117 protein-coding genes, 3 pseudogenes and 1 riboswitch (1 of these 121 running past the window's edge) are annotated in these 115,343 nt (G+C 38.7%); of the genes and pseudogenes, 29 read left to right on the top strand and 91 right to left on the bottom strand.

Annotation, left to right across the window (positions count from 1 at the left end; genetic code table 11):
• On the top strand, positions 1–268 hold the 3' portion of the coding sequence (locus tag ACERJO_RS00600; RefSeq protein WP_247105175.1) for a carboxymuconolactone decarboxylase family protein. The gene continues 179 nt to the left of window position 1, outside the view; only the last 268 of its 447 coding nucleotides appear in the window; its start codon lies beyond the left edge, outside the window; it ends in the stop codon at positions 266–268.
• Between the two features lie 107 nt (positions 269–375).
• Here ACERJO_RS00600 and cntE read toward each other — a convergent pair whose 3' ends face one another.
• The 17 genes from cntE to ACERJO_RS00515 all read right to left on the bottom strand — a co-directional run bounded on the left by cntE (position 376) and on the right by ACERJO_RS00515 (position 16,428).
• Positions 376–1,560 carry a staphylopine family metallophore export MFS transporter CntE gene (gene cntE, locus ACERJO_RS00595; RefSeq protein ID WP_373646256.1) on the bottom strand — a complete coding sequence of 395 codons (1,185 nt, stop codon included), beginning with the start codon at positions 1,558–1,560 and terminating at the stop codon, positions 376–378.
• Positions 1,561–1,578: 18 nt separating this feature from the next.
• The gene (locus tag ACERJO_RS00590; protein WP_373646255.1) at positions 1,579–2,325 is read right to left on the bottom strand and encodes an ABC transporter ATP-binding protein; all 747 of its coding nucleotides are present in this window, start codon (positions 2,323–2,325) and stop codon (positions 1,579–1,581) included.
• Entirely contained in the window at positions 2,312–3,139 is an 828-nt protein-coding gene (gene cntD / locus ACERJO_RS00585; RefSeq protein WP_373646254.1) for a staphylopine uptake ABC transporter ATP-binding protein CntD, read from the bottom strand. Before cntD ends, ACERJO_RS00590 begins: the two co-directional genes overlap by 14 nt.
• The gene (gene cntC / locus ACERJO_RS00580) at positions 3,140–4,036 is read right to left on the bottom strand and encodes a staphylopine uptake ABC transporter permease subunit CntC (RefSeq protein ID WP_247105171.1); all 897 of its coding nucleotides are present in this window, start codon (positions 4,034–4,036) and stop codon (positions 3,140–3,142) included.
• The gene (opp1B, locus tag ACERJO_RS00575) at positions 4,037–4,969 is read right to left on the bottom strand and encodes a nickel/cobalt ABC transporter permease (protein WP_247105170.1); all 933 of its coding nucleotides are present in this window, start codon (positions 4,967–4,969) and stop codon (positions 4,037–4,039) included.
• Between the two features lie 21 nt (positions 4,970–4,990).
• Positions 4,991–6,601, bottom strand: coding sequence for a staphylopine-dependent metal ABC transporter substrate-binding lipoprotein (gene cntA / locus ACERJO_RS00570; protein ID WP_483867197.1), 1,611 nt, complete (start codon positions 6,599–6,601; stop codon positions 4,991–4,993).
• Positions 6,602–6,658: 57 nt separating this feature from the next.
• Complete coding sequence (locus ACERJO_RS00565) at positions 6,659–7,954, bottom strand: opine metallophore biosynthesis dehydrogenase (RefSeq protein WP_373646253.1); 1,296 nt, start codon at positions 7,952–7,954, stop codon at positions 6,659–6,661.
• Between the two features lie 17 nt (positions 7,955–7,971).
• On the bottom strand, positions 7,972–8,787 hold the full coding sequence (locus ACERJO_RS00560; protein WP_373646252.1) for a nicotianamine synthase family protein: 816 nt from the start codon (positions 8,785–8,787) through the stop codon (positions 7,972–7,974).
• 27 nt (positions 8,788–8,814) lie between these two features.
• Positions 8,815–9,648 (bottom strand): histidine racemase CntK family protein, encoded by an 834-nt coding sequence (locus ACERJO_RS00555; protein WP_373646251.1) that lies wholly within the window; start codon positions 9,646–9,648, stop codon positions 8,815–8,817.
• Between the two features lie 159 nt (positions 9,649–9,807).
• Positions 9,808–10,137, bottom strand: coding sequence for a chaperone CsaA (csaA, locus tag ACERJO_RS00550; RefSeq protein WP_247105166.1), 330 nt, complete (start codon positions 10,135–10,137; stop codon positions 9,808–9,810).
• A gap of 64 nt (positions 10,138–10,201) precedes the next feature.
• On the bottom strand, positions 10,202–10,633 hold the full coding sequence (locus tag ACERJO_RS00545) for an ATP-binding cassette domain-containing protein (RefSeq protein ID WP_247105165.1): 432 nt from the start codon (positions 10,631–10,633) through the stop codon (positions 10,202–10,204).
• Positions 10,630–11,289 carry a TetR/AcrR family transcriptional regulator gene (locus ACERJO_RS00540; protein WP_247105164.1) on the bottom strand — a complete coding sequence of 220 codons (660 nt, stop codon included), beginning with the start codon at positions 11,287–11,289 and terminating at the stop codon, positions 10,630–10,632. The genes ACERJO_RS00545 and ACERJO_RS00540 overlap by 4 nt, the downstream gene beginning before the upstream one ends.
• Before the next feature lie 235 nt (positions 11,290–11,524).
• Complete coding sequence (locus ACERJO_RS00535; protein WP_247105163.1) at positions 11,525–12,349, bottom strand: ABC transporter permease; 825 nt, start codon at positions 12,347–12,349, stop codon at positions 11,525–11,527.
• Positions 12,349–13,329, bottom strand: coding sequence for an ATP-binding cassette domain-containing protein (locus tag ACERJO_RS00530; RefSeq protein ID WP_373646250.1), 981 nt, complete (start codon positions 13,327–13,329; stop codon positions 12,349–12,351). Before ACERJO_RS00530 ends, ACERJO_RS00535 begins: the two co-directional genes overlap by 1 nt.
• A gap of 29 nt (positions 13,330–13,358) precedes the next feature.
• The gene (locus ACERJO_RS00525; protein ID WP_247105161.1) at positions 13,359–13,979 is read right to left on the bottom strand and encodes an FMN-dependent NADH-azoreductase; all 621 of its coding nucleotides are present in this window, start codon (positions 13,977–13,979) and stop codon (positions 13,359–13,361) included.
• A gap of 147 nt (positions 13,980–14,126) precedes the next feature.
• Positions 14,127–14,759: a response regulator gene (locus ACERJO_RS00520; protein ID WP_247105160.1), complete on the bottom strand. Its 633-nt coding sequence runs from the start codon at positions 14,757–14,759 to the stop codon at positions 14,127–14,129.
• Positions 14,749–16,428, bottom strand: coding sequence for a sensor histidine kinase (locus ACERJO_RS00515; RefSeq protein ID WP_373646249.1), 1,680 nt, complete (start codon positions 16,426–16,428; stop codon positions 14,749–14,751). Before ACERJO_RS00515 ends, ACERJO_RS00520 begins: the two co-directional genes overlap by 11 nt.
• Before the next feature lie 252 nt (positions 16,429–16,680).
• On the opposite strand from ACERJO_RS00515, the gene ACERJO_RS00510 reads away from it, so the two are divergent.
• Entirely contained in the window at positions 16,681–17,451 is a 771-nt protein-coding gene (locus tag ACERJO_RS00510) for a VOC family protein (RefSeq protein ID WP_373646248.1), read from the top strand.
• 81 nt (positions 17,452–17,532) lie between these two features.
• Here the strand turns inward: ACERJO_RS00510 and ACERJO_RS00505 are convergent, their stop codons facing one another.
• Complete coding sequence (locus tag ACERJO_RS00505) at positions 17,533–18,243, bottom strand: DNA alkylation repair protein (RefSeq protein WP_373646247.1); 711 nt, start codon at positions 18,241–18,243, stop codon at positions 17,533–17,535.
• Positions 18,244–18,398: 155 nt separating this feature from the next.
• Between ACERJO_RS00505 and ACERJO_RS00500 the strand changes: the two genes are divergently transcribed.
• The 5 genes from ACERJO_RS00500 to ACERJO_RS00480 all read left to right on the top strand — a co-directional run bounded on the left by ACERJO_RS00500 (position 18,399) and on the right by ACERJO_RS00480 (position 25,382).
• Positions 18,399–19,160, top strand: coding sequence for a MerR family transcriptional regulator (locus tag ACERJO_RS00500; RefSeq protein ID WP_373646246.1), 762 nt, complete (start codon positions 18,399–18,401; stop codon positions 19,158–19,160).
• A 426-nt stretch (positions 19,161–19,586) separates the two neighbouring features.
• Positions 19,587–21,515: an endonuclease MutS2 gene (locus ACERJO_RS00495; protein WP_373646245.1), complete on the top strand. Its 1,929-nt coding sequence runs from the start codon at positions 19,587–19,589 to the stop codon at positions 21,513–21,515.
• A 384-nt stretch (positions 21,516–21,899) separates the two neighbouring features.
• On the top strand, positions 21,900–23,381 hold the full coding sequence (locus tag ACERJO_RS00490) for an OmpA family protein (RefSeq protein WP_373646244.1): 1,482 nt from the start codon (positions 21,900–21,902) through the stop codon (positions 23,379–23,381).
• An 18-nt stretch (positions 23,382–23,399) separates the two neighbouring features.
• The gene (locus ACERJO_RS00485; RefSeq protein ID WP_373646243.1) at positions 23,400–24,497 is read left to right on the top strand and encodes a hypothetical protein; all 1,098 of its coding nucleotides are present in this window, start codon (positions 23,400–23,402) and stop codon (positions 24,495–24,497) included.
• A gap of 9 nt (positions 24,498–24,506) precedes the next feature.
• Positions 24,507–25,382: a hypothetical protein gene (locus ACERJO_RS00480; protein ID WP_373646242.1), complete on the top strand. Its 876-nt coding sequence runs from the start codon at positions 24,507–24,509 to the stop codon at positions 25,380–25,382.
• A 332-nt stretch (positions 25,383–25,714) separates the two neighbouring features.
• Here the strand turns inward: ACERJO_RS00480 and ACERJO_RS00475 are convergent, their stop codons facing one another.
• The 11 genes from ACERJO_RS00475 to ACERJO_RS00425 all read right to left on the bottom strand — a co-directional run bounded on the left by ACERJO_RS00475 (position 25,715) and on the right by ACERJO_RS00425 (position 34,818).
• Entirely contained in the window at positions 25,715–26,125 is a 411-nt protein-coding gene (locus ACERJO_RS00475) for a DUF3021 domain-containing protein (RefSeq protein ID WP_247105151.1), read from the bottom strand.
• A complete protein-coding gene (locus ACERJO_RS00470; RefSeq protein ID WP_247105150.1) occupies positions 26,122–26,574 on the bottom strand; it encodes a LytTR family DNA-binding domain-containing protein in 453 nt (150 codons plus the stop codon). Before ACERJO_RS00470 ends, ACERJO_RS00475 begins: the two co-directional genes overlap by 4 nt.
• 19 nt (positions 26,575–26,593) lie before the next feature.
• Complete coding sequence (locus ACERJO_RS00465) at positions 26,594–27,340, bottom strand: ABC transporter permease (RefSeq protein ID WP_373646241.1); 747 nt, start codon at positions 27,338–27,340, stop codon at positions 26,594–26,596.
• Positions 27,341–27,366: 26 nt separating this feature from the next.
• Positions 27,367–28,248, bottom strand: a complete 882-nt coding sequence (locus tag ACERJO_RS00460; RefSeq protein ID WP_373646240.1) for an ABC transporter ATP-binding protein — start codon at positions 28,246–28,248, stop codon at positions 27,367–27,369.
• Positions 28,249–28,527: 279 nt separating this feature from the next.
• Complete coding sequence (locus ACERJO_RS00455) at positions 28,528–29,082, bottom strand: DUF1697 domain-containing protein (RefSeq protein WP_373646239.1); 555 nt, start codon at positions 29,080–29,082, stop codon at positions 28,528–28,530.
• Positions 29,083–29,288: 206 nt separating this feature from the next.
• Positions 29,289–30,386, bottom strand: a complete 1,098-nt coding sequence (locus tag ACERJO_RS00450) for an ABC transporter permease (protein ID WP_373646238.1) — start codon at positions 30,384–30,386, stop codon at positions 29,289–29,291.
• Entirely contained in the window at positions 30,383–31,648 is a 1,266-nt protein-coding gene (locus ACERJO_RS00445; RefSeq protein ID WP_373646237.1) for an ABC transporter permease, read from the bottom strand. Before ACERJO_RS00445 ends, ACERJO_RS00450 begins: the two co-directional genes overlap by 4 nt.
• 12 nt (positions 31,649–31,660) lie before the next feature.
• Entirely contained in the window at positions 31,661–32,593 is a 933-nt protein-coding gene (locus ACERJO_RS00440) for an ABC transporter ATP-binding protein (RefSeq protein WP_247105144.1), read from the bottom strand.
• Positions 32,594–32,718: 125 nt separating this feature from the next.
• Positions 32,719–33,351, bottom strand: coding sequence for a response regulator transcription factor (locus tag ACERJO_RS00435; RefSeq protein WP_247105143.1), 633 nt, complete (start codon positions 33,349–33,351; stop codon positions 32,719–32,721).
• Between the two features lies 1 nt (position 33,352).
• On the bottom strand, positions 33,353–34,483 hold the full coding sequence (locus tag ACERJO_RS00430; RefSeq protein ID WP_373646236.1) for a sensor histidine kinase: 1,131 nt from the start codon (positions 34,481–34,483) through the stop codon (positions 33,353–33,355).
• 197 nt (positions 34,484–34,680) lie between these two features.
• Positions 34,681–34,818: a hypothetical protein gene (locus ACERJO_RS00425; RefSeq protein WP_247105141.1), complete on the bottom strand. Its 138-nt coding sequence runs from the start codon at positions 34,816–34,818 to the stop codon at positions 34,681–34,683.
• A 432-nt stretch (positions 34,819–35,250) separates the two neighbouring features.
• On the opposite strand from ACERJO_RS00425, the gene ACERJO_RS00420 reads away from it, so the two are divergent.
• Entirely contained in the window at positions 35,251–35,763 is a 513-nt protein-coding gene (locus tag ACERJO_RS00420) for a type 1 glutamine amidotransferase domain-containing protein (RefSeq protein WP_373646235.1), read from the top strand.
• A gap of 381 nt (positions 35,764–36,144) precedes the next feature.
• Here ACERJO_RS00420 and ACERJO_RS00415 read toward each other — a convergent pair whose 3' ends face one another.
• From ACERJO_RS00415 to ACERJO_RS00405, 3 genes are all read right to left on the bottom strand, one after another.
• Positions 36,145–36,543: a RidA family protein gene (locus ACERJO_RS00415; RefSeq protein ID WP_247105139.1), complete on the bottom strand. Its 399-nt coding sequence runs from the start codon at positions 36,541–36,543 to the stop codon at positions 36,145–36,147.
• A gap of 231 nt (positions 36,544–36,774) precedes the next feature.
• On the bottom strand, positions 36,775–37,194 hold the full coding sequence (locus tag ACERJO_RS00410; protein ID WP_247105138.1) for a VOC family protein: 420 nt from the start codon (positions 37,192–37,194) through the stop codon (positions 36,775–36,777).
• A gap of 518 nt (positions 37,195–37,712) precedes the next feature.
• Positions 37,713–38,564 carry a LysR family transcriptional regulator gene (locus ACERJO_RS00405; RefSeq protein ID WP_373646234.1) on the bottom strand — a complete coding sequence of 284 codons (852 nt, stop codon included), beginning with the start codon at positions 38,562–38,564 and terminating at the stop codon, positions 37,713–37,715.
• A gap of 115 nt (positions 38,565–38,679) precedes the next feature.
• On the opposite strand from ACERJO_RS00405, the gene ACERJO_RS00400 reads away from it, so the two are divergent.
• Together ACERJO_RS00400 and ACERJO_RS00395 are read left to right on the top strand one after the other, a co-directional pair.
• Positions 38,680–39,009 (top strand): DMT family transporter, encoded by a 330-nt coding sequence (locus tag ACERJO_RS00400; protein WP_247105136.1) that lies wholly within the window; start codon positions 38,680–38,682, stop codon positions 39,007–39,009.
• Position 39,010: 1 nt separating this feature from the next.
• On the top strand, positions 39,011–39,364 hold the full coding sequence (locus ACERJO_RS00395) for a DMT family transporter (protein ID WP_247105135.1): 354 nt from the start codon (positions 39,011–39,013) through the stop codon (positions 39,362–39,364).
• Positions 39,365–39,450: 86 nt separating this feature from the next.
• On the opposite strand, the gene ACERJO_RS00390 is transcribed toward ACERJO_RS00395, so the two are convergent.
• The 7 genes from ACERJO_RS00390 to ACERJO_RS00360 all read right to left on the bottom strand — a co-directional run bounded on the left by ACERJO_RS00390 (position 39,451) and on the right by ACERJO_RS00360 (position 46,581).
• Positions 39,451–39,993: an NADPH-dependent FMN reductase gene (locus ACERJO_RS00390; protein WP_373646233.1), complete on the bottom strand. Its 543-nt coding sequence runs from the start codon at positions 39,991–39,993 to the stop codon at positions 39,451–39,453.
• Between the two features lie 125 nt (positions 39,994–40,118).
• The gene (locus ACERJO_RS00385; protein ID WP_373646232.1) at positions 40,119–41,153 is read right to left on the bottom strand and encodes an SDR family oxidoreductase; all 1,035 of its coding nucleotides are present in this window, start codon (positions 41,151–41,153) and stop codon (positions 40,119–40,121) included.
• Between the two features lie 377 nt (positions 41,154–41,530).
• Entirely contained in the window at positions 41,531–42,868 is a 1,338-nt protein-coding gene (locus tag ACERJO_RS00380) for a TrkH family potassium uptake protein (protein WP_373646231.1), read from the bottom strand.
• A 1-nt stretch (position 42,869) separates the two neighbouring features.
• Complete coding sequence (locus tag ACERJO_RS00375; RefSeq protein WP_373646230.1) at positions 42,870–43,535, bottom strand: potassium channel family protein; 666 nt, start codon at positions 43,533–43,535, stop codon at positions 42,870–42,872.
• A gap of 66 nt (positions 43,536–43,601) precedes the next feature.
• A riboswitch (cyclic di-AMP (ydaO/yuaA leader) is annotated at positions 43,602–43,748 on the bottom strand.
• A 334-nt stretch (positions 43,749–44,082) separates the two neighbouring features.
• Complete coding sequence (locus ACERJO_RS00370) at positions 44,083–44,874, bottom strand: ABC transporter permease (RefSeq protein ID WP_373646229.1); 792 nt, start codon at positions 44,872–44,874, stop codon at positions 44,083–44,085.
• A complete protein-coding gene (locus tag ACERJO_RS00365) occupies positions 44,849–45,829 on the bottom strand; it encodes an ATP-binding cassette domain-containing protein (protein WP_247105129.1) in 981 nt (326 codons plus the stop codon). The genes ACERJO_RS00370 and ACERJO_RS00365 overlap by 26 nt, the downstream gene beginning before the upstream one ends.
• A 26-nt stretch (positions 45,830–45,855) precedes the next feature.
• Positions 45,856–46,581 (bottom strand): MerR family transcriptional regulator, encoded by a 726-nt coding sequence (locus ACERJO_RS00360; protein WP_373646365.1) that lies wholly within the window; start codon positions 46,579–46,581, stop codon positions 45,856–45,858.
• A gap of 264 nt (positions 46,582–46,845) precedes the next feature.
• Between ACERJO_RS00360 and ACERJO_RS00355 the strand changes: the two genes are divergently transcribed.
• Positions 46,846–47,151, top strand: a complete 306-nt coding sequence (locus ACERJO_RS00355) for an ArsR/SmtB family transcription factor (RefSeq protein WP_373646228.1) — start codon at positions 46,846–46,848, stop codon at positions 47,149–47,151.
• 110 nt (positions 47,152–47,261) lie between these two features.
• The gene (locus tag ACERJO_RS00350) at positions 47,262–48,164 is read left to right on the top strand and encodes a cation diffusion facilitator family transporter (protein ID WP_373646227.1); all 903 of its coding nucleotides are present in this window, start codon (positions 47,262–47,264) and stop codon (positions 48,162–48,164) included.
• Between the two features lie 146 nt (positions 48,165–48,310).
• Here ACERJO_RS00350 and ACERJO_RS00345 read toward each other — a convergent pair whose 3' ends face one another.
• The 3 genes from ACERJO_RS00345 to ACERJO_RS00335 are packed head-to-tail and all read right to left on the bottom strand — an operon-like array spanning position 48,311 to position 50,736.
• Entirely contained in the window at positions 48,311–48,661 is a 351-nt protein-coding gene (locus ACERJO_RS00345) for a VOC family protein (RefSeq protein WP_247105126.1), read from the bottom strand.
• A 57-nt stretch (positions 48,662–48,718) separates the two neighbouring features.
• Complete coding sequence (locus tag ACERJO_RS00340; protein WP_247105125.1) at positions 48,719–50,086, bottom strand: MFS transporter; 1,368 nt, start codon at positions 50,084–50,086, stop codon at positions 48,719–48,721.
• 59 nt (positions 50,087–50,145) lie between these two features.
• Positions 50,146–50,736: a TetR/AcrR family transcriptional regulator gene (locus ACERJO_RS00335; protein ID WP_247105124.1), complete on the bottom strand. Its 591-nt coding sequence runs from the start codon at positions 50,734–50,736 to the stop codon at positions 50,146–50,148.
• Positions 50,737–51,006: 270 nt separating this feature from the next.
• Between ACERJO_RS00335 and ACERJO_RS00330 the strand changes: the two genes are divergently transcribed.
• Together ACERJO_RS00330 and ACERJO_RS00325 are read left to right on the top strand one after the other, a co-directional pair.
• The gene (locus ACERJO_RS00330; RefSeq protein WP_373646226.1) at positions 51,007–52,131 is read left to right on the top strand and encodes an NAD(P)/FAD-dependent oxidoreductase; all 1,125 of its coding nucleotides are present in this window, start codon (positions 51,007–51,009) and stop codon (positions 52,129–52,131) included.
• Between the two features lie 127 nt (positions 52,132–52,258).
• Positions 52,259–53,422, top strand: a complete 1,164-nt coding sequence (locus ACERJO_RS00325) for a nucleoside recognition domain-containing protein (RefSeq protein WP_247105122.1) — start codon at positions 52,259–52,261, stop codon at positions 53,420–53,422.
• 360 nt (positions 53,423–53,782) lie between these two features.
• Here the strand turns inward: ACERJO_RS00325 and ACERJO_RS00320 are convergent, their stop codons facing one another.
• The 6 genes and pseudogenes from ACERJO_RS00320 to ACERJO_RS00295 all read right to left on the bottom strand — a co-directional run bounded on the left by ACERJO_RS00320 (position 53,783) and on the right by ACERJO_RS00295 (position 60,290).
• Positions 53,783–54,175, bottom strand: a complete 393-nt coding sequence (locus ACERJO_RS00320) for a hypothetical protein (protein ID WP_373646225.1) — start codon at positions 54,173–54,175, stop codon at positions 53,783–53,785.
• Between the two features lie 93 nt (positions 54,176–54,268).
• Positions 54,269–54,973 (bottom strand): FAD-dependent oxidoreductase, encoded by a 705-nt coding sequence (locus ACERJO_RS00315; RefSeq protein ID WP_373646224.1) that lies wholly within the window; start codon positions 54,971–54,973, stop codon positions 54,269–54,271.
• A gap of 27 nt (positions 54,974–55,000) precedes the next feature.
• Positions 55,001–55,372 carry an iron chaperone gene (locus tag ACERJO_RS00310; protein WP_247105316.1) on the bottom strand — a complete coding sequence of 124 codons (372 nt, stop codon included), beginning with the start codon at positions 55,370–55,372 and terminating at the stop codon, positions 55,001–55,003.
• Positions 55,373–55,420: 48 nt separating this feature from the next.
• Positions 55,421–55,786: pseudogene (locus ACERJO_RS00305) on the bottom strand (SRPBCC family protein); the annotation flags it as partial.
• 3 nt (positions 55,787–55,789) lie between these two features.
• Complete coding sequence (locus tag ACERJO_RS00300; RefSeq protein WP_247105119.1) at positions 55,790–56,110, bottom strand: ArsR/SmtB family transcription factor; 321 nt, start codon at positions 56,108–56,110, stop codon at positions 55,790–55,792.
• 145 nt (positions 56,111–56,255) lie between these two features.
• Positions 56,256–60,290: an InlB B-repeat-containing protein gene (locus ACERJO_RS00295; RefSeq protein ID WP_373646223.1), complete on the bottom strand. Its 4,035-nt coding sequence runs from the start codon at positions 60,288–60,290 to the stop codon at positions 56,256–56,258.
• Between the two features lie 239 nt (positions 60,291–60,529).
• Between ACERJO_RS00295 and ACERJO_RS00290 the strand changes: the two genes are divergently transcribed.
• The gene (locus ACERJO_RS00290; protein WP_373646222.1) at positions 60,530–61,279 is read left to right on the top strand and encodes a DNA alkylation repair protein; all 750 of its coding nucleotides are present in this window, start codon (positions 60,530–60,532) and stop codon (positions 61,277–61,279) included.
• A gap of 105 nt (positions 61,280–61,384) precedes the next feature.
• On the opposite strand, the gene ACERJO_RS00285 is transcribed toward ACERJO_RS00290, so the two are convergent.
• From ACERJO_RS00285 to ACERJO_RS00215, 15 genes are all read right to left on the bottom strand, one after another.
• Positions 61,385–62,242, bottom strand: a complete 858-nt coding sequence (locus ACERJO_RS00285) for a hypothetical protein (protein ID WP_373646220.1) — start codon at positions 62,240–62,242, stop codon at positions 61,385–61,387.
• The gene (locus ACERJO_RS00280; RefSeq protein ID WP_373646219.1) at positions 62,242–64,674 is read right to left on the bottom strand and encodes a heavy metal translocating P-type ATPase; all 2,433 of its coding nucleotides are present in this window, start codon (positions 64,672–64,674) and stop codon (positions 62,242–62,244) included. The genes ACERJO_RS00285 and ACERJO_RS00280 overlap by 1 nt, the downstream gene beginning before the upstream one ends.
• Before the next feature lie 65 nt (positions 64,675–64,739).
• Entirely contained in the window at positions 64,740–64,967 is a 228-nt protein-coding gene (gene copZ, locus ACERJO_RS00275; RefSeq protein ID WP_373646218.1) for a copper chaperone CopZ, read from the bottom strand.
• 258 nt (positions 64,968–65,225) lie between these two features.
• On the bottom strand, positions 65,226–65,510 hold the full coding sequence (locus ACERJO_RS00270; protein ID WP_247107383.1) for a metal-sensitive transcriptional regulator: 285 nt from the start codon (positions 65,508–65,510) through the stop codon (positions 65,226–65,228).
• A gap of 184 nt (positions 65,511–65,694) precedes the next feature.
• Positions 65,695–65,874, bottom strand: a complete 180-nt coding sequence (locus ACERJO_RS00265) for a sensor histidine kinase (protein WP_373646364.1) — start codon at positions 65,872–65,874, stop codon at positions 65,695–65,697.
• A gap of 87 nt (positions 65,875–65,961) precedes the next feature.
• Positions 65,962–67,389, bottom strand: a complete 1,428-nt coding sequence (locus ACERJO_RS00260; RefSeq protein WP_373646217.1) for a serine hydrolase domain-containing protein — start codon at positions 67,387–67,389, stop codon at positions 65,962–65,964.
• A gap of 272 nt (positions 67,390–67,661) precedes the next feature.
• Positions 67,662–67,910: a transposase gene (locus ACERJO_RS00255; protein ID WP_247107381.1), complete on the bottom strand. Its 249-nt coding sequence runs from the start codon at positions 67,908–67,910 to the stop codon at positions 67,662–67,664.
• Between the two features lie 324 nt (positions 67,911–68,234).
• A complete protein-coding gene (locus ACERJO_RS00250; RefSeq protein ID WP_373646216.1) occupies positions 68,235–68,612 on the bottom strand; it encodes a VOC family protein in 378 nt (125 codons plus the stop codon).
• A gap of 95 nt (positions 68,613–68,707) precedes the next feature.
• Entirely contained in the window at positions 68,708–69,223 is a 516-nt protein-coding gene (locus tag ACERJO_RS00245; protein WP_373646215.1) for an SRPBCC domain-containing protein, read from the bottom strand.
• A 126-nt stretch (positions 69,224–69,349) separates the two neighbouring features.
• Entirely contained in the window at positions 69,350–69,682 is a 333-nt protein-coding gene (locus tag ACERJO_RS00240) for an ArsR/SmtB family transcription factor (RefSeq protein WP_373646214.1), read from the bottom strand.
• A 452-nt stretch (positions 69,683–70,134) separates the two neighbouring features.
• On the bottom strand, positions 70,135–71,964 hold the full coding sequence (locus ACERJO_RS00235) for a CPBP family glutamic-type intramembrane protease (protein WP_373646213.1): 1,830 nt from the start codon (positions 71,962–71,964) through the stop codon (positions 70,135–70,137).
• 198 nt (positions 71,965–72,162) lie between these two features.
• Complete coding sequence (locus ACERJO_RS00230) at positions 72,163–73,797, bottom strand: RICIN domain-containing protein (protein ID WP_373646212.1); 1,635 nt, start codon at positions 73,795–73,797, stop codon at positions 72,163–72,165.
• Between the two features lie 279 nt (positions 73,798–74,076).
• A complete protein-coding gene (locus ACERJO_RS00225) occupies positions 74,077–74,487 on the bottom strand; it encodes a VOC family protein (RefSeq protein WP_247107375.1) in 411 nt (136 codons plus the stop codon).
• Positions 74,488–74,710: 223 nt separating this feature from the next.
• A complete protein-coding gene (locus tag ACERJO_RS00220) occupies positions 74,711–75,046 on the bottom strand; it encodes a winged helix-turn-helix transcriptional regulator (RefSeq protein ID WP_308446106.1) in 336 nt (111 codons plus the stop codon).
• Between the two features lie 29 nt (positions 75,047–75,075).
• Complete coding sequence (locus ACERJO_RS00215; RefSeq protein ID WP_247107373.1) at positions 75,076–75,615, bottom strand: NAD(P)H-dependent oxidoreductase; 540 nt, start codon at positions 75,613–75,615, stop codon at positions 75,076–75,078.
• A gap of 305 nt (positions 75,616–75,920) precedes the next feature.
• On the opposite strand from ACERJO_RS00215, the gene ACERJO_RS00210 reads away from it, so the two are divergent.
• Together ACERJO_RS00210 and ACERJO_RS00205 are read left to right on the top strand one after the other, a co-directional pair.
• Positions 75,921–76,742 carry a MerR family transcriptional regulator gene (locus ACERJO_RS00210; RefSeq protein ID WP_373646211.1) on the top strand — a complete coding sequence of 274 codons (822 nt, stop codon included), beginning with the start codon at positions 75,921–75,923 and terminating at the stop codon, positions 76,740–76,742.
• A 127-nt stretch (positions 76,743–76,869) separates the two neighbouring features.
• Positions 76,870–77,634, top strand: a complete 765-nt coding sequence (locus tag ACERJO_RS00205) for an SDR family oxidoreductase (RefSeq protein ID WP_373646210.1) — start codon at positions 76,870–76,872, stop codon at positions 77,632–77,634.
• Between the two features lie 352 nt (positions 77,635–77,986).
• Here the strand turns inward: ACERJO_RS00205 and ACERJO_RS00200 are convergent, their stop codons facing one another.
• Positions 77,987–78,766 (bottom strand): ArsR/SmtB family transcription factor, encoded by a 780-nt coding sequence (locus ACERJO_RS00200; RefSeq protein WP_247107370.1) that lies wholly within the window; start codon positions 78,764–78,766, stop codon positions 77,987–77,989.
• 520 nt (positions 78,767–79,286) lie between these two features.
• On the opposite strand from ACERJO_RS00200, the gene ACERJO_RS00195 reads away from it, so the two are divergent.
• Positions 79,287–79,877 carry an NAD(P)H-dependent oxidoreductase gene (locus ACERJO_RS00195; protein WP_247107368.1) on the top strand — a complete coding sequence of 197 codons (591 nt, stop codon included), beginning with the start codon at positions 79,287–79,289 and terminating at the stop codon, positions 79,875–79,877.
• A gap of 213 nt (positions 79,878–80,090) precedes the next feature.
• On the opposite strand, the gene ACERJO_RS00190 is transcribed toward ACERJO_RS00195, so the two are convergent.
• Both ACERJO_RS00190 and ACERJO_RS00185 read right to left on the bottom strand, forming a co-directional pair.
• Positions 80,091–80,945 (bottom strand): metallophosphoesterase, encoded by an 855-nt coding sequence (locus ACERJO_RS00190; RefSeq protein ID WP_373646209.1) that lies wholly within the window; start codon positions 80,943–80,945, stop codon positions 80,091–80,093.
• Between the two features lie 53 nt (positions 80,946–80,998).
• Positions 80,999–81,589: a CGNR zinc finger domain-containing protein gene (locus ACERJO_RS00185; RefSeq protein ID WP_247107366.1), complete on the bottom strand. Its 591-nt coding sequence runs from the start codon at positions 81,587–81,589 to the stop codon at positions 80,999–81,001.
• 182 nt (positions 81,590–81,771) lie between these two features.
• Here ACERJO_RS00185 and ACERJO_RS00180 point away from each other — a divergent pair, with 182 nt between their 5' ends.
• Positions 81,772–82,680 carry a pyridoxamine 5'-phosphate oxidase family protein gene (locus ACERJO_RS00180; RefSeq protein ID WP_373646208.1) on the top strand — a complete coding sequence of 303 codons (909 nt, stop codon included), beginning with the start codon at positions 81,772–81,774 and terminating at the stop codon, positions 82,678–82,680.
• Between the two features lie 14 nt (positions 82,681–82,694).
• Positions 82,695–83,000, top strand: coding sequence for an iron-sulfur cluster biosynthesis family protein (locus tag ACERJO_RS00175; protein WP_373646207.1), 306 nt, complete (start codon positions 82,695–82,697; stop codon positions 82,998–83,000).
• A 50-nt stretch (positions 83,001–83,050) separates the two neighbouring features.
• On the opposite strand, the pseudogene ACERJO_RS00170 reads toward ACERJO_RS00175, so the two are convergent.
• Positions 83,051–83,267: pseudogene (locus ACERJO_RS00170) on the bottom strand (hypothetical protein); the annotation flags it as partial.
• Positions 83,268–83,291: 24 nt separating this feature from the next.
• Positions 83,292–84,200 carry a helix-turn-helix transcriptional regulator gene (locus ACERJO_RS00165; RefSeq protein ID WP_373646206.1) on the bottom strand — a complete coding sequence of 303 codons (909 nt, stop codon included), beginning with the start codon at positions 84,198–84,200 and terminating at the stop codon, positions 83,292–83,294.
• A gap of 76 nt (positions 84,201–84,276) precedes the next feature.
• On the opposite strand from ACERJO_RS00165, the gene ACERJO_RS00160 reads away from it, so the two are divergent.
• On the top strand, positions 84,277–84,726 hold the full coding sequence (locus tag ACERJO_RS00160) for a VOC family protein (protein WP_373646205.1): 450 nt from the start codon (positions 84,277–84,279) through the stop codon (positions 84,724–84,726).
• A 348-nt stretch (positions 84,727–85,074) separates the two neighbouring features.
• On the opposite strand, the gene ACERJO_RS00155 is transcribed toward ACERJO_RS00160, so the two are convergent.
• On the bottom strand, positions 85,075–85,428 hold the full coding sequence (locus ACERJO_RS00155) for a DUF4260 domain-containing protein (RefSeq protein ID WP_373646204.1): 354 nt from the start codon (positions 85,426–85,428) through the stop codon (positions 85,075–85,077).
• 706 nt (positions 85,429–86,134) lie between these two features.
• Here ACERJO_RS00155 and ACERJO_RS00150 point away from each other — a divergent pair.
• Together ACERJO_RS00150 and ACERJO_RS00145 are read left to right on the top strand one after the other, a co-directional pair.
• Positions 86,135–86,881, top strand: coding sequence for a hypothetical protein (locus ACERJO_RS00150; protein WP_373646203.1), 747 nt, complete (start codon positions 86,135–86,137; stop codon positions 86,879–86,881).
• Entirely contained in the window at positions 86,878–87,594 is a 717-nt protein-coding gene (locus ACERJO_RS00145; RefSeq protein ID WP_247107359.1) for a hypothetical protein, read from the top strand. Before ACERJO_RS00150 ends, ACERJO_RS00145 begins: the two co-directional genes overlap by 4 nt.
• 151 nt (positions 87,595–87,745) lie before the next feature.
• Here ACERJO_RS00145 and ACERJO_RS00140 read toward each other — a convergent pair whose 3' ends face one another.
• The 12 genes from ACERJO_RS00140 to ACERJO_RS00085 form a co-directional block, all read right to left on the bottom strand.
• Complete coding sequence (locus ACERJO_RS00140) at positions 87,746–88,858, bottom strand: NADH:flavin oxidoreductase (RefSeq protein WP_373646202.1); 1,113 nt, start codon at positions 88,856–88,858, stop codon at positions 87,746–87,748.
• A 223-nt stretch (positions 88,859–89,081) separates the two neighbouring features.
• Entirely contained in the window at positions 89,082–89,894 is an 813-nt protein-coding gene (locus ACERJO_RS00135; protein WP_373646201.1) for a DUF899 domain-containing protein, read from the bottom strand.
• Positions 89,895–90,125: 231 nt separating this feature from the next.
• On the bottom strand, positions 90,126–91,226 hold the full coding sequence (locus tag ACERJO_RS00130) for a cysteine synthase family protein (protein WP_373646200.1): 1,101 nt from the start codon (positions 91,224–91,226) through the stop codon (positions 90,126–90,128).
• A 17-nt stretch (positions 91,227–91,243) separates the two neighbouring features.
• Positions 91,244–92,851 carry an ABC transporter ATP-binding protein gene (locus tag ACERJO_RS00125; RefSeq protein ID WP_373646199.1) on the bottom strand — a complete coding sequence of 536 codons (1,608 nt, stop codon included), beginning with the start codon at positions 92,849–92,851 and terminating at the stop codon, positions 91,244–91,246.
• Positions 92,852–92,862: 11 nt separating this feature from the next.
• Positions 92,863–93,690 (bottom strand): ABC transporter permease, encoded by an 828-nt coding sequence (locus ACERJO_RS00120; RefSeq protein WP_247107354.1) that lies wholly within the window; start codon positions 93,688–93,690, stop codon positions 92,863–92,865.
• Positions 93,683–94,654, bottom strand: a complete 972-nt coding sequence (locus ACERJO_RS00115) for an ABC transporter permease (RefSeq protein ID WP_373646198.1) — start codon at positions 94,652–94,654, stop codon at positions 93,683–93,685. Before ACERJO_RS00115 ends, ACERJO_RS00120 begins: the two co-directional genes overlap by 8 nt.
• Positions 94,655–94,668: 14 nt before the next feature.
• Positions 94,669–96,252 carry an ABC transporter substrate-binding protein gene (locus ACERJO_RS00110; protein ID WP_373646197.1) on the bottom strand — a complete coding sequence of 528 codons (1,584 nt, stop codon included), beginning with the start codon at positions 96,250–96,252 and terminating at the stop codon, positions 94,669–94,671.
• 97 nt (positions 96,253–96,349) lie between these two features.
• Positions 96,350–97,147, bottom strand: coding sequence for a class I SAM-dependent methyltransferase (locus ACERJO_RS00105; RefSeq protein WP_373646196.1), 798 nt, complete (start codon positions 97,145–97,147; stop codon positions 96,350–96,352).
• Entirely contained in the window at positions 97,125–97,988 is an 864-nt protein-coding gene (locus tag ACERJO_RS00100; protein WP_373646195.1) for a Rossmann-like domain-containing protein, read from the bottom strand. Before ACERJO_RS00100 ends, ACERJO_RS00105 begins: the two co-directional genes overlap by 23 nt.
• An 11-nt stretch (positions 97,989–97,999) precedes the next feature.
• Positions 98,000–99,244 (bottom strand): ATP-grasp domain-containing protein, encoded by a 1,245-nt coding sequence (locus ACERJO_RS00095; RefSeq protein ID WP_373646194.1) that lies wholly within the window; start codon positions 99,242–99,244, stop codon positions 98,000–98,002.
• A 102-nt stretch (positions 99,245–99,346) separates the two neighbouring features.
• Positions 99,347–99,862, bottom strand: coding sequence for a GNAT family N-acetyltransferase (locus tag ACERJO_RS00090; RefSeq protein ID WP_247107348.1), 516 nt, complete (start codon positions 99,860–99,862; stop codon positions 99,347–99,349).
• Positions 99,863–100,356: 494 nt separating this feature from the next.
• Positions 100,357–100,959, bottom strand: a complete 603-nt coding sequence (locus ACERJO_RS00085) for a TetR/AcrR family transcriptional regulator (RefSeq protein ID WP_373646193.1) — start codon at positions 100,957–100,959, stop codon at positions 100,357–100,359.
• Between the two features lie 244 nt (positions 100,960–101,203).
• On the opposite strand from ACERJO_RS00085, the gene ACERJO_RS00080 reads away from it, so the two are divergent.
• Positions 101,204–101,644, top strand: coding sequence for a small multi-drug export protein (locus ACERJO_RS00080; protein ID WP_373646192.1), 441 nt, complete (start codon positions 101,204–101,206; stop codon positions 101,642–101,644).
• Between the two features lie 704 nt (positions 101,645–102,348).
• The gene (locus tag ACERJO_RS00075; RefSeq protein WP_373646191.1) at positions 102,349–103,404 is read left to right on the top strand and encodes a flavin-containing monooxygenase; all 1,056 of its coding nucleotides are present in this window, start codon (positions 102,349–102,351) and stop codon (positions 103,402–103,404) included.
• A 101-nt stretch (positions 103,405–103,505) separates the two neighbouring features.
• On the opposite strand, the gene lpdA is transcribed toward ACERJO_RS00075, so the two are convergent.
• From lpdA to ACERJO_RS00050, 5 genes are all read right to left on the bottom strand, one after another.
• Positions 103,506–104,897 (bottom strand): dihydrolipoyl dehydrogenase, encoded by a 1,392-nt coding sequence (lpdA, locus tag ACERJO_RS00070; protein ID WP_247107344.1) that lies wholly within the window; start codon positions 104,895–104,897, stop codon positions 103,506–103,508.
• Positions 104,894–105,106: a hypothetical protein gene (locus tag ACERJO_RS00065; protein ID WP_373646190.1), complete on the bottom strand. Its 213-nt coding sequence runs from the start codon at positions 105,104–105,106 to the stop codon at positions 104,894–104,896. The genes lpdA and ACERJO_RS00065 overlap by 4 nt, the downstream gene beginning before the upstream one ends.
• 25 nt (positions 105,107–105,131) lie before the next feature.
• On the bottom strand, positions 105,132–105,758 hold the full coding sequence (locus ACERJO_RS00060; RefSeq protein ID WP_373646189.1) for an alpha/beta hydrolase: 627 nt from the start codon (positions 105,756–105,758) through the stop codon (positions 105,132–105,134).
• Between the two features lie 68 nt (positions 105,759–105,826).
• Positions 105,827–106,420 (bottom strand): TetR/AcrR family transcriptional regulator, encoded by a 594-nt coding sequence (locus ACERJO_RS00055; RefSeq protein ID WP_247107342.1) that lies wholly within the window; start codon positions 106,418–106,420, stop codon positions 105,827–105,829.
• A 141-nt stretch (positions 106,421–106,561) separates the two neighbouring features.
• Positions 106,562–107,779: an MFS transporter gene (locus ACERJO_RS00050; RefSeq protein WP_373646188.1), complete on the bottom strand. Its 1,218-nt coding sequence runs from the start codon at positions 107,777–107,779 to the stop codon at positions 106,562–106,564.
• 93 nt (positions 107,780–107,872) lie between these two features.
• Here ACERJO_RS00050 and ACERJO_RS00045 point away from each other — a divergent pair, with 93 nt between their 5' ends.
• Positions 107,873–108,766, top strand: coding sequence for a LysR family transcriptional regulator (locus ACERJO_RS00045; protein WP_247107340.1), 894 nt, complete (start codon positions 107,873–107,875; stop codon positions 108,764–108,766).
• 139 nt (positions 108,767–108,905) lie between these two features.
• Here ACERJO_RS00045 and ACERJO_RS00040 read toward each other — a convergent pair whose 3' ends face one another.
• Positions 108,906–109,388: a DinB family protein gene (locus ACERJO_RS00040; RefSeq protein WP_373646187.1), complete on the bottom strand. Its 483-nt coding sequence runs from the start codon at positions 109,386–109,388 to the stop codon at positions 108,906–108,908.
• A 143-nt stretch (positions 109,389–109,531) separates the two neighbouring features.
• On the opposite strand from ACERJO_RS00040, the gene ACERJO_RS00035 reads away from it, so the two are divergent.
• Positions 109,532–110,134, top strand: a complete 603-nt coding sequence (locus ACERJO_RS00035) for a CGNR zinc finger domain-containing protein (RefSeq protein ID WP_373646186.1) — start codon at positions 109,532–109,534, stop codon at positions 110,132–110,134.
• Here the strand turns inward: ACERJO_RS00035 and ACERJO_RS00030 are convergent.
• A pseudogene (locus tag ACERJO_RS00030) lies at positions 110,048–110,566 on the bottom strand (hypothetical protein); the annotation flags it as partial. The gene ACERJO_RS00035 and the pseudogene ACERJO_RS00030 sit on opposite strands and share 87 nt — an antisense overlap.
• 298 nt (positions 110,567–110,864) lie before the next feature.
• Positions 110,865–111,326, bottom strand: a complete 462-nt coding sequence (locus ACERJO_RS00025) for a MerR family transcriptional regulator (protein WP_247107534.1) — start codon at positions 111,324–111,326, stop codon at positions 110,865–110,867.
• Positions 111,327–111,492: 166 nt separating this feature from the next.
• Between ACERJO_RS00025 and ACERJO_RS00020 the strand changes: the two genes are divergently transcribed.
• Both ACERJO_RS00020 and ACERJO_RS00015 read left to right on the top strand, forming a co-directional pair.
• Complete coding sequence (locus ACERJO_RS00020; protein ID WP_373646185.1) at positions 111,493–112,344, top strand: aldo/keto reductase; 852 nt, start codon at positions 111,493–111,495, stop codon at positions 112,342–112,344.
• A 315-nt stretch (positions 112,345–112,659) separates the two neighbouring features.
• Positions 112,660–113,061, top strand: coding sequence for a hypothetical protein (locus tag ACERJO_RS00015; protein WP_373646184.1), 402 nt, complete (start codon positions 112,660–112,662; stop codon positions 113,059–113,061).
• 296 nt (positions 113,062–113,357) lie between these two features.
• On the opposite strand, the gene ACERJO_RS00010 is transcribed toward ACERJO_RS00015, so the two are convergent.
• Both ACERJO_RS00010 and ACERJO_RS00005 read right to left on the bottom strand, forming a co-directional pair.
• A complete protein-coding gene (locus ACERJO_RS00010; protein WP_373646183.1) occupies positions 113,358–114,365 on the bottom strand; it encodes a C45 family autoproteolytic acyltransferase/hydrolase in 1,008 nt (335 codons plus the stop codon).
• A gap of 105 nt (positions 114,366–114,470) precedes the next feature.
• Positions 114,471–115,310, bottom strand: coding sequence for a MerR family transcriptional regulator (locus ACERJO_RS00005; RefSeq protein WP_373646182.1), 840 nt, complete (start codon positions 115,308–115,310; stop codon positions 114,471–114,473).
• Positions 115,311–115,343 lie beyond the last annotated feature (33 nt).

Genomic DNA, 115,343 nt, shown 5'->3' with positions numbered 1-115,343 from the left:
AAAGAAGGGAGAAAGCCTCGACCGTATCTTATTACTGACCGTCTGGCGTGAAGTTTCTAACTATACGGATGAAGAGAAAGCTGTACTAGAATTAACGGAATGCGTGACAAGGGTAGCTGAAGAAGGAGTCCCAGACCATGTTTATAAGAACGTCCTTCAGTACTACTCCGAAAAGGAATTTCTCACAATCATCATGGCTATTAATACGATAAATAGCTGGAATCGCTTAGGTATCTCTACTGGAATGTTTCCTGGCTGTTTTTTATAGAAGAAAAACGCGATAGCGTCTATTTCTTCCTCGAATTTTATCGTTTCTTAATCTTTTAACAAAAGAAGACCTCCAATTACACGGAGGTCCACCCTTTACATATTTTTTCACTCAACAAATTCCTTCCTCCGCTCATAAGCGAACCCTACCATCAGTAAACCTAATACCGCACATATGATGTACATCAGCGGGTATGAGAATAGATCAGCTAGCGGACCCATAATCACTCCCCCTAACGACACACCTAAATCTGCCATCGCAATAAATAGTCCCAATAGCATATTCCGACTTGATCGGGGCAAAACAAATGATAAGTATGTTGTTAACGTAGGATATAATAAAGCCTGAGCAACTCCCATTAAGATAGCGCCAATATAGAAAACGATGGCCCCACCAATTGCTGATAATCCTACACATAAGGACGCTATTGTTAAAAGTAGCATCGTTCCCATCATAAAAGTAGAGTGCCACTTCCCGTCTGAAGGAATTTTGCTTTTTAATGTAAACCGCGCAGCCACTACTGTTGCCGCTTGAAGCATAAGGTAAATTCCCGCATTCCCACTCTCTAGTTGCATGGCATAAAGTGGAATGAAGGTCGTAATCGCTCCAAAAACAATAGATGCAACAAGCATAAGTACGCTGCATTTAAATAAAAAGGGATTCTTCACTAGCTGACTATATGAACGAAAGGTAACTGCCTTCCGTTCATTACTCTCATTCGTAACGCTTGCTTGCTCGCTTTTTTCTATTTTCGCACTATAGCCAACGAACCCTGTTATAACAGCAATCGCAACCATAATAACCGTAAAATAATTCATTCCCTCTTGCCAAATACCTATCGCCAACAAGGGTCCAATAATACCAGGAATATATGAAAATAGAGAGTACAATGAGATACCTTGCGAGCGTTCCTTATCTGGCAAGGCATCAATGATGCCTACTTGTAGCGCCATCGAAAAAAAAGCAGTAGACACCCCTTGTAGCATCCGTGCAATTAAATAACCGCCTAATCCAGTAATTGTATATAATAGCAAGGCAACCCCATTAATGATCAAAATAATCCTCAACACTTTTATTGGCCCATGCCGCTCAATCATTTGGCCTGCCCATGGACGAAAGAACATCGTTGTAAATAAATATGCCCCCATGACCACACCAATCGTCGTATTGCTAGCTCCTAAGCTTTCCCCTTGTAATGGAATAATGACATTCAGTATAGCGTTCGCACTGAAATAGAGGAGAACTAACACATACAAACGTAAAAAAGGCCAAGACATTGCTCCACTAAACATGACTTTCTCCTTCATTTATTAAAATGTAATAAGTGCCCTTAATAACCTTCGCGCATATTCGGATTGAACATTGCCCAATTCCTCGACCTTCACAACTTCTTCAACTTGACCATCTTTAAAAATCATCACCCGATCACATATGTAAGCAGCCGCTTGAAGATCATGCGTAATAAAAATGTAGCTCATATTGTAGACTTCCTTTAACTCCTTTAATAAGTCAAGCACTTGTGTTTGCACGGAAACATCCAACGAGCTAATCGCCTCATCTAATAAAAGACACTTAGGCTCAGTTGATACTGCTCTTGCAATACAAACTCTTTGCGCTTCACCCCCTGATAGCTCATGTGGGTATTTACTTTTATAGGATGGATCTAGTCCAACTTGAAATAATAGATGGTCAATCTTCAAGTCAAGGTCTCTTTTATTTTTAAAATGTGGGATAAGAGATTCCTTAATAGCATCATATACAGTAAAGAACGGGTTAATAGACGATTTATAGTCTTGAAATACAGCACTGATTGCCCCTCTTCTCACTTTTCTATCGCCTACATCCTTTCCATGAAATAAGACGGTTCCACGGTCAGGCTTTTCAATCCCAACTAATAAACGTCCTAATGTTGATTTACCACTACCACTTTCACCAATGATTCCTAAACACTCTCCATCCTTACATTCAAAGCTAATACCCCTCAATACATGTTGCTTTCCTTTTGAAAACAAGCCGCCATTTTTATAGGATTTTTCAACATGGTCAACTTTCAGCAACTTTAGCCTCTCCTCCCATAATTCGCTCAAAGTGTTGGCTCAACGCTAATCTAGTCCCTATTAAATGTTTCGTATAATCATGCTGCGCCTCAGAGAAGATCGCTTCTGTTTTCCCTTTCTCGATAACTCTGCCATCCTTCATAACGAGAACATCATCCGCTATTTTTCGTACAATGCCTAAATCATGCGAGACAAAAATCATAGACGTATGCATTCTCTTTCTTAATTGAATGAGTTGCTCGACCACTTCAAATTGTGAGATCGTATCTAATGCTGTCGTCGGTTCATCAGCAATAATGACGTCCGGTTCTAACACAATAGCAAGAGCAATCATGATTCGCTGTAGCATACCTCCTGATAATTGATGAGGATATTTATTCAAGACTTCGATCGGATGCTTCAACCTCACACTTTCCATTGCATTCTTCATTTTTTTTATCATTTGGTCACTAGGCATATCAAAGTGCTCAGTCAATGTTTCCTTTATATGAACACCGATCGTACACGTCGGGTCAAAGGCACTCATCCCATTTTGTAAAATCATGCAAATGCTTTTACCTCTTATTTTTCTCATTTCTCTTTCAGCAAGATCATTTAGCTGTCTTTCTTTATACTTGATTTGGCCTGACTGAAATAGCGAAGCTTTATTCAATTTCATAATTGCTCTACAAGTGACTGATTTTCCACTCCCACTTTCACCGACAATAGCTAGACATTGACCTTCCTTTAAACGAAAGGAACTATTATGCACAATGACCTTTCCCGTATGAGCATCCCATACCTTAAGGTTCGAAACATCTAATAGATTAGCCATTTAATTAGCCACCCCTTTCCCTTGAACATTTACTTCTGAGAGCACTTCCTTCTTGTGCGGATGATCGTTTGATTTCATCAACTTAGGATCTAAAGCTACTTGAAGGGCATCGGACAAGAAATTGAAAGCTGATACAACAAGCATGATCGCCAGCCCAGGCGCTATCATTAATTCTGGCCTTGTGAACATGACATCCCTAGCTTCATTTAACATCATGCCCCATTCAGCGTTCGGTGCTTGTATCCCTAACCCCAAAAAGGAAAAACCTGATATTTGTAAGATCATCGAGCCAATCGCACCACTAGAAATAACCGCAATGTCTGCAAAGCTAACTGGTAAAATGTGCTTATACATAATTCTAATAGGACTCATCCCGACTGCCTTCGAGTATTTTACATAGTCTAAATCAACGTATTGCATAACCGATGTACGAATAATGCGCGCAAACCAGGCCCACTTAATTAGAACAAAGGCAATTAAAATATTCTCTAGGCCAACTCCTAGAATTCCGATAATCGCCAAAGCCATCACATATCCAGGAAAAGAAAGCATCGTGTCACACATTCTCATAATGATTGCATCGACCTTACCTTTAAAATAGCCTGCTATAAAGCCTAATACCATGCCGACCAAGACAGAAATCACTAATGCAGCTAAGACCGCTAGCACACTCGGACGTATTGCATATATCAACCTTGATAATACGCACCTACCTAAATGATCATTTCCTAATAAGTACGTCCAAGACATTGGAGCGTATCGAAGGCTCATATCGACTTCATTTGGGTCATGTGGAGCAACAATCGGAGCCAATATCCCCGCAACCATCACACCTACAAGCAAAATTAGAGACATTGTGGCTATCTTATCTTTACTAATACTCTTCAAAACATTCATTTAAAGATCATTCCTTAGCTTCGGATTCATTGCGGCATTAATGATGTCAGACAACGTATTAAACAAAACAAAAGCGACAGCTAATATAAGGACGTATGCTTGAATAATAGGGAGATCTCTACTCAAAATGGAACGAACACTAAGACTTCCTAATCCAGGCCATGCAAAAACATTTTCAATGACGACCGTGCTTCCTAATATAATTGGTATCGCCATACAGAAGATGGAAACTGCAACTTGTAATGAATTTCGTACGATATGCTTAATGACCTTCCTCTCCGTCCATCCGCACGCTCTACCATATAACACGTAATCTTCATTTAAGTTAGCTAGCATCGAGCTTCGTACAACACGGAAGTAAATACCGGCATAGCTAATCACGATAATGATAACAGGTAAAATATAACTTTCGTATGAATCCATCCCATAAGTCGGCAATAAGTCTAGCTTTACAGAGAAATACCATATCATAAGCGAAGCCAACCAATAGGAAGGCATCGCCGTTAGAAGAAAGGAAAGCCCTCTTACTGATTTATCTATTGCTCTTCCTTCCTGTAAGGCGCATATAACACCCACTACAATCGAAATGAAGATAATCGCGATCGAGGAGACGAGGGTGAGCTTGAATGTATTCAGAAACGCCGGACCAATTAAAGACCAAACAGGCTGGCCCGTCACATAGGAGTGACCAAAATCTAGCTTTAAACAAGCGATGACCCATTCGATATAACGTATAAAAAATGGTTGATCCATCCCTAGTTCTTCCTTTGTCTGAGCAATTAACTCCTCGGTTATCTTCGGTACCCCTTGAGCCTGTAGCACCACTTCAGCAGGATCTAAAGGAGAGAGGTTAATTAAAATAAACGTTAAAAATGAAATAACGAGCAGTAACGGAATCGTCATCACGATTTTCTTAATGATGTAGCTCCCCATTTAAATTCTCCTTTTCATCAATCACTCAAACCTCATTTGCTCAAAAGGCAGCTCAAATTGTGTTTGTCTAAATGAAATATCTGTTAACTCACTCGGTGCAACGACTGTCATGCTTCCATTTGAAATCGGGATAAAGACGGCTTCTTCATGAACAATCGTCAAAATGTCCGCATATAAATCACTTCTCTCCTCCTCATCCATCGTGACCATTACTTCATCAATCTTCTCGTATAACTCATCCACTTGCTCAATCCCACTTGTCGTGTGCATATACGCTGTTTCCGATTTAAAAGCAGATATCGTACTTTGTGGATCATACGCTAATCCCCATGTTTGGTTGAATAATAAGTCATAATCACCTGTTGTTCGTCTGTTTGCAATAGACGTTGATTCTTCACCAAAGATGTCCAATTGAACGCCTACGTCCTTTAATGTACTCTGAATAAATTCAGCTTGTGTTTTTTGCGAAGGTGAATTGACATCGTAATACAGTAGCATCGCTAATTCCTGTCCATCCTTCGTTCTAACTTCAGCGTTACCTTCCAATAACCAACCTGCTTCCTCTAGAATTTCTTTTGCTCTTTCAACATCGTAGCCCCGCTCTTTCAACTCGACATCTGCGTAATGAATATTAGAGGAAAACAATGTATGAGCTACCGTTTCCGTATCGCTAAAAATATCCTTTGCAATGGTTTCTCGATCAATCGAATACCAAATCGCTTCACGAACAGCCGATTCATTAACAGGATTATCAACTCTACTACTATTAGCGACAATCATTTTCGTATTCATCGGTTTACTTCTAGTAATCTGATAATCACCTGATGCTACTAATTGCTCCATTGCTTCTACATCAATACTGTCTGCACCACGATCATCTGTAAAAACAAAATTAACCTCGCCTTTTTGTAACGCTAAAAAGGTTGTCTCACCTGCTGGTAGAACTTGTGAGGTAATCGTCTGAATATGAGGTGTAACTCCCCAATAATTCTCATTCGCCTCAAAAATGGCATACTCATCTGTTTTATACTCAGATAGCATATATGGTCCTGTCCCATTGTAGCCATCTACACCATCCTTCGTCCCACCACCAATAAAGTCATTAGGCGAAGTAAAGATATAAGGTCTTGTCATCGATAATTCTACAAGAGTCGGATAATAGGCTTCTGATAACGTTATTTCAATCGTATATTCGTCTAACACATCGCATTGTACGATCTTTGTCGATAATTGAATCCAAGCATGGGTCTCGGCATTTTCCTGGATCGCTTCAATGTTTTGTTTAACAGCCTCAGCATTAAATGGCTCCCCATCGTGGAACGTCACATCCTCTCTTAAATAGAACGTATACACGGTTCCATCATCAGAAATATCCCATGACTCAGCAAGCAATGGTTTAATCCCCTCTTCCGTATTTTCAACTAATGATTCAAAGATCTTTCCTTGCGCAGGCATCGAACCTGCATATAAATGTGGATTCAAGTCGTTAATATCATTAGCTGCTGCATAAACTAATTCCTGTTCTTGTTCCTTTTCCTCTCCACTCGTATTTTCTGATGTCTCAGAGCATGCAACGAACACCGAAACCATCATGACCATAAAAATAGTTACCTTTAATCTCTTTACTAACACGTACGATCTCCCCTTTTCATTTAAACTATCATTTTATTAAATCAAAATTATTACGATTTAATTCGCATACTGATCTATTTCTTCGCAAATCATTTGCACATCATCATGAAACCTTTGAACAACAAATGCATTCGACAACCGCTTCTGACTATGGGCCTTTGTCACTTCTTTTATCTTTATCTCATACGTTTCAACGAACTTATCAATGGTTGGACTACTTAACCCTAAATATTTCGCAATTCCTTGTATGATCTTAATTCGATAGTAATCCTCCTTTGGCATTCTTGGAATGTCTAGTTCCCCTTCTCGATTAACAAACATTTGGCGAATCGGAACAGCTGAAAAATCAAAATACTTTCCCTCTTTATTTGGTTTAGAAAACGGATCGATTAATAACGCGCTATACCGTATGTACAATAAATATTCCTGATGAATGACTTGGAATTGTGGGAAGCTCTCAATATCATGTCTTGATATACTTTCTGGCCTTACCGGGTAGTTGTCATCGATCATAAATTTAAGGAGGTTTATTTCTTCTATTCCAATTTTATTTAAGATATTCATAATTTCTTGCCAATGAGTGCGTAAATCGCGAATTAAATTTTGTGTGATCGGCCCTTCAGGAAACAGTTTATACACATATTTCATTACAACGCTTTCTTCAAAAATAGCCTTTAGCGAAAATGGGTTCATAAACAATGGCGGGTGCACATACAACGAAATATTTCGTGTTTCCGCCTCAATTGGTGACCTCATCTTCTCTAACGTAATCCCTAGCTGCTGACATAAGCGATCTAATCGATCAATCGTTTCCGACGAGTTAGACGTTGAACCGATAAAAACCTTCTTCTTTAACGCTGTTGTTAATACTTGATTAGATGGATTATTCGTCAACCAGCGGGTATCTCCAACATATGTAGAAAAACTAATTACCTCTACATTTAAATGCAAACGATGGAAAAAGCTCTTCACTAAAAAGTTCGACCCAAAGGTTGGAGAAATTAAAATGATGCATGTAACGTCCCTTATTATTCCAGTATCTATCTGCTGTAATACGTCCATATATGCATCTGTCGTGACAGAAAGAATAAGTGTATCCCATGTACCTTTAATCGTTTCATACCCACAAAATACTTGATCAATTGAACATTCACCTTGCATGCTCTCGTCTTTTTGATTTTGTATATGAGCCTGAAGACGATTTTCGTTTCTCTCAAGAGCTGAAAAAAAACCTTCAGAACGGACAGAAGTTCTCCCAACAATTCCAACTTCGTCGCAATGAGCATATTTTTTTAATATAACTGCTAGTTGAACCGAGGTAGGACCTGTTCCTAATAGTAAAACTCGCTTCATCATAATGGTCTCCTTCCTTACATATCAAATGATTGATTAACCCTTTGGTATAAGGCAATATCAAATACTTGCGTCGGTCGCAAAATTTGTTCAACCATTCTCCACTTGCTCGTGTTAACTTCTTGTAAAGGATAATTGAAAATCGACTTCAATTGATTACCAAACCTCATCGCAACAACGACATGTTCAGCCGTTAAATCATACAATTGCTCCAATATATCGTATTTGCTTGCCACAGTTGAGCTGAAGATGATATGAGTTAACTCTTTTGTACAATCAAGGTTTTCAACGAAGGTATTTTCTAAACGAATACATAAATCATGACCAAGCTTATCAATTACTCTTCTACCGAGATCAATGGCTTCCTCATCGATATCAATTCCAACAACCTCTGCCCCCGTCTTTTTTGCAATGAGAAGTGGAGTCATAGGAAACGCCCCTGACCCAACTAACAATACTTTTGAATCAGCTGTCACATGAAAATGACCAAATTCTTTTTCAATACACGATTCAATATTTTTAAAATAATCGGCTATATCAACCTCTCCACCATCTAATAGCCTTAATGCTCGGTATTTCTCTAGTACAGCCACACAACTAGCTGAGTTCTCTCTTAATTCAGCAACTAGGGGATCTAGCTCACTCCATTCCTGCTGTTCTAGCTGTTCCCATCTTTTCTTGTGGTCTTCATCGATGACAAACGAAGAATAAGCATCCATTAAAAGCTCTAATTCTGAACTATTAAGTAAAGTACGGTCATACAGACTTGCATATTCACCAAATTTCTCCCTGAATGGCTTCAAATCATCTTGAATTCGTCCAATGGCATTCATGATTCTCACCCCTAATAAATTATGATGTTACAAATCAATAAAGGCCTTACCTTCTGCTACTATTCCAACTGAACCTTCAATGCTAAGTCTCGTGATCTTCTCGTTATCAACCATTGCCAGCACTTTCATCGTTCCACCTGGCTGCTTAACCTGCACTTGAACTGCTCTCTTTGTTTTCCAAGCAAGGTAAGCACCTATTGAGGCTGTCCCTGATCCACACCCCCTTTCCCATATCATGCTGTCTATATGAGGCACATAAATCAGTGGACTCATTTCATTAGTTGTTGCTTGGTAGAGCAAAATGCCAATAACCTTTGCCCCTCCTGCTACCCCTAGCAACCTAGCTAATGATTCAGCCTTTTTTTTCATAGATTCATTACATTCATTTATTTCCATGACAATATGTATAAATTCGTCATATCTTACTATCACGATCTCTGTATGCTCTCCATCATATTCAATCGCTTTTTGTTCTATTATTTCAGGAGATGGCATTGTCACTTGGCAATCGTAATGGTCTGTAGTTTTTATTACGTTACATCTTATTAATTCTTTTGTACCAGACGCGTTTAAAACGATTTCTGTCAAATCTTGCTCATCTACTAGTTTCGTTGATGCAATCAACGAGGCCAATGCCATACATGCATTTCCACAAAATTCACCACCTGCCATATTCAAATGAGCAGCAGCTTCTTTAGTAGTTGCTTGTTCGATAAATCCTACTTGTTCAGCGTATACGCTATCATATGACATCAATTTAGTAGCAATACGAGGATGTAACTCTCTTGGATGATTCGTTTTTACTAGAATCGTCATATTTTGTGTTGGGTTTAATTTAATGAATTCAACTTCCTGTTTCATCACATCCCTCTTTTCACCAATTAAATAATAATGATTACGATTTTCATTAAATTATAGCATAAAATTTGGTAGTGTCAATATTTGGTTCTTGGTCTTTACAACAGAAAAAGTGCCTCAGACTTTCTCTTCTGAGACACCTTTTCTTGACCGATTATTCCTTTATGAAATGGGTGTACCGTTCTTAACAGCTTCATCTGGACGAAGAAGAACGACATCTCCATCCTCAGGCACACCTCCAACAACTAGCACCTCCGATTTATACCCAGCAATCCGCATAGGAGGAAAATTTACGACAGCGACGACTTGTCGCCCAACTAGCTGTTCTGGCTCGTACCTTCTCGTAATCTGAGCTGATGACTGTTTAATACCTCCCTCTCCAAAGTCAATTTCTAATTTGATTGCAGGCTTACGCGCCTCTGGAAAAGGCTCAGCTCTTACTACTGTTCCAATTCTCATATCAAGCTTGTTAAAATCATCAATTGTAATCATCTTCTCCCTCCAATTTCCTTTTTTAAACAGTATAACTGATTTAACGGTACAAAGGTACTTTTAACTAAACAGTGATTAATTGAAAAATACCACTAAGCAGTGCCAAGATCCCCAGTCCCAAACAAATTGACCCTACTATCATTATACGTTTGCTCTTATCATCCTCTTGAATACCCATATAGGAAAGATGAATGCGTAAATTTGATTCAGCTGATAAATGTTCATAAAATACAGGTGTTTCAATCATACTCCCTATGTTCCTTAATATGTCCTCTCTCTGTTTGCTACCTTCCATCCCGCAAACTTCAATCTTGCCCGTCGTAGGTGAAAGAAGCCCTGTTATTATTTTGAAAACAGTTGTTTTCCCTGCCCCATTTGCACCTAAGAAGCCATAAATAGACTTTTCTTTAACAAACATATTACAAGATTTGATGATTTCCTTACCATTAAACGCTTTAGTCAAGTTTTCGACTTTTATAGCCGCTTGGTGACTCAAGCTTCCCCACCACCTGAATACAAATTCTTCAGAAACTTCTCAGTGTCTTGGACCATTGAATCGCTCATAATATCTACTCCCATTCGTTTCATCATTAATTGCAAAAATGTCAATCGACGATGTAATTGCTCCTCATTGCACTCCATAATTTGAGGGTCACACCAAACATTTAATAATAAAAAGAATACTTCCGAACACTCATATGGGTAATCAGTTGTTATTGACCCATCTCGGTTTCCTTCCTCTATAATTTTTGCAAAAATAGGCGCACTTTTGTTCACAGAATCCTTCATCATGGAGACAATAAAATCACTACTTTTTATTTGTGTACTTAAAGCTTCATCAAGAGAGTGTGCTTCTTGGTCTTTTAAGTCCTTTTCTAAGAGGCCTGTTAATTTTTCTTTTGCTGATTGTGCATCGATTTCATTGATCCAATCATTTACTGTTTGTTCGACATTGCTATATTTATTTTCTTTAACGGCCTCAATGATTTCCGCCTTAGACTTAAAATGATGATAGATCGCCCCCTTAGACATTCCAATTGCTTCACATATATCTCTTATACTTGTTTTTTCAAAACCTCTTTCAATAAATAGCTTAGTTGAAATGGCAATAATCTTTCCCTTCGTTTCCTCGGATTTATATTTTCGAGTCATTTTACCCCTCCTACATACCGGTCGTCCGGTATGTATAATATTTCATATTCACCTATTTTTGTCAATATTTATTTATCACCTTAACCATTCGTATTGTAAAATTATAAACATGGACGAGTCGAACCAAAATATATATTCAGATTGTTCTATCCCGAAATGGTGGAAATTTAAAAAGGCCTCTTCCAAAAAGTCGAACTCGACTTATAAGAAAAAGACCTATTACAATTTATCTAAATTATTTTTTATTCCGATAAAAAAACATTGTCAGTGGGGCGAAGATGACTATGATGATTCCCGAGGCAATCAATGCCCAAATGATATCGTTCCATGTGGCGCTTCCTTCCATTAGAGCGCGGACAGCGGTCACGACAATCGAAACGGGATTCACCTCTACAATAATTTGCAGGAATGTGGGCATCGTCTCTGGATCAACAAAGACATTACTTATAAACGTTCCAGGGAACAAAATCATCACGCTGAAATTCATTAGTGCCTTCTCCGTTCTCATAACCAACCCGAGCGTCGTCCAAATCCAAGAAAGACTAAAGGCAAAGAAGAGCAGGACGAAGATGGCTAACACGACTCCTAATAAGCCCCCTTCTGGTCTAAAACCAAGTATGAAGCCGAGAGTCATGATGACAATCGAGGCGACACTATAACGAAGAATATCGATGACTAACGCTCCTGTTAGAACGGACGGATTCCAAATTGGCAATGAACGAAACCGGTCGAATATCCCTTTTGAGACATCTTTATTTAAATCTACTCCCGTATACATCGTAATCATAACAACTGTTAAAACAAGTATGCCAGGCAAAAGGAATTGTAAATATTGCTCAGTCGAACCGGAAATCGCTCCTCCAAACAAATACGTGAACATAAGCAAATAAATAATCGGAAAACCTGTAATATCAAAGAGCTGCTCAGGTACATACTTGATTTTAAGTAGTGCCCTCCAGGCAAATGTTACTGTTGCTGAAATAGCACTTGGGCGCTTTGGGCGCTGGCGTTTTGAGATAGCCGTTTGTAACTGTCGATCTTGTAAAGTGGATGTTTTCATTATGAAACCTCTTCTTTGCTCTTGTCATTCTGTTTTCCTGTAAGAGTCAAAAATACTTCATCAAGACTTGGTTGCCCGAATGAGAAATCAGCAAGCTCAATCCCTTCAGCTTCCAAAATCTCCAACACTTCTGAAGCTTCTCCACTGTTTAATAGGTGTATGGATAATTGCTTTGCATCAGTTGGTTGCTGGACTTTTGCATTTAATTTAGTCGCAAGCAAACGTTCAGCACGTGTTCGATCCTCTGAATGAACAAGCCTTATAGAGAACACTCCTGCTCCTACTGATGCTTTTAATTCACTGCTCGTTCCTTCTGCAATGACTTTACCATCCTCAATCACAGCAATCCGGTCTGCTAATTGATCCGCTTCCTCCAAGTATTGAGTTGTCAGCAACACAGTCGTCCCCGCATCTGCCAGCAATTTGACGACCTCCCACACTTGATTTCTACTTCGTGGATCAAGACCGGTTGTCGGTTCATCGAGGAATAAGACGTCTGGAGAAATGATCGTACTCGCTGCAATATCGATGCGACGACGCATTCCTCCTGAATATTTCCCGACTTGGCGTAGTGCCGCCTCCTCTAGGTTATACGCCTTAAGCAGCTCCTTCGCCCTTGCTTTTGCCTCCCTCCAACTATAACCAATTAACCGAGCAATCAGAATCAAGTTTTCTAATCCTGATAACTCCTCATCGACTGAGGCAAATTGGCCTGTCAAGCTCACCTTACTTCGTACGTCAACAGCCTCCTTGACTAGGTCAAGTCCCATCACTTCCGCCCGACCTCCGTCAGGCTTCAATAATGTTGCTAGCATACGAACTGTTGTTGTTTTCCCCGCGCCATTTGGACCAAGCACTCCATAAATGGTTCCTTTTTTCACTTGAAGATCCACACCATTTACGGCACGAGTTTGGCCAAATGTTTTAACGAGTCCTTGGGCGTTAATCGCCCATTCTTCCTGATGATCCATGCTTCTCATACGCTTTCCCCTCCACTCTATATTTAACGTTAAAATTGACCTGCTATTTCTTCCACTTGCTGAAGCCCTTCACGTATAATCCTCTCCCCATTGTGTGGAAACTCATGATGTCCCTCAATGACACATGTCGTAATATCTGTAATTCCAAAAAAGGATAAATGGTTTTTTACGAAGTTTACTGCCATTTCAAAACGATCATCCTCTGCATATATGCCCCCTCTTGCATTGAGTAAAGCTACTTTCTTATCTGTCAGTAATCCAGTAGCCCCTTCCTCTGAATAGGAAAATGTCTTTCCCGGATGATGCATATAGTCGAGATAAGAATGAAGGACAGCAGGAGCACTTAAGTTCCAAAGCGGAAAGGCAAACACAATCTTATCAGCCGAAATAAATTGTTCCAATTTACTTGAGACAAACCGATGTAACGTTCGTTCTTCTGTCGTCATAGTCAGCCCTTTCGCTGCTTTATTACCAGCATCAATAACCTTGTTCCCTAAATAAGGTAGGGGCACTTCATACAAGTCAATTTCAGTGATCGTATCATTGGGATGCGACTCTTTATAGCTCAGTAAAAATTGCTCATACATTTTCACGCTGACTGAGCTTTCCATCGGACGGTCATTCGCTTTTACAAATAAAACGGTATTCATTGTTCATTCCTCCTTATGTTTTAACTACATTCAGCTTACTCATTTTTGTCCTTGAAGACGCCCGTCATATGGTTGAAATCTCCATACAAAAAAAGCCTTACATCTTTGTAAGACCTTCCTATACGACCTTTGTCTGAGATCAATTATTTACTTGAACCAGCCATGTTTCAGCGCATACATTGCTGCCTGTGTCCGATCTTGAACCTCCATTTTCGCAAAAATATGTGTAATATGGGTTTTCACTGTCTTTTCTGTTATGTGTAGAACGGAAGCAATCTCTTTATTGCTACGTCCTAATGTAATTTGTTCAAGCACATCTTTTTCCCGTGTTGTTAACATCGAGACGTTTTTATTGTCATCTGCTGTCATTTGATTGATTAATTGGTTAGTCACTTGCGGATGAAGAGTCTTATTTCCCGCCATCGCAGCTGTAATCGTATCTATTAGCACACTCGGTTCAACATCTTTCAACTGATATCCAATCGCTCCCGCCTTTATAGCTGGTAGAACGGAGTCTTTATCTGAAAAGCTCGTTAACATGATCACCTTAATGTGCGGGTGGTTTGCCATAATTCGTTTTGTTGCTTCAATACCATCCATTTCTGGCATGATCAAATCCATTAAGACTACGTCTGGATTCAGCTCTTCTATCTTCTCAAGCGCTTCCTTGCCATTTTTCGCTTGACCGACAATATTCAATTCCGGCTGAGTCTGAAGGAAAAACGTTAATCCTTTGAGTACGACAAGGTGATCGTCAACTAGCAATACATTAATTTTCATATTCTCCTCTCCCCTTCTGAGATGAAATAGGGACAGAAACGATTATAATCGTCCCACTTCCTTCCTCACTACTTATCGTTAACAGCCCGTTAATCTCAGCAGCTCTTTCTCTCATACTCGAAATCCCGATTGACTGAGTACACTTCTCTAGCCGTTCTGGTACGAACCCACGACCTTGATCGGATATTTTCATTCGTATCTCATTGTAATCCTTTTCAATTCGAATCCAGGCGCGATTCGTCTCAGCATGCTTTTTCACATTATTTAAAGCCTCTTGACCAATTCGCCAAAATGCTTTTTCAATTTCTACTGGTAGCGGGACAGTTTTTTTCATATAAATGGTTAAATAAATACCTATTTGTTCAGCATAATCTTGCAGTGCTCCAAGGATCCCTTTCACTTCACCTTGAGAGCGCATTTGCAAAATGAGTGAGCGCATTTCATTCAATGATTCTTGTGCAAGTTGACCGATATCATGTGATACATCAGCTATTTCAGGACTACTTTCTTTCATCAATTCCTTCAATCCTCCTGCCATGAGAGAGAGCGAGAAAAGTTTTTGATTGACGGAATCATGTAAATCACGAGCAAGACGATTTCGTTCCTCTGCAATCAGCCATCCTTGCCACTCATTATAGAGGCGGATTTTCTCCATCGCTAATGAAATATGATCCGTCAGCACCTCCAGAATTTCCATTTCTAACCCTCTAAATGTTTCTGTTTCTCGTCCTAAATAAAGGGCACCAATCGGTTCAACATTCATGTGAATCTCATGAACCTTTAGGGGAATCGCCACGGTAAACTGATTTGAAGGTAATTGCGGTAAATGCTCATTCTGTTCATCACTTATGCAATAGGTGTGCTCAAAAAAGACACGATGTATCATATCGTGATGATGCGGTATCGGAATATGGCTCAACTCGCTTTTTCCATTAGAGTAAATCGATTTAACGAATTTTTGATCTCCCTCTTTTAACACAATGGCTACTGTCGGCCAATGAAAAGATTGAGCAACCTCTCTCACGACCGCCAAGAGCAATTTATTCATATCATTGATCTTCCATATATAACGAGTGACGTGATTGGCATTTGCATAATAATTAACGATGTACTGCGCAATTTTATCGACAGCTTGCTTCTCTTTTTGTTCGATTAATCTCGTTCGTTCAATAGCCGTCCCAATTTGATAAGCAACCGATTCCAAAAACGTTAATTCCTCCTCATTAAAGCTTTCCTTTCCCGGTGAGCCGACATTTAGAAGTCCAAGCCGCTCCCCACGAACGGTTAACGGAATCGTAGCATGGTGCGTCAAATTACCCGTATCTCCCCAAGAATATTTCTTCGCATTGTGTAGTCTTTCACATTCAATCATATTAACAGCTGAATTTAAACCTCCAGCCCAATATAGCCCTAAGCATAAACAAACACCACAACGCATAACCTCTTTATCTTCCTGCGCCAAGGCTTGCGGAAGGTTATGGTCTGCTATGTGCTCATAATCCGGTTCATCATCAATAAGAAAAATCCAGCCTGTTTTTAAGCTCGTCAAATCTAATAGCTTTTCAAGCGTCGTTTGTAGCATTTCCTTCATATTGGTATTTTGGTTTAATGTTTCGGCAATTGTTTTTAGAATCGTTAATTCTTTGTAATGCTTTTCCTTATCAAACATTTCATCACCTCACCCTAGTAGACTTTAAATCACTTATTTACCTGTTATCCTTGATTCATTTCTCCTCTTATCGTAATATATAAATAGTATAACTTAAATAAAAAATATAGCGCACATATAAGGCGCGCACTTTCCTTAGGGATAGTGTGCGCTTTTTTTCGTGTTAAGGGAGGGGTCCATACAAAAGCAGCCTTTGTAAGACAACAGTACGTAAAGTACAAAAAATTTGTATGAGGAGGCATCAATAATTATATGCAGAATATTAGAGAAGTAGGAGAACTCTGTTGGTTAGATCTCAAAACAGCAGATATGGCGTGCACGAAATCGTTCTACAATAAGCTATTCGGTTGGGGCTACCATGACGAAAAGTGGCCTCATAAAACATATCCCATCATTAAACAGCAACAATCTACACTTGGTGGCCTGACAAATATGAACGATACTCCTCTACCTGAAGGGACACCTTCACATCTTAGTGTCTACTTCGCTACTCATTCTATTGATAGCATTACAGCAAATTGTCGAAGGGGAGGGGGGCAGATTCTTGTCGAACCATTCTATTTAGAGGACCTTATGCATTTGTCAGTCATTCAAGACCCTGATGGAGCCATATTTTCCTTGTTGAAGACCGGTACCTTTCAAGCAATGAATGTTCTTAAACAAAATGAAGGAGTCCCTAGTTACATTGAGCTAACCACTCCTAACCTAAACAAATCCATGGTCTTCTATACGCAAATTTTCGGATGGACATTCAAACCGTTTGAATATGATTTCACACAGGCCGTTCATATTCAAATCGGTCATCGAATAATAGGAGTAATGACTTCCTCTAAGTCCGGATCTTCGGAATGGAACGTGTATTACACCGTGAACTCAATCGAAGATACAGCTCAACGCGCGCAAAATTTAGGAGCTCAATCTCACTCCAACCTTCGCGAGATTCCACACATTGGGAAGGTTTGTATCTTTAGCGACCCAGTCGGGATCACTTTTGGATTGATTGAATATAGCCGACTAAGTTGAAGCTCACAAACAACGACGCCCTCTTTAACTAATCACATGTACTAGAGGGCGTCATTATCTAGTTATTCATTTGGAATACGCTTACTTACTCTGAATAGATAAGTAGTATTGCTTCGTTTCGTTATTAAACTTCTCAACTGCCATACGCAAGGTCATTCTCGACATCTCCTGAGCATGCTGATCAAGAAAGGCTTTTAGCTTCGCATCATTTCTCTTTCCAGCTTCACGGATCCAACTTCCAACAGCCTTTTGAATAAGCTCTTCTTCATCAGCAATTAATAGTTCCGCAATTCGAAACGTGTCATCTAACTCATCTTGTTTAATAAAGGCATACGTACTAACAATCGCCGTTCTCCGCTCCCACTTATTAGTAGAACGCGCTAGACTATAGAGAATATCTCTTGGGCGATCTAATAAGTACTTTCCAATCACTGAAGGTGCACAACGATCAACAAAATCCCAGTTGTTAATGCGATCATGCCTGTGAATATACAGGTCAAATAATGCTTTTCTCGTGTCCTGCGAGAGCTTTCTCTGCTTCGCTTGGAAATCCATAATGCTAACAGCACCCATTCTCACTTCATAATAAGGACTCTCAAGAAGCTTTTCAATTTCTGACAACGGCATCTTAATAAAACGTTTAGCCGTTTGAAACACGGTTTTCATGTGTAATCCCAAGCATAATGTATGAGGATCAGAGTCTTTGAAAAATCGCTTCATTCTTTCCACATCATTTTCATTTTGGTGCTGCTCTAACTCATTAATAAAAACATCAGCTTTATAATCTTCCATTCTTGTCCCCACCTCTCTTTCTTTCTATCATATATCGATAAAACCGAAAATACATCATACCCTTTACATGATGTCATATTTTTTTGAAAATCATCAAATTCCATTGACCTTTACGTTACGTAAAGGTGTATGATCAACTTCAAGGAGGGTTCACGATGGAATACACCGTTCAAAAACTAGCGCAAATGTCTGGTATTAGCGGACGTACACTTCGCTATTACGATCAAATTGGGCTATTAAAGCCTGCGAGAGTCAATTCATCTGGCTATCGAATATATGGTAGAAAAGAGGTTGATTTGCTTCAGCAAATTTTATTTTATCGCGAGTTAGATCTTCATTTAGATGTGATTAAGAGGCTGATTCATCAGCCTGATGTTGATCAAACAGAAGCGTTGAAGCATCATTACAAGCATTTAATGAGAAAACGTGACCGCCTTGAAAAAATTCTCAAAACGATGAGAAAAACCATTAACAGCTATGAAGGAGGTTTTAACATGACAGACAAAGAGAAATTTGAAGGCTTAAAAGATCAATTAATCGCCGAAAATGAAGCAAAATACGGCAACGAAATTCGTAACAAGTATGGTCATGAAACAGTTGAAGCAAGCAATACCAAATTAAAAGGTATGTCCGAAAAGGATTACAATGCGATGCAAGCATTAGAACTTGAGTTGGTTTCTTTATTAAAAGAGGCCATTTCAATAGGTGATCCTGCTTCAGATGTCGCACAACAGCTTGCTCGAAAACATAAAGAATGGCTCATGTATTCATGGCCAAGCTACTCGCATGAAGCCCATGCTGGACTTGTTGAGATGTATGTGCAGGATGAACGGTTTAGGGATTATTATGATCGGAGGGTGAAAGGTGGGGCTGCCTTTTTGCGTGAAGCGGTGTTGACCTATATTAGTAAAATATGATCGTAATTGCCCGTTAAGAGCGCTTCCTCATGCTGGCTTATGCAATACCTCATATCGTATTTGAACCCTACATGGACCACCTTCCCGACAAGCTCATTGACAAAAGTAAGATACATGTATACACTTTGAGTAATTACACAACCTTTACGTTGATTGCTCCATTAGAACGGGGCATAAAGGAGTTTGTTTTATGAGTGTGAGTGTTCTTAACTAATCCGTAATTGGATACGTACGAATCGGTCAAAAAAATCGACAGCTCGTCGGTTTATTTGTGCTACCTTTTCGTACTAGTTAAGAACCGAGCAATTTTAGACACCTGTCTGACACTTTTGGGGTCTATTCAACGTAAAGGGCGAACGAACGCCTCAAGCGATTGCTTGAGGCGTTTTTTGTGTACATTTTTATACAGAAAGGATAATTCTTATTATGAACAATAGATCCCTTCAACAACTCGACTACCAGCACATTTTAAAAACCGTGGCTTCATTTGCCTACACAGAACGGGCAAAGGAAACGATTAAGAAGAGTAAACCAGAGCTTGTCAAAAAGCGTATTGAACACATGCTAAATGAGGTACACGAAGCCTCCAAAATTCTCGAAATCAACTCGAGTGTCCCGATTCATTCGCTTGACGATATGACCTCCTACCTAGAGCAAGCGAAAAAGGGGTTATTTTTACAACCAAGTCAGCTCCAGCGTGTCCTTTCCTTTCTCGAGCATTGCCGCAAGCTTAAAATGTTTATGCGCGATAAAGAGACAGTAGCTCCGAACGTCGCGACGTATGTACAATCAATCGAAAACATGGCTACTATCGAAAGTGAAATCGCACGCAACCTTCGTAACGGCCAAATTGATGACCATGCCACACCAGAACTGGCAACCATCCGACGACACCTTCGGATAAAACGAGCAGAGGTAAGGGAAAAGGCAGAAACTATGTGTCGCTCAAAAAAGCTTGCTCCGTATCTTCAAGAGAGCATCATCGTAGAAAAGAATGGACGTTTCACCATCCCAATCAAAAAGCAATTTCGTTCTAAAGTCTCCGGCGTTATCATTGACACGTCCTCTTCAGGAGCGACCGTGTTTATGGAGCCGAAAGAAGTGACAGCACTATACGATGAATTGAATGACCTGCTTGCTGCTGAGAACTACGAAGTAGAAACAATCCTTTATACATTAACCGCAAGTATTCTAGATATTGAAAAAGAGTTGAACATAGCAATAGACATTATGCATTTCTATGATGTCCTATTTGCTAAAGCGAAATACGGTCAAACCATCGACGGCTCCATCCCCGCTTTAAATGAAGAATACTTGATCCACCTCGATGAAGCGCGCCATCCTCTATTAGGTGAGCAAGCGGTGCCTCTCTCCTTAACGTTAGGGGTTCACGAGCGAGCACTTATCATCATGGGTCCAAATACAGGTGGAAAAACGGTGACATTAAAAACGGTTGGGCTTCTTACCTTAATGGCTCAGACAGGTTTGATGATCCCTGCTGGATCTAAGACATCGCTTCACGTGTTTCAGAAGCTATTTGTTGACATCGGTGATGGTCAAAGCATCGAACAAAATTTAAGCACATTCAGTTCAAGATTAACTAACATTATTCACATTCTTGAAAACGCCGATGATCAAACATTAGTGCTCGTGGATGAGCTCGGATCGGGAACTGATCCAAACGAAGGAATGGCTCTTGCACAAGTTCTTTTGGAACAACTTTTTGCGAAAGGCGCAACGATTTTAGCGACAACCCATTACCGAGAGTTAAAGACCCTTTCTAAGACGCACGATGGCTTTTTGAATGGATCGATGGAATTTGATGTAAAGACACTTCAGCCAACCTATCGCCTCTTATTGGGGGAAATGGGCAATAGTCAAGCTTTCGATATTGCCTTCAAGCTTGGTCTCCATCCAACGCTCATTCATAAGGCTCGACAGCTAACAGGTAATCCATTTAATGAAACCCGATATTCCATAACAGATATCGATCAAAAGCAAAAGCACCGTTACGAAAATCAATTACGTACAACCAACTATATGCGCACAGAACGAAAAGCAAAAAAATCACCAATCCCCTTATTCGACCAAGGAGACAATGTGACCGTTTCTCCATATGGTGCCGTTGGTATCGTCTATAAAGGACCTGACGAGACAGGAAACTACGTTGTGCAAATCAAAGGGGAAAAGCAGCGCATTAACCATAAACGTTTAACTCTTCATATCCGTGCGAGCGAGCTCTACCCACCAAACTATGATTTCGATATTATCTTCAAATCGGTAGACTACCGTAAAACGAAGCACCAACTCGAACGAAAACACATCGAAGGACGGATTCTTAGAGAAGAAGAGTAACTAAGAAAAACCGTGCCGCGGTCTTTTCTTAATTGCGTTGCGCTGTGCTGTTACAAAGGTTTGAGTGTTTCGAAAGTGGAACGATTCAATCTACGCACTCATTTAGTATCAATCGTATTCGCTACATCTTTTAAAAATCTTGTGGGGAGGGTTTTCTCCCCACAAGACACGTAGCGAACGGCGCCATTCCCTTGCTTCTTGAGGTGCTTTTTGAACAAGCTCTCTAAAGGGAGATTCTGATTTTTTAAAAAACTATGAAAAAAAGAGCATGAAATTGTACTCATGCCTAAAATTATACAATTTGCTATGATTTAAAATGGTCATATTGTGTCATTTTTTGTAAAATTAATCATTCAAGTCATTTTCAAATGAGGAGGTTACGATATGGATAGGGTGACTCTTACTGTTTGTTTACTTTTTATTGTTTTCTTCACAGTAGGTTGTGGGTCTGAACAAGAGACGAGTCTTGATGAGGATCATCAAGTCATTGATGAAACACCTGAGGAACCTGATGTAGAAGTAGATGAAGAAACGAAAGAAGATCAAACAACCGATTCGATTGAAGAAGAGGAGTCGTTAATGGAAGAATCAGAATCAGTGGGCGAGACTGAGCCTGTTGAAGATGAGGAGAAGCGCGATGATATAGGTGATTATAGCGTCTATATGGGAGGTGAAATGCTCGAAACCGAGGATCAAATCATTATTTACGGGGAAAGTAATTTGCTTCCAGGTGCTCGTATTTTCGGAGAAATTCTCGTTGGCGATGAAGACGACTTAGTCTTTTTTAATGATACATCAGAGATTGTTCAAGAAAACGGAGAATTTTATATAGAGCTGGACAATCACAATTTAGGCGAGGAAACAATTGTACGAGTGAGATTTCACTTTGATGGTCAGCAGGATCAAGCAATCATTCGCCATTATGGCGATCGTGGTCAGAACTTAGAAGGTCCATATATATATAGGCACCAAGGTCAAGTAGGGGGCGGAAACCCACAAAATATTTTCAATCAAGCGATGGTGGTGGCTTCATTTGAGCCGAGTGAGGAAAAAGCCATTCGTCACTTTAGAGAAGCAAATTGGCACCCTATTCCTGAAGATATGGGTGACGTCCGTGTTTGGATTGAAGTTGATGAAATCAATAATGACGGTGAATTTTATTATTTACAAGGACGAAGTAATCTAAGTGAAGGTGCAACAATTTTTGTTTCTTTTGGTAATAGAGGTCGTCAAGATGAAACACGCATTTTGCCTGATGGCTCATTTTATTTAAAAGTTCCTTATGAATATAAGGAGGATTCCAGCTTTACCATTCGTTTTGATCCAAGTCACTTTACCCAGTGGAATGAAACACAAGAACGTTATGGTTCAAGAGGACAGAAGCTAGTTGGTAATTTAGTCGTTCCTGATAAATATAGTGATAAACAATTTATCGAAACATATATCGAACAGGAATCAACGACAATTGATGTACCTGATAACGTTGAATTGACGATTGATGGATCAGAAGTCACTATGCTAGTTCCAGATAATGTTCTATTTGATTTTGATGAATATGAATTAAAGAGTTCATCAAAAGAAACGCTCGAAGAAATTGGCGAGACTTTAAAAAATTCCTTTAATAAAAAGGATTTTGATATTGTTATTTACGGACATACCGATAATATTGGAAATGATCAATATAATCTAGACTTATCGAAAAAGAGAGCAGATGAAGTTCGAGACTATTTAGAGGACCAACTCGATTCAAGCGAAGTAACCTTCACAACGGAAGGGTTGGGTGCAGACAGACCCATTGCTTCAAATGATACAGAAGAAGGGCAAGCGAAAAATCGCAGAGTTGAAATTGTCATCAATTTAAAATAATTCAGGGGGCCATATCTTATGCTAAAAAACTATAAATGGTTAGGAAGTTTGCTAGTTGCCTTTCTTTTAGTTCTAGTTACGGCATGCGGTACAGATACAAGTGAAACTGAAGGTGACGCCGGAAAAGGCGAAGAGGATGTAGCAACAAATGAAGAAGATGATGCAGTAGAAAACGAAGATTCTGAGTCAGAGAGTCCGGAACAAACTACATTAGGTGATTATGTCATTGATTTTAGTGGCCGTGTCATTGAGGAAGGCCAAACGTTTATTATCGAAGGACAAAGTAATTTAATTCCTGGTTCACGCCTTATCGGAGAAGTACTTGTAGATGAAGGTGAGACTATCTACTCAGACAGTACCGAGCTTGTCCAAGAGGATGGTAGTTTTTATATTGAGTTAGATCATCATCAATATGGTGAAGCAGAAATTATCGTTCGCATGGACTTTGATAGTGTTCAAGAAGATCATGTAATTAGACATTATGGCGATAGAGGCCAAAATTTAGACGGACCCTTTATTTACAGACATAGTGTATCACGTACTATTTATCAAAAAGCTGAAGCAAAAGTGGCCTATGATCCACAAGGTAATAATGATTTAGTCATCAAAGCGCCAGAGTGGTATGACACTCCAGAAGATTACGGTGATCCTCGTGTTTGGATTGAGGTTGACGACATTACAGAAGATGGCGAATACTTTTACGTCCATGGACGCAGTAACTTATTAGAAGGTAGTGAAATAAAAGTTGAATACCGCAACAACCGCGACACTACCCAAGTTCTACCAGATGGATCATTTAATTTTAAATTTGATTATGAATATTTAGAGGATCACGATATCGTTATTACGTTTGAACCTTACAGTCATCCCCAATGGAACGAAATAGAAGAAGCATATGGTGCGAACGGCCAAAGACTAGTTGGTAACCTTGTACAAACTAATAAATATAACACTGATAGACAATATGTAGAAAAAAGAATTCCATGGGATGAGAAACGTTCTGAAAGCAGTAGCAGTAACGAACCAAACACACTGGAAGATAGTGACGAAGACTTAGATAATATAGAGGATTTAGATTTTGATGAAGATGTAGATTCGGAAGAAGACGAGGAATAGGTGACACAAATGCCAAATACGTATCAAAGTCGAATCATGTTCTTAATGATTCTAGGCTCATTTTTATTGTTAGCAGGCTGCGGGAACTCATTAGGTGACACGAATGTCTATCTAGGCGGTAATGTGATTGAAAAGGACGATCGCATATTAATTGATGGTCGCACTAATTTGATTGAAGGCTCAAGAGTGACAGGAACGTTATTTGTTAACGAAAACGAAATATTTTCTGACACTACTGAACTTGTAGATAATAAAGGGCATTTTAATATGGAGCTAGAACATCACCAGTATGGAGATGCTGAGGTTGTGATTACATTTGACTTTTATCATAGTATGCAAGAGGAACAAATACTTGAGCACTATGGTGAAACTGGTGAATTAATGGAAGGTCCATATGTGTATCTAGCACAGCATTGGGACCTTGAACGTGTTTATCAAAAAGCCGAAATTCGTTTACCACTGCTCGCACTAGACGAAGAGAATGAGCATGAATTTAGTGAACCTGAATGGGGAGAACCTCCTGAGGATGCAGGTGACCCTCGAGTTTGGATAGAAGTGGATGAAGTAACAGAAGATGGCGATTTTTTCTACGTAGAAGGAAGAACGAATTTATTGGAAGGTAGTGCGATAACAGGCTTTTATTCAGACCGATGGGGTCGTGAAGACGAAACAAGGGTAAACCCTGACGGAACTTTTGAATTAAAAATTGAATACACGTACTCAGAAGAGCCGTATTTCACCTTGCGTTTCAGTCCTTATCACAATCAATGGGAAACCATTCGTGAAGCCTATGGACGTGACGGAGAAAAGCTTGTTGGAAACCTTGTGGAAAGATCAAATTCACACCAATCTATTGAAGCCATTATTGAATATGAGCAAGATTAATGTTAATCGTCCTTTTAGTGATTCACTTGTACTTCTTTTATTAAAAACACCTTTGAGAACATTTGAACCGTCCCTTTAAAACGGGACAAGAAAAAATACTTACGCTGCCATAGCCCTGAATTCAACAGGCTGTGGCAGTTTAGTTTTACAAATAGTCGTATATAGTTATAGATATTATATGTGAGATTTCCAATTGGTTGAGATAACCAATGCTCTACATCATTCCTAAATAACGAAAAGTGCACGAAACAATTAAACGATTCGTACACTCTCTTTCAACATTGCTTCCTACTTTCTTAAGAACTAGCCTCCTTAAAAACAAAGCCTCTCCCCTAATCTTTTTTCGAAAGACTGTCATTCATCGATTTCTCAATCCTTTTGTAGTACAAATAATAGCCAGTCCACATGAGTGCATAAAAGAGGATAAAAATAAGGCTAGTCAACAGAATAGCAAGAACCGTTAGGGGCACCCAACCAACAATCAAAGCAATAATGAAGTAAAAACTAATCGACATCATAAAATGGATGACTGTCTGTTTTAATAAACTCCAATCATTCGCTTCAAAAATAAAGGAAGACAAACCAAAATAAATACCGATAATAAAAGAGCAAAGCATTGAAGCCCACACGTAGAAAATAGTGGTTTCTATATCATTAAAGTGTATGATCGTTAGTACGATGAATGTGATCAACCCACCAAAAGCAATTCCTGTCATCATTCGTTTTACCGCTTCTACTATCATAGTTTCCCTCCTATCGTTAATCTCTTTTTGATAGGATTCACAAAATTCCTAGAAATATATTCCTTGTTCCCGGAGTAAAAATAAACACAAAGGTTCCCGTTGAATGATAATTCAAAACGGTCAATATGATTGAGATTACCGATAACAGACTTAGAAAAGCGCATATAATGAAAGGGGGCTAAAATTTCTTCAATTTCATAGAGCTTCATTCTTAACTCGACACGACGACTCTCCATACACGCAAAAACTTTTCTATTTTCTGCGTAGATAAAATCAATATCATTAGGGTCAAGCAGTACGGTCTGATCGGACTCAAACCCAAACAGTCGTCTCCGATTTTTCCCTTTAATAATATTTACGATTTCCTCTAGCTCCTCCGTCCACTCATTCGTCTTAATTGTTATAGATGGTTCAGAGTGTTTATCATCAATATCGATGTTTACCTTCACCATTAAGCCCCCTTTGCAACTATCCCTTTGCTCGCTTTAAGAAGTGCGGATAACAGACTAACGCTATTACAAAAGCTACGATACCAAAACTAAACAGAATAACGATTGTCCGAAAGAATTCTCCTATCTGAAGTGTGCCTGCCATGGCTTCCTGAACAGCTTGATGTCCCCAATATTGCGGCAAAAACAAGCTTATTGTCTGAATCACATTAGGCATCATATCGATTGGCATCCATAGCCCTCCAAGCACTGCACCTCCCAAAGCGATAACCTGTGTCAAAGCAACTCCCATGTTATTTGTTTTAACCATCATCGCAAGTGCCAGTCCAAGTCCTGTCACTGTAAATGTCAAGGTTATGAAAATAACAAGTAAAAAGATAGGTTGTTCTAATGGTACATCATATACAAGCTTTCCAAACATCAACAATACTAACACTTGTAACATAACGATGTACATATAAGAGACCCATTTTCCTAATAAATAGCTGTACGATGACAATGGGGTACTAGCCATTCTAGCAACCATACCAATATTGCGATCCTTAATAAAAGATTCAGTCATTGATATCATAATAAAGAAAATAAACATAATTGTATACCCTGGTACGATTGATAATATCACTTGTTCGCTCTCTGCTTCACTAGTACCAGACGTGAATACAGATATGAATAATACGGTAAAAGCAATAGGTAAAATAATCGTCCAAAATAAAAGGCCTCTATCTTGAAGGTTTTTCTTCAACTCTAATTTCATAATCGCATTCATTTGTTATCACCTTCCTCCTATTTTCACTAATCTCTTAGTTTACTTCCGGTTAATGAAAAGAAAATGTCCTCTAACCTTGGCTGAACAAGTTCTAAACGTTCAATCCGTCCATCTTCCTTCTTACAGAAGTTGATCACTTCCTCCATCGTACTAAGTGGATCTTTAGTCGTTATCACACATCCGCCATCCTTGTCTTTTACTATATTAGTCTGATTTAATTGACTAGGGATACAGTTTTCTCCTTTTACATAAATAGATGGAGTTGCGTGTTCAGAAAGCAATTGGTTAATTCCCCCACATTCAATAATCTGACCGTTGTCAATAAATGCTGCCTCATCACATATTTGCTCAATTTCTTCCATATAATGACTTGCATATATAATCGTGCTTCCTTGCTTCTTTAATTGATCCACCATCTCAAAAATGTATCGGCGCGACTGAGGATCAACACCGACAGTCGGCTCATCCATAATAATAAGATCTGGTTTGTGCAAAAGCGCACATCCAATATTTAAGCGTCGCTTCATCCCACCAGAAAAGGTGATCACCTTTTCCTTCGCTCGCTCTTTCAGCCCAATCTCCAATAAGACTTCATCCACACGTTTTAATAACTCTTTTCCTCTCAACCCATAAATATTTCCGAAAAATCGTAAATTATCATAAGCCGTCACCGTTTCCTCTAATGCAATATCCTGCGGGACATAACCGATCTTCATTTGATTTTTCGGAAGCTGAACCTTTCCCTTGTAATCTCTAATGACCGAAGAGATCACTTTAATCAAGGTTGACTTACCTGCCCCGTTAGGACCAACTAACCCAAAACAAACTCCATTCGAAATATTCAATGACACATTAGATAATGCCTTTTTACTAGCATAGCTTTTATTGATATTCGTTAAAGTTAACAATCTTAACCTCCTCCTTCCTTTGTATATATAGTATGATCAGAAACGTCCCTCTTTGTTATAAATGGGATAAGACGCTTTTTCTACTGGATGAAATACAAGATATCATGTATGTGTTAAGAAAAACGCGTAGCGTCTTTTCTTAATTGCGTCGTGTATAGTCGTTACAATGGGTTCAAGTTATTTTGAAAGTGGGATTCTTTCAGAAGAACTTGTAACGAATCCATTAAAAAAGGTTACCTTAAAGGCCTAGCATGACCTATTAAGATAACCTAAAATACTTTATTCAATTGTAGTAGGTTGAGCTTGCATTCGTTCATAAATCTTGCGAACGGTATTGACATTTCTTACTGTCACTTGTTTGTATAGCTTAGATCCCACGATTCTCGACATACCACTTTTTGTTATATTTTCTTTATCAACCGACCAGAGTATCGCACCAGGTACATATTTTACTATATCAATGCTTGGTTTAATGACCAACTTTCCAAGTACCGATTCATCATCAACTTCATCCCATAAGAACATAACATCACTTTTCATGTCTTTGTCGTTTTTCCATGTTTCTGGAATAGCATGTATCATTTCTCTGATGTCATCAAAACTTCGTAAGACGACTTTGATTGGCAATTCAAAATCATTATGGATCACTTCTTCTAATAAATGTGCTAACTCTCTTTTTGATCGATCATCATACGTAAAAATAATATTACCTGTATTAATGTATGTTACGACATGATTCATTCCAGCTTGTTCGAACGTTTGTTTAAGCAATTTCATGTCTATTTTGTTTTTCCCACCCACATTAATCCCGCGAAGCAGAGCGACATAGACCATCATCATCATCCTTTGAAATTTTTATCTACAACGTATACTAACTTCGACAGAAACAGCGATGTCCCTTCTTAGGTGAACTAACTTTAAGCCTTCATTGAATTGTCCCGCTAGCTTCTTCTCACACTTCCTTACATGAATTTTATACATTCTAATTATCTAATCAAAGTAAAACGCCATGAGAGGAATTCTCATGACGTTTCCAACTACTAACTCCTACGCTCAATCAGGTTAATTCCAACCCCCATTGCGATCACACCTATTAACAGCATGATGACAAGCTGCATGATCACGTCCTGAAAACCTGCACCATAGAAAGCAACAGACATCACTGCATCCATCGCATGTGAAAACGGAAATAGATCGGCAACAAACACTAACACAGGGTGTGTAATCGTCTCTGGTGGCATATAAGCTCCACTAATTAGCGGTAGAAGTGGTATGACTGATGGATAAATCGCATAAAATTGCTCTGGCGATTTGACAAATCCTGTTATCAGCATAGCTATGCTAATCATACTAAAAATAAAGAATGTAGCTATCAATATGATTAACCAAAGGTTGTCACCCACTTCGTAATTCATCATATATTTGAACACGAGCAAAACGACCGTGACTTGAAATAAAGCAATAAGAAAACTATATATAATATAACCGCAATACATACTCGTTTTACTCAAAGGAGATAAAATCATCCGATCCCAAACTCCTGAAACTTTGTCGCTTGTCACATTGTTTACTCTTAAACCGAGAATAAACATCGATACAAAAAAAGTAAATGCAAATAATAACTGAGTACTCATATTAAATTGCGGAATCTCTTCCGTTTCAAGCCCCTGAGTCTCTAACTGAAACGGAGCATTAGCTAGATAGCTCTCAATTTCTTCTCGAACCTGGTCATCATTACTAGAGCTAGCAATGGCACTTATTTGTGCCTCCCGCTGAAATACCTTATCTACATGCTGTTGTACATAAGGAATCGTTGGAAGCTCACTTGCTATTACTAAGCGATAATCCTGCTCCATTAGTTTTACTGCTACATCGACTTTTCCACTTTGCACATCATCACGAGCTTGCTCTGATTCCACGATGACAAACTGAAATGAATCATCAACATTTAGTAGTTCTTCCCATTTTTCTTCAATCTCTGTGGCATTCTCTTCCTCACTAAATACATAAACCGTTGTCGGAGAATACACACCTCCAGCAAATAAGAGAGTCATGAGAATACTACCAGCAATAAATAATAGTATCACTAAAGGGTTTCGTTTATCTTTGGCAAACTGTGCCCAAATTACAGAATTCAATTCGTCTTCCCCCTTTTCGGATATAACGCTAATGCAATGGTCGTAAATAGTAGAAAATGACCTATTAATAACAGGCTTGGTGTTAAAATCGTGGAGAACTGTTCAAATTGAACCCACTCCGTTAAGATGACTAAAGATTGCCCATTCGGTGTCCATTCGCCCAGTTCTTGTAACCAGTTAGGTAAAATAAAAACGGGAACAAAATTCCCACCACTCATACCGAATAGTAATAAAACAATCATAAATATCCCACTTGCTGCATTAAGGTCCTTTACTCTTAGCGAAATGCTCGTAAACATGGCAGCTAAGCCAGCAATCGCTAATGATAATACCATCACAATCCCAACAACACCAAACCAAAAAGCTATCGTACGATCAGGGAAAACATCTAAAATAAAATGAGACAGTACAAAAACAAACATAATTTGTAACCAAACTAAGCAAAACGTTGAGGCTATCTTCCCAAGCAAAAATTGTAGTGGATGACTATTCGTCAAAAGGATTCGATTAATGACTTGTTGCCTGAGTTCCTCTCCTGTTTTCGTAGCAACCGTTACAGCTACAAATAAAGAGAACAAGATCCCCATCGCGATCGTAGAATATTGTGATACCGTAAAACGTTCTCCTGCTCCTACTGCTTCAAAGCCTCCTTCAGGCAATAGAATTTCCGCCTCCGCAGCTCCCCCTATTTCCTGTAAAGCAAACTCATTATTCATATGTTCAATAAAACCTTGAACAATTTGATAGATCGTACTACTGTTAATGGTCTCTCTTTCCATCTTGTAAATAAGTGACGTCGTCGATGGTTCACCTACAAACACAGCATACAAGCTGTCTACAGTAAAACCATCCGGTATAACGAGGATTCCGTCTAAATCCCCTTCTTCGACTTTAGCGACAGCTTCGGATTCCTGTAGCTCATGAACAGTTAACCACTCGGACAACTCATCACTATTGAAATAATCAAATAGTAGTGACGCTGGGCGTAAATGGCTAGCATATTCTACAAATTGCATCACATCGTCTTCACTAGATGACACTGCCATCAACTTTCCCTCTAAGATGTCGAGACCTTCTCTTTCATCATCTTCATTGACAATAGCCAACTGTAGGTCTAGCTGCTCTTCATCATCACTACCAAACATTCCAGAAAAAGCAAAATTCATGACTAATACTAAAACAATCGGTAATGTTAATATCGTAACAAGCTCCTTACGATCACGCCAAAATAGTAACAAATCCTTCTTGATAAAGCTCCACATGCCTACACCTCCTTAATCCCTTAATGTCCGACCAGTCAAATGAAGAAATACATCCTCCAAGCTAGGAGTCTCTCGATGGAAATTAATCATTTGGATTTGATACTGATCAGTAAGATGAACAAGATCTCTAATTAAATCATTTCCTTTTTTTGCAATGATCTTCATTTGTACATGGGTAGCCTCGACTTTACGAACACCTTCAATTACCTTCACACGATCAACGAAGGCTTCGTCCATTTTACTTAGCTCTACTTTTATCGTATCTTCTGTCGATAAAATGCTAAGCAGCTCCTCTTTCGTTCCAGCAGCAATAATTTCACCGTGATCCATAATGTACAACCGATCACAAAGCTGTTCCACTTCCTCCATGTAATGACTTGTATATAAAACCGTTGTTCCTTCTTTTTCATTTAACATGCGAACCATTTCCAAAATGTGATTTCTCGATTGTGGATCAATTCCAACAGTGGGCTCATCTAGAATGAGTATTTTCGGTTGGTGTAGCAAGGCGGCTGCAATGTTTATTCTTCGTTTCATCCCTCCAGAAAAAGTTTTCACCAAATCCTTCTGTCGATCCTTCAACCCAACAATTTCCAAAGCATTCTCAATACTCTTTTCTAATTCCTTTCCTTTTAACTTATAAATGGATCCGAAAAATTTCAGGTTTTCATAGGCTGACAACTCCTCATAAATCGCTAACTCCTGAGGTACAACACCTAAAACCTTTCTAATCTCTCCTGGCTTATGAATAATGTTCGTACCATTGAGCTTAATTTCACCACTAGTAGGCTTAATCAAACTAGACATCATTGAAATGGTCGTTGATTTTCCAGCGCCATTTGGCCCTAATAATCCGACTGATTCACCATGATCCAAATATAAATTGACATCCTGTACGGCTTTCTTCCCTTTGAATGATTTACTTAAATGAATGGTCTCAAGCATTTCGTATTGCCTCCTTAAGGTTTCTCAACTCTCTTATTTGCATGATAAAACAAAAAAACCAAAGTCACTACTGACTCTGGTAACGTTCCTTTGCATCACTTATGACTTTTGTCACTTTATTGTTATCATACGAGTCGATGTTTAATCGCATAAATCGCCAGTTGCGTTCGGTCTCTTAATTGTAATTTATCAAAAATATGACTCGTTTGATTTTTAACGGTTCCGACTGACAAGCCTAAACGTTCTGCTACTTCTTTATTATTTAATCCTTCACCAATACACGTTAAAATCGCTCTTTCTCTTGGAGTTAAAGTTGGATCTACGGTCTCCTCCTCTTGGCTTTGAAGTAAGGTAGGCATGACCTTAGCCGCCACCTTATCTTCTAGGGAAAGTCCACCATTCATCGCACTTTTTATCGAACGAATTAGTGATTGTGTATCACCATTTTTCAGCATATAACCACTAGCCCCTAACTTTAAGGCCTCCACAACTAATTCATTATCATCAAACGTAGTGAGCATAAGGATCTTTATGTGAGGAAAACGAGAACGTATAATCTTTGCTGCTGCAATCCCATCCATCTCAGGCATCCGTATGTCTAAAATCGCTACATCAAAAAAGTGCTTTTCACATAGGCAGACCGCCTCCTTACCATTATCTGCTTCTCCCTTTACACTAATTTCTTCGTCTGTTTCCACCATCGCTTTCAAGCCTTGGCGCACCATCACTTGGTCTTCTGCTAACAATACTTTGATCATCCTATCCTCTCCGTTCAATTAACCGTATACTTCCTCTTACTACGAATTGACGTTCATCATGGATAATGTCTAATGAACCACCGACTTGCTCCAATCGCTCCCGCATAGCCTTCAATCCATACCCCTCTTGAAAAAAGGAATTAGGAGGTGCTAAGTTGACCACCTCAAAACGAAAAATACTCCCACCAGGCGATTCAAACATGACCTGTGCCGATCTTGTCGAACTATGCTTCATAATATTCGTCAGTGCTTCTTGTACCGCACGATAGATCGCAAAGGATTGCTCGCCAGTTATCGGTGCAGCAAACGCACCATGCTTAACCGAAAAATTGACTTTCATGAAGCTTTCCATTTCTAACTTTCTAATTAATTGTATGACACCCTGTAGTCCTCCGACTTCTTTCTGTTTAAAGGATTTCACTGCTCGCCTTGTTTCCTCCAAGCTTTGCTGAGCAAGTCCTTTAAGCTTCTCGATTTTTTCTTTATCCTGTTCAGGTGCTGTCAAACGAAATGCTTCAAATTGCATAAGCAGCGCCGTCAGTTTATGTCCAACAGAATCATGAATTTCATGACCAATCATCATCCGCTCATCCTGCCTTACCTGCTCCTCCTCTGTAACAAGCTGTCTTTTCATCTTTCTATACTCATCTAATAATGTATCATTTTTCACTTGAACTTCTTGCATTCGCTTATGTATCGTTTGAAAATAGAACAAAGCGAAGATGGATAACAAATAAAGCATACTGCCCCATAAGAGCTCGGAGATAGAAATATCCGCTACAAAAACGAGAAACAGTAAGCACCCTAATTGAATCCCTGCTACCATTAGACTCCTCAAACGCGATAGATAATAGACAGCTTCCGCTATAAGCAACAGATGAATAAGTAAAACAGAGAGATTCAGCTCATAGTATATCGGATAAAAGATGACAACAGTCGTTAGTGTCTGGATGCAGAATAGTAATAATTGCACGATTGGCTTTTCTCTAAATAGAGGAACCGAAAATAAGAGGATAAAGTAGAGACACATACTAATTAATCGCATTTCATCAATCATGAATGTCCCTTCCGTAAATATAAGGAACCATACAGCAAAATGAATCATTAGCCAAATAAAATAGGTTTTTGTCATTTTAAAACTCCTTTTACAAAGATCCAGAAATCATTACTAAGCTGACTATCGTGCCTCTTTTGGACGAGAGTCTCGTGAAAGAAGACAGTGTGGGTGGTAGTAACTCTTCAGCGATTCGTTGTAAAATCACTTTTGTGTATGTGCAAATAATTAGTGCATATTACGAGTTCAGTATTCTTCATTTAATAACATTTCGATTATATACTAGATGTGAATGATCCCCATTCATATTTACCGACATGCATCGTTCCGCCATATAACAAATGAAACCAAATGACCGGCTCCCACTTTCCAGAAATAACCTCCATCACTTTTTTAGTTTCAACACATTGCAAAGGATACGTCTACATTAGAACACAACCCAATGGTATATTTTTTGTTACTATACCACATTAAAGTGCTTGCTACCATGAATTCCCTACCGTTGTTAGAGAGGTGATTTTATTAGTATTGAAAAGAAAGTATGAAGCGTGGAATAATGGCGCTGACCATGTCATGTATTATTTCATTAGTAATGGTAGTACTGATGTCGGATTTGAATCTTTTGGGTGAGTCACATGGCTAAAATCCTGGTTCGTTGCGTTCATTATCGCATTTCCGGCAGCTATACTTTTCCAAAGGGAATACGCAAATTGCCTATTCGATAGGCGATTGTATACTATCATCGATTTTCTGTGAATTATTCAGGTAGGTAATGTTTGCATATAACTTCTTTGTGGTAAAGAAGACTATAACGATAATCATTTACCTAAGGAGGCGTTTTTAAAATGGCTAAAATCGCAACAGTCATCACAGACATGTTTGAAGATGTTGAGTATACTTCACCAGTAGAAGAATTTGAAGGAGCAGGGCACGAGGTCGTCACAATTGAAAAGGAAGCAGACAACAAAGTGCAAGGTAAGCAAGGCGATGTAACGGTTACAATTGACCACGGAATTGATGATGTGTCACCTGAAGATTTTGATGCATTATTTATTCCAGGTGGCTTTTCACCAGATATGCTACGAGGAGATGACCGCTTTGTGGCATTTGCTAAGCACTTTATGGATGAAAAGAAGCCCGTATTCGCCATTTGCCATGGACCTCAGTTATTAATTACTGCAAAAGCACTTGAAGGTCGAGATGCAACTGGATTTAAATCCATTCTTATGGACCTAGAATACGCGGGTGCGAAAGTGCATGATGAAGAAGTCGTCGTTTGTGGTAACCAGCTAGTCACTAGTAGACAACCAGACGACATGCCCGCTTTTAATAGAGAATCCATTCAACTATTGTCATAAAAACACGAGTCTTATCTCTTTGAGGCTGGGACATAACTAAAGTGTCTATCTGGAAACCCGAACAAAAGATGAACGTAGCGGATGAAATATACGTAGACTCCTGCGGGATGACAAGCCAAGGGTGAGACCCCGCAGTGCGAAGCACGAGGAGGCTCACCGGCTTCCCGCGGAAAGCGAAGTATATTTCAGGAGCGGTTTACGTCCTCCATCTATCATTGTTCGGCTTTTCTTTTAGTTAAACCACTTTTGTCCCAGCCTCTTCTCAATTAACATAACGACCGTAGCCATTACTCTATAACTTCGATATTTAGTATCCAGCCAAACAAACCATGGAAACATCTCATTGAGACGTTTCCATGGTTTAGATGAAGTGTGTAAATATTAAATGCTAGCTGCCCAAATTTCGATTTCCACTTTTATTTCAGGCAAGCCTAACTCAGAAAGATATCCGACAGTCATAGCAGGGTAATCATTACCGAATAATTGACCCCACTCGGAATACATATAATCCCAATCAATTTTTTCCGTAGCCCATATATTCACTTTTATAATATTAGTTGCTTCTAATTGTTCAGATGCTAACACTCTTCTAATATTATTGAACGTATTAGAGATTTGCTCATTCAAACATTCTGGAAATTGACCATTTGAATCAATCCCAATTTGACCAGACGTAACAAATAAATCTGCATTTCTAGGTATTTTCGTTATATGCGTGTAATGCCCAACTGGCTTAGGCACATTTGTTGGGTTTTTTCTCGTTATTTTGCTATCTTGCACAGTATCTACCCCATTATATTCGTATTCCTACCCTTTTTTTCTCCATCATTTTTAGACACACTTCACCCTTTAAAATGATTTTAGAAAAAAACGGCAGTAGAGTATCCATAACCAATAGATAAAAATGAAAGTGATCGTTTCTTCATGACTTGGATACCCCTTTCTTAAATATAATAAGATCGTGAACCATAATTTAACATGCGGTCTACATTTTTTCTAATAATAACATGCTTAATGCATACTGTCGACTTCCGTATCAATTAAAAAGGTCACACCAAATTTATCTGTTAAACTACCGTAACCAGGACTAAATGACGTTTTTTGAAACGGCATCTTCACTTGACCTTCCGGCTGCAAAGCGTCATAAAACTTTTTGGATTTTTCCACATCATTTGTAGAAATACAAATCGTCACTTGATTCCCTTGCTGGACAGGCATCGTGCTAGGGCTATCCGAGAGCAAGATTTCTGACCCTGCTAGACTTAATTTCGCATGCGCCACTAGACCATTTAGATCAGCTGAAGGGGGATCAGGCATGTCCCCATAGGTAATGAGCTCAAGCACATCTGCATCTAACGTTTTTTCATAGTATTGTACTGCTTCCTTACCATTACCATTCATCATTAAATAAGGGCGTATTTTAACAGACATTTTTTGTACCTCCCATATTAAGGCCACAGAAAAAGTATAAATAGACTTTTTCGTGCCTGTTATTTTGATTAGCCATGGCTTCCTATTTCTTAGGGTTCATTCTAACAATCGTTTCAGAAGGCTCGAAAACCGAGTAGCCGTTTGAATTCTCATGGAAATGGATCTCGACTTCATCTCTTCTATTTATATGGTTTTGTTTTAAAATAGAACTTTACTGTTTCATCACACTTAAACTTAGGAAGCTTAAAAGCAATGTTGTGGCCACCTTTAAAGTGAAGCACTTCCTTTTTCAAATGTGTTAACCTCCTCCTTTCTGTAAGAATTTTCTTATAGAATTATCATAAGCGTTTCCTTTAGGCGATATTTCTTGTGGATTGCTCATTTTGCTAAGAAGTTTTTCTTATAGGATCTTAGAATTTTATTCAACTCAACGTGTTGCTTCTTTAGAGAGAAAATATCCTTAAGTAATTTGTTTTCTACAATCATCATCCCAACACTGAAAAGACATTCTCTTTGTATTATAACCCTTGCTCCTTCACTAACTCTGCAAAGGCTTTATATGCCTGACTTGCATATTTTTCTTTTCTTCTGATCAATCCTGTTTCAATCGTTCGGTATTGTTCAGGGATAGCAGTAACATGTAAATCTTCATAAGAACCTGTTAATACTGATTTTGGCAAAATGGTAACTGCAATCCCTTCCTTTACACTACTCAAAATCGTTTCAAGTGAACTGATTTCCATGAAATCATTCAATACGATTGCATCCTCTTGAAACCATTGTTCTAATTTCCTTCTGAACGGACATCCCTTTGGTGACAATGCCCATTTTTGCTCTGATAATGAAGGTACGTCCATTTCCGTTTTTGATAAGAGTACCATTTCATCCGTTTGTACATAATCAAAAGTAAAGTTTATTGAAGTTAAATCACCTGTTACAAAGGCAGCTTCTAATTCATAATTCTTCACCTTCTCCATTAATTCGAAAGGATTTCCCGTTTCTATACGAAGCGCTACTTGTTCATATAATGTTTGATAAGAAGAGATGAGATTCATGAAATTTCCACATGTGACCGTTTCAACGACACCTATTCGCAGAGTTCCAGATGGCATTTCCTCATCTTGCATTACAGTAATTGCTTCTTCAGCCATTTTTAAAATGGTATCCGCATATTGTCTAAATTGCTCACCTTTTTCTGTAATGGCTATCCCTTTCACACTTCTATGAAAAAGGAGTACGCCTAATTCTTCTTCTAACTTACGTAACCTTGTCGTGACATTAGACTGAACATAATCCAAACGTTTTGCTGCACCTGAAATACTTGTTTCTTCTGCAATCGCTTGAAATACTTTTAAATCGCTTAGCTCCATATTTACACCCCCTCATAAACCATCATTTGTATTGATAGCCTAATCACTAATAATCATTATACATAATACAGCATCCTATCTATACTAAAAGAGATTTAACAAAGGAGGGATTTAATTGGTTCACCTTTTTTTAGCATTAACCATTCTTGCTGAACTGACAGGAGCCATTTCTAGCCGATATTCAGACGGATTTAAAAGAATGATCCCTAGCAGTATTACCATTGTTACGATTATTGCTGCTTATTTTTTCTTTGCGGTTAGTCTTCAGTTCGGGTTGAATATTGGTATAGGGTATGCTATTTGGTCTGGTGTTGGAGTTACACTCATTGCCATTTGGGGTTGGATTTTCTTTAAAGAGACTCTGACAAGAGTACAGGTTCTCGGTGTAGGACTTATCATAGTAGGAGTTATTCTACTAGAGATTGGTGTAATGGAGGTGGTTTAGTATGGCACATTTCTATTTGTTAACAGCTATTTTCTTAGAAATTGCTGCAGCTATTGCATCTCGCTATACAGAAGGGTTTACAGCCCCTTTACCAACAACGATTACAATTGTATTCGCTGTAACCTCTTATTATATTTTTTCTCTTAGTCTCAAACATGGGATGAATATTGGTATTGGTTATGCGATATGGTCTGGAGTTGGTGTTTTAACTATAGCCCTAATTGGCGCAACATTACTTGGAGATACACTTACGACTATTCAAATTATCGGAATAATTTTGATTATCATTGGTCTTTTTTGTGTCCAGCTTGCTGGGAAAGCAGAAGATACTGAAAAGGTATCATATTCTGAGTGAAATAATACTGTGTACCGATTTTCATCGCTAATCGAGTAGGAGGTTAAACCTACTACTCGATTACCTTGCATCCAAACATTCCCCAACTAACTATTTGACGTAATATGGCCTTTTAAGGAATCGAGCAATTTTTGCAACGATTCAACTACTTCTTCTCTAACATACTCGCCATTCTCATTTAGTTTACTATTTGCACCAGAAATGAGGAGCGTCCACTCATTAGGCACATGCGCTTGAAGCATACTTAGATTCAACTGCAATGCTTGATGCGCATGCTCCCCTCCTCCAGAAGACGTGATGACAGCTACTGGTTTTTCGTATAAAGTAGCTGATGATACTAACCATTCCAAGGCATTCTTTAAGACTCCTGGTACCCCTTTTATATATTCTGGTGTACAAATAACGACGCCATCTGCTTGATCCAATAGAGATCGAAATGATTGGACATCAGATGGGGGGGTTTCTCCATCTAAATCTGGATTAAAGTGAGGTAGCTTGTGTAGCCCGTTATAAATGATGTACTCACATTCAGTTGAAATATGCTTTTGAAGGCTGTTTAGCGTTCTTTGAGTAGATGAATTTTCACGTATACTGCCAGAAAGAGCGACGATCACTTTATTGGCTTTCATGTTCTCACCTCCTCATTCATGCTACACTAACTATCTCACTTACATAATGTTTCTACAATTTTACTGCTTATGGTAAACCTTGAATTTATACTTTAGCTGTATGATCGCAACACCCAACTAATCTATCACTTTTTTTGAGAGAAGTTTGTACCGAATTCTTTCAAACGTTTCATCATATATGAAGGCTCTATCAAAACTTCAGGGAAATATAATCCTGCTTTAACAGTGGGGGCACCAACAAGACCAAGTAAATGTTCTATCCCAACAGCAACACCCAAGGCAGTCATTGGCACTTGCCCTTTTGGGTGAACAATTTCATACCGAAAGTTGCCGAACGATCCGTTATTCTGTTTACCACTCATTTCAATAATCGTTTCAATTGAAAATGGCTCATTTCGTCGTCGTGAAGCAGTTTCCCCCAAGGCAAAATCGAAACGAATGGAATTGGCATTTGTTGCTGCAGCTAAACCTGCGACATCCAAAGGAGCCGAATAGGCTTCTCCATGAAATACTTTACCATCCACACTTTCAAAGTGACTCATCCTATCATCATCAATCGCCCAGATCCATTCCCCATCTTTCAACATTAATGCATAAGGGCCTGCTTTCGATAACCTCTTAAAATCATCATATGCTGCTGGACCACCCATATCCTGTTCATCTAATAATGCCGCTATATTAATTGAATCAATCGAAGAAAATTCCTGAATAATAGAAAGGATCGCGAGCGTTACCGTTCCAGCAAGCCAATAGCTATTCATTAAAATGGGAGCACTTGTAGGACGTTGAACAAAATAGGCGATTTCCGGACTGAGCTCAAAAGCAGCTCCAGAAATATTTTGGTAAGGAATTCCCTCTTTTTGAGCATATTTTAACGAGTGGAGCGACTTATCTTTAATAAACATAGCGATTGCACTAAACTTTTTTTCGCCCGATAATCCTAAATCCGGCCTCTCAAGATCAATCTGCACTACATCGGCGCCACCAATCTGATCAGCTACCTCCTCAGCGTAACGTACATTACGTGCCCCAATCGTTATCGGTAGTTCTGGATGAAGCTGACGCAATGTTTTTGCAGTAGCTGAACCTACGACACCTGATCCTCCGATTAACAAAACGGGTTGTTTCGGTACATTGGACATTTCTAATCGTTCATTCATTTGGCTCATCCTTTCAAAATGAAGTAATACTCTGATAGAAGAAGCATTTCATAACCAGCTTCTTCTACCACCTTAAAGGATGACACCAGTGTCACTGTCAAGAGATTTTTCACTCTAATGAAATTCAAGATAAACCGTATGACTGAATTACGTAAAAAGAAGCAGAATCACCTTCTGCTTCTCACTAGTAAATCAGTTATTTTCACCATTTTATATATAATCTCATCTCATTCTAAAGAAAGGAACCTACTAAGCACTTACTAGGACAATAAATAGATCATAATGAAAAAAGTATTCCTATTAACGAACACATGCCCTAGCCTCCAATGATTCAAGGTACATGTAAAGGATAAATGAAAATAACCATACAACCTACCTTACCCCGTAAACACTTCGCCATCTGGATAACGAATACTAGATTTCTGCGCAACAGCTAAAGAAAACGCTAATGTCAATGGACCAATTCTCCCGATAAACATTAATACAATAATAACTAATTTCCCCACATCTGATAGTTCTCCAGTTAACCCCATAGATAATCCTACTGTTCCAAATGCTGAAAATACCTCAAATACAATTATCAAAAATGGTACACTCTCGGTAATGGATAGGATTAATATCGTTATAAATACTGCGATTAAACTAATTACAACGATTGCTAGTGAGCGAATAATGATTTGATGTCTGATCGTTCGATTGAAAACGACCGTCTCATTTCTTCCTCTTAAAAATGTTAAGACTACCATCATAATAATTAAAAAAGTTGTCAGCTTAATACCACTACCTGTAGATGCACTACCTGCTCCAATAAACATTAACAATAAAATAAACACAATTGTTCCAGCATTTAAATCTCCAATATCGATTGAATTGAAACCAGCCGTTCGAGGAGTCACAGCTTGAAAATAAGAAGCCCATAGCTTTTCTCCTAAACTTAATGTCCCTAATGTTGCTGGGTTTTGGTATTCCAGTACAAAGATAAATAACATCGCCACAATATTAATGACTAAAGTTCCAACTATCATTAACTTTGAATGTAATGACAACTGTTGAAATGTCTTCGTACGCCATAAATCAGATAATACTGTAAAGCCAATTCCACCTGTAATAAAAAGTAATGTAATTAAAATATTCACAACAGGATCACCGACATAGCCCATTAGACTATCAGACCATAAGGAAAATCCAGCATTATTAAAAGCAGAAATAGTATGAAAAATACTAGTGTAGATACCGAATGCCCAGCCATACTCTGGTACCCATCGCATTGAAAGTAAAATGACAGCAGTCAATTCTATTGAAATAGCAAATGCAAATACTATTTTAACAAGACGAACCACTCCCCCCATCGAGGTTTGATTAAATGCTTCTTGTACGAGTATTCTTTCTTTCAATCCGATTCTCTTTCCTAACATAACAACAATCAAAACAGCAAATGTCATCAAACCTAAGCCGCCAATTTGGATAAGTATCATGATGACAATTTGACCGAATACGGTGAAATCAAGTCCAGTATCTAACACGACTAAGCCTGTTACCGTCGTCGCAGAAGTAGCAGTGAACAAAGCGTCTAGCCATCTGATTGGCTCTGTTGTTGCAACGGGTAGCTTCAATAACAAAGTCCCGAGCACAATGGCAAGAAAAAAGCTCAATGCTAATATTTGCGGTGGTGACATTTGAATATTCCGGTGTAAAACTCCCTTTTTATTCAACATATTACATACCTTCTTCTTCAAATCGTTTTAGATCCAATTTATGACCAATCACAATCAAAATATCCTTTTCACGAATAACATCTGCCGGCAGCGGAGAAACATTCAAATCCTCATCACGCTTAATAGCTAAAATCGTACATCCATATTTAGCACGTATATGTAAATCGATGAGCGAACGATTATGTATTTTCTCTGTCGCTAGTAGCTCAACAATACTATAATCATCCGATAACTCTATATAATCTACTATTTTTTCTGATGTTATATGCTGAGCAATTCGAATTCCCATGTCTTGTTCTGGATGAATAATGCGATCTGCTCCAATCTTATCGAGGACCTTATGATGATAGTTATTCTGTGCTTTCACCCATACATTTTCCACTCCCATTTCTTTTAACACTAAGGTTGTCAATATACTTGATTGAATATTATCACCGATTGCAACGATTACGTATTCAAAATTGCGAATGCCCAGAGATTTTAACGCTTTTTCGTCTGTAGAATTTGCTATGACTGAATGTGTTGAAAATGGGGCAATTTCATTTACTTTCACATCGTTGTTATCGATCGCCAATACTTGATGCCCCATTCTATACAATTCTTTACAAACACTTCCTCCAAAACGACCTAAGCCTATGACAGCAAACTGTTTCTTTTTCTCTGCCATCGTTCTCACTCCTTTTTCCACGCAAAAAAGACCATCACTAAGAATGGTCTTCACTTAAGACCTTTCTCTCCAAAACAATAACGCTGACGAGGTTAGCTGACGGATTAGGGACTGAGAGTATCCCCTCTTACTTAGTAAGATTCACCCCAAAGGTGGCATTCACCACCTAAAAATGGTTCCCCCGCTCTAAAACAGATTAAGCGATCAAAAGGTATGCGTGTGATTTAATTTGTACACAGAGAAATTTACTCCTCCTTTCATTTTTTGTCAACACTTATTTATAAATTCATCAAAGACTTATTTTGGTGTATCAGCATGAGTATTAGCGTGCTGTGCTAGTCGGCGCAATCAGATTAGCATGATCAAAATAACTCTATTTAAATGGGATCGTTACAAGATCCTATCCATTGAACCTAGACTTTAAGCATTATATTTAAATTTCCTACATGAATACTAATTTTCCTAAAATTTGCATTTACAAGGTTACTGTTAGTAAGTCCATACTCACTCCACTTGTCTTTTTAGTCATACTTCCGGGAAATTCACATTAGCGATTCCTCTCTGCTCTTGCAAACATCATTGAACCTACTATTGATAAGACTAGAAACAAAACTATCATTACGGATAGATTAACTAGTGGGTGATGCAATACAACGGCATCATATTCTGGTTCTCCCCAATAAAAAACAGCTCTAGCAAAATCAATACAATAAGTCATAGGCATGATTTTCGCCAAGAAACCAAGAATCCCCTCAGAGTGGGTAATGGGAATAAGAGCCCCTGAAAGGAGCAACTGTGGCATTACGAGTAACATAGAACCGGCATCTGCTGTTTTGCTATCACGCACAAAACCAATAAAGAAAATGCCTAATGAAGCTCCAACCATACCTATAACTGGGGTAATTAATAAAAGCCACAGTAAATTCATACCACCCAGGGGGATTTGCATGGCAATCGCAACGATTATTATACCTGCTAATCCAATTAGGCTCATCATTCCAGATCCAATCATCTTACCTAAGATGATTGAATACCGAGAAATAGGGGAGACGTAAAGCCCCTGTGTCATATTCTTGTCACGCTCTTCTATTAACGAACTCATTCCACTAATTGTTTCCAAAAACAAACTATTAACGATCATACCAATCATCACAAATTGCAAATAATGAAATCCGATTCCCTCTCCTAAATTTTGAGCCAAGCTCCCTCCCAATATGCCAAGAAAGAGAATTGGAAAAACAAGACTAACAACAAAGGGAACAGGACTTCTGAATGCCCTGATAAATTCCCTAAACGTAATCGCAGTCATTGCATTAAATTCCCTTATAGCTACTGACATCTGTATCACTCTCCTTATCCATACGTATCATCAAATTCATGTAAGCCTCCTCCAACGTTGGTTCCATCACTTGGAGCTTTTTCAGTGGTGAATTAATTTGTGCTATCAGCCGTTGAGGTGTCTTAGTTCGATAGACCACTTTTAAGCCATCAGTTGTTTCTGAAAATTCTGCTCCCAGATTTGATAATTCAGATTTTAATTCATTCTGATCATCCGCATCAATATACATGCTTTTTTCAACCATTAGTCTATTCTTTATTTCATTAGGCTTACCATACATCGCTATTTTCCCTCGATGGACCAGACACACCTTATCCGCAGCCTCTGCCTCAGCTAAATAATGAGTCGTTAAAAAAATAGTTATATTCTTTTCTTTACGAACCTTTTGGATATAATTCCAAAAAGAATAGCGACTAGCTGCATCCAATCCTTGTGTCGGTTCGTCCAAGAATAGTATTTTGGGCTGATGCATTAAGCTTCGAACAATTTCTACTTTTCGCCTCATCCCTCCCGAGAATGTATTGAGCTTCTTGAAAAGGGCTTCACTCATGTCCATCATCTCAGCCAATTCTTGAAGGCGCATTTTGTACTCTCTAGGCATAAGACGATATAGTGGACGATAGCCATAAATCCCATATAAACTCACATGAAGACGAATGTTCTCCTCAAATGTTAATTCTAGGTCTACACTAGGGTTTTGAAACAAAATACCAATACAACGACGAGCCTGCTTAGCCTCCTTATCTACATCGTAGCCTGCAATCATCACTTCTCCAGACGTTTTAGATAAGATCGTTGTCAGAATAGAGATCGTCGTTGTTTTCCCGGCACCGTTCGGGCCAAGAAAGGAGAAAAACTCTCCTTCCTTCACTTCAAAACTAATATGATCTACAGCATGCTCTTTAGAGTTACGGTACTGTTTGATCAACTTGTTTACTTTAATAACTGATTCCATTAAACCTCCCCCAATCCTAATAAAGTCTACTCGGAATAACTAACAGAAGCGGCATACAAATAATAACTTAATCCAATTTGTTGTTCCTCCAACATATTTTTGTGAAATTCATCGTTTATAAAAAACCAAGTCGATTCCACAAAGCCTTTCTCATCGAGCTCCATAATATGTTCGTTAATAAAGTCGATATGGTGAGCGATAAGATGCTTCACCCTTTCATCATCCACACTCCACCCCTCTTTTAACGCAAAAGCCATTTTACTCATGAACTCTTGAGACTCTCGTGCGGACTCATCCAATTCGTTACTCGTTATATCATCTGTTGGAATTTCATATTCATAGTGTTCGTTCAAATACTCATTTTGCTCGTTCATCTGTTCTTGCCACTGTTCTTTATTTAGACCTTTAAACATCTTATGTTCATCCATCTTTTTTCCCCTCTCCTCAAAATGAATCGTTTCGTTAATCGTTTCTAAAATAAGATTGATGCGCTCTCTTTTCTTTTCCATCAATACTTTTTGTTCCATTAATACTGTGTAACGATTATTTCTTTCACCTAATATCGTTTGAATGGCCTCTAGTGAGAAATCTAATTCTCGATAAAACAAAATGTGTTGTAATCTTTCAAGCTGCTCCTTTCCGTATAACCGATAGCCAGCCTCCGTTACTTCACTAGGTTCTAACAAACCAATCTTGTGATAATGATAAAGCGTTTTAATCGTGATTCCCGTCAAATCAGCCACTTGTTTCACTGTTAACAACTTGACTCACCTCCCTATACATAAACAATAGACCCCTACCTAAGGTAAGGGTCAACGGTTATTTTATATTTTTTTATTTATGATTAAAAATAAAGATGAATATCAATATACAACCTTAACAAACTCTCATCAACTTTTCATATTATTCTTAAGAAAATCTTGTATTAACATTACAGGAAATTTTAAGATCATTCTAGTATATTAAATCATATTATGTTAATATGAACACATGATCATATTTATAAGGAGTGCAAAATGATGTTACATCATACTGACCTTGATAAAGAAACCCTATTTATCGTCTCACAAACGTTTAAGGCTCTTGGGGACCCTACCCGTATAAGAATTTTGCATTTATTATCTGTAAAAGAATGCTCCGTTGGCGAAATTGTAGAACATTTATCATTAGGACAATCGACCGTTTCTCATCAGCTACGGTTTCTTAAGAATTTGCGCCTTGTTAATTCTCGACGAGTTGGAACATCTATTTACTATTCTCCCGAAGATGAGCATGTCATGGAAATTCTTGAAAAGACCATCCAACACTCAAATCACGATTAAAAGGTGTTCATCCCCCTAATGAAATAGTGCTTTTTAGGACTATCAATAAATGACACCTTATACATGAATATATGTTCATATATAAATAATTATAATAAGGAGAGATAATAATGGGACAGCATCACCATCATCATACTGGACAAGTGAATAAAAGAAATTTAATGATCGCAATGGTGATCATCGGAAGTTGGATGTTTATTCAGTTTATCGGCGGTCTTTGGACAGGGAGCTTAGCGCTTTTAGCTGATGCGGTTCATATGTTTAATGACTTCTCTAATTTGTTGATCAGCTTAGTGGCTATTATTCTTGCCTCAAAAGCAGCAACTCGAAAACGTACGTTTGGAAACCATCGATTTGAAATCTTAGCTGCTCTATTGAACAGTGTCGCTTTATTAATCATTTCCGTATTTATTATACGAGAAGCAATTGACAGGTTCATGTCGCCTCAAGAAGTAATGGGAGGAGCGATGATATTCATTGCGTTCATTGGACTTATAGCTAATATTGGCGCTATGTTTGCTCTAATGCGAGGGGATGTGAAGGATAACCTTAATATGCGAGGCGCTTATTTGCATGTACTAAGTGATACCTTAGGCTCTGTTGCTGCTATTGTAGCTGGAATCATCATTTACTTTACTGGATGGTTTGTAGCCGATCCGATACTAAGTATCATCATTGCGATCATGATTTCTTTTACAGCATTTTCCTTATTAAAGGAAACGATTCATATCCTATTGGAGGGAACACCGAAAAATATCCATTTACAAGAGGTTGAGAATGCTTTACTTCAAGTAGAGGGTGTCATCAATATCCATGATTTACACGTATGGACGATCACATCTGGTATCAATAGCTTAACTGCACACCTCATCATTGAGCCTTCCTATTCAGAAAAGCATCATGATATCTTGTTACAAGCGAATCATTATATAAGGACAAAGCTTCACATTGAACATAGCACGATTCAAATCGAAAAGGAGGACTTGAGAGTGCAAGAACATTCAATGATTTAAAAGTAAAAGAAAAACGTAGAAGCGTCTTGCACTTCATCGCCTAATGCTAGTTCACTTCTACGTTTTGTATGGCAAAGTAACAGGTCGATGCTCCCGACTATACGCCTTAATTTTCCTAACTCTTTTCTAAAGCAGCCTTTAATACTTTAAATGCCCTTTCTTTTAATCACCTCAACAGTAAATCCACCTGGGGCTTTAACGTAAAAGGTGTATCCGTGAGATTCTGCTGGAGAACCGACCTGATAACCATCCTTTTTCAAGCGTTGGTTAATGCGATCAACATCTTCTCTACTCTCTTGAGGGAAACCAATATGAAATGTTTTAGGGTACTGAACATCTTTCCCCTGCATTAAAGTCAAGACAAACTGATCGTCGTCATACATCACAGCAAATCCTTTTCCAGAAGGACTGCCGGACTTCATATGAAAATAAGTTTCCAAGAACTCCCTTGTAGCATCCACATCATTGACTGTTAAATTCAAATGGCTTAGCTTCATGTAACCACCTCCTTTCACCATCAATTACAAAATTGCTTAAATCGTTGCTGTCACCTTTTATCCTTCAAATTCGTGTAAACTTTTTTTAGGATTCATTCGCAAACGATAGGAGTAGATAATAAAAACCGTTACACACAAAATCGCCAAAGCGAGAAAGAGGTTACTGAAAACCGAGCCCGACAAGTGAGGTGACAATGGATTCCATGAACGACTTGTTTCAATGTCAATGACTCTACTATAAATTCCAATTGCAATCGAACCGGCAATAAAGTTTTGCATCATTAACAGCCCCATGCCAATACCGGATTGATTTGCAGGTAATGTCAACGAGATCGCCCTCGACATTACAATTGCCATAAAGGATTGGCCTAAGTACCCTAATATAAGGAAGCAAGCGATGATCCAAACATTTGCACCAATAAAGGTGGACAATAATAAAAAGCACGAACACAATAAACTCGCAGCAACAAAAAATAGAACATTTGGACCCTTTCTATCTGCTAACTTACCACCTTGCCGATTAAGAATTGCCGTAACTGCTGCAGCAGGCACCATGACCAAACCAATGATGCTCGCTTGAAGAGTGTGTACCTCTGCCAGAAAAAGCGGAGTTGTAAAAAACAACGAATAGCCAATTCCTGTAACAATAAAAGCTAGAATAAGATAAAATCGGTACTCACGATTTTGAAAAAGCTTCGGTTGTACGAATGGATCTTTAGCATAACGAATCCGAGCGATAAAAGAGATGAGCGCTACCCCTCCTCCAATCAACCACGCTATATGGATCGTAGCCGATAATAAGATTTGCGCTACACTTAATGCAAGCAATGCACCTCCCAACCAATCAATCTTTGTTTCCACCACCTGTTCATCTCCAAGAAGCTTCAAATAGATTGGTAAGGTAAACACCAACAACAGCGGAATAACAAACAACCAGCGCCAATCCAAAACACTGACAACCATTGCTGAAGTGATTGGACCGAGTGCACTTCCCAATGCGAGACCAGCAAATACAGTTCCCATTGCTTTCCCTCGTTGTTCTATTGGATAATAACGAATCGGGATGAGTGTCGCTGTCGCGGGAATAGCAGCTGCCCCGATAGCCTGTATGCTTCTTGCAACAAGCAACAACCAGTAGGAAGTCGAAAAGAAGCCAAGCAAAGAAGCTAAACAGAATACAACTAATCCAAATGTCAACAAATACTTTAATTGATAACGGTCGGCCAATTTCCCATAGATAGCAGTGCCAATTCCATATAAAAGCGTATACGAAGAAGTAACCCAGCTCACCTGAGAACTCGTAAGTTGAAATTCTTCTCGAATTAACGGAAGAACGAAATTAAAAAGCAAAACACTCATAGAAGACAAGGTCACCGTTAACATGACGACCATTAGCAACGTTTCATTGTGTTTCTTCATTATCATTTTCATCACCCTCTTATTAGAAAGTCTGTACTGACTGACATTATCATTTGTAAAAATAACTAGGGGGTTACTCCCCTAGTGAAAAGAGTCACACTTTCTTTCAATAATTCCTTGAATTCTTTATCAGAAAACTTGGAGTCTTCATTCATTCGTCCTTGTGCCAAACCAAAATTCATATACAAAAAAGTAATCGCTACTTTTTCTTCATCCAGGTCATACAGCTTATCTTGCTTTTTCATTTCCACAAAATAATTAGTTAAAAATTCCTGCAATGCTTTCGGATGACGATGCGCATACTGATGCAGTTCGGGAAGATTTTTGCCAACCTTCATAATGACGCGCAACATCTTACGGTTTCGGTACATAATTCTGTGGTAATTCTCACTAATCAACCACAAATCATCCTCTATATTCCAGCTTAACTCACGGTCAAAAACCTTACGCATTTCATCCGCGTAATGGTAGCGATCAATGGCCTGCTCCAATAAGTTTTGCTTACTTTTGAAATGACGAAACAACGTTTTTTCACTAAAACCAGCTTCTGCTGCAATTTCTTCTGTTGTAACGCCTTCAAAGCCATTTTTCGAAAATAGTTCAATTGCGGCATCCATTATCTTTTCAGAAGTTGCTTTTTTTCTGTTTGAAACCATACACTATCATCCTTTTATTAATGTCAGTACTGACTTACCTTTATCATATGCATTACCAAGTCAGTTGTCAAGGATTAAATTTACCAATTTTCTTACCACCAGTTACTTTTATCATTTGCATGGTTAAGAGAATTTCTATTATGAACGTACACCTCCATTAGTCTATTATAATCTTGAATAACATGCTTAAGATTGACAAAATGACAAAAGTAGAGAATAATATTACGTGATAAATCGTAATAATTACGTTTTATTAGAAAGGGGATTACATTGAATCGTAGACTTTATTATGACGTTATCATCGTTGGAGCGGGCCCTGCTGGTATAGGATTAGGGGCACTATTTAAACAAATGGGACTGAAAAACTTCCTCCTATTAGAACGTGATGCAATTGGAAGTTCGTTCAAAAAATGGCCAGAGGAAACACGATTATTAACCCCCTCATTCCCAGGACATGGATTTGGGCTTCTAGATTTAAATGCTGTTGTTCCTTCTACTTCACCTGGCTACACATTTCAAACCGAGCATTTAAGTGGAGAAGAATATGCCGATTATTTAGAGGCTGTCGCACAGCATTTCGAACTCCCCATAAAATTTGGGGTCCACGTAACAGGCCTAGACAAGTTGGAAGAAGGCTTTGCCATTGAAACGCATGATGGTGACTATGAAGCAAAATTTGTTGTATGGGCTTGTGGAGAGTTTCAATATCCTCATAACAATGGATTCCCTGGTGCAAAACTGTGCCTACATACTAGTAACGTTGCTTCATGGGGCGATATTGAAGACGATGAGGTGATCGTTATCGGTGGTTATGAAAGTGCTATCGATGCCGCCATCAACCTCATTCATTATGGAAAGAAAGTAACTGTCTTATCTAGAGGGGCCGTATGGGAAGATGATAACCCCGACCCAAGCATTGCATTATCACCATTCACCTTTGATCGTCTGAATGAAGTAATAGATGATGAAGCACTAACCTTAAAAGGGAACTGTACCGTCAATCGTGTTGAACAAACCGAAGAAGGCTACCTCATTTCTTTAGAAGGTGGTGAAGTCATATTTAGCTCTTCACGCCCTATATTAGCGACTGGCTTTAGAAGTAGTCTATCCTTAATAATTGAGCACTTCTCCTATGATGAAAACAACATGATTAAATTAACGGAATTAGATGAATCAACGGTTTCAGAAGGGCTGTTTCTTATTGGACCACAAGTCCGACATAAAGAAGTGATCTTTTGCTTCATTTATAAATTTCGCCAACGCTTTGCTGTTGTTGCCAGAGAAATCGGTAAGCAGCTCGGAATGGAATTAAATGACGAGGTGTTTGAGGAATATCGTCGATCAAACATGCTGCTTGATGACCTTTCTTGCTGTGACAATTCGTGTCAATGCTAAGACATTTTTTTCTCTTTCGATTAATTTCAATATTGGGGAGAACCGAAAAAATATTAACCAGAGGCCACTGAAGAAGTACAAATTGACTTTTTGAGTACCCATTGTATGAAGTAAGGAGACAGCTGCTATGAGCGAAACAAGAAAAGAAACGCCTCCGTATTCTTTAAATAAACGAACGATGAAATTCCCAAAGCTTCCGTTTACTAATGGAAAAGCAGTGCTCTCATTACTTATAGTCATTAGCATTTACGGACTTCCGGTCTATGCCGCTTACTTACTCGCAAGTGCATTAGAGCCAATGTTCGAACGAGTCGTCATTGAACGATTTGAACAATTATTCTCTCATTCACCTTACCTTATCGCTCAAATATTTGTAGGAGACTTCGGCTTACTGACTCTAGGTATGTATTCGTTCTTGTGGGCATTTCCTGTCGTTTTATTCGTTGGAGCAAGTATCGCTTTCACTGAAGAAATTGGCTTAAAGGATAAAATAACAAGTGAAATGACCCCGCTATTACGAAAAATCGGATTAAGCGGAAGAGATTTCATCCCTATACTAACAGGATATGGTTGTAATGTTGTTGCTGTTCTCCAAACGAAATCCTGTCATGCTTGTTCAAGAAAACAGTGCATATCGATGATATCCTATGGATCAGCATGCAGCTATCAAATTGGTGCGACGCTCTCTATTTTTAGTGTCGGGGGGAAGCCATGGCTTTTTATTCCGTACTTGTTCGTTTTACTAATTGTAGGTGTATTGCATACGAGAATTTGGTACCCAACTTCTAATAAATACGAGGATTATTTCATGCCTACATCACAACTAAACAGAGGTAGCTTAAAGCAATTCTTTCATAAAATAAAAGGTTCAGCCTCTCAATTTTTCCTTCAAGCCATGCCGATCTTTTTCATTATATGTATCATCGCTTCGATCTTAAATGGGTTAGGACTCATTGCTAAACTATTGTCATGGGTAGAGCCGGTCTTATCCTTCTTATCTATTCCTGTTGATGCAAGTGTGGGGTTGCTGTTCTCCATCATTCGAAAAGATGGTATTCTTTTATTTAATCAAGGTGGCGGTGAACTCGTATCAGCGATTTCAACGGTTGAATTATTTATCATTGTCTATTTAGCTTCGACATTATCAGCATGTCTAGTCACAATATGGACGATCGGGAAAGAAATGGGTTCCATATTTGCAATAAAGCAAGCTTCTAAACAAGCGACAACATCAATCATTTCGTCATTAGTTATATTATTTCTGTATAAAATGATTGTTTTTTTTATATAAACAGGCTGTGAATGATGAAAGGAAAATATATGCTATTTTCTTTAGGGCATGTTTGACTATCACTTCTTCGTGTAGAGAAGAACATAACGAATATAAATTCAATAACCTAAGGATGCGTTCTGAAAATGGCTAAAATTGCAACAGTCATCACAGACATGTTCGAAGGTGTCGAGATACTTCACCGGTAGAAGAATTCGAAGGGGCGGGACACGAGGTCGGCACTTTCGAAATGGTGAATCGCTACGGTTATTATCTTAATAATATATGAGTCTTATTCAATTAGGGCACTGAAAAAGTTGGGTTTATAACTTTTCCGGTGTCCTTTACGTAACGTGATGCCGTTACCTCTTCATTTGAAAACTATACCAGCATCATTATCTCAATGATGATACTTAAAGCTCCCAATATAAACAAAAGTACAGCGATCCAGTCAAGTTGATAAAAGCCTTTTAAAACAACTTTTCCCTTCTCTGATTTCGGATTGAAATAGACTAAGCACTGCATACCTAAATTTTTCTTAGGTATAGTCCCAACGGTAACAGTTATCCCTTCCATAGAGGTTACATCATACTGTATACCTTTATATTCCAACCTAATTCTATAATTATATCCTTCAAAGCCGTACAGCCCCTTTGCTCCGCGTACATAACCTATAACTTCTCCTTCTACTAATTTCCCCGTCAAAACATACTTCAGTTTCAAGAAAATAAGAATAGATGAGATCATACAAAGAATGAAGCCGATAAAAATCATCAAAGCTTCTCCCCTCTCCTTTTCCTATGTTAAAAACATGATTGGTTTTCTATTTATGTGAATCTCTCCCTCTGAAAACCTATTTAGAATCTACTAATACCCATAAAATGTATCCTTTTTAATATGTCGCTTACGTATATTCTGACTCTGTAAGTAAGTCGTTGTCGCTGCTACCATTGACTTCGGTCCAGCAACGAAGAATCGACCATTATTCGAATATGAGCTTATACACTTGTCCAATGCCTTGTTTAAATCATCTCTTTGATCAAGGTAGGTTACTTGAACGGATGTTTTTTTAGCGAGATCATCTAATTCCTCTTGAAAGAGGTGTGGCTTAGTACTCTCCAGATACAACAATTGAACTTGTGTATGACTAAGATGATCTGCTTCGATTTGTTTGATCATCGATCTAAATGGGGTAATACCAATTCCTCCAGCTATGAGCACTGTTGGGGTATTCTCTTTAAGGTAAAAGGAGCCTACAGGTCCAGCCATTTTAATCGTATCTCCATCTTCTAAAGACAATATCGCTTTCTTAAATTCACTCGGTTGTTCGCTCACTTTCATCGTCAATTGAATTATACCTTCCTCAGGGAAAGATGCGATTGTAAAAGGACGCGTGTGATCTTTGATTTTTTGATGCGTGATCGTAAATAAGCCGTGTTGCCCAGCCTTCCAAGTGACATCCTCTGCCTTTTCAAAACGAAACGTATAAACACCTGCTGATTGTTGAAAGCTTTCGATAAAAGGCAGCTCTCTTTTTTTAAAGATAGATACCATATCTTGAAAAAACGCCATCTCATTCACTCCTTTTCAATTGGTTCATTACTTCCTCCAAAACGTTGTACAGTTTGCTTTGTCCCAAATATTAAAATCAATCATTTTCGCCAAGAGATCATAATCGACTTCACGATTCCACGGGATTCGAATCATTTCTTTCGTATACTCATACCCCGCTTTTCGTATGTCCTCTTCAACGTGTTGAATCGCTATCTGTTCAGGAGCAACAGCTAAATGTTTTTTTGAAACACTAAATCCAATGATAAACGTGCCATGATCCGTAAACATCGGTTGATTCCATTTGATGACTGTTTCTAATTTCGGGTATGTTTCTACAATCCAGTTAAATAGTTGTTCCGTTCTTTCCCTATGCGTCTCATGGTCAATTCCTTGTAGAAATTCTGTAAAATCCGCCATACGGTGACCTCCCTTGCCAGCGGGTGATTTCTCTCCTAGCACTTTCTGAAGTTCTTCAACTTTGTAAGCCCAGCCATATTTCGCACCGTTATAGGCTTGGCCTTTTTCATCAAATCCGATATGGTCAAGGTGTACATGTGTTGTGTCACCGTCTTCTGTTAAAGTCCATGTTACGACCGTATCTATTGATCCGCCTATCCATGTATAGGATAAGGTATGAGGCTCGTCGATAGCTAACACTTCACAATCTACGACTAAATCAATTTCCTTATTCCAAAACTGACACTTATATCCGACTATTGGTTTGAAATTGTTTTCCATCACCCATTGGGCAAGTGTTTCAGATTGCGTTAATGCTTTCCACACTTTGTTAATCGGACTTTTAAATTGAAAATCTAACGATATCTCTGCCATTCCTCATTCCTCCAACATATTTTTAAGTATTGCGGCTCGTTCACTCCAAAATTGTTCATAAAAGGACAACCAGTCTCGCACTTCTTGCAAAGGCTCTGGGTTCAATCGATACTTCGTTTCCCTACCTGATTTACGATTTGTTACTAAATTCGCTTCTCTTAGGATCATTAAATGCTTTGAGATGGCTGTACGCCCCATATGAAAGTGAGGAGTTAGTTCATGTAAAGGTAGCTCATCGGTATTTGCCAATATACGTATTAATTTACGTCTTGTTGGATCTGCAATCGCTACAAATACATCTCGTTTTTCATTTGTTTTGTTCAAAGCGCTCCCTCCTAATACGACACTAAATGGTGTCTAATTCATTATATGACACCATTTAGTATCTAGTCAACTAATAGAAAACAAGCAATCAAAAAAGAGCTATACCACACATTGTGCAGTATGCCCTTAATTGGAACTACTTTATTTACTTTCTCATTCCTTTCATACTATGACGCCGATACGATAAGAACATGATCATACCTGCTATCAACAGCATGACTCCCATCATCATTTTGTTGTATGACTGTGTAGCCGTCATCGGTAATGATTCACCTTCATCGTTTTCTTCTAGCTTCTGATCTTCTATGACTTCTTCGTGTTCAGGTTTTCCTTCACTTACGGACTCTTTAGGCTCATCTTCACTAATAACCTCTTCAAAATCACTTGGGTGAAAAACAGCAAATGTACTAAAATGACTTGTATTTGCTTGAATAGAACCATTGCTGTAAATTCCACCAATCCATTCCCATTCTTGTGTATTAGGATTGAAGTAATACACTTGAAGTTCATCTCGATTCATTCCATCGCTATTCACTAGAAAGGATAATTCTATCTCATGATCAAATACACTGATCAATTCCCCATCCTGAAAAATATTAAATTGATAAATCGAACTAGTTGCTCGGTCAGCATAAACGAGTTCAGTTAGCTTTTGACCCTGTCTTTGTAAAGTGAGATCTAAGCCTTTATCTGGATCAAAACGCGCAAAAGGAATTTGCAAAGACACATCCTCCTTAACGACCTGAACAAACACTCCTTTTTCCTGCAACTGCTGTACTTGCTTTTGAGTAAATCTTACTTCAGTTACATCATCTAGCTCATCTTCTAAGGTAACAATGAGAACTCCACCATCATCCAGCATTCGAATCGGCTCATCATCCATTGTCACGTAATCATTGATTCTAGTCAGTTGGGCGGTGTCGGTTGGCACTCTTCTTAGCACATCGACCGTGTACGCCATTGTTGAGCCATCCTCGGATGTGATTTCAATTAATAGTTTATTCATTCTTTCATCTAGTGAGATAGGACTTGATGCTTGACCGCTCACTATCTCATTTCCATTGATTGTCACCGTTGAGCGTTCATCTTGAAGACTTGGTGTAAAGGTAATGGATGCCACGTGATGTCCAACCTCCACCGTATAATGAGTCCGTTCAGCTTCAAATACGGGGCTTAATATACCATTACTAATGACTAACTCGCTTAATAAAGCATTGTTGCTTCCCCATTGCGCATGCAAGGTAATCGATTCTACCTCCATACGAAAGGTATCACCAGGATTAAAAGTAGTACCACTCCCGTCGGCTTCCGTGTTCCAGCCGACAAACGTATAACCCGTTCGACTCAACGTATGAGAATCCGCTACCTCCACTTCACTTCCATAACTGAAAGACTCAGGTTTTGGGGGACTTCCACTTTCCTCACCATTCCCTTCATAACGCAACTCGTAATGATTAACCGACCACTTCGCATATAACGTCACATTTCCTTCACCTTGAGTAAATGTGTCGCCTTCCCTATACGTTTCGCCACTCCCATCGGCTTCCGTGTTCCAGCCGACAAACGTATAGCCCGTTCGGCTCAACGTATGAGAATCCGCTACCTCCACTTCACTTCCATACACAATCTCTTCCGGTTCCGGCGCACTTCCTTCATCATGCCCGTTCCCGTCATAACGCAACTCGTAGTCATTTACCGACCACTTCGCATATAACGTCATATCTCCTGCACCCTGGGTAAACGTATCACCTTCATTATAGGCTTCACCACTCCCATCGGCTTCCGTGTTCCAGCTGACAAACGTATAGCCCGTTCGACTCAACGTATGAGAATCCGCTACCTCCACTTCACTTCCATAACCGAAAGATTCCGACTCTGGAGGACTTCCACTATCCTCATCGTTCCCTTCATAACGTAACTCGTAGTGATTAACAGACCACTTCGCATATAACGTCATTGCTCCTGCACCTTGGATAAATGTGTCACCTTCCCTATACGTGTCGCCACTCCCATCGGCTTCCGTATTCCAGCCAACAAACGTATAACCCGTTCGACTCAACGTATGTGAATCCTCGACCTCCACTTCACTTCCATACATATTCTCTTCCGGTTCCGGTGCACTTCCACTATCCTCAGCGTTCCCTTCATAACGCAACTCATAGTGATTAACCGACCACTTCGCATATAACGTCATAGCTTCTGTACCTTGGATAAATGTGTCACCTTCCCTATACGTATCGCCACTCCCATCGGCTTCCGTGTTCCAGCCGACGAACGTATAGCCCGTTCGACTCAGCGTATGAGAATCCGCTATCTCCACTTCACTTCCATAACTGAAAGATTCCGGTTCTGGGGGACTTCCACTTTCCTCACCGTTCCCTTCATAACGTAACTCATAGTGATTAATCAACCACTGCGCATATAACGTCATAGCTTCTGTACCTTGCGTAAATGTGTCACCTTCCCTATACGTGTCGCCACTCCCGTCGGCTTCCGTGTTCCAGCCGACAAACGTATAACCCGTTCGACTCAACGTATGTGAATCCGCTATCTCCACTTCACTTCCATACACAATCTCTTCCGGTTCTGGTGCACTTCCACTTTCCTCACCGTTCCCTTCATAACGTAACTCGTAATGATTAATCAACCACTGCGCATATAGTGTTACATCTTCTATCCCGAGGCTAAATGTATCGCCCTCTCGATACGATTCACCGCTTCCATCCGCTTCGGTATTCCAGTCGTCAAACGTATAGCCGCTCTTCGTCAAACCACCTGCCCCTTGTACGGTTACGTCTTTGTATTTAGGATACGGATATACTTGAGTATCTGTTGACCAGCCATCTTCTGCACCATTGGCAGCATACGTCAAATCTACCGTTGTAAGAAGATGCGGATACCCATTATTCCCTGTCGAATCGATCTTCCAAATCAAATCAAAATCCCACGGCTCATCAAGTCCTTCTACATCGACATCTGTATAAGTCACAACATCTTGCAATTCACTCGTTGATTTAAATGTGCCGTAACCGTTATCAGCCTCTCCATCGGAATAAAAGCTGTTTTCAACCCTTACATTATTACGAAAATCAAAGCCGATTACACCACCAACATTTTCGCTTCCCATCACATGACCGATTGAATACCCTTTGTTTATTTTTCCACTTGACATTTCTCCAACAATTCCACCAACACTTTTGCTTCCTTCAACATTACCGATCGTATATACATTTTCAATAATACTACTATTTATATCTCGCCCTACTAAACCACCGACTTCGCTTTCACCTTGAACGAAAGTATTAGTATGTGAATATTGAATAACCGCTCTACCACTAAAAGAATCATTTAAGCCTACCAGTCCACCTACACCAGTATTTGAGGATATCACTTCCCCTGAGGCTTGAGCAAATTGAATGGTACCGGCATTATTCCGGCCAACGATACCACCTATATGTCCACCATCATTCTGGAGTGAACCTTCATAAGTAACATGCTGTATCAATCCAGCATTCCTACCGACCACACCACCAACAATTCGATATCCGCTACTTATAACCCCCTCTTTTATCGTAACAAATTGCACAGTCCCACTATTGTCCCCTACAATACCGCCTATATAGAGTACATGAGTACTATTATCCGTCGCAGTATCTCTAGTCACTCGGAGACCATCCACGGTCACATGTTGAATAAGTCCATTGCTATGTCTAGCAATACTCCCCGTCGCTGTATATTCTGTCACAATGTCTACATCAGAAAGGACAAGATTTTCAACGACCCCTTCTTCCCCAATTTCTTCAAACAACCCAGCTCCATTACCGTTAATCTTTAGCCCACTTATTTCAAAACCAACACCATTGAACGTGCCAGTGAATGATCCTGATCCCCTACCAATTGGTAGCCATCCAGCTTCCTCCCATTGCTCATACCCCGTTCCACCAGGTGATAAATAAGTGCTTAAATCAATATTATCTCCCAAATCAAAATGTCCGTCCAAATGAAAGCGGACGTTATTAAGCTGTTCGGCTGTTTCGATTATATATGGATCATCCACCTCTCCGCTTCCTGAGGCAAATTCGACATCATTCGCTAAGCCATTGTACGCAATTATATAAAATGAAGTAAAAATAAATATAATAACCAAAATAAATAAGCCTATCTTAACTCGATTCCCCAAAACACAAATCTCCTCCCTAAATAAAAAAATGATTGATCCTTCCCTATCTGTTGTTCAGTAATCGACACCTTCTTGTACATAGACTATCACTTCAAACTAAAGAGAAATTAAATGAAGTTTAAAATTAAATTAAAATAGTCGATTTATAATAGCCTGCTAGTTATGTAATAATATAAAATACAACGACAGCTTCTGGGCAACTCAGTGCTCGGTGGCTGTGCCATAGGGAGGTGAAAGAAGTGAAGAGAGATGATATCATCAACAGCTTAAAAGAGAAAAGTTCGATTAAGTACCAACAAAATGTAGTTAGAATGGGGATACCCGAGCACAATAGCATTGGGGTATCAACTGGGGAAGTGAGAAAGCTGGCAAAAAAAATAAACAAACTGGTGACTGCCCATGAGGCACATAAATTAGGACTTTCCTTGTGGCAGAGTGGGTATCATGAGGGAAAGCTTCTTGCCGTCTTATTGGTCGATCCCTTTGAGACGAATGAAGCAGACATCGAACGGTTCATGCAGGAAGTCCACTCCTGGGATTTGTGCGACCATGTTTGTAAAAACCTAATCGTCCTTCAACCTAAGTTTCGAGAATATATCCACAAATGGTGTGACGATACGAAAACGTATTACAAACGTGCAGCTTTTTGCCTCATGGCTGCTTCCTGTGTGCCCTCTAGCAAAATTCAGCTGACACGTGAAGATATCGATGACTACTTACACATCATTCGTAAACATGCAGACGATGAACGCACTCATGTTAAAAAAGCAGTTAGCTGGGCCTTGAGAGAAATAGGAAAGAAGGACGCCGACCTTTTGGAACGAGCTCTCACCCTTGCTTATGAGCTCCATAACAGCGCATCCAAACATGAACGATGGATCGGCCGGCATGCCTTAAAGGAACTAGAAAACCTTGTAACGGTCAATGAGCGTGAGAGGCTTATTTCATCACAGACTAAAATGGGTAAATCAGCGGGAAAACCATTATAGGATGTCTTTTACCACTTAACCTTATCGAGATGCTCAAAGTGGGGGCCTTTACTGTTGTCTTAAACTATAAACCTCTCTTGGTACTCAAGGTCCTTCGCATTCAAATTATTCGACTTCTAGCACAAAAGGAAACGCCATGACGCCTTCATCATTGTATTTAAATTCAGCCCATAGCTTATAAACTCCCTCGTGTGGAAAGTAAGCTTCAAATTCGGTTGAATCATCTGACTTAGGATGCACGTGGATAAAATGATCGACACGCTCATCAATGATAACTACATGGCCAAGTGCTCCTAAATATGGCTCAGGCGTTTCACCCTTTAAGTCAAATGTTAATTCAACGGATTCACCAGCATTGAGATCAGTTGTGACGAGCTCTACTTCTTTACCACTTTTACTTTTAACTAAGTCACTATCTGGCTGAAGGTTCATTTCTCCACTTTCGCCATGATGCTCGCCAATCATCACTTCTTGTGGCTCGACCACATAACTTTTACCTACTGGGTGAATATCTACAAACGCATAGTAGTGACCATCAGGGAGATCTGTTTCTTTCTCAAACGTGCCACTCTCTACTTCTTCTGGGTGAAAATGATGGAACTCCTCCAAATCACCACTCACTAGAATGAGGTGCATGAGCTTTTCATGTGTTTCAATTAGCTCGGGAACATCGCCCTCTTCATCTTCAAAATGGATGATCAGTTTTTGATTAGCCTGATGAATATGAATTTCTACTTGAGATTGAGATTCTCCGAAGTGACTGTGAGAATCATGTTGGTGTTCATGGTGATCCATACTTGCATTCTCATTGTGATCTTCAAACGTTTCATGTGACTCCTCGCTGTGATCACTATGCATATTACCACTTTCCAATGGATTTGCTCCAGTCACCAAACTGTAGCCTCCAATAACAAGAATCAAATAGATCACACCTGAAAGCAACCACCACTTTTTGTTACTCATTAGGCCGCCTCCTTCTTAACGAGCTTCACCTTCTGTAGTCGTAAGGCGTTTAATACAACTGATACGGAACTAAAAGCCATTGCAGCACCTGCAACCCATGGAGCGAGCAAACCAACTGCGGCAATTGGGATTGCAGAAGTATTGTAGATGAAGGCGAAGAAGAGGTTTTGCTTAATATTCCTCATCGTCTTACGGCTCATCATAATCGCATCAGCGACACTGTTTAAATCCCCGCGCATAAGGGTGATGTCTGCAGCTTCGATGGCAACATCCGTACCTGTTCCAATCGCCATTCCAATATCGGCCATCGCCAATGCTGGTGCATCATTGATTCCATCGCCAACCATGGCGACCTTCTTTCCTTCTTTCTGCAATTTTTCAATTTCATCACTTTTTTGCTCAGGTATGACTTCAGCAATAACGTGTTTAATTCCAACCTGCTTCGCGATCGCCTGTGCTGTCCGTTCATTATCACCTGTTAACATAATGACTTCCAAACCAAGGTCTGTCATTCGTTTTACAGCGTCTTTCGACGTTTCTTTGACGGTATCTGCCACGGCGATAACCCCAGCAAGACGGTGATCAACAGCAATTAACATTGCTGTTTTCCCTTGACCTTCTAAAGACTCCATTTGTGCAACAACGTTTTCTTCCAAAGCGATGTCGTTTTCTCTCATAAGATTCCGAGTTCCCACATAAATCGTCTTCTGATCCACTGTTGCTTTAATACCGAATCCTGGTATAGCTTCAAAGTCAGAGGGGTTTCCTAATCTGATTTTCTTTGCTTTTACTCCTTTTACGATCGCTTGTGCCAAAGGATGTTCTGAGTTACGTTCTGCTGATCCAACATAATAAAGCACGTCATCATTAGAAAAACCATTCGCAACCATTAAATCAGTTAGCTCCGGCTCACCTTTTGTTACCGTACCTGTTTTATCTAACACGACGGTTTGAATCAATTGTGTGTTTTCTAGATGTTCACCACCCTTAAACAAGAGCCCCATTTCTGCGGATCGACCTGACCCAGCCATAATCGATGTCGGAGTAGCGAGTCCTAGTGCACAAGGGCATGCAATAACTAAAATAGAGATCATCGGGATTAACGCAGAGCGTAAATCTCCAGGCGTAACGACGAAATACCAAATTAAGAACGTAGCAATCGCAACAACTACAACAATCGGGACAAAAATACCTGATACTTTATCAACCATACGCTGAATATCTGCCTTTGAGCTCTGTGCCTCTTGAACTACTTTGACAATTTGTGATAAAGCCGTATCTGTTCCGACCTTAGTTGCCCTTACTTTAATAGAGCCATTCTTATTGATTGTAGCTCCGATCACTTGATCTCCAATCGACTTGTCAATCGGAATACTTTCCCCTGTAATCATCGACTCATCTATAGCTGATCGACCTTCCATGATCTCACCATCGACAGGTACTTTCTCACCTGGTTTAATGATTAAAAGGTCGCCAGTCATCACTTCTTCTATTGGAACCTCGACTTCTTCCCCGTCTCGAATCAAACATGCTGTTTTAGCCTGTAAACCTAGCAGCTTCTGTATGGCCTGGCTCGTTTTCCCTTTTGCACGAACTTCAAATAGCTTACCAAGAACAATGAGGGTAATAATGACCGCGGCAGCCTCGAAATACAATTCAGGCATTCCTTGGCTTCCTGTACTCATCCACTCCCATCCTAAATAGATGCTGTAGAAGTAGGCAGCACTCGTCCCTAAAGCAACGAGCACATCCATATTAGCACTCTTATTCTTTAACGCATGATACGAACCACGATAAAATTGAGCTCCTACTACAAACTGAACCGGGGTAGCTAACGCCAGTTGAACCCATGGATTCATAAACATATCAGGCATATAAAGAAAAGACGTCATTTCAAAATGCGTCACCATTGTCCATAAAAGAGGAAAAGTGAGAACTACGGAAAGCAAAAACTTTCCATACTGTTTTTCAATTTCTTTTTCTTTATGATCAATCTTTTCCTCTTGTTCTTGTTTAGGAATCAAGCGGTAACCTAGTTTTTTGATGACATCTACCATCTCTGATGCTCTCACTCTTTCTGAATCATATTCCACAGAAATGGTTTCTAAAGCAAAATTGACATTCGCTTTAGAAACACCTTCCATTTTGTTGATTCGCTTTTCAATCCTTGTTGCGCATGCAGCACACGTCATACCAGAAATATCAAATTCGTCTTTTTCATGTAGAACGTGATAACCAAGCTTCTCAATTTTATTTTCAAAATCCTTTGGATTTGTATATTGGGGGTCATATATGACTTTGGTAGTCTCAATGGCGAAGTTGACATTCGCTTCTTGAACACCCTCCATTTTAGACAATCCTTTTTCTATCTTGTTAGCGCATGCGGCACATGTCATACCTGATACCTTCATTGAGACTTCTTTTTGCTCCATTTCCACCACTCCCGATTAATCATATACAGTACAGGGGTATACTCGACGTAATGTCAAGGATTCTTTTAGGAAGTCGCGTTTTCGATACCTTCTACATCGTATCCTTGTTCTTCAATGACTTCTTTAATGGTATCAAGCGTGACCTTATCTATGTCATATTGAACGTCTACTCTTGCACTTTGTAAATGTACGTTGACTTTGCTCACGCCTTCAAGTCCTCCAACGTTTTCTTCTATAGAACTTACACAATGTCCGCAAGACATCCCTTTAACCATTAATGTTTTTTGTTCCATGAATAATTCCTCCTTATTGTTATATTACGATCTAATACCATTATACAATACCCCGGTATAGTATTCAACCTTTCTGCTTATTTTTTAAAGCGCTATGAATGTGCTTCACCATTAGACTTTGTCTATCCTATCATGATGATGTTAAACCTTTTGTATACTAGCAAAAACAAAAAAGGGATAGAACTGTAAACTACAACGGAGAATAGATCCTGTCATACATACCCTCAGAAAAAAGATCACACTCCTGTGATCTTAAAATTATTTTATCATTTTTTTCATGACCGTCATAAGCTCGTCAATCGCTTCTTCACCTTTATTATTTTTAATTGCATTAGCAACACAATGATGAGTATGGTCTTCCATAAGTGCAAGCGACACTTTGTTCATTGCGGATTGGACGGCTGCAATTTGATTTAAAATATCTACACAATAGCGATCGTTCTCAACCATGTTGTGGATCCCCCTCACTTGCCCTTCCACTCTTTTCAAACGATTAAGTAGCTGTTGTTTGTTCGGTTGGATTGTACTTTTGGAACTATCCATTTTATCGACACTCCTTTTTCATATACCCTATATGAGTATATTATCACAAAATAAAAAATTAGACTTCATGTACCTAAATCATGATGGCACTGGAAAAGTGTGGATTTACATTTTTTTAGTGCCTTTTCAATCAGCCTTTCTTTTTCATCGCAAGGACATTCTTATTGTCACCAACCCCTTTTTCTTATTCGTGAGACGATTCATATCTTATTTTCACAATGGTTCCTTGATTAACTCGACTTGAGAGTTCAACTTCTGCCCCGTGGGCTTTAATAATGTCACGAGCAATCGCCATCCCAAGTCCTGTTCCTTTACTATTTTCCGTATTTGTTCCACGGTAATAACGATCAAATATATGCTCTATATCACCTGATGCAAAGAAACGTCTGTATCTCGTAATAATTCTGCATAACCTTGGATCGATGCAAGATATCTTGGGAGCGAGGTATTTTTATCGGTGAGTGTATACAAACCATGTAATGCTTGCTGTTAATAATGCTGACGAAATCAAAGCTGTAAGAACACTATATGTTTGCCAAATAAGTATCGTTGACCAATCGAAAGCAAAGCACAGTATCCCCAGGGCAATCGTAGCGATCAGGAAAATAACTGTTACGATTATTCTCTTTTTTGTCATTGGCTGCCGCTCATTCGTTTTCCTTCTGCGTAATCCTAAAAGAAATAGCAGGACGGCCAATAGGCAAAGAATAATTGTGATAGACGACATAATGATATCCAAAAGCTGTGTGCCGCTTATTTCATATGACTGAGTTAGATTGCCGTCTAATATATCTTTAACTTTTAGTACCAGGTTTGTATTGGTATTTGCGCCGTTGCTCAGCAAGCTGATGGCTGTTCGTTCATTTAGCAGTATGGCTACTTCGGTTCTGAAATTTGGATTGCCCCCAGTGTGTTCTATAATCGTTTGGTCGGCGTTTACCAACCAGCCTGCCGCATAATACATATCGTTGACAGCAGAAACAGACATATCACCCCTATGTGATTTTTCGATAACCGTGTGAAATATTTCGGGTATGTCATGCACCATACCCATCTGTATGCCCATCCAACGCGCCATATCTTTAGTATTAGAAATGATGTAGCCTGCGGGTTTATTCCCAGCATAATCCGGAGCATTAAATGGAGTTGTCATAAAAAAGGAAGAACGGTAGCCCTGTGCCAACTGTCCAGTGGCTTCGGCATCTTCTTTATAAACATACGTCTGGTGAAGACCTAACGGCTGAAATACCTGTTCCCTCATAAAGTCTTCATAGCTTTGTCGCGACACAATCTCAATAACTAAACCCAATACGTCATAATTAACGGTTCCATAGTTATACTGTTCACCGGGAGGGAACGCCAATTCAGCATCTACGAGCGTTTCCACAGTCTTTTGCAACATATCCGGCGTATTTCCTTGTGGAATATTTTGACTATGCCTAAAATTTGTTAGACCACTGGTATGGTGAAGAAAGTTATTTATTGTAAGGCTTTGCATATCAACAGGTTTCCCTTGATACTTTAACGTAAACCAAGGTAAATATTTTTGGACAGGGTCAGTCATTGAGAGCAACCCTTGCTCTTCCAACAGCATAATACCCATTCCGGTAAAAGCTTTACTGACCGAGGCTAACTCATAGAGTGTATTTTCACTTGCAGACAACCCCTTTTCACGGTCTGCATACCCTGAAGAAAAGTAGAACACTTCATCATCAGCAAGTATTGAGATTGACATTCCTGGCACACCCGATATACGACAGGCATCATCTAGCAACGCTTGTATTGCCGCAGATTTCGAATCTGATAACGCATAACTTTGTGTTGCGAATCCTGAGAATAATATAAATATCATTAATACAAAAACAATAATCTTTTTCATAAACTCTCCTTTTTGAAAAATTATAAGAGAATCATATAAATAATCTACTTTTACAACTACTAAACTAAATATTAATTTATCTTTCTATTCACCTATATAATATCAAATAAATGTAAAGAGTTACACTTAAACGAAAAGATGCGTTAGTTCAATAAGAAGTAAACAACTTTATTATTCATTTTTTAGTATTATATAAACAGATGGAAGTAATTTGAAACTACTTTAAAGTGCCTTGCTACGTAGAATGTAGTAAGGCTCTTAGCTTTTATTAATCAAAATTCAATAACTTTATTATCATTATACATATAGGCATAGAGGATAATCTTTAACATCATTTTGGGATGGTAAGGAGGACGACCGCCGCCATCGTAACATTGATAGAGAATAGTTTGATCCAGTTCTTCAACGGCTTGATTGATAATACGGCAAACGTGATGGATTGGGATTTCAACTTCAAGATCCATTGGTAAGTAAAACTGATCCATGTTATAATCTTGGAAAGAAATATGATCATGTTTCATAAAGAAATCGCCTCCTAGTATGGTTTTGGTGTGGTGCTTTAATTATACCAAAGGGGCGATTTCTTTATTATTCAATTTTATTAAAAAAGCTCGAAAGATTGGCAGGCGGTGACTCCAGCGGGAAAAGTAACAGCTGAAGACTCCACAGGGTGGTTTCCCCGAAGGAAGGCTGAAGCGTTGCCCGCGGAAAGCGTCCGCCTAGAACGATTCGAGCGAACCCATTACGTTTACATCAATTAATTAGTATAAGAAAAGAGGGTGTCACCAAAAGCTAGGCTTTTGGGACACCCTCTTTGCATTACTTAATTATTTTTTTATCGTGGATTACTTCTTTTCCATGACAGCAAAGTAATTTTCTTCATTATCAGCAAAGTTGAATACCCGACCAGAAGGCATATTCACAATTTCACCGACTTTGATATTTTTATTGGATAAATCAGTATATAATTCATCGAAGTTTTCTGAAAAAAACATTAACGAAGGTGTACCGAAATTTAATTCCGGGCTCATTTTAGCAACGAGTTCCATATTGTGCAGAACGATGCTTGTTTCTGCACCTTTTGTTGGAGCAATTTCAATCCATCTCATTTCACCGTTATTTTCTTCAGAAATGACACTAAACCCTACTTTTTCAGTCCAAAAACCCATTGCCTCATCTTGGTTATTTACATACAACATAATTTGACCAACTTTATTAATCATTGATTTTTCCACTCCCTTTTATTAAATTACCGAACTCACTGTTCCTAATCCTTACTATCGTACATGTATTCTTTGATGAACTTCTTAATATTTTCTTATTGCATCTGCTTAAGAGCCTCTTCCAGACGGTCCCACGTTTCGGTGATTCCTTGAAGCATGCCCATATCCATGACGGTCTTGAGGCTCTCCGCCGATGCATATTCAGCACGATTGATCAGCTTCGTCTTTTCGCCCAGGTCGATGAATTCCAATGTAATATCAGTCGATGGCATAGCATCATTCGAATTACCTTCAGCATCCGAGAAGAAATCGATGTAGACGATCTTCTCAGGTTCAATGATCTCCTTATAAATCGATTTACCCCAAGATTCCATTCCGTAATATTCACCTAGGTTTTGATCAACACACTTCATACAGTAGTGCCAAACGCCACCCGGACGGAAATCGACGTTGCAAATAGGAAGCTCCCAACCTCTGGGCCCCCACCAGCGTTTGAGATGCTTCGGATCTTTAAACATCTTGAAGACGAGGTCGCGCGGTGCGTCGAAAATACGCTCCAGCACGAGCACCCGATCGCTTTCAACCCTTGATACCATAGCATTTTTGGGCATTTCTAGTTCCCCCCAATAAATTATTGTTAACTTATTTTTGGATGTTTTCTATCATAGAAAACATAGGATCCAGCAATGTTATTTAAAAAGCTTTTCGATTTTCTACTTAAGTCAAAAGCTGGACTCCTATTTGTCGTCATGTTTCACATCCTTTCTTTGTAGATCCTGCAGGTAGTCGTCCAAGAGGTCGAATCTCTCTTCCCAAATGTGACGGTAGGACTCTAACCATGAATCAAGCTCTATAAACGGCTTGGCCTTCAGCTTGTAGATCCGTCGATTAGAAATAGCATTCACCTCGACGAGTTCTGCATTACTAAGTACACGAAGATGTTTGGAAACTTGAGGCTGTTTTAGACTAAGTCGATCAGCAATTTCCCCTACAGTGAGGGGACCATCACGCAAGAGTTCCACAATCTGTAGCCGGTTAGGCTCAGCAAGAGCATTCAAAGTTGTTTTCATGACTTAAATATACCTCGAAAGGAATATTCCTGTAAAGGAATATTAAGGTGTTTTTTCTTTTACTACAGTTTTCTGATGTTTGATTTCCTTTGATAGAGGATACTAACACCAGATATTCCTTTCTCCCGTATCTCTCAAATCTTGATCACAATATCAGGTTGTGCTTTACTAGCATTAGTTAGCAATTGCCAACTAAATCTTGTATATACTTGTAAGAATCTCATATTAATGAATTAAGATAGTAAAGCTTTCAAAGGGTCTTGTTTCGGGGTTTCAATATGTTTCCCTCACACTCCGCACTGGCGATAATTTTAAATGTTTTTTAACACAAAAACAAAAAACACCCCTTTAGACAATCATATCTACAGAGGTGAAAACAGAGCCAATGTTATTATAATCGATTTGTTGAGGAATGTTTTTAGATCAACAGCTTTATTAAAAGTCTCTTAAATCTATTGACTACTCTTGTATTGAGAATAACGGTTTGCAATCTCGTAAAAAGCTTTTTTAGCTATCCAACCTCTTTCATTAGTTGTCTGAGGACAGGCCTTTACAATGCCTAGACTAGCCATATCCAGGTCATATAGAGCCTCATCTGAATAAGGATGATCTTCTTCAATAAATTGATTGATAAAGGCTCCATAAACATTTTCTGTTTCAAAAACTTCAATTAGCTGACCAATATAGTTTGCCTGAACTTGTTCATCTCTCATATATTCGCCGTCTAATTTACGTTCACTAAGGTTACTCCAGTCTTGAATCCAACCACCTTCTCCCCCTCTTAATTCAGCTCCCTTGTAAGCACAGCAACCGAATTCAGTAATGATAATGGGTTTATTAAATTGTTGGTAACGGCGTAACCCTTCGACATAATTTGTCGCAGTTGACGAATCTAAATAATAATTTACTCCTATAAAATCAAACAAGTCCCAATTAACTTCCTCCCATGACCCAGCTCCATAGATAATCCCCCCTCTATAATGATCCCGTGTCACTGCTACTGCTTGTTTTAGTAACGCATTAAGTCGTCTATTAAACAACGGTAAGAGAAGTCCGAACCCTTTTAAATTTTGTGCTCGCTGCCCAAAATCTTTGCCAGGGATACTTCCTGAAGTAAATACACTCAGCTCTAAACCAACTTTCAATCCAATTTTGTCTGGGTGTTTCTCCCTTATTTTTTCGGCTAAAATTGCACCGTTTTTAAGTTGTAAAAGCATTTCTTGAGGATTAGATCCAAAAGAAGTAGGATGCAGCCATACAAATAAATCGTGTTCTAAAGCGTAGTGAGTAGCTTCCTCCAAACGTTCAAGATTATCTCCCATTATGGTTATTGCATTGCAGTGAAGGGATTCGCGAATGATTTGTAGATCATCCTTCACAGCTTCACTTTTCCATATTTCCTTTGAAGACTGCCCAGGAGCATAGCTTGAACCAACATCATAAATAATTCCTCTTTGTGCTAAGTTTTTGCTATTTTCTGATCCTATGTTAGGATGTTCTTTTTTTAAGTTATTCAAAACTTCGTTAGGTTGTTGCCGTTTAACGTTTATCATAATTAAATAAGCTACTACTATTGTTAGAATTCCTAGTAAAAAGTTAAGTAAGCCCTCCATGTAAATGATCTCATAATTTATTGTATGAAGTAGTAAAGGCACCGTTGCTGCAGCTAGTCGTAACCCAACACCAAGCCAGATTGTATTTGTCATATGACACAACAACCCAAGAAACAAACCAAATCCCAAGAATGCAATGAAACCGTCTAATTGACCATTGGCGAGCAGTCCCCATACAGCAAATAATAGCGCCTGTATAAAAATACTTACCCACATCGACCTTCTTTTTACCAGTATTCGATAGATATAGCCCCTGAAAGCCCATTCCTCTGGTAAAATATAGGCCAAAAGCATAAGCGGGAGAATAGGGAGCGCTTGGAATAATATCTCTGTTATCGACACTTCCATCTCTATTGTTGCCCAACCTAATGCTATTGAGCCTCCAATGACAACTATTGTCGGTAAAAGCCAAGCGAAAAAACCAAGAGTTATTGAAGAAACCACTATAGTTAATCGCCCTCTGTAGAATAAACTCCACTCTTCAACCTTATTCGACTTCATTTTTAAAAATAGTAAAATCAATACGAGGGTAATACTCATTAACAAGGCTCGCACTTCCATTACCTCATACCGTCCACTAATAGACTCAATATGGGAAATGGTAAAGCCTCCTAGTGTTATCATGCAAAAAAATATGATCAATCGACTGTCAAATTTACTTCGTTTCATAGAATCACTAACACTCCTTTCGGCATGAGTTATATTGTGTACATTACATCGATGCACGAATATTTGTTAGTGATAATTGTCACTTTCTTTATAGAGAGGTTTCTTTCTAATGTTTTTCAAACAATCAGCATAACCTAGTCCCATATTGACAAAAAAATAGTATAAAGAAGCAGGTCAGATCGACCTGCTTCTTTATGTTTAATCCACTTTTATGATATTCCATTGTTGATTAAAATCGTTATTCAAATCCCATTGAACAATATTACCACCATTGAGTAAAGATCGATTGTACGCATCTAACGCTTTTCCGCTATAGCGGTTGGCTAGCGTATAATAGCCATCGCTCGTTCGTTCAATTGTCCATTGTTGATTATGCCCACCTAAGTGAGTCCATTGCACAACATTCCCCCCATTTGATGACGACCAGTCAAAGACCTCCAATGCCTGATTGCTATTACGATTGATAATCTCATAATAACCCTCACTATTTTGAATGATTGTCCACCGTTGGCAAGGGTGAAAATTACGCTCCCATTGTTGAACATTATCACCAGGTTCCGTCCCGGCACTTTCAACCTCTAATAGCTTGCCACTATTTCGATTAACAAGCTCATAACTCGCCTGGGCATCAAATTGAATAGGGTTTGTTACTCTCACATTATTCGTATTTGTATTACCGCTTCCCCCTTCGATACTAACAGCCGTCCCAGACGTATCTACTTGATTACCACTAATCGTATTTTGATTCGATGAACCTGTTAATCGAATACCAGGATTACTAAAGCTTGAAAATGTCTCGATTTTATTATCTGAAATTTGGTTTTGGCTACCTGGAGCTAAACGAATAATCGATTCAATGTTTAAGCTTGGGTCTAATTGCTGAATCACATTATCACTTAGAATATTGTGATCCGATTGAATTAATACCCCGTGTATACGTGAATTTATAACGGTATTGCTCGCAATTGTATTATGATGAGCACCACTTAAAACAAAAATGCCTCTTGGATAATTTTCTATCACATTATGTTCTACTGTATTATAGGCACCATTATTTGGAATTCTTATACCTCCATAACTATCGCCTTGCTGTACATCATTGATCACTTGATTATAAGTAACCGTTGTATACGTAGCTCGTGATAAATTAATGCCACTACCACCAATGGAATTCGTAATCTTATTGCGTGTAATGAGATTACTATGAACATCGCCCACAGCGTGGCTTTCACTTCCAAAGGCTATCCCATGCCCACTTGATTGATCAATAATACTGTCACTAATTGTAGAATTTTTCAATCGTCTTAAGAGTAAGCCAATGGTCACGTCTCGAACTTCAACGTTCTCAATCGTTAAATGACTGACATCCGCATCAATATTCATCCCGCCAATTTGCCCTAGTCCTTGATTCGCTCGATTTCCGCGATCGCCATCGATCGTCAAATGAGATACGGTGACATTAAGGTGATTACCACTTCTCATGATCGGATTACCGACAACATAATTATTCCTAGTACCAGTCTTCTTTAAAACGGTTTCCCCAATACCATCACCAATCAAATTCACTCCTTGATGGAATCTAACCGCTTCATCTACAGCATACGTTCCAGCAGGAATATAAACCGTTCCTTCCACCCCTCTGTCATAAAAATAACTCATGGCCGCATGCAGTGCCTCGGTTTGCGATGTCTCAACTCCAGGCGTCATACCAAAATCCCTTGCATTCACCACCTCTTCTGCATAGCTGTCATCATGAGCTAAGATCATAAAGAAAAATACTAATAATGTAGAAAAGAACAACCTTCTAACTAGACGATCCTGTTTTGAAATCATTCCTATACCTCCTTTTGATAACGCTTACAAAATGACTCTTCAATTTCGCTAGTAGAAATTCCTGCATTAATTTAATTTTTTATGAAAGTTTTTAACCTATACTTTTTCAAAAACTAATGATACAACTTATATGGCGCCGATTTTTTACGAGCAACACGATTTCGAAACTTCACGGCACACTGAAGAAATGGCATCCTTTTCACTTATTAAATAACGAAAGGATGACATTCCTTTAATTATTTGAGTAGCCAGCAACGATCGCACGGTAAGGCTAAACCGTTAGCTATTTGCAAGGTTTAATTGCCACGACACACCATACTTATCATCAATCCACCCAAATTTTTCACTAAAACCATAATTAGATAATGGCATGTGCACGAAACCATCCTGTGATAACTTTTCAAAGAGTCGATCAATTTCTTGTTCAGTTTTACATGCTACAAACAATGATACTCCGGGAGTAAATGTCCATTCATGCTTAACACTACTGTCTATACACATAAACTCTTGTCCATTTATTGAAAATGTAGCATGCTGCACGCTTCCCTCTTTGCCGACTTCATTCGCCCCGTATCGAACAATACTAGTGATTTCTGAATCGTCAAACAAAGAAACGTACAAATTCATTGCTTCTTCAGCACTTCCTTCAAAAGTTAAAAACGTCGTTATTTTTTGATTTGAATTTCCCATTATAAATCCACTCCCTCAATAAAGATAATTTTCCTCTTCAAATATATCATAGCCCTCTTTGTATCACTTCTTTTCGATTGCTGTTTCAGTAACTTTGATCATTCACTGCATAAATACACCCCTTCAGACAATTAACCAAAGGGGGAAAACGATCAAACGTTATTTCAATGTATCCTGTGAATATTAATGTGTGCTGGTTCTTGTCCCAATTCCTGCAGCAGGGTCAATTTTCCGTCCTCAGGAATTTCTGCTGTTCGTGTTGTGCTCCCCACTTGCACATCTCATTCAGAATTGTCTCTAGTGACTTCCCATATGAGGTCAGAGAGTACTCTACTTTCGGCGGGACCTCTTTATATACCTCACGATGAATGATCCCATCTTGTTCCAACTCTCGAAGCTGGTTGGTTAGCATCCCCTGTGTAATGCCAGCCAGTTGTTTTCTCAGCTCACCAAACCGCTTTGTTCCCTCATCTGAAAGGATAAATAAAATTAAAGGCTTCCATTTTCCACCGATGGTACCGAGTGTTACTTCAATCGGGTATTTTCGATTTTTGATCACCAGCAACTCCTTACTTTTTTCTTTCAGAATTACATAATAAGGTCTTTTTGTAAACTAGAAATATGATCAATATATTGACTTGCTTGGGCAACCAAGTAGTCGTCTGTACCTGCATCTGTGTTGTACGTAATAAACGCTGGTAAATACGTTCCTTTACAACGAAGAATGGTTGCTTGGATGGGACGTAAATATTCACTGATCGTAAACCAATCATCACCACCGGAACGGTAAGCGTTCTCGGACCCGCCTGCTGTAATAGCCACAATAAACTCTTTACCTTTTAGCTGGTTGCCTTCAGTTCCAAATGCCCATCCGTAAGTGAGGACATCGTCAAACCATTTTTTCAATAAGGGTGGGCAGCTGTACCAATAGAACGGAAACTGAAAAACAATGCGGTCATACTGCACCAATAATTCATGCTCTTGTTCAATATCAATCTCCCAGTTCGGATAATTTTGATATAGATCTCTTACGGTAATAGTCTCATGCTGCCTCAGCTGATCCATAAAGGCACGGTTTCCTCTTGATTTCTCCAAATCTGGGTGGGCAACAATAACAAGTATTTTCATCTTCATCATCCTTTTGTATGTTTTATTAATACAGCGATTATTTCATGAATAATCATGATAAAAAAGTACTTATTTTTTTCGTACATAGTACTGTTCATCGTACGAATGCGAGTCAATGGTACTCTTTCGTTAAAAAAAGTTCATTTCGAGCTATTCAAATGTGATTGGTTTCAAACTTGTCGTTGTCGAGCGGTTTGGATAATTGATATAGGATATAAAGCTGGATATGATGGTGGAAGAGGGTCTCATACAAAACTAACTCTTAATTAATAAGTAAACGAAATAAGAAAGGAGTGGACTTAGGGATGTTTAAAATCGGTGCATTTTCTAAATTAAGTGGAGTTTCTATTAAAACATTACGTTATTACGATAAACGGGGGTTGTTGACACCAGCCACGATCGATAAATTTTCCGGCTATCGATATTATTCAGCGGAACAACTGTTGACCATACAACGTATCATTGCTTTAAAGAACCAAGGTTTTACTCTAGAAGAGATTAGGTTATTATTAGCTGAAAATTTAACGCCTGTCGATGTAGAAAAATCCTTTACCTTAAAACAACTAGAGCTCCAGCATTCCATTGAGGAAGCACAGCGCCAATTAAAGGAGATCCATTCAGGGTTAGAGAGTGTTAAAGATTTGGACAATCAATTATCGCCTTTTTCGATCGTACTACGAGATGTAAAGCCTCAGTTCGTTGCATCGATTCGTGATATCATCCCTCGAACACACTTATGTCTACTATTGGACGAAATCAAACAATATGTACGTTTGCATGGTGAGGACGAAAACCGCCCTTTAAACATTCAATGGCACAACAACGACCACGAAGAGAATTCGATCGATGTAGAGGTCGCTTTACCAATTGCAAAGAATATTCCAAGTAGTAACAGAGTGAACGTCCATATCTGGCCTGAGTTAAAAAATGTTGCTTCGCTTGTCCATCGGTGTGATCCATATCACTCTTCTTGTCCAGCTTTAGCTGAAGTAGCAGCATGGATATCATCCAATGGGTATCGGCCAAGTGAAATGGATCCGATCCGAGAAATCTACCTGACAGCGGATAAAGATCTGTACGGGAAGCTTCGAATGGCTGAATTGCTCGTACCGGTTGAACATGTTTAAACAGCTAAATCTTTCATCATTCCATACAAAAGGAAATGATGAAAGATTTTTTTATGCTTATGTGTTGACTCTCCCCTATGGTGGAGTGTGTAAAGTGATAGTAATCGATCAACAAGGAGTGAAAAGTATGAATCGTTTAGTAGGAAAAGTTGCTTTAGTGACAGGTGGAAGTCGAGGAATTGGCCGTGGAATTGCGTTACGGCTAGCAGAAGAAGGAGCGTTGGTTGCGGTCCATTACGGTAGTCGTTTTGCCGCAGCGGAGGAAGTCGTTAGTACCATCGAAGCGAATGGGGGTCAAGCATTTGCTGTAGGTGCAAGTCTTAACTCGGTTGCAGGTGTAGAAGAATTGATTCAATCGTTGGATGAGCAACTCAATCAACGAACGGGTAGCAACCAATTTGATATTTTGATCAACAATGCTGGAATCGGCACTTCAGAAACCATTGAAGAAACAACAGAGGATTCCTTTGACGAAATATTTACCGTCAACGTCAAATCACCTTTTTTTCTAGTGCAAAAATCACTATCTCGTCTACGTGATGAAGGACGAATCATAAATATATCGTCTGGTGTGACACGGATTGCCTATCCACATATTATGGCTTATAACCTTACCAAAGGGGCAATCAATACATTCACACTTCATCTTGCAAAACTACTTGGACCACGAGGCATTACAGTGAATGCGGTTCTTCCTGGCATTGTCGATACAGACGCTAACGCTTCATGGCTGCATACTCCCGATGGACAAAAGTATGCGAGTGAAATGTCTGCACTAGGGAGAGTCGGGGAACCTTCAGATATTGCTGACATCGTTGCATTTCTCGCGTCTTTCGACGGACGATGGGTCACGGCACAAATGCTCGATGCTACGGGCGGATCTCATTTATGATCTCTATTTTTTCCCATTGCCATAAGTATTTTACCCTTTTATAAAGCGAATAATCCGATTCCTTCACTGCTTTTACGTGGAATTGGATTATTCGCTTTTTCAATATTGGCTCGGGGGAACCATGAAGGAAAATGGGCTTAGCGTTGAACATCCACATTTCCCTGACGTCGGACGGTATTCCCATAATGCACCTTTTAATTTTTATGCTCTTGAGTTAGTAGAACTTATATTACGGTAATCATACTACAACAAGACTTTCAGGGCTCGATATTTTATCCATAGTAAGTCAGCCATACTGTAAAAAGCTTAGTTTCTCGCTTACAACACTTCTATTAACATGCCCGAAGAGATATTAACGCCCTAGAGGCTCCCCGGTCTCCAACAGTGTTTTAAGGCCTGAGAGCACAGTTGGCCATCCGCTTTCTATGATGCGGTACGTATTTGGAGCCCCACCAAACTGATCATGAACCACAGACAACACGCACACGTCGGTTAAATTCGGATGTTCTTCAATTTCCCAAGTAATTCGGGAAGCTTTTTCCTGACTTGTCTCCTCAAAGACAAACCACTCCCATGTGACGACCAACCGATTTAACGGCACACATTCCAGCACGTAGCCCTGAGCCTGGACATCTCCTGTCTCATTCGTCAATGTATACGTTGAGCCTTCTTTCCAGTCCGAATAAATGTAGCAGTTATACCAAAACTGGCTCGTCATCTTCGGATCAGTCAGTGCGTTCCACAGTTGTTCTCGATTTGTTTTAATCAATATTTGATAAACATGCTTAGGCTTTTCTCCCACAGTAAAATCACGCTCCAGTGAATTTTTGAATGAAGCTAAACCAGACACCCACGGTTCAGCAAATTTACTGACCCATCTGTTATGAATTTGATGGATCGGTACTGGGTTTAAGTAGTGCAGCTTTTCTCTACCAACTTTTCTCGTTGTAATAACTCCTGCTTCTTCCAAAATTTTTAGGTGCTTCATGACTCCAATACGGGACATATCAAGATGCGTACATAAACTGTTTAATGTAAGGCCGTCCGTATCAAAAAGAATATCAAGCAGTAGACGCCTGTTCGGATCAGCGAGAGCTTTAAAAATCAAATTTTCAATATGTTCATATTTCATATTTCATTATCCTTTATCTCTAGCGTTTTCATGCTTCAGAAAGGCTTTTTCTCTCGGCGATAAATTGCAACCTATTCCGAGACTGATTGTGAAGCCGAGTTCTTTCAGATTACGTACCTGTCTTTTAAGGATTTCTTTATTCTCCCAGTTCATCGTCGCCTTAAGATTTGCTGCCTTTTCACCTGACACCTTCTCTAACATCTGCAATAATTTGATCGTCCAAGCCCCTTCCTGCTTCTTTTATCAAACGAGTAAAGTCGTTTCGCAATGTCTGCTAATTCCTGCTCGGAGAAAGGACTGATATTACCTTTTAAAATGTGCTGTTTAGTCAACATTCAATGTCACTCCCATTACACTAGAATGGCACTTTTTTAAAATGACTTGACATGTAACTATAAGGTTACATATAATCATTTAATGTAACCATACAGTTACATTATAGCACAGTGTACATTGAATGAACAGCCGGCCGGCTACTATATTCATTCAACTCATGGTGTGTACTACGAGGAGGAATTTGATGAAGAACTTAATTATTTATGCTCATCCAAGCAAAGATAGTTTTAATGGTGCAATCAAAAATAAGATAGAAAAAACCTTGAAAGGCAAAGGGCATGATATTAAAGTGCGAAATCTATATGACATGATGTTTAATTCTGTCTTGTCACAAGAAGATCTTCAGTTGTTTTTTCAAGGGGAATATCCTGCTGACATTCAAGAGGAGCATAACTACATTTCATGGGCTGATCACTTATATTTTGTGTATCCAACGTGGTGGTATTCCATGCCTGCTCTCTTAAAAGGGTATGTTGACCGGGTTTTTTCAACAGGCTTCGCGTTTCGTTACACTGAGAACGGTCCAGAGGGCTTACTAGGGGGAAGGAAGGCACTTGTATTTCAAACGGCCTCTGATCCGTTAGAGGCATTAGTTGCCAGAGATATGATATCAGCAATGAACATAACTATTGGTAACGGTATATTACAGTACTGCGACTTGGAAGTGTTGGAGCATAAAATTTTTCCCGCCGTACACCACGTAAGTACAGAAGCAAGGGAACAGTATTTGCAAGAGGTTGAGGAGATAGTACTCAATACATGCAAGCGGGCTTAAATTTCCCGTTGACAAATTGATTTTAAAACCAAAGATATGCCCTTTCAGTACTATTTGAAGGGGCATCATAATTAACAGGAATTAGCTTCTCCTTTAATTAGTATTGTTTAACAACCTTGATTACAAGTATCACTTATGTCTACTGAAGATTTCTTCAATTGCTTAATTGAAGGGGTTTATAGAGTATTGATCTAATAATTCAATTCTTCCCATTTAATCGTGAAATGGATAAATCTCAATTAAGCTAATTTGACTCTGATTAAGCAGTCGCAGTGGAGCGCCCGTAGTACCTAGACCAATATCAATATATAAATACCTATCATTACCTAATGGGAATGTCCCTTTGTCTAGTGTAGGAAGCAACCCATCATCAGGTGCAATTAACGCTCCTATTAATGGGAAGCGAACCTGTCCCCCATGAGTATGACCACTAAGGACCAAGTCAGCTGAAACGTTTGGGTATCTTTTTGTTACGACTGGGCTATGAGAAAGTAAAATCGTATAAAGATTTTCATCAATGCTCTCGAATGCCGTTACTAGATTTTCATGATTTGTCGAGGCATCATCAATTCCTACTAACTGAATATCAACTCCTCGAAAGGACAGTGTGACATGTTGATTGTGCAGGATGATCACGCCGCGCTTTGCCAAGTCATCCATGAAACGACTGAACAAAGCGTTCTCCCATTCATGGTTTCCTGTTACATAATAGACATGATCATGGATAGCTTTAATTTGATCGACGAGTGTTAAGGCATGACTCGTGTCTACGGTCTTTCGGTCAATCCAATCGCCCGTAATTACGATGAAATCTGCCTCAGCTTGTTCAATCGCTTCCAATAGCTTCTGATTTTGATCTGGAAATACTTTATTATGCAAGTCTGTCAGCTGTACAACATTGAGCTGAAATTCTTCAGGGAGCTTATTACTTTGTAACTGCACTTTATTTACCTTAATGGTATTCGTTTCGAAATAGACTCTTAACGATAAGGAAGCGATAAGAGTCAAGCTTAGGCCCACTCGAAACCAAGTCCTTTTGTAATACGGTTTGTTTTGTTTATCTATCATCTAATTACTTTCCTTCTTTTCTTATTTTATTAAAATAAGCCGGAAGTCCACAGCTACTTCTGTTGCTCCTGTTCTTTACGACGTAAATGACGCGTTACTTTTTTCCGATTTCCGCAAATTTTCATTGAACACCATTTACGTCTTCCACTCTTGTCGATAAATAATAGAGTACAATCCTTATTCGCACATCGATGAATATGACTTAGTTCATTAGTGACAAAAAGATTCATTGCATTTAAAGCTACCAATGCTATAAGGGCATCAGTCGACTTCCCACTCGGCACAGCTAGCAATGCTCCATTGACTAAACGATAAGTAAAAGGGGCTTTATCGATTAAAAGCTCAAGATGATTCATCCACTCACGAGGAAGCGATGTATCATCAGCCAATTGTTCATAACCTTGTCGAAGATGTACACGGAGTTTCTTTAAAAGAGGTAATGCTTCATCAGCCCATTCATACACTTCTCCCGAGAACTGTCTATCATGTAGTGCTTGTTGCTTTTGTAAAGCAACCACCCACGCAATAAGATCCTCTCCAGAAGCAAGCAAATCATGTTTCTTTCCGTATCGAATCATTTCCGTATTAACTAAATCTAGAGAAATTTCCCCTGTTATAAGCGGGAATTGGTTGTCATGACTCACGTTTGTCCCCCTTGCAAGTTAATAAAATTCACATTAACCCATTATATCATTATTGACAGGTTAATACTAAGTGTTATATATTGTTAACCACTAAACATATAATTTAACGGTTAAATATACAAGTGCTGACGTGATATATGGAAACAAATTTCATTAACGGTAGGAATGGAGTGTTACACAATATGGAAATATTTCATTCAGGAGAACGTAAAGTTCAATCTAAGATTGGCGTCATCAATAAAGCGAATTTAGTCGGACAAATGATTCAGCCATTTATTGACGAGTCTTATCAATTTTTTATCGAATCACAGTCCGTCATTATCATTGGCTCTACTGATGCAAAGGGAGGATTATGGAGTTCACTCATTTGTGGTGACCGTGGGTTCATTCGAGTGATTAATAATAGAACGATAAAGATTCATATGATGGAAAAAAGCAATGATGTATTGTTAACAAACCTAAAGTCTAATCTAAATGTTGGAATGATTGTCATTGAATTTTCAACAAGGATTCGTATTAGAATCAATGGTGTTGCGACTATTCTTGATGAAGAAACGATAGAAGTTAAAACAGAGCAGGTATATGGTAACTGCCCTAAATACATTCAATCAAGACATATAAAATTAAATAATATAAATGAAACAAAAAAATTGGAAACCTTACACAGTATGAATTTAAATAAATACCAAAGATCATGGATAGAGCGGTCGGATACATTTTTTATCTCAAGTTCAAATTCGTTAGGAAAAACAGATGTTTCTCACAGAGGCGGCCAAGCAGGCTTTATTCGAGTCATAGATGAAACGACACTAATCTATCCTGATTACGTTGGTAATATGATGTTTAACACACTAGGTAATATGATTGAGAATGCCAAAACCGGGTTATTATTTACAAATTTTCAGGAAGGGCATACGTTACAACTAACTGGAAGCTCAAAAATCATCTGGAATCTAACGGAGGATGAAAAACTAAAATATCCTGGAGCAAAAAGGTTAATAGAGTACGTCATAACAGGTGTAATAGAGAAAAAGCATGCTCTAAAGTATCAGTGGGATTTTTTAGAGTACTCTCCATATAATCCAAAATGAAAGAGGATGAAAAAATGAACATTCACTTTACAGAAGAAGCCATTCATAACTTATTAGAAAAATCGTACTCGAATTATATATGTATCATCTATGAAGTTGGCGGATGTGGCAGCCCACTTGATGGTACTATTCACTTACAGTTGACTAAGACTATACCCTCTAGCTATGTAAACATATCAACGAATTGGATTCCTATTTATACAGAACGATCCACTTTAATGTTCCTAGAAGATAAACTAACCATTGATTTTCAACCAAGTGGATATTTAGTTAAAAGTAATAATCAAATATATGGTTATTCATTAAGTAATCGAAAATGAACATGATAGCTGAAAAAGTGTGATTGTCAATTTTAACTCATACAAGGCTTTCAAGACATGAACAGGAAGACCATCTCCAAAATTCGAATTCGTTTGAGGTTGACCACAAATATCGTAGTTGCTCCTTGAATTTCCATTCCAAATAGACCCGAGGAATTGGATTTCCAAGTGTTCACTGGATTTAATCGATACCGAGTAGGTTTTGGATTTGGCTCCTTCTTTGTAACACCCTTCTTTAAAAGGACAGACTTTGCACTTTTCCACATCTTCCTAGGACCACCTATGAACACTTTATTTGTAAAGTTTCACTGCTCCCTCCAAAAAGTTTACATATTTCGCAACAAAACCTTTTGGCTTTATAATCTTAACTTTATTACCAAATCCGGCTAGAAATTGATAGGCATATTGATTCTCAGGCAATTCAATTGTGGCAAGGTAACTTCTAGCAGTTTCTTTTATAACGGCATTTTTCCCGTATCTTTCGATAAATTGATCCCTTACAGCAACATCTATCGATAGATGTACATTAACCAACTTTTTTTGTTCATTGTATTGTTTTTCATGTTGAAATTCCTGATTAGTCCTTGGAACAAAAAAACCGTCTTTTTGGATATTTAATATCCTCGTCAACTTAAATGTTCGATAGTCTTTCCGTTCTAAACTATAACCAAAAAGATACCAATGCATCTCCCTAAAATGTACCTTATAGGGTTCTACGAGTCTATACGTTTTGTTTCCTATTTGATCCACATATTCAAATTTTAATAACCAATTGTTCTCAATTGCTTGCCTGATAAATAAAATTTCTTCGCTGATTTGGCTTCTTCCCGGCCAATCATAGAAAGTTAAATCAAGTATTGGAGAAATATCTGCGCTGGTCATTCCCTTGATTTTTTGAATAGTCGTTTGAATCTCTTGATTGGTAATCAATCCCTCAAAGCCACCTAAAGCTATAAGTATATTTTCAATATCGTTGTGATTTAGTAATCGTTTATCGAATTTATACTCTTCCATTAGCGCATATCCCCCTTCAGCACCATATTCCGCATAAATAGGGATGTTTGCATAACTTAATGTTTCTATATCACGTTGAATCGTTCGCTTCGTCACATGAAAAAGTCGGCTGAATTCTGTTGCCGAAACTACTTCTTTTTGTAACAAAATCATCACTATCGAGATAAGTCGCTCAATTTTTTTCATATTTCCCTCCAATATACGACATACGTATGTCGCCTATGCCCTATTATACTTCAAATATGAAAAGGAGGAATAAAATATGAAAGTAATAACTTATCTACAATTTGATGGAAGAGCAGAAGAAGCGTTGGCCTTTTATGAAAAGGCATTATCAGCAACTAGTGTGAAAATGGTGAGATTTGGTGATTTTGGCCAAGATCCAAATGCCCCATTAACAGAAGAGGAACAAAACATGATTATGGAATCTCGTATTGAGTTTTCAGGGAATATTTTAATGATCTCTGATGTTCCGTCTTTTATGCAAGCTACGACAGGTGAAATTACAAATGGGAATACCGTCCTAATCAGTATTATTGATGCTGATCCCGAAATGAATAAACAATGTTTTGAAGGGCTTTCAGAAGGTGGTACTGTGATCATGCCGATATCTTCTACGCCATGGTCAGCAAGTTTTGGAATGTTAGTCGATAAATTTGGAATAATGTGGAAGTTTAATAGTGAAGCAAGTAAATTTCTAGATATGGCGTAGAATAATCTTATATTACATTTTGACGTAACACCCGGACTAAAACAGAATAGACATATCAAACTCTGAGATTCCTATATCATTGGGGAATTTCAGAGCTTGTTTTATAAGTACGATTGAACCTTGTTCTTTTTAGACTTGAAACGTGATGCTTTGTTCTGTTTTTGGAAAAATCGATTGCTACGAAAAATCCACTTATATCAATCTTTTCAAAACAGGCAACGGTTTCACTCATTCCTCAAAGGGCACCAAAAAGTAAAAATCGAAATTTCCCAGTCCTCTTTCAAAAGACTGGCGGGAGACTCCCTTTATGATACTTAGATAACAAGGGAGTCTATTTAACCTACAAGCTCAGAGACGATCCAAATGAGTATCTTGAAACTTTGTCGGATACTTCAATCCATAACCAAACATTCTATCCATTCCAATATGAGCAACCCAAATCAAACTTATCATTAATAAAATATGACTATCCATCAGCACACTACAGATTATGATTAACATGGGTATACTATAGGTATGGAATAGGTTGTACCACACCGATCCAACCTTGTTATTTTTCAAATAACCAATCATTGATAAATCAGGTGCTAATAAGAAGATGACAAACACAATCCAACTAAATTGTAGAATGATAAAGTAAAAATAAACACTCAACACTAGAGCCATAATCCCCTCAATTCGTAAAATCATCGCACTTTTCATTTGATATCCTCCCTTTTATTGAACATCGGTCAATTAAATTTACTACAGCCCCTTCACCAAAAACCTGACATGTGAATCTGCTATTCCTTTCACATCATCATATGTTTGTTCAGGTTGTCCACAGTAATGTACAACAAAACCGTGTAAAGACAAGAACAATGACCAAATAATCATCGGGGTCACTTTACTTCGACACAGTGCCATATGTCAAGTTTGGTTCTTATCGAAGTTCGCTTTATCAGTCATCATCTTGTAACAGGAACATAATTTAATAATGGTTTGGGTGTTTGATACCAAATTCAATATAGCTTAACAAAATCCTCTTCAGTTTAATTTCAATTTCCATATTCACTTTTATAAATGTATCCAACGTTTTATTAAAGATTCCAAAATCTCCCTCAACTAAACTGTAAAACAATTCCGCTTATTCAACCGCTCCAATTTAATTGACCTTTGTTCAATTAAAAGTATAAGTCTACCACTCTCGATTATCAACACTTACTGACGAACCCCCTTAAGATCAATAAGTAATTAATTTTGTACTGTCATCTCCGTCTCCAGAAAAGTGTGACCGTAATAGAGCCTTTACACAATTTTGAAAACCTATTCATTTTCGGTTAAATTTTAAATATGTAAATAAACATAACTGATATAATGATGTAGAATGTTAGTAAGATTTCATATAACAATTGAGGTGTCATAATTAGTGATTAATTGGAACTTTGAGATGAATATGATTGGGATAGCAAGTACCCTTCTTGCGTGGGTGTTCATTGCCATTCTAATAAGAAGTACCTACAATGCACAGAATACTGAGGAACGACCAAAGCTGTGGAAAATAATAGTAGCTGTATTAATTGGGCTTTTTTCTTTTTCTATTAATCTCACTTTATTCTCCGAGGTATATTCTATAGCGATTCTTCCTCTTGGGGTATGGATTTTATATGGTGTGCTACAAGGAAAAAAGCGCTGGGAAGCTTATCGAAAATATGCGTGGATCGGCTTTTTGGGGAATTATATCTTTTTGGGAACGGCTATACTCGCTATCTTATTAACAGGTTTGCTTTATCCAAAAGATGACGTGAAAACATATTTTGCTGATATGTCGGAAGCTGAATTGTTAGCTATACATTCATCAGGTAAAGAAGTGGACATGAACGTTACACAGCTTGAAGACTCCTTAGTTTCCTTTGCGCGTGAACATTTGGACGCCGTACAGTGGTATGAAGAGATTAGAAAGCAAAAGTGGCCATCCGAAGAATACATCAATCCAGAGAACGTACAAGAAAAGTTTCCGTATCTGCTAACAGGTGTGAGGGCAAAAGCAGGAAAAGAAGTTCGAATTTATGTGGAATCGGATGGAAAAGGTTTACTTATTACCACAAAAGATCACCAATACTACTTTCGCTCTGACACGGCTTCCTTCCTAGAAGAAAGGGGGAATGAAGAATGAGTAAAAAGACGATCGTCCTTCTATTTATCACCTTTGGACTTATCACGGTAAGCACTTATGCTTTTTATCGATTCATGATCCCAAACGACTTTTATACAGAAGAAGAGCTCCTAGAAGAGATAACGCATGGAACACTAGACGAAGAAATTCTAGACATTGTCCAGCTAGATGAAAAAACCTACTTTGTCCCATTTTTATCAACGGAGAATTCGTATAGTTCAAGTATTTGGGTATGGAGATTCGGAAAATGGCAAAGTGTAGGGACGAGTACTGCCTCTGATCCTCAAATCGTGACCAATAACGGAAACTCCTATATTTATTGGAATGTCCACCCTCGTGATGAGATTCATGAATGGGACTTCTATTTGACATCTGAGCGAAGCTACACGGTAGCCAATGCCAATAGTGAGAACCCATTAGAGGTATATATGCCAAGAATACAAGTGAAACATACGATAGAGGTAGAGAATGAAAGCTTCGGATTTGTTGAACTACCAGAAAAGTGGGAGGGAATCATCCGTTCATTCGATCTAAACCCGTCTGATTCAGAGTTCTTGCCTACTAGCCATTACTATCAATTCGAATGGCAGGCTTACAATGGTATCCGAGAAGCGATAAACCTTGATTATACGTTTCGTAACGGTGGAGGCGGCTCTTATAGCGGAGAATATATTACACATATGCAGCAGTTGAACCATGATAAATTAGAATAGGAAACGATCATTCGTAAACTAAATACAATGATTCTCTGAATAGAAACACGGAACGCCCCTTTAGATAATCCTATCTAAAGGGGGAAACGGTGTGCAATGCTTTGTTTTCCATAGCGACCTCTGAAATCCCGAATCTTGCTGTACCCTCGAATTAATATAATGTTCCGAGTGCCTCTTTATTAAAAGGAATTAGCTTCTCCTTTTGATTTTCACGTATTTTTACTACCCATGCAGGATCAATTAAAAGCGATCGACCTATAGCTATTAGATCAAACTCTTCATTTTCAAACCTTTCAATCAATCTGTCTAAATTGGAAGTATTAGCATTTTCCATACCATTATTGCTGACGAATGCTCCATCAAGACCGACTGATCCGACAGTGATGGTAGGTTTACCTGTTATTCTCTTCGTCCAGCCAGCTAAATTGAGGGCAGACCCTTCAAATTCTGGTTCCCAAAAATGACGTGTTGAGCAATGAAAGACATCTACGCCTGCTTCTGCCAAAGGAATCAAAAAGCTTTCAAGCTGATCAGAAGTTTCCGCAAGTTTTGCTTTATAATTATTCATCTTCCATTGTGAAAAACGAAACACAATCGAAAAATCCACTCCTACCGCCTGTCGACATGCCTCAACGATTTCAACGGCAAAGCGAGTACGTCCAACGATATCTCCACCATAACGATCGGTTCTTTTATTCGTTTTCTTCCAAAAAAATTGATCAATCAAATAGCCATGAGCTCCATGAATTTCAATGCCATCAAAGCCGATACGCTTCGCATCTGCTGCTGCATTAGCATAAGCCTCAATTACATCATCAATTTCCTCTGTTGTCATAGGATCAGTGACCTTTTCACCATCCAAACTAAGACCTGATGGACCAATGGGTAATGCTTCAGAATTAGGCAAGTCTCCGATTTTTCGTGCCATTCCAACATGCCAAAGTTGTGCGATGATTTTCCCTCCGGCTTCATGAACCTCTTTAACGACTTGTGACCAGCCGTTTAATGCTGCTTTTCCATGGATGGTCGGTATACTTGCTCCAGATACCGCAGAAGGGTGATTAATCGCTGTCCCTTCCGTTATAATTAAACCTACTTGGTTTTCAGCACGACGCCGATAATAGGCAGCAACTTCGGAATTAGGTACTCCTTCAGGAGAAAACCCCCTTGTCATTGGTGCCATAACAGTACGATTACGAAGAGATAAGTTACGAATCTGTATTGGTTGAAACAACTGTTCCATGGAATGTTCATTGTTTTGCATTAAATGTTCCTCCTTTGCATGACCCGAGCAGTGGGCGGTGTTACAATCCGTTAGCCTATTCAACGGCTTGTAACCTCGCTTAATCCAAGATAGTTTATTTTGTGTTGGATTTTGATTCCATCAAATAATTTCTTACTATGTCCTATTTTTTGCACGTATTAGAGCCCCTAATGATCGGAACATCTATTTGCTAGTATTAAATGGAATTGTTTAACAACCTTGATTACAAGCTATCCTTTCCTGAATCGCAACAGAAATTCGAGCCTATAGAGTGTTCATATTCATCATGACGACGAAGCCATGTCTTGCCATTGCCGTCACTTCGTCCAGGTGGCTGTTCCCAGTCCTCCTGTCTTCCAAGAGCTGTTAAATCTAGGTAGTTGAAGGTGCCAATTATTAGGTCCGTTCCACGGGCGTATGTCGTATATGTGTGATAAACCTTTTGGCCATCACGAAGAAAAGCACTCACACCAGGCACTTCCATTGACTGTCCAGAATCAATGGGAACACCCTTCTGAATAAGCTCGTCCTTGGTCAAATAGTTATATTCGATCGGAGCAACGGATTCGTCCAGCGTAACATGAAAGTCATAGTTAAAGTCACTTTCGAAGGACGAGTACCAAGGAATGTTCCAACCCATCCGTTCCTTGTAACGTTGAAGCTTTGGAAATGGAGCACGTGATATGAGTGCCAGTGACGTGTTTCGTGCATGCAGGTGGGCAAGATGGCCGATGTTATCCGCAGCTAATGAGCAAGCCGGACAACCTGCTTCCCAATCAGGATCAAACATGAAGTGATGCACGATAAGTTGAGGACGTCCTTCAAACAAATCAAGTAGACCGACCTTACCGTTCGGACCTTCTAAGACATAGTCCTTAGTAAGCTCAACCATTGACATTCTACGGCGCTCGGCATTCAACGCATCTCGTGCTCTAGTAAATTCCTTCTCTTTGTCCAGTAATTCCTTACGAGCCACAAGCCATTCGTCTCGTGATACGACATTTGGTAATTGAAGATGATTTTGCGTTTTTTTCATATCATCTTCTCCCTTCTTATATTTTCTTTAGCGTATCACACATAAGAGCTATGGACTTCTTCTCAATTGCTAAAAGCATTCCCTTTAATTCTTATTCAATTAGCTTGTTCGTTTGTTGGATTTCCTCCATCACTGCCGAGGCTATAAAGACAGATTTATATTCCAAGCATACAACGCACAGAGAAGTCAATACCTGTGCGTTGTTATTCGTATTCGATTATAACAATGACTTTATTGACCAAGCTCTTCATTCATCTGCAACGTGGTCGTTGGAACGTTTAAATATTTCATTAAATCTAAACCCATATTGTCATTATCAGGCACTGAAACCTTAAGCGGTTGCAGCTGCTTTGCCATTAAACGAATCGTTCCAATATCAACCTGTAAGGAAAACCCTTGCTCTTTCATCCATTCATCATTAAATAACGTTTGAATATATCGATCTCCACCATCCGAAATCATACAAACAACCCTGCCCTCCGCTGAAAGATTTTGAGCAACTTTCAGTGCAACAAGTGCACATGCCCCACTTGAAGGCCCCATTAGGATACCCTCATAACGTGCAAAGGCTCGAGCGGTGAGGAAAGCCTGTTCATCGGGGATTTTATAGGCACAATCTATATGTTGCAAATTTAGATTATGAGGTGTCCAGCCAAGGCCTACACCAGGAATCCGATATGAATGAGGCTCCCCTCCAAAAATAATGGACCCCATAGCATCGACTCCGATAATTTGTACTTCAGGTAAAAATGATTTGAGATACTTTGAGATTCCACCTAACTGGCCTCCCGTACTAACGGCTGTAATAAAAGTCGTCAACTTCCCTCCACACTGTTCAATCATTTCACGTGCCGTGTTTTGATAATGAGCCTCACGATTTAAAAGATTGAAACATTGATCTGGACGATAAGAATCTTTAATCTCCTTGGCGAGTTTGTTCGCAAGGAGAATTCTCGTTTTATGATAACTACCACAATCATCTTTTTCGTTAACAACAATGACTTCTGCTCCAAAACTTTTCAAAAGGGCTAAGTTCGAACTTGTTGTTTTAGGGTCGACTATGGCGATTACACGATAACCTTTCGCTGCACCAATCATGGCTAGAGAAATTCCAAAGTTTCCACTAGATGATTCAATGACGGTCCCACCTGGCTTTAATAAACCCCTTTTTTCCGCTTCTTCAATCATAAAAATAGCAGATCGATCTTTAATACTTCCTCCAGGATTAAACCGCTCATATTTAAACAGCACTTGTCCCTCATCCGGTTGATTAAGATTAGCGATTGTAATAATTGGCGTGTTACCGATTGTATCCAAAATAGTAGGAAACATTTCACTTTCCTCCCCTATCATTTTAAACTTTCTTCCAAATCGTATGCACTGCTTAGCAATCGTTGCGTAGACGATTGCTCACTTTCAACTGCTAAACTATTTGCCGGACTTACTTTGGAAAATTGGCCATCTTGCAACACAGCAATAGTATGACAAAAATACCGTAGTACTTGAATGTCGTGTGAGATCATTAAAATGGAGAATCCAAACTGGCTATGCAAACGCTGTAATAGGGATAATATTTGAGATTGAACGGTCATATCCAATGCGGATACAGCCTCATCACATATGAGAATGTCTGGCTTGAGTATGAGAGCTCGTGCTATTGCGACTCGTTGGCACTGACCAGTACTGAGCTGTGGGGGTCTTCTATTTTGTGTTTCATCACTAATACCTACTTGGTTAAGGTAAAATGTTGCAAGATCCTCTCGTTCTTTTCTTTTCCCAATATGAAAGTACCGAAGAGGTTCCTGTACTAACTGTAAAGCTGTTCGACGTGGATTAAGGCTTGCTCTAGCATCTTGAAAAACAAGTTGAATATGTTTACACACTTCACGTTTTGCCTTCCCTTTCAGTCGACAAATGTCTGCTCCATTGTATAAAATTTGACCCTGATTCGTTTTTTCTAAACCTGTAATACATTTAGCTAACGTTGATTTCCCACAACCACTTTGACCTAAAATACCTAAAATTTCATGGCGATGTAAGATAAGGTTTACATTGCTTAAAACAGGTGTCTTTTGATCAAACGACTTGTCTACTTCTTTGATTTCCAAAATAGGATCTCTCTTTTTCAAACGTTCGAATTTCCCATGATGATTAGCTATTAAAGAACGAGCTGAGAGTAATTGGCGCGTATAAAGTGATTGAGGATGATTCAACACCATCTTACTATCACCTTTTTCTACAATCACCCCTTTATTTAGAACGATGACTTGATGGCTGATGGCATTCGCCACCGCAATATCGTGTGTAATGAATAAAACGGATAATCCCCACTCTTCTTGCATTTTTTTAAGTAAATGAAGGACTTCCTTTTGATTCACGGTATCGAGTGCCGATGTCGGTTCATCGGCGATCATAACCTTTGGCTTGAGACATAGAGTGAGGGCAATACAAATCCTCTGACACATTCCTCCACTAAGCTCATGAGGATACGAATTTAAAATGTCTGGTACATGAGTGAAATTAAGCTTGTTTAGTAAATTTGTACTGACAGTGATCACTTCATCAGGTGACGCCAATTGATGATAGAGGAGCAATTCTCGAAAGTGTTCTCTAATAGTTAACACAGGGTTAAGGGCTTGCTGTGCATCTTGAAAGATCATCCCGATTTCCTTACCTCTAATGTTGTTCCATCCCATGTCTGAACGACGAAGATCTATATTTAACGAAGAACCGATTTGCAACGTACCGTTATCGATATAAGCAGAAGGAGGAAGCAACCCAGTTAAAGCTTTTGCAAGCGTCGATTTACCAGAACCACTTTCGCCTAGCAACGTCACAATTTCACCCTCTTTTATGTCAAAAGTAAGGTTTTGAAGAACATAGAATGATTGACGTTTTTGCTGATATCTGACGTGTAATTGATTCACCTGTAAAATCGTTTTGGTGCTTTTTGTCACTATCTCCCCTCCTAAAATTTAGTTATTTCATAAGGATCAAGCCAATCTCTTAGTCCTTCACCAATTAAATTAAAAGCAAGAACAGTCAAGATAATAAAGAGAGCAGGGCCTAACAAAATATGTGGAGCTTGGAAAAAGTGATCTCGGCCATCTGCTAGCATACTCCCCCATTCAGGAGATGGTGGTTGAGAACCTAACCCTAAAAAAGAGAGGGCGGAAATGGAAAGAATCAGACTGCTGAGCTCAAAAGTGGCCAAAATAAGAACAGGGCTCAACGCCTTTGGTAGCAACTCTTGTACCATAATTACATGACTTTTTGCTCCTAGAACCGTTGCAGCAGCAAACGATGTATCACTTTTTGCTTTTAAAACGACACTTCTTGTTAAACGAGCAAAGGAAACCCACCAAACACAAACAACCGCCACAAGAAGATGAATAAAACTTGTACCAAAAAGAGCTGCAATAACAATGGCAAGCACCATGAAAGGAAAAGCTAATAGCACATCAATCACACGCATTAACAAAGTGTCGATCAGCGTACGATGAAACATTCCCGCCAACAAGCCCACAAATAGACCAATGACGACGGCGGAACCAAGAGCAAGTAGAGATAATAAAATCGTCGTTCTCCCACCATATAACGTTCTTGACAGAATGTCTCTCCCGAAGCGATCCGTCCCCAATGGATGTTCAAGGCTCGGTTTTACTAAACGTTCTAAAACTTGTTGTTCCAATGGATCATGGACAGTAAATAACGGTGCTCCTATGATCAGAAGTACGAGAATAGAGAGTAATACGATACCAAAAATTAGGCTTAACGGATATTTCATGTTACCCATTGCTGACAACCCCTGTCTCTCTACTTTTACGCATCCTTGGATCAAACAGGACATACAGCAAATCCACAAACAGATGCGTACCAATGACAATCGCAACCATGACAAAAGCATAGCCATGAATAACTGGATAGTCATGGAGCAACACACTATCTAGCGCATACTTCCCAACCCCCGGCCATGAGAATATACTTTCAATGACAACCGCGCCACTGACAAGTGTCGTAAATGACAGACCAATGATCGTTATCATTGGAAGCATCACATTCCTCATCGCATGAATGACTACTCGTCTTTTGGGCAAGCCTTTTGAAATGGCTGAAAGAATATAGATTTGCCCTAGTTCAGACAGCATATTCGCTCTCGTCACCCTAATGATTTGCGGAGCAGCAATCAGCCCCAAAATCAATGATGGTAACCACACCCTCCTTAAGCTCGCATCACTACTTATTTCGTACACTTGTAACGTGACAGCAAATAGAAATATCAACACTAACCCTAAGACAAAAGCAGGTGTCGATGCTAAAAACACACATATAATTCGAATGATCATATCGTATGTCTTCCCAGCTTTAATAGCTGAATATGTACCGAGCAGCATCCCCAATACAAATTGAATAAACAGAGCACAGATCGATAGCAGTAACGTGGCTGGTAACCTTTCTGCTATTTCTGAGCTTACCGATCTTCCTGTATGGATGGAAGTACCTAAGTCAAAGCGGATTAAACGTTTGACCCACTCGACATATTGCACGGCAATATGTTGATCAAGTCCGAGCTGTGAACGGAGCTCATGCACTTTGTCATCATAGGCTGTTGTATCATTCATAGCCACCTCCCCTGGGTGACCCAAAAACAGTTTTACAGGGTCACCCGGTGCTAGATGGGTTAACGCAAATATAATCAATGTCGCACAAAATAAAGTAATGACTACTTGCACACATTTACGTACGATTTGCTTATACATGTAATCTCCTACTTTTATTCTCCATCTTTCAATGACAAGCCAGCATGGACAATATGTTCAAACTGCCTAAAGTGATCCTCAAACCCATGAACAGAATGATGAACAGCCGTAATTTGTGGACGTGGAAATAAGCTAATCACAGCTGCTTGTTCAGCCACTCTCTCATTTACCTTTAAAGCCAATTCATGGCTTTCTTCATCATCACTCGCTTCACTTAATTGTGTTAGTAAGTCATTCGTTTCTGGATCATCATAACCACCATAATTAGCACTTCCTTCAGGAGAAAACTGCCCTTCTAATAAGGAAAGAGGACTGCCAAACGTACTCCATGCTTCAATTGTCGCATCCCACTCACCTGATTCACGTGCCGTTTGAATTAAACTATAATCACCATGTTGCACCTCTACTTGAATCCCAACTTGCGTCCATTGATTTTGTAAGGCTTCTCCTAAGGCTTTGTCACCACCCCAAGTCCTTAAGTTTAAAGTCAAAGGCTGTTCATCCTTGTACCTCAATCCATCTGATTCTAATTCCCATCCAGCCTCATCAAGCAGTCGAGCCGCCTGATCTGCATCAAACTTGTCGTAAACAGCATTTTTTGCTTCTTCAAAGACTGGATTAGAGCCCAACCATGTTGTTACAGGTGTACTATGACCTTCTGCAGCAAGTATGACCAATTCCTCCCGATTTAAGGCCCAAGATAATGCTTGTCTTACCTTCACATCCTGTAATTGTGGTTGATCTAAGTTTAAATAAATCGTTTGAGTGTTTGCTGCCGGAGTAGCAGAAATTCCTACGTTTTCATTTTGTTCCAACTGATCGAGACTCGTCACAGGGATATTCAAACCTATATGACTAGAACCCTCTAATACAGACATTAAGCGCGTCTGCTCATCACTTATTTCTCTATGGATAACCGTCTTAATGGTTGGTTGCTCTCCCCAATAATTCTCGTTTATTTCCAAAACCATCTTTTGTTTTGGGATAAACTCGACGACTTTGTACATACCAGTTAGATCCATCGTATCAATTGAATCTTGTTCTGCTTCTACATTTTGTATAGCTGTCTGGTAATAAGATAAATTTAGCGGAACTGGCACTCGTTCTCGAAGCGTCTCTACTCGTATCGTCGTTTCATCCACTTCATGAAATGTTAGCTCTTCTAGAAATGGTAATGCCTGTAGGTCTTCTTCTTTTGAACGTTCCAAAGAAGCAATGACAGCATGAGCATCTATGACTTTACCACTCCAAAATTGGGCATCAGGTCTAAGTTCAATTTCCCAAGTTGTATCATCTATTTGTGTTACGCTTTTTGCAAGAGAAGGTTCAACCTCTCCATCGGCATTTACTTCAAATAGTGCTTCTGCTGCCCCTATACTTCTCAGATAACTTGCTGTTAACGGCTCCATTGTATTAAGGCTTACAGCAATCTCCTGACCTACAATAACAAGTTCCTCTTCTGCTTCTCCTACCTCTCCTGCTTCTTCCTCTTGTTCTTGTTCTGTGTCATTAGGCTCTACTGAAGTATCTTCATTCTGACAACCTATTAAAATTCCAAAAATACTTATTATGAACATAAATACTATCGACTTCTTCATATGTGACCCCTCAACTCTTTATTATATTTACAATTCGAAACGTACAATGGTCGTCATCGTAAAACAGATTTAAACCTTCCATCATCCGTATTTTCTGCTATATCGCTTGCGCTATAATTTGCATACGCCTTCCTTGTAAATCATCGCTAAAATCTAAAGATTTTTCTTTATCATATTTACTAATATGTGGTTCTGGTTGATCAAACAGCTGTATAAGACGAAAACCACTAGACGTTACATAATGGACCATTTCTTGTGGGAAAAACAAACGGTGCTGTAAATGCTCCACAACCGGCTCATAGCCTGGTACCGTCCAGCAATAATCACGCTCTAATAACTGACGGGCTAGGTTAATGCTAAATTTTGTCCTAAGCGTAACCACTTTGTCCTCGAAGCTGGTATGATCAACCAGCTCATCCGTTAACCAGTTCTGTCCTTCTTTCGTGAGGAAAAAGGCAGCATTCCGCATGTCAAGATAGAGAATTCCTCCTTTACGCAGATGATTTCGGAAACATTTCAAGCTCGCACGTGCCTCTTCATTTGTAAGGTTATATAAAAACGTGCTCCCTACACAAACAATGGCATCAAAGGTTTGATCAAGTGAAAAGTTTGATTGCTCTCCATAAACAAAGGTCGAATCAGGATAATGCTCTGTTGCCCATGAAATCATTTCCCGCGAGTTATCTAACCCCGTTGCTTCATAACCTGCATGTTGAAGATATGCCACCTCTCGACCAAGACCAGAGCCAATATCCAATATCCGATTTCCAACCTTATACGTATCTAATAATTTATGAATGAATTGTCCCATCCGATGGTCTGAGTCTGAATGAAAGGCCAAATATAAGTCAGGGTTTGTATGTAAGAAATTTTCAGTATTCACTTCGAGATGCATGTCCGTTTTCGACCTCCTTTCTAGTTGTATAGTGATACAAGCGTGATGTTAATGCGCTAAATTGGGAAAATGGAAAAGGTTCTGCTACAAGTTCAGACACACCTTCATTCATAAATTGAGCAACAACCGTACTCCCTGTTTGCGCGTAAACCGTCAACGGAATTCCTTTTTCCCTTACTCTCGTTAGCACACGGTCAAATGTTCCATTTCCTAACGTCATCGCTGTGCATATAACGCGGTCAGCTCGATCAAGTACTTTCTCCATATCTCTTTCAACCACTTGGCCCGCTTCTGTTGTTTCTAAGCTCAAGTCACAAGGTAAACAAATACCTCCGCGTTCCTTGATAGCCTCAACTAACGGGTTAACGACCCCTATGAGCGCTACCTTCTCATTAGGATGAATGTTCGTCACATCCGTTATAAACTCATCGCGCCATTTGGCTTTTTCTAGTGGTTTCCCTTCAGGGAGATCGACGACCTTTGTACAAGATTGTTTATGAGGTTTGACTATACCGAGATAAGCATCCATTCCTGCAATTTGGACTGGTAATCTCTTATCTTGTAAAACAGTATCTAAATAAATACCTGACAACTCAGCAGCAACACGCATATCGACCTGTTCATGTGTATGAGAGCACGCACCAAAGTAATCTTCTACTCTCAACAGTAAATAATAATTGTGATACTTGTTTTTAGATGAGGTGAATTGGGTAGTTTGGTAAATATGAGAGGCCCCCGTCACCGTTAAATCTTCTGGTTTAGGTCCTAGCTCCCCATTCAAAATCTTTTCTCTCAACTCATTAACATAACGTGATTCTGATGTTGTTTTTGTTCGTCTCACATACACTCCCCCTACTGAGAAAAACGTAATTGAATACGGTTAAGAGCTTCCTCTGCATAGATTCTCGCCTTCAACCCTTCAGTATCTTCTGTCATAACATGACCTAAATAGCAAGCATTATCGATCGGAGCTGCAATCGTTTTTCCTAAACAGTCTTCAACCTTATATCTAACGACATGTTCGTCTGAAGCTAGCGTGTCCGTACCCTCAATCTCAGAAATAGTACCACCCTGCTGAGGAACGAGAAACATAATACCCGCACTAGTGACGCCGCTATCCTTTCTTATTATGTTTGGCTTCAAACCTAGAGCTAGATCGACAAAGACATGAAGCAAATCAATATTTGTCACGCGTTCGATGAGTTCTACAATATAGTTTCCAGCCGTTCTTGGATTGATTTCAATGATGCGAGGGCCTTCATCTGTAATCATCACTTCTGTATGAGCAATACCATGATCAAAACCTACAGCATCCAATGCATCTTTTACAAATTGTGTCACCGTTTCCTGTAGCTCTTCACTTAGTTGAGCTGGAAACATATGACCATTTTCTATGAAATAAGGGGTTCCTGTAATTGATTTATCCGTAATCCCTAATATCGTCGTCTCACCGTTGAATGAAACGCTCTCGACACTTACCTCTGTACCATGCATATACGCTTCAAGCAAGTATGTACAATCTCTCTCCTGCTCTCTAAAATTGAGTGGAAATGATTCTAATGCATGAAAGGCATCCTGTAATGCTTGTTCATTTTCAATTAGATTTACAAAAGCACTGGACGCAAGATCCACAGGTTTCAACACGAAAGGGTAACCAATTTCATTTGCTGCTTTTACTACTTCATCCCATCGATGTGCCAACCGGTAAATTGGATTAGCTAAGTTCGCTTTATCTAAAGCCTGACGCATATGATTCTTATTCCGTACTGTTTTTACTTCCGCAGGAAACGGACAAGGAATGTTAAAGGCCTTTGCCACTTCTCTTACGGTTTCAATATAGTAATCACAAACGGTAATGACGCCATCAAAACGACCAGAACGTAATTCATGAATCAAACCAGGAATATCATTTGTTTCTGTTTTTATGACGTTGTCAGCATACCGTAATACTGGATGCTTCTCAGTATTAAGTGAACTCTGATAATGTTCAGGCTTTCGAGTCACAAACATATACGTATGCCCTAAAGATTTCAATAACGGAGGCAGCAGATTCCCACTTGCCCCAACCCAGCTTTCAATCATTAATAAATGTGCCATCATCATCCTCCATTTTCTATAAATATATGATAATAGTAATCATTACGATATATAAACTATATCATTTCCTACAATGTTATACATACGACTACTATTGTATGACTATTTGAATTCATCACATTCTTCTTTTAATAGACCATAAAGGTAGACATCATGGTAAGTTCCATCTTTATACACTGATTTTCTCAAAGCACCTTCTTTTTTAAATTGATTTCTTTCAACTAGTCGAATCGATTGATCATTATAGCTTAATATTGAAACCTCTATCTTGCGTAAATTTAACTGCTGGAAACACATATTAATCATTGTTTTCAATACGTTTTGACCAATCCCGGCCCTTTGAAACCTTTCTAAAATTAATATCCCTAACACACACTTTCGATTAACTGGGCTCATTTGATATATTTGAGTTAAGCCAACTCTTTCTCCGTTGTAAACGATTTTAAAGTGTTGTTGCTGATCATCACTGTTCCAACGTTCAATTCTAATACTAGCATACTCTAGACTATGAGGATTCCAACTCCCTAGCACTGCATTCTTAATGATATTTTCATCATTGTAAAGAGTACAAACCAAGTCTTTATCCTGACTATCTAAAGGAGCTAATTGAATATCCATGACGCCGCCTCCTCGTGAATACGATTTAAAAAACAGCCCTGACTTATAATTCTTATCTTCACATAACGATAATCGTAATCATTACTTTTACTAACATTATGCATGATCTACTTTTTTATGTAAAGATAATTTGTAATAGTATACATTTTCAGACAACAAAAAAAGAGAATTCATGAGGCCACTGAAAAAGGGTAAAGCAATTTTTTAAACATCCTTGTCCATTCCCTCTATCCATTTTTTTCAATTATATTATAGACATAGCGGACGGGATGGGAGGGCCGACTCCTGCAGGAGAAAAGGGCAGGTTGAAATCCACAGGCGCAGACGGTTCGTTCAACGCCCTCCTGCGGAAAGCGTGCCCCCCATCCCGGTAGCGAGGTCGAAGAGCCGCACCCTGACTACGAATCAAAAAAACCTGTCGACTTGTCTCGCTTTTGCGAGACTTTGTCGACAGGCTGTATAATGGGTAATTAACCATTATCCCTTGTTTCCTCTCAACGTTCCTTTGGATTGTTATACATAACCGAATCAATACATGGATTGACTAAATATCTAAAATATTGTTCCATTTGGTATGGAGTATAGGACATGTTATTGTTAACCCACCACTTTAACAAGTTCATTAAGGTACTGGAAATATGGTTTGTTAAGATTTTTATAGGAACCTTAGGTTCTTCCCCTAAAGGCAGCTTCGATTGAAGGTATTCCTCTATTCCATCATTCCAGTAAGCCTCAACTTTTTCAAAAAACAAGTCAGCACCATCTGTTTTAAATAATCCTTTAATGGTCTTACTGTCTTCCTGTATATGCTCAAAAAGTTCTATGACAGATATCATTCTTGGTTTATCCCCATCCTGTTCAATATAGCTCTTTATATATTGATTAAGTATTTCGAGGAAATCCTCTACACTGCTAAACAGCAGTTCATCTTTGGTAGAAAAGTGTGAATAAAAGGTTGACCTCCCTACATTAGCCCGATCAATAATATCTTGAATCGTAATTTTACTGTATTTTTTTTCTTCCATCAGTGATATTAGAGCCTCATTGATAGCTTGACGGGTTTTCAATACCCTTCTGTCGAATTCATTATTTTTCATGCTACTCCCTCATTTCGAACAATTTCTATCGTTTGTTTCATAACGTACATTTCTTTAAGTTTGATGATTTACTCCCAAATTATAAATCATTTACAATAAAGATGAACAAAATGTTCATTTACGAACTAAGTGTACATTAATTATAAAAAGAAAGGAAGTTATGTATGTTTTCTTCACTTAAATTGTCATAACGTTAAGAAAACCATTTACTTTGAAATTTCTTTCGGAAGGGAGTTAATGCTTGATGGAGCTATTAAAATACATTAGTTTAGCAGCCACAACCTGGTTTGCGGGTTTTTTTCCACATTTTGAAATCTATCTTGCCGTTCCTCTAGGGTTATCAATAGGACTTAATTGGTTTGATGCCTTTCTTTGGGCATCAATTGGAAATTGGATGGTGATCCCGTTAATTGACTTTTTTTATACTTGGTTAATGAAATTTAAGTTTATGCGGAAATTTAGTGAAAAATCTTTGAACGGAAAATGGCGAAAACGAATGGAGAAGTACGGTGTTTTCTTTATAATAATCCTTACTCCAGTAACTGGTGTTTGGGTTATAGGAATCATAGCGAAGGCTTTGAAATTTAACAGAGCACAATTATGGCTATACAGTGGCATCAGTGTAGGTGTAACTGGGTTTATTATAGCTATTTTAGCTAATATGGGGATTGAATTTTTTTCATAATTCGGATTGATATTACAAGATATTCTAAATCACTTACCCATTCACTAAAATTTTCTGATTTCCTTACTTATCATGATTCGAATTGAAGTTAAGGCTGTTGAAGCTCCTATGCTTCAGTTTCCTTCGCAAAAATTAAATAAACGTAGCAGGAATCCTATTTTGAGGCTCCTGCTTCTTTTAAAACTATCTGTGATACACACATCATTACAAACCACTCACCGCTTAAAGGAAGGAGTCCGCTGAAAAAGGATCCTCGTAAAGAAAGCGGTCTTTTCCTTGTGCCAAGCGGAACCTCATTCCGTTAAATAGACGAATATTCTATTTTTGCACTCGAAGTGGAACGTCATTCCGCTAATATGCCAAAAGACGAGCAAAACGAAGCGCAAATGGCCAAATAGCGGAACGAGGATCCGTAATAACCGGAATAAAGTCTGTATAAAGGAAATAACGGAATGACGTTCCATCAAGTCGCAGCACAACTTAATGAAGAAGAGACGGTACCGCTATGCCATTGAAAAAGTCCGATCTTCTCAAAAAAATGTGGGAATTATAAAACTACTGAAAAAGTATAAATCAACTTTTCAGTGGTTTCTAAAGGAAGCGGAGAGAATACTGAATTTACTTCTACTTTATCTGTTATTCATCTATACTTATATTCAAATATCCATTTGAATATAAGTAGTATTGAAGGGAGGATTTTAACGATGCTTGACTATGAAGTTGTCATTGTCGGTGGCGGGCAAGCAGGATTAGCTGTGGGCTATTATCTAAAAAAGGAAGGTATCCCCTTTGTTATCTTAGATAAAAATGACCGTGTAGGTGATTCTTGGAGAAACAGATATGATTCCCTAGTTTTATTTACACCACATACATATAGTTGTTTACCTGGATTGGAGATGGAAGGTTTATCGAAAGAATTTCCAACGAAGGATGATATTGCGAATTATTTGGATAGCTATGCAGAGCTTTTTGATCTTCCTATCATGTTTAATAGTAACGTTAGTAAATTAAATAAACAGTCCGATGGATCATTTCTCGTAGAAACGAATCATGGGAAAATTAATGCTAAGCAAGTAGTAGTAGCAACTGGGGCATTTCAAAAACCTTTTATACCTAATGTCATTAAAAATGAGACGAGTATATTCCAACTTCACTCTTCTGAATATCATTCACCAAGTGAAGTAAAGGGCACTGATATATTAGTTATAGGTGGCGGTAATTCTGGGGCACAAATTGCTGTGGAATTAGCACAGGATCACAATGTCACAATAGCAGTTGGATACAAATTCAAATTTCTACCTTTAACCTTTCTTGGAAGAAGTATTTTTCATTGGTTGGAACTATTCGGCCTGTTGTATGCAGGCAAAGATACGCTGAAAGGGAAATGGTTCCAAAAACAGAAAGACCCCATTTTCGGAAATGAACTTAAGAATCTTATTAAACATAATAAAGTTGATGTAAAGCCTAAAGTTACCCAAGTCATTGATGATGAAGTTCAATTTAAAGATAACACTCGGAGGACATTCACTAGTATTATTTGGGCTACTGGCTTCGTTCCTTCTTACGATTGGATGACTATAGAAGGTGTTACTTCTGATGATGGAAAACCCATACACAACAGGGGTATAACGAATATTAAAGGTCTATATTTCATAGGGTTACCTTGGCAATATCAACGAGGATCAGCTTTGATATGTGGAGTGAGCTTGGATGCGAACTATCTTATCCCGATCATTATTTCTAATATCTCTAAAGCTTAATAATTTGAAACCTAGTGTATAAAAAGAAACCGTTTTGAACAAAGATTGTTTAAAACGGTTTCTTTTTATGGATATTCCTATTACTAATAAAAATAGCTTAATCACTTCACTACATGAATCGGTCTCCCTATCATGACCTCAGCAGCACCCATTGTCATTTCACCTAAAGTTGGATGAGCGTGAATGGTTAGTGCGATATCTTCTGCAGTCATCCCCGCTTCAATAGCAAGGGTCATTTCAGCGATCATATCTGATGCGCCAGCACCTACGATTTGCGCACCAATTAATCGGCCATCCTCTTTACGTGCAATAAGTTTCACAAATCCTTCTGTTGCATTTAAAGCTACTGCACGACCGTTTGCTGCGAATGGGAATTGCGTTGCTTTCACTTCGATACCTTCTGCTTTTGCTTGCTCTTCATTGTAGCCAACCGTTGCAAGCTCTGGATCTGTGAAACATACAGCTGGGATTGCTAAATAATCAACGATTGATTTTTCCCCTGCAATTGCTTCAGCAGCTACTTTACCTTCATAAGATGCTTTATGTGCAAGTTGCGGACCAGATACGATATCACCTATTGCATAAATGTTTGGTACTGACGTACGGCATTGTTTGTCTACTTTTAGTAACCCGTTCTCTTCGAATTCGATGCCTACTGCTTCAAGACCCATTTCATCTGTATTTGGACGACGACCTACCGTTACTAATACATAGTTAGCTTCAACTGTTTTTTCTTCCCCACCAGCTTCATACGATACAACTACACCTTCTTCATGTTCTTCTACTCCTTTAGCTAATGCGCCAACAACGACTTCTACGCCTTTTTTCTTTAAGCCTTTTTTCACAATATGTGTCATTTGCTCTTCGAAACCAGCTAATATGTCTTTACCACCTTCAATGATTGTTACTTGAGAACCTAAGTTAGCGTAAGCAGAACCTAGCTCCGTCCCGATGTAACCACCACCGATGACTACTAATTTTTCTGGTACTTCTGTTAAAGAAAGTGCACCATTTGAGTTAATTACGCGTTCAGTGAATGTGAATGTTGGAATTTCAACCGGACGAGAACCCGTTGCAAGGATGACATTTTTGTATGTGTAAGTTTGACTGTTAGCACCGTCAAGTACACGTACAGTGTTTGCATTTACGAAGTGTGCTTCACCGTTTACAATATCGATTTTATTGCCTATTAATAGACGTTCAACACCGTCTACTAATTTAGAAACAACGCCTTTTTTAAATTGTTGCACGTTTGTCCAGTTAAGTTGTACTTCTTGTGCAACAACACCCATATCACCTGAATGCTTTGCTTGCTCAAAGCGATGACCTACTGAAATCATCACTTTTGATGGAATACAACCGACATTTGAGCAAACTCCTCCTAAATACTCTCTCTCTACAATCGTTACGTTTTGCCCCATTTGAGTAGCGCGAATAGCCGCCACATATCCTCCCGGACCTGCACCAATCACTAGTGTATCAATATACTTCATCTACTATCTCCCCCCTCATTACTTGCTATAAAATGAAAAACATTCTCCCAAAAATATTGATCCTTCACACAATTGTGATGACCTTTTGTTTCCACTTTAATGACTTGTTTAAAGTTGCTATCATTTAATAGGACATCGACATTTGAAATCGGCACTCTTTGATCCTGAATAGAGTGTATGGCAAGAGCAGGCGACTGTTGGTTTTTCAATATTTTCTCTAGACACCATTCTCTTCTAGCTTTTAAAAAAAACACCTCCTCGTAATAAAAACCAACTGATCAATAGCCAACCAAAGGGAATATAAGGTAGTGTTACTTTTCCAGCCATTGATTTGCTAATATTCTCTAATGATGTAGGCATTGAATCGGTAATGAGTGCTTGTATCCTTAAATCAGTAGCATTCACAATACTTGCAGCTACCCCACCCATTGAATGCCCTAAAACATAGATTGCATGACTATTCATATCTGACCTCTCCGACACATAGTCAATCATTGATGTGATACTTTGGACAAACGATTCAATACTCACTTGCTTTTGTAATGAATCACTTTGCCCATGACCAAGAACATCGACAATTATTACGTCATAACCGCTAGCTAATAGGGGATCGACATATCGTAACATGTCTGATTTATTAGAGCCCCATCCGTGTACAAGCAGAAAACATCCTCTTGCTCTCTCACTTTTAATAAGCCATCCTCGAATTTTCCCAATACCCCGCTCAATTTCAATGTTTTCATAAGTCGCATTCGGGTACTTTTTATCCTCTTTCTGTTTCGGTGTGAAAATATAACGAATGATATAGCTCCTCAAAAGTAAAACAACGACTACGAAAGAAATGAATAATACATATTTCATCATAACCCCTCCATAAAAGATACCAAACAGTCTCTTTTTTATTATAAAAAAGACGGCTTTAATGCCGCTCAGGTAGCAATCATTGAAATATATTGCTTCAAATTATTTATGATGATCTTCGTTATTTGCCCATCTTGCTTTAATCGGTCTAATACGAGCCCACCTTCAAGTGTTGATACAATATATATCGCAGTGTCATATGGCTGTATGGACTGCTTCAACTCTTGATGCCTAATACCCTCCTCTATGATTTTCACCAACCATGTTACCATCATATCCACTGCTTCATTAATCGATGGCAGCAACCCACTTCCTTCTAAATCATCCATTTCTATCGCTGCGTTAAAAATAGGACACCCACCTACTATCGGCTCTCCTTCACTTAATTGTAAAAAAGCCTCTACAAATGCGATTAATTTGTCCGGTGCATTGTCGTGTTGTGAAACACTCGTCATTAAATGATTTCGCATGATTTCGATAGAAAAATGAAAAGACTCAACCATTAGCTGCTCTTTATCCTTAAAATGTCGATAGATCCCCCCTTTTTGAATATTCGTTTCCTGAATAATGTCACTCATCGATGTTGTCATATAACCTTTTTGGTTAAAAACTAGAGCAGATTTCCGAATAATTTTACGCCTTGTTAATTCACCTTTTTTCATTTATACCCTCCAAAAAGATACCATTCAGTCTCTTTTAATATAAAGGAAGTCAGATACAAATTCAAGAGTTTATTGACAGAAATTAAATAAAAGGCTGTATTACAGGATAATCAACTGGTATTAGTGATGGTTAAATTCCATTCAAATATCTTTCTTTTGACTAGTTTGTCGTCTCATTTCAATATTCCTAGAATCTGATTCATTTAGATGAAACGAGTATTTGATAAAAACGAGAGCAAGAATAACAAATAAACTACCGATCCAACTTAAATTTAAAATGTTAGTATATTGTATAATGATACCTCCTAAAGCCGAACCTAGCATCATCCCAATATTCATTAATGCTGTATTAAAACTTAGTACCGTTTCAGATGATTGTGGTTTTAGTGAAATTAAATAAAATTGCTTTGCAGGTGTTGTTGTCCAAGTCGCTGCTCCCCAAACTGCCAACGTTATAAATACACCTATTACCGAATACTGTGTAAATGTGAATACAAGTAAAGCAACTGCATGAACGAATAAACTAATGGATATCGTTCGATTTGGTCCCCACTTGTCTACAGTATATCCACCAAAACGTGAGCCAATAAAAGCAAAAGTACCTAAAACAAACAAGGCGATACTAGTCATTTCTATTGAAAAACCTGCAGAATTACTTAACAAGGGAGAAATATAAGCAAACACCATGGTGTAACCTAATATCCAGAAGATAGTAGTTGTTAATACAGTGATTACTCGTTTATCTTTGATTATTTGTATTTGTTGTTTAAATGGTACGGGATCATTTCCCTTTATTCTAGGTAATAATTTGTGAAGTAGAAGGAAAAGAATGATTGTAACGAAAGCAATGATCAGAAAAATGAAACGCCAATTCAAATGAGCAGCTAAAAATGTCCCGATAGGCACACCTAGAACTAATGAGACGGTAAAGCCAGTAATAACCGTTGCCATGGCACTACCCCGTTTTTCTGCAGTGGCAATTTGAGCAGCATAATTTGTTGCAACGACAATGTAAAGCCCACCACTCATTCCCATAATGACTCTTGACAACATAAGTAAGATGTAATTATAGCTGAAAACAGCTATGAGATTACCTAAAATAAAAGTAAAAATAGCATATAATAATACTTTTTTTCGCTCATACTTCGCTGTTAACAAAACCAGTACCAATGCCCCTATTGCATATGATAACGAATAAACGGCTACCAACTGCCCCGCTGATGAGATCGATACATCTAAATCAAAAGAAATGATTTCTAATATTCCAGAAACAACAAACTCTGCTGTCCCTGTAACAAAAGCTCCTAAAGCTAAGAGTATAATCATAAATGGATTGACCTTCTTTGCCAACTTGTACATCTCCTTTACTATTCCTGAAGTTGATTTCATTTTAAACGGCGTGTTAACATAAGTAAAATTGATATTTTTAATCAAGGAGATGAGTAATCACTCATGAGCATCATTCGTTTCGAGATTTTATCTAGAGTAATAGAGTTAGGGAGTTTTACAAAAGCCGCTGAAAAATTAAGTATGACTCAATCAGCTGTTAGTCATGCTATTTCTAGTTTAGAAACAGAATGGGGAGTCCCATTATTAATTCGGGATCGTAGAAAGGGAATAACACTCACAGAAATAGGGCAAAAAACACTACCTCATATAAGAGAAGTGTTGAAAAGAATTGAAGCAATTAACCAAGAAATTGCGTTAGCGACGAACTTAGAAACAGGGATTATTCGTATTGGTACTTTTGCAAGCGCGTCTTCCTGCTTATTACCTAAATTACTTGCAAAATTTCAGAGAAAACATCCTAAAATAGAGTTTAAGTTTTATGAAGGGACATATGAGGAAATTACGGAATGGCTACAATCTGGAATTATAGACATTGGGTTTGTTGTAAAAGGCAAATCAAATCCTGGCTTTGATCTAGTACCTCTCATAAAAGACAAAATGGTTGTAGCTTTCCATCCCGAGCACAAATTTCTCCACAAAGAAACGATCGATATGCAGGATTTAGAAAAAGAGCATTTCATCATGCCAACTGGAATGTACCAATCACATGTAGAGGAGTTATTTGAAGAAGCACAAATCAAACCGACTATCCGTTTTGAAGTACACGATTGCACTACTATTGCTAACATGGTACAAGAGGGGCTTGGTGTCACCATAGGTCCAGAGTTATTTTTGAAAACACAACAAAACATCAAAATAGGAAAGCTACATTCAACAAATTATCGCGATGTTGCACTAGCTTGTTCTGCCATTTCTGAAGCATCTCCAGCTGTAAAAGAGTTTCTCATTGCTGCTAAAAATGTTTTTATTGAGTCCAATCATACTTTAGACTCTTAAGAAGTTTAGACATAAAAACATTCCATTCAGGACCTTTGTCAACAATGGAGAAAAGCTCATTTTGAAGAAAAATTGATCAAAATGAGCTTGTGTATATTCTAAAGAATTGGTTCGTTTTATAAAATCGATCGATTCCACTTTATGATTCTTTATTTTGTAATTGTTGATTGATACCTTTTATTGCACCAAAATGCATTCCTTCATGATATAGACAAAAGCTTAGACATTCAGCAACATTGCTTATTTGTAGTCCAGTAGAAGTATTATATATTTGTTTAATTGGTTCTCCTATTCTCTCTGATAATAATGATTCCACATTCACGATTTGTTCATTTAGTAAAATAATTAATTCTTCTTTCATTGGTATGTCGATAGACGACCAATCTTTCGGAGATGTACATGGATTAAAAAGCTCGGGGAATTTATCAGGTACGGTAACTTTTTCACCTGTAAGTTGCAAAGCAAATTTTTCAGTTACCACGTATATATGACCTAAATTCCATTTGATATTATTATTCACTCCTGCAGGTACAACTTCCATTCTGCTTTCATTCACACCTTTTACGTAATCGATTGTAGCCTTACGTACAAATTTCAACTGTTGAAATAGATAATGACTCATTTTATAATTCACCCTTTCTATTTATTAACCCACCCTATAAATTAACCTCTAAAATATACTTTTAATAGTTAATAACATAGCTCATTTTCTTTAACCTGTCAAATATGTTACAAAAGGTTAATGATTAAAGGAGGGTAATTCACGTGACAAATGAAGTAACTTTCCCACTCCTATCAGGGATTATCTCAATCGATTTGATTAACACTGAAGTCGTCCGCCACGGCACTCGGCATGATTTGCTTACTCAACCAGAGCATGTTATAGCATGGTTTCATACTTTAACCAAAAAAAGCATCATCATTAATCAAAAATTTAATAAGGATATCAACCATTGGGCGGAGGATGCATTACCACTTTTACGTAAAGTACGTTCACTTCTTCGTGAGAATTATGAAAAAATGGCAGACGAGAAAATCCTTTCATCTGATTGGAGCACTCATCTAGAATTATTCATTAAACAAGCCCCCTTTACTTATCAATTGCTAAACGATAAATTAATTCTTATTCCAATTGGAGAGCCCGAAAAAGCTTTAGTTTCCTTGATTGCATTAGATGCCTTAACCCTTTTTAAATCAGGTCAATTAAGCTATATACACCGCTGCGCTAATCCAGAATGTGTCTTGTTATTTATAGATACTCGTGGTAGACGAAAGTGGTGTTCAATGAAAATATGTGGAAATCGAGAAAAAGTGACTCGTTATCAACAACAAAAGAAACATACTAATCTTAGTATGTTCAGACCGTAGACAAAACGGCTTTCAGATATGACTCTCAAAGCCGTTTTTGTATTTTTCGTATGGTTTTCCGGCGATGGCACTGTCGGTTTGGTGTTCCTCCAGTGCCATGTCGCCAGTTTTTTCAGGTTCATAGCAGCAAAAACAAGCATCGCCTGCATTGAATTTTTTTCGAGCCCCTTCAGGTTCGTCCAACGCATCCTGCCAAATGTGGCGCAAGACCAGCTTCTTATGGTCTTTGTTTTTGGTACATTGAGAAAGCACGGGACCATTCTGACACACATTCGGATTGGAGCTGTACTCACGGTATCCTTCTCTGTTCGTTGTTCGGTAATGAAGAAGTTGGTCTTGCGGATAGATGTAACAATCGTAGTATTCATCATACACAAACTCGTGCTTTCGGAAGTAGCCCGGAGGCGTCATTGGTCCTGCAATCGGAATAAGGAAAAATATCCACGTACGAGGGAATGGGCGGAAATCTAGTTTGAAAAAAGCATTATGGTTAAGATAAAGTTTTATGAGACCTCCACCTTTCAGTTCGGAGTTTCACTTTTCACTATAAAAACACCCCTTTAGATGAACAGGTCCAAAGGGGCAAAACGGTATAACTTCATTTCAATCCCACACAATTGTTGCTTAGAAATAAAGATTGATAAAATAGACTTAATTGTTTCGCTTCGAACATCGCCCCGATCGGGTTGGACATCCAAGAAGTCGCTGAAAAGATCGAAGAATAGGTGAGTTATGGATTTAAGTTTTCTGGTGAACCCGAGGGCGAATAAAATACGTCACTATGGACATGCCTGAATTTTTCCCACTTACCAGGATTGGTCGAGTCTGAAACTCCCTTCTCAAGAATGGTCTGATATAGGATAGTTTTTTCTTCCAAATGGGCGACGCGCCGTTTGGCTTCTTCAAGCTGAACGAGCGCAGATTTTTTATGCTCCATCATTAGTGCGCAGCGTTGCGGGATGGTCGAATCTCCTTCGAGACAAAGATCGACGTACATTTTGATCACTTCAATTTTCATCCCAGATTGCTTGAGGCATTTGACGCCGTACAGCCAGTTAATCGATTCTGCATCGAACAGCCGAATATTATTCTCATTACGCTGTATGCTTGGCACCAATCCCTTATCGGTATAAAAGCGTACAGCGTGTTCAGTAAGTCCCGTTATCTGTGCAGCTTCTTTGACCGTATGCATATGTAACCCTCCTTGGAAAAAATTATAAAAAACCGCTTGCCTTCGTGTAACACGAAGGCACTATGCTTATTATAAAGCAAATCGACCATACGCGGAACCCCGCGTCGTACCCGATTTCCGGGATTCGAGGTCGTTTGCTATTTTACGAACAAGGGGAGGAATTACAATGCAAACAGTAACATTGAACAACGATGTGAAAATGCCGATCATCGGCTTTGGTGTCTATCAAATTCCTGATCCGGAAGAATGTGAAAATGCTGTATTTGAGGCACTGATGGCCGGTTACCGCCTGATCGACACCGCTGCTGGTTACCTGAACGAGGAAGCAGTCGGACGCGCGATCAAGCGCAGCGGCATACCTCGTGAGGAACTGTTCATCACGACCAAGCTCTGGATTCAGGATGCCGGCTACGAGAGTGCCAAGCTGGCGTTTGCCAAATCCTTGAATAAGCTACAGCTCGACTATCTCGATCTATACCTTATTCACCAGCCATTCGGCGATTACTACGGCGCTTGGCGCGCAATGGAAGGCCTGTACCGAGAAGGGAAGATCAAGGCGATCGGTGTCAGCAACTTCCTGCCCGACCGTCTCATGGACCTCATCGTGCATAACGAAATCGTGCCCGCTATCAACCAAGTCGAAACTCACCCTTTCTACCAGCAGATCGAGAGCGCTACCTTTATGAAAGAACAGGGAGTGCAACACCAATCGTGGGCGCCGTTCGCTGAAGGACGCAACAACATGTTCGACAACGACGTGCTGACTTCAATCGCGGAAAAACACAACAAGTCTGTCGCCCAAGTCGTGCTGCGCTGGCTCGTTCAGCATGAAATCGTTGCTATTCCTAAATCGGTGCGCAAAGAGCGGATCGTCGAAAATTTCGACATATTCGATTTTGAGTTGAGCGCTAACGATATCAAACAAATTTCCGTCCTCGATAAGCAGGAAAGTCTTTTCTTATCGTACCGTGATCCAGAAATCGCCAAGTTTCTCGGTACCTTAAAAGTAGATCTATAACCTTTGATCGAACCGTAAATTCATCATGAGTTTATCCTCATATCTATTAAGAAAGGGCAGGGCACGCACCTGTCCTTTCTTTGTGTCAATCGCTAGTGGTGTAATAACATTTATTTACTGCATCAGAAATCTTTTTTATTTCTTCTCCTTGCCTTCTAGCAATCTCATTGCTGTTGATTTAATGAATGTACCAATATTTATCTATTATGTTAAGCTTAATATCGGGGGGAAGTTACTCCTAACGACTCTTATAGTATCAAAAACTGTATAATCAATGCTTTTTTAGATTAATGTAGTGGGAGGTGTGATGTTATAATGAATCTGAATTTAATAGAAAGTAAAATTGAACCCAGTATAGAGTTTTATGGTGGATTTAATTTAAAGCAGTATCAAGACTTAACTAAAAGATGGAATGAAATGTTATTACTTGTTCATAAAGAACTATTGAACTATATTAATGACAATGATTTGTGTTTTGATAGCGGTGAGGATGTATTTCCATTACGAAATAAATTAACAGGAAATTACTATATAGACTCTGTTTCTTATAGTAAACACGTAAATCCAATGGGATTTCAGATTATGATAAAAACCAGACTTACTGAGAATTTACAGAATGGTAAGGAGGATGATTATTTAGGGCTAGACGTTACTTTATTCACTTTGTCTATTAACCATCATTTTGAGGTTTGGGGTATTGATAGTTCTTCCATTTAGAACTTAATAATAAACCCATATCTCAACATGATGGCTTGTCAGTCTAAATGCACCCTTCTTCCCAAAGTGTTTCGTATGAAGTTTCCCAGCCAAGACATTTTCCTGGTCGATGAATATTTTAGACAAGGCTAATTCAAGTTCTGTATTGTAATTAGAACTTAATCCAGCCTCTTAGCGAAAAATTCGCATAAGAGACCATTGGCATAGTTCTTCACCTCCCGATATCGTAACTGCTAGCTTCACGAAATGAAAAATAGGCTTTAACTCATTTCACTTCTAACATCCTCCCATTCAATCTATCGAATCATGTCTTGTTTCTTTTCTTTTAATATAGCATCTATCAACCTTTGTTCTGTTCTATATTTTGCTTTATTCGGCTGACCCTCAGCTCTAGATATTTCTAATGTGTTTAAGTTGGCTACTACCGAAAAAAGCGTTCCAAATTGATGGTCTCTTAGGTTTAAACAGACATGACCTTTCGTTTCTGACATGATGGTTTGAGCAATGGAAAGTTCCATATTATTAACATGTTCAGCAAGAGCTCTATCCAAAGTTTGAAAACGATCTATCGATTTGCTCCAATTCCAGCTCTCTACAACAGGTACACCCATATGATGGTTTGTACAATGAATATAATTGTTATGGGGCCGTCGAACTTGGAAGGTATTAGGTGTTACTTCTACCACCGCCATTTTTCCTGATGGATCAGCCAATAAATAATTATTCGCAACTGAACTTGGAAATCTTTTCAAAATTCCAATTCCCTCTTCGACATTCCTACAATGTTCTAGGATTTGTTTACATGCAAAATAAAAATTCAAACCAGGTTTCTTTCCTTCATGAGGGACCGCTGTAATACCTACAAATAGACCGTGTTCGTTAATGCCATCCACTTTTCCAACAAAGCAATCGGAGTGACCTAAATATTTATTTTTATTCTTCAAACATACCAAAGACGATTCGGTAATATGTTTCAAGCTATAGAGCATATCATAATTGCGTCCAATAATGACTTCATTTCCATTAAATGCTGCAAAAATACTGCATTGGCTGGACTGTTCAAAAACTCCTATACTTAATAGAAATGAACTTACTTCTTCAAACGAAGCATGACATCCATCAGCGAAGCCTTGAATTTCCTTTACGAAATCTGCATCAAACTCAGCCAAAATAGGGATACACAATTTACCATACTCTAACTTTTCTGCCGATACTTGCGGAAATCGAAACCCATTTCTATAAAGGATTTCCGCATAATTTTTTCCCGCCTCGTACGGTTCCCCCTTCATTCTCGGATGATACATATTTATTTCCTCCTTCGTTTTACAAAACTTCTTATAATAAAAATAATAAACCCTCCAGTAGCTGGAGAGTTTAGCCAGTTTTTATAAAAGTGATCGTAAATATTACTAATGAATAGGTACACATATTTTCGTAATAAAGTCTGATGGATGTCTAGTTAAATCCGGTCGCAGGTGCCGTAAATCCATATTGTCAGAGACAAGTCCTTTTTCGTATATTTCCATCATTTCTCCATTTTGAGTCAGATCCTTTTCAACGATCCACTTGTTCAGCATTTCATAACCCATCGCCAAGTCTGTATAAGATCCTTTAACTGTAATGCAGGCGTATGTTCCATTGGCTAATATTCTGCATCCATCTATATCATTCGAATCTTTTACTGGTACAAGCAACTCAACATCTACCTCATTCTCCTTTAAATCTCTATCATGGAAAATAGCCATGAGTTTTCCATTCACCTCTAGATTAAAAGCATATAATTGGTTGAATACATTTTGTACGTGTCTATCTATAAATTTCATCCGAATTTTTTTGCGTAGAGTATACACTAATGTATCTTTCCAGTTTTCAAAATAACAATCAGAGAAAATAGGCCCCTGAATAATTGGGATACCAGCATCTATTTTCATTTTCAATTGTTTCATGTCTTCTATTTCGTTAGTGATTTGTTCTTTTTGCTTTTCCAGTTCAGATATTTTTTGTTCGAACATGCTATTCCACTGTACTGGGTTCGCGCTCTCAATAATTTGCTTAATATCCGCTAATGGAACATGCAAACTTTTTAAAAGCAATACTAATTTAATTATGTCTATTTTGTCATAGTCATAATAGCGATAATTAGTTTCAGAGTCTATGTATGAGGGTTTTAGTAAGCCAATGTCATCATAATACCGCAGTGTTTTAATAGGTACATCACATATTTTCGAAAACTTTCCTATCGTATACATAACTCTATCCTTTCAATCAGTTTATTGTTTCGG

The sequence above is a fragment of the Halalkalibacter sp. AB-rgal2 genome (genome assembly GCF_041821005.1).
GTDB lineage: Bacteria > Bacillota > Bacilli > Bacillales > Bacillaceae_D > Halalkalibacter.
Note: the sequence above shows the minus strand (reverse complement) of the source record. Positions and strands in the feature narration are given on the sequence as shown.

Coding starts and splice junctions, on each gene's coding strand:
- ACERJO_RS00195 (WP_247107368.1), top strand. CDS start 79,287: ATGAAGAACTTAATTATTTATGCTCATCCAAGCAAAGATAGTTTTAAT.
- ACERJO_RS00555 (WP_373646251.1), bottom strand. CDS start 9,648: ATGAAACAGGAAGTTGAATTCATTAAATTAAACCCAACACAAAATATG.
- cntC (WP_247105171.1), bottom strand. CDS start 4,036: ATGAATGTTTTGAAGAGTATTAGTAAAGATAAGATAGCCACAATGTCT.
- ACERJO_RS00010 (WP_373646183.1), bottom strand. CDS start 114,365: ATGTATCATCCGAGAATGAAGGGGGAACCGTACGAGGCGGGAAAAAAT.
- ACERJO_RS00260 (WP_373646217.1), bottom strand. CDS start 67,389: ATGAAAAAGATTATTGTTTTTGTATTAATGATATTTATATTATTCTCA.
- ACERJO_RS00435 (WP_247105143.1), bottom strand. CDS start 33,351: ATGATCAAAGTATTGTTAGCAGAAGACCAAGTGATGGTGCGCCAAGGC.
- ACERJO_RS00525 (WP_247105161.1), bottom strand. CDS start 13,979: ATGAATACCGTTTTATTTGTAAAAGCGAATGACCGTCCGATGGAAAGC.
- ACERJO_RS00210 (WP_373646211.1), top strand. CDS start 75,921: ATGTTTAAAATCGGTGCATTTTCTAAATTAAGTGGAGTTTCTATTAAA.
- ACERJO_RS00320 (WP_373646225.1), bottom strand. CDS start 54,175: ATGATTTTTATCGGCTTCATTCTTTGTATGATCTCATCTATTCTTATT.
- ACERJO_RS00340 (WP_247105125.1), bottom strand. CDS start 50,086: ATGATAATGAAGAAACACAATGAAACGTTGCTAATGGTCGTCATGTTA.
- ACERJO_RS00365 (WP_247105129.1), bottom strand. CDS start 45,829: ATGGAATCAGTTATTAAAGTAAACAAGTTGATCAAACAGTACCGTAAC.
- ACERJO_RS00430 (WP_373646236.1), bottom strand. CDS start 34,483: ATGACAAAAACCTATTTTATTTGGCTAATGATTCATTTTGCTGTATGG.
- ACERJO_RS00160 (WP_373646205.1), top strand. CDS start 84,277: ATGAAAGTAATAACTTATCTACAATTTGATGGAAGAGCAGAAGAAGCG.
- ACERJO_RS00015 (WP_373646184.1), top strand. CDS start 112,660: ATGAATCTGAATTTAATAGAAAGTAAAATTGAACCCAGTATAGAGTTT.
- ACERJO_RS00235 (WP_373646213.1), bottom strand. CDS start 71,964: ATGAAACGAAGTAAATTTGACAGTCGATTGATCATATTTTTTTGCATG.
- copZ (WP_373646218.1), bottom strand. CDS start 64,967: ATGGAACAAAAAACATTAATGGTTAAAGGGATGTCTTGCGGACATTGT.
- ACERJO_RS00495 (WP_373646245.1), top strand. CDS start 19,587: ATGAACAATAGATCCCTTCAACAACTCGACTACCAGCACATTTTAAAA.
- ACERJO_RS00255 (WP_247107381.1), bottom strand. CDS start 67,910: ATGAAACATGATCATATTTCTTTCCAAGATTATAACATGGATCAGTTT.
- ACERJO_RS00455 (WP_373646239.1), bottom strand. CDS start 29,082: ATGGTCTATGTCGCTCTGCTTCGCGGGATTAATGTGGGTGGGAAAAAC.
- ACERJO_RS00245 (WP_373646215.1), bottom strand. CDS start 69,223: ATGCCCAAAAATGCTATGGTATCAAGGGTTGAAAGCGATCGGGTGCTC.
- ACERJO_RS00105 (WP_373646196.1), bottom strand. CDS start 97,147: ATGCATCTCGAAGTGAATACTGAAAATTTCTTACATACAAACCCTGAC.
- ACERJO_RS00505 (WP_373646247.1), bottom strand. CDS start 18,243: ATGGAAGATTATAAAGCTGATGTTTTTATTAATGAGTTAGAGCAGCAC.
- ACERJO_RS00335 (WP_247105124.1), bottom strand. CDS start 50,736: ATGGTTTCAAACAGAAAAAAAGCAACTTCTGAAAAGATAATGGATGCC.
- ACERJO_RS00045 (WP_247107340.1), top strand. CDS start 107,873: ATGAGCATCATTCGTTTCGAGATTTTATCTAGAGTAATAGAGTTAGGG.
- ACERJO_RS00395 (WP_247105135.1), top strand. CDS start 39,011: ATGGCACATTTCTATTTGTTAACAGCTATTTTCTTAGAAATTGCTGCA.
- ACERJO_RS00380 (WP_373646231.1), bottom strand. CDS start 42,868: ATGTTGAATAAAAAGGGAGTTTTACACCGGAATATTCAAATGTCACCA.
- cntE (WP_373646256.1), bottom strand. CDS start 1,560: ATGTTTAGTGGAGCAATGTCTTGGCCTTTTTTACGTTTGTATGTGTTA.
- ACERJO_RS00485 (WP_373646243.1), top strand. CDS start 23,400: ATGCTAAAAAACTATAAATGGTTAGGAAGTTTGCTAGTTGCCTTTCTT.
- ACERJO_RS00440 (WP_247105144.1), bottom strand. CDS start 32,593: ATGCTTGAGACCATTCATTTAAGTAAATCATTCAAAGGGAAGAAAGCC.
- ACERJO_RS00285 (WP_373646220.1), bottom strand. CDS start 62,242: ATGAGTAACAAAAAGTGGTGGTTGCTTTCAGGTGTGATCTATTTGATT.
- ACERJO_RS00075 (WP_373646191.1), top strand. CDS start 102,349: ATGCTTGACTATGAAGTTGTCATTGTCGGTGGCGGGCAAGCAGGATTA.
- ACERJO_RS00405 (WP_373646234.1), bottom strand. CDS start 38,564: ATGGAGCTAAGCGATTTAAAAGTATTTCAAGCGATTGCAGAAGAAACA.
- ACERJO_RS00180 (WP_373646208.1), top strand. CDS start 81,772: ATGGAAATATTTCATTCAGGAGAACGTAAAGTTCAATCTAAGATTGGC.
- ACERJO_RS00060 (WP_373646189.1), bottom strand. CDS start 105,758: ATGAAATATGTATTATTCATTTCTTTCGTAGTCGTTGTTTTACTTTTG.
- ACERJO_RS00465 (WP_373646241.1), bottom strand. CDS start 27,340: ATGAATGCGATTATGAAATTAGAGTTGAAGAAAAACCTTCAAGATAGA.
- ACERJO_RS00310 (WP_247105316.1), bottom strand. CDS start 55,372: ATGGCGGATTTTACAGAATTTCTACAAGGAATTGACCATGAGACGCAT.
- ACERJO_RS00240 (WP_373646214.1), bottom strand. CDS start 69,682: ATGAAAACAACTTTGAATGCTCTTGCTGAGCCTAACCGGCTACAGATT.
- ACERJO_RS00490 (WP_373646244.1), top strand. CDS start 21,900: ATGGATAGGGTGACTCTTACTGTTTGTTTACTTTTTATTGTTTTCTTC.
- cntD (WP_373646254.1), bottom strand. CDS start 3,139: ATGGCTAATCTATTAGATGTTTCGAACCTTAAGGTATGGGATGCTCAT.
- ACERJO_RS00520 (WP_247105160.1), bottom strand. CDS start 14,759: ATGAAAATTAATGTATTGCTAGTTGACGATCACCTTGTCGTACTCAAA.
- opp1B (WP_247105170.1), bottom strand. CDS start 4,969: ATGGGGAGCTACATCATTAAGAAAATCGTGATGACGATTCCGTTACTG.
- ACERJO_RS00205 (WP_373646210.1), top strand. CDS start 76,870: ATGAATCGTTTAGTAGGAAAAGTTGCTTTAGTGACAGGTGGAAGTCGA.
- ACERJO_RS00565 (WP_373646253.1), bottom strand. CDS start 7,954: ATGAAGCGAGTTTTACTATTAGGAACAGGTCCTACCTCGGTTCAACTA.
- ACERJO_RS00535 (WP_247105163.1), bottom strand. CDS start 12,349: ATGAAAACATCCACTTTACAAGATCGACAGTTACAAACGGCTATCTCA.
- ACERJO_RS00175 (WP_373646207.1), top strand. CDS start 82,695: ATGAACATTCACTTTACAGAAGAAGCCATTCATAACTTATTAGAAAAA.
- ACERJO_RS00270 (WP_247107383.1), bottom strand. CDS start 65,510: ATGGATAGTTCCAAAAGTACAATCCAACCGAACAAACAACAGCTACTT.
- ACERJO_RS00055 (WP_247107342.1), bottom strand. CDS start 106,420: ATGAAAAAAGGTGAATTAACAAGGCGTAAAATTATTCGGAAATCTGCT.
- ACERJO_RS00375 (WP_373646230.1), bottom strand. CDS start 43,535: ATGGCAGAGAAAAAGAAACAGTTTGCTGTCATAGGCTTAGGTCGTTTT.
- ACERJO_RS00410 (WP_247105138.1), bottom strand. CDS start 37,194: ATGTCTGTTAAAATACGCCCTTATTTAATGATGAATGGTAATGGTAAG.
- ACERJO_RS00215 (WP_247107373.1), bottom strand. CDS start 75,615: ATGAAAATACTTGTTATTGTTGCCCACCCAGATTTGGAGAAATCAAGA.
- ACERJO_RS00080 (WP_373646192.1), top strand. CDS start 101,204: ATGGAGCTATTAAAATACATTAGTTTAGCAGCCACAACCTGGTTTGCG.
- ACERJO_RS00385 (WP_373646232.1), bottom strand. CDS start 41,153: ATGAATGAACGATTAGAAATGTCCAATGTACCGAAACAACCCGTTTTG.
- ACERJO_RS00110 (WP_373646197.1), bottom strand. CDS start 96,252: ATGAAGAAGTCGATAGTATTTATGTTCATAATAAGTATTTTTGGAATT.
- ACERJO_RS00250 (WP_373646216.1), bottom strand. CDS start 68,612: ATGATTAATAAAGTTGGTCAAATTATGTTGTATGTAAATAACCAAGAT.
- ACERJO_RS00135 (WP_373646201.1), bottom strand. CDS start 89,894: ATGAAAAAAACGCAAAATCATCTTCAATTACCAAATGTCGTATCACGA.
- ACERJO_RS00225 (WP_247107375.1), bottom strand. CDS start 74,487: ATGGGAAATTCAAATCAAAAAATAACGACGTTTTTAACTTTTGAAGGA.
- ACERJO_RS00370 (WP_373646229.1), bottom strand. CDS start 44,874: ATGTCAGTAGCTATAAGGGAATTTAATGCAATGACTGCGATTACGTTT.
- ACERJO_RS00200 (WP_247107370.1), bottom strand. CDS start 78,766: ATGAAATATGAACATATTGAAAATTTGATTTTTAAAGCTCTCGCTGAT.
- ACERJO_RS00230 (WP_373646212.1), bottom strand. CDS start 73,797: ATGATTTCAAAACAGGATCGTCTAGTTAGAAGGTTGTTCTTTTCTACA.
- csaA (WP_247105166.1), bottom strand. CDS start 10,137: ATGATTACAATTGATGATTTTAACAAGCTTGATATGAGAATTGGAACA.
- ACERJO_RS00095 (WP_373646194.1), bottom strand. CDS start 99,244: ATGGCACATTTATTAATGATTGAAAGCTGGGTTGGGGCAAGTGGGAAT.
- ACERJO_RS00145 (WP_247107359.1), top strand. CDS start 86,878: ATGAGTAAAAAGACGATCGTCCTTCTATTTATCACCTTTGGACTTATC.
- ACERJO_RS00325 (WP_247105122.1), top strand. CDS start 52,259: ATGAGCGAAACAAGAAAAGAAACGCCTCCGTATTCTTTAAATAAACGA.
- lpdA (WP_247107344.1), bottom strand. CDS start 104,897: ATGAAGTATATTGATACACTAGTGATTGGTGCAGGTCCGGGAGGATAT.
- ACERJO_RS00085 (WP_373646193.1), bottom strand. CDS start 100,959: ATGAAAAATAATGAATTCGACAGAAGGGTATTGAAAACCCGTCAAGCT.
- ACERJO_RS00420 (WP_373646235.1), top strand. CDS start 35,251: ATGGCTAAAATCGCAACAGTCATCACAGACATGTTTGAAGATGTTGAG.
- ACERJO_RS00040 (WP_373646187.1), bottom strand. CDS start 109,388: ATGAGTCATTATCTATTTCAACAGTTGAAATTTGTACGTAAGGCTACA.
- ACERJO_RS00020 (WP_373646185.1), top strand. CDS start 111,493: ATGCAAACAGTAACATTGAACAACGATGTGAAAATGCCGATCATCGGC.
- ACERJO_RS00355 (WP_373646228.1), top strand. CDS start 46,846: ATGATGTTACATCATACTGACCTTGATAAAGAAACCCTATTTATCGTC.
- ACERJO_RS00165 (WP_373646206.1), bottom strand. CDS start 84,200: ATGAAAAAAATTGAGCGACTTATCTCGATAGTGATGATTTTGTTACAA.
- ACERJO_RS00515 (WP_373646249.1), bottom strand. CDS start 16,428: ATGTTTGATAAGGAAAAGCATTACAAAGAATTAACGATTCTAAAAACA.
- ACERJO_RS00190 (WP_373646209.1), bottom strand. CDS start 80,945: ATGATAGATAAACAAAACAAACCGTATTACAAAAGGACTTGGTTTCGA.
- ACERJO_RS00315 (WP_373646224.1), bottom strand. CDS start 54,973: ATGGCGTTTTTTCAAGATATGGTATCTATCTTTAAAAAAAGAGAGCTG.
- ACERJO_RS00475 (WP_247105151.1), bottom strand. CDS start 26,125: ATGATAGTAGAAGCGGTAAAACGAATGATGACAGGAATTGCTTTTGGT.
- ACERJO_RS00480 (WP_373646242.1), top strand. CDS start 24,507: ATGCCAAATACGTATCAAAGTCGAATCATGTTCTTAATGATTCTAGGC.
- ACERJO_RS00050 (WP_373646188.1), bottom strand. CDS start 107,779: ATGTACAAGTTGGCAAAGAAGGTCAATCCATTTATGATTATACTCTTA.
- ACERJO_RS00390 (WP_373646233.1), bottom strand. CDS start 39,993: ATGAAAGCCAATAAAGTGATCGTCGCTCTTTCTGGCAGTATACGTGAA.
- ACERJO_RS00155 (WP_373646204.1), bottom strand. CDS start 85,428: ATGAAAAGTGCGATGATTTTACGAATTGAGGGGATTATGGCTCTAGTG.
- ACERJO_RS00115 (WP_373646198.1), bottom strand. CDS start 94,654: ATGTATAAGCAAATCGTACGTAAATGTGTGCAAGTAGTCATTACTTTA.
- ACERJO_RS00345 (WP_247105126.1), bottom strand. CDS start 48,661: ATGAAGCTAAGCCATTTGAATTTAACAGTCAATGATGTGGATGCTACA.
- ACERJO_RS00130 (WP_373646200.1), bottom strand. CDS start 91,226: ATGTTTCCTACTATTTTGGATACAATCGGTAACACGCCAATTATTACA.
- ACERJO_RS00350 (WP_373646227.1), top strand. CDS start 47,262: ATGGGACAGCATCACCATCATCATACTGGACAAGTGAATAAAAGAAAT.
- ACERJO_RS00510 (WP_373646248.1), top strand. CDS start 16,681: ATGCAGAATATTAGAGAAGTAGGAGAACTCTGTTGGTTAGATCTCAAA.
- ACERJO_RS00500 (WP_373646246.1), top strand. CDS start 18,399: ATGGAATACACCGTTCAAAAACTAGCGCAAATGTCTGGTATTAGCGGA.
- ACERJO_RS00120 (WP_247107354.1), bottom strand. CDS start 93,690: ATGGGTAACATGAAATATCCGTTAAGCCTAATTTTTGGTATCGTATTA.
- ACERJO_RS00005 (WP_373646182.1), bottom strand. CDS start 115,310: ATGTATACGATAGGAAAGTTTTCGAAAATATGTGATGTACCTATTAAA.
- ACERJO_RS00540 (WP_247105164.1), bottom strand. CDS start 11,289: ATGACTCGAAAATATAAATCCGAGGAAACGAAGGGAAAGATTATTGCC.
- ACERJO_RS00140 (WP_373646202.1), bottom strand. CDS start 88,858: ATGCAAAACAATGAACATTCCATGGAACAGTTGTTTCAACCAATACAG.
- ACERJO_RS00560 (WP_373646252.1), bottom strand. CDS start 8,787: ATGAATGCCATTGGACGAATTCAAGATGATTTGAAGCCATTCAGGGAG.
- ACERJO_RS00280 (WP_373646219.1), bottom strand. CDS start 64,674: ATGGAGCAAAAAGAAGTCTCAATGAAGGTATCAGGTATGACATGTGCC.
- ACERJO_RS00530 (WP_373646250.1), bottom strand. CDS start 13,329: ATGAGAAGCATGGATCATCAGGAAGAATGGGCGATTAACGCCCAAGGA.
- ACERJO_RS00445 (WP_373646237.1), bottom strand. CDS start 31,648: ATGTGGAGCTTTATCAAGAAGGATTTGTTACTATTTTGGCGTGATCGT.
- ACERJO_RS00025 (WP_247107534.1), bottom strand. CDS start 111,326: ATGCATACGGTCAAAGAAGCTGCACAGATAACGGGACTTACTGAACAC.
- ACERJO_RS00090 (WP_247107348.1), bottom strand. CDS start 99,862: ATGGATATTCAATTAGCTCCTTTAGATAGTCAGGATAAAGACTTGGTT.